The 111,141-nt window shown below is 55.0% G+C and carries 110 protein-coding genes; 64 read left to right on the forward strand and 46 right to left on the reverse strand.

All coding sequences use genetic code 11. From position 1 onward, the window contains the following. Positions 1-225 precede the first annotated feature (225 nt). Together FKN99_RS00005 and FKN99_RS00010 are read left to right on the forward strand one after the other, a co-directional pair. Complete coding sequence (locus FKN99_RS00005; RefSeq protein ID WP_172115979.1) at positions 226-657, forward strand: acetyltransferase; 432 nt, start codon at positions 226-228, stop codon at positions 655-657. A 114-nt stretch (positions 658-771) separates the two neighbouring features. Next, entirely contained in the window at positions 772-1,095 is a 324-nt protein-coding gene (locus FKN99_RS00010) for a DUF7709 family protein (RefSeq protein ID WP_172115980.1), read from the forward strand. Between the two features lie 66 nt (positions 1,096-1,161). Here FKN99_RS00010 and FKN99_RS00015 read toward each other — a convergent pair whose 3' ends face one another. From FKN99_RS00015 to FKN99_RS00025, 3 genes are all read right to left on the reverse strand, one after another. Then, entirely contained in the window at positions 1,162-1,416 is a 255-nt protein-coding gene (locus FKN99_RS00015; protein ID WP_172115981.1) for a Txe/YoeB family addiction module toxin, read from the reverse strand. After that, a complete protein-coding gene (locus tag FKN99_RS00020) occupies positions 1,413-1,664 on the reverse strand; it encodes a type II toxin-antitoxin system Phd/YefM family antitoxin (protein ID WP_172115982.1) in 252 nt (83 codons plus the stop codon). The genes FKN99_RS00015 and FKN99_RS00020 overlap by 4 nt, the downstream gene beginning before the upstream one ends. A gap of 266 nt (positions 1,665-1,930) precedes the next feature. Further along, the gene (locus FKN99_RS00025; RefSeq protein WP_172115983.1) at positions 1,931-2,698 is read right to left on the reverse strand and encodes an SDR family oxidoreductase; all 768 of its coding nucleotides are present in this window, start codon (positions 2,696-2,698) and stop codon (positions 1,931-1,933) included. A 350-nt stretch (positions 2,699-3,048) separates the two neighbouring features. Here FKN99_RS00025 and FKN99_RS00030 point away from each other — a divergent pair, with 350 nt between their 5' ends. Then, the gene (locus FKN99_RS00030) at positions 3,049-3,603 is read left to right on the forward strand and encodes a GNAT family N-acetyltransferase (protein WP_172115984.1); all 555 of its coding nucleotides are present in this window, start codon (positions 3,049-3,051) and stop codon (positions 3,601-3,603) included. 54 nt (positions 3,604-3,657) lie between these two features. Then, entirely contained in the window at positions 3,658-4,443 is a 786-nt protein-coding gene (locus FKN99_RS00035) for an aminoglycoside adenylyltransferase family protein (protein WP_216657918.1), read from the forward strand. A gap of 126 nt (positions 4,444-4,569) precedes the next feature. On the opposite strand, the gene FKN99_RS00040 is transcribed toward FKN99_RS00035, so the two are convergent. Further along, positions 4,570-5,058 (reverse strand): TspO/MBR family protein, encoded by a 489-nt coding sequence (locus FKN99_RS00040; protein ID WP_172115985.1) that lies wholly within the window; start codon positions 5,056-5,058, stop codon positions 4,570-4,572. A gap of 148 nt (positions 5,059-5,206) precedes the next feature. Here FKN99_RS00040 and FKN99_RS00045 point away from each other — a divergent pair, with 148 nt between their 5' ends. Together FKN99_RS00045 and FKN99_RS00050 are read left to right on the forward strand one after the other, a co-directional pair. Continuing rightward, on the forward strand, positions 5,207-5,794 hold the full coding sequence (locus FKN99_RS00045) for an O-methyltransferase (RefSeq protein WP_319941212.1): 588 nt from the start codon (positions 5,207-5,209) through the stop codon (positions 5,792-5,794). Position 5,795: 1 nt separating this feature from the next. Continuing rightward, positions 5,796-6,071, forward strand: a complete 276-nt coding sequence (locus FKN99_RS00050) for a DUF1971 domain-containing protein (protein WP_172115986.1) — start codon at positions 5,796-5,798, stop codon at positions 6,069-6,071. A gap of 23 nt (positions 6,072-6,094) precedes the next feature. On the opposite strand, the gene FKN99_RS00055 is transcribed toward FKN99_RS00050, so the two are convergent. Then, entirely contained in the window at positions 6,095-7,900 is a 1,806-nt protein-coding gene (locus FKN99_RS00055) for a DUF4153 domain-containing protein (protein WP_172115987.1), read from the reverse strand. 261 nt (positions 7,901-8,161) lie between these two features. Here FKN99_RS00055 and FKN99_RS00060 point away from each other — a divergent pair, with 261 nt between their 5' ends. From FKN99_RS00060 to FKN99_RS00070, 3 genes are all read left to right on the forward strand, one after another. Continuing rightward, positions 8,162-8,383: a VF530 family protein gene (locus FKN99_RS00060; protein WP_172115988.1), complete on the forward strand. Its 222-nt coding sequence runs from the start codon at positions 8,162-8,164 to the stop codon at positions 8,381-8,383. A gap of 182 nt (positions 8,384-8,565) precedes the next feature. After that, complete coding sequence (locus FKN99_RS00065; protein ID WP_172115989.1) at positions 8,566-9,213, forward strand: glutathione S-transferase family protein; 648 nt, start codon at positions 8,566-8,568, stop codon at positions 9,211-9,213. A gap of 84 nt (positions 9,214-9,297) precedes the next feature. Beyond that, positions 9,298-9,987 carry a DUF899 domain-containing protein gene (locus tag FKN99_RS00070; protein WP_172115990.1) on the forward strand — a complete coding sequence of 230 codons (690 nt, stop codon included), beginning with the start codon at positions 9,298-9,300 and terminating at the stop codon, positions 9,985-9,987. 199 nt (positions 9,988-10,186) lie between these two features. Here FKN99_RS00070 and FKN99_RS17740 read toward each other — a convergent pair whose 3' ends face one another. Continuing rightward, entirely contained in the window at positions 10,187-10,318 is a 132-nt protein-coding gene (locus FKN99_RS17740; RefSeq protein ID WP_216657919.1) for a putative transporter small subunit, read from the reverse strand. Positions 10,319-10,434: 116 nt separating this feature from the next. Continuing rightward, positions 10,435-12,087 carry a sodium:solute symporter family protein gene (locus FKN99_RS00075; protein WP_172115991.1) on the reverse strand — a complete coding sequence of 551 codons (1,653 nt, stop codon included), beginning with the start codon at positions 12,085-12,087 and terminating at the stop codon, positions 10,435-10,437. Positions 12,088-12,516: 429 nt separating this feature from the next. On the opposite strand from FKN99_RS00075, the gene FKN99_RS00080 reads away from it, so the two are divergent. Then, a complete protein-coding gene (locus tag FKN99_RS00080) occupies positions 12,517-12,933 on the forward strand; it encodes a hypothetical protein (protein ID WP_172115992.1) in 417 nt (138 codons plus the stop codon). Between the two features lie 179 nt (positions 12,934-13,112). Here the strand turns inward: FKN99_RS00080 and yghU are convergent, their stop codons facing one another. Next, entirely contained in the window at positions 13,113-13,973 is an 861-nt protein-coding gene (gene yghU, locus FKN99_RS00085) for a glutathione-dependent disulfide-bond oxidoreductase (RefSeq protein WP_172115993.1), read from the reverse strand. Between the two features lie 158 nt (positions 13,974-14,131). Between yghU and FKN99_RS00090 the strand changes: the two genes are divergently transcribed. After that, positions 14,132-14,827, forward strand: coding sequence for an aspartate/glutamate racemase family protein (locus FKN99_RS00090; RefSeq protein WP_172115994.1), 696 nt, complete (start codon positions 14,132-14,134; stop codon positions 14,825-14,827). A gap of 21 nt (positions 14,828-14,848) precedes the next feature. Here FKN99_RS00090 and FKN99_RS00095 read toward each other — a convergent pair whose 3' ends face one another. Further along, the gene (locus FKN99_RS00095; protein WP_172115995.1) at positions 14,849-15,274 is read right to left on the reverse strand and encodes an organic hydroperoxide resistance protein; all 426 of its coding nucleotides are present in this window, start codon (positions 15,272-15,274) and stop codon (positions 14,849-14,851) included. A gap of 353 nt (positions 15,275-15,627) precedes the next feature. On the opposite strand from FKN99_RS00095, the gene FKN99_RS00100 reads away from it, so the two are divergent. The 4 genes from FKN99_RS00100 (at position 15,628) to FKN99_RS00115 (ending at position 18,810) form a co-directional block, all read left to right on the forward strand. Then, entirely contained in the window at positions 15,628-16,158 is a 531-nt protein-coding gene (locus FKN99_RS00100; RefSeq protein WP_172115996.1) for a gluconokinase, read from the forward strand. A gap of 26 nt (positions 16,159-16,184) precedes the next feature. Continuing rightward, the gene (gene gntR / locus FKN99_RS00105; RefSeq protein ID WP_172115997.1) at positions 16,185-17,180 is read left to right on the forward strand and encodes a gluconate operon transcriptional repressor GntR; all 996 of its coding nucleotides are present in this window, start codon (positions 16,185-16,187) and stop codon (positions 17,178-17,180) included. 94 nt (positions 17,181-17,274) lie between these two features. Beyond that, complete coding sequence (locus FKN99_RS00110; protein ID WP_172115998.1) at positions 17,275-18,123, forward strand: MOSC domain-containing protein; 849 nt, start codon at positions 17,275-17,277, stop codon at positions 18,121-18,123. 264 nt (positions 18,124-18,387) lie between these two features. Next, a complete protein-coding gene (locus FKN99_RS00115; RefSeq protein WP_172115999.1) occupies positions 18,388-18,810 on the forward strand; it encodes an OsmC family protein in 423 nt (140 codons plus the stop codon). Between the two features lie 370 nt (positions 18,811-19,180). Here FKN99_RS00115 and FKN99_RS00120 read toward each other — a convergent pair whose 3' ends face one another. The 3 genes from FKN99_RS00120 to FKN99_RS00130 form a co-directional block, all read right to left on the reverse strand. Next, positions 19,181-19,612 carry a PRC-barrel domain-containing protein gene (locus tag FKN99_RS00120; protein WP_172116000.1) on the reverse strand — a complete coding sequence of 144 codons (432 nt, stop codon included), beginning with the start codon at positions 19,610-19,612 and terminating at the stop codon, positions 19,181-19,183. Between the two features lie 470 nt (positions 19,613-20,082). Next, positions 20,083-20,751, reverse strand: coding sequence for a 2OG-Fe(II) oxygenase (locus FKN99_RS00125; protein ID WP_172116001.1), 669 nt, complete (start codon positions 20,749-20,751; stop codon positions 20,083-20,085). Continuing rightward, positions 20,748-21,425 (reverse strand): CoA pyrophosphatase, encoded by a 678-nt coding sequence (locus FKN99_RS00130; protein ID WP_172116002.1) that lies wholly within the window; start codon positions 21,423-21,425, stop codon positions 20,748-20,750. The genes FKN99_RS00125 and FKN99_RS00130 overlap by 4 nt, the downstream gene beginning before the upstream one ends. 92 nt (positions 21,426-21,517) lie before the next feature. Between FKN99_RS00130 and FKN99_RS00135 the strand changes: the two genes are divergently transcribed. Further along, positions 21,518-22,075, forward strand: coding sequence for an NUDIX hydrolase (locus tag FKN99_RS00135; RefSeq protein ID WP_172116003.1), 558 nt, complete (start codon positions 21,518-21,520; stop codon positions 22,073-22,075). A gap of 11 nt (positions 22,076-22,086) precedes the next feature. Here the strand turns inward: FKN99_RS00135 and FKN99_RS00140 are convergent, their stop codons facing one another. Beyond that, positions 22,087-22,398 (reverse strand): NGG1p interacting factor NIF3, encoded by a 312-nt coding sequence (locus tag FKN99_RS00140; RefSeq protein WP_172116004.1) that lies wholly within the window; start codon positions 22,396-22,398, stop codon positions 22,087-22,089. A 204-nt stretch (positions 22,399-22,602) separates the two neighbouring features. On the opposite strand from FKN99_RS00140, the gene FKN99_RS00145 reads away from it, so the two are divergent. The 15 genes from FKN99_RS00145 to FKN99_RS00215 all read left to right on the forward strand — a co-directional run bounded on the left by FKN99_RS00145 (position 22,603) and on the right by FKN99_RS00215 (position 41,466). Continuing rightward, positions 22,603-23,568: a sugar-binding transcriptional regulator gene (locus tag FKN99_RS00145; protein WP_172116005.1), complete on the forward strand. Its 966-nt coding sequence runs from the start codon at positions 22,603-22,605 to the stop codon at positions 23,566-23,568. 138 nt (positions 23,569-23,706) lie between these two features. Then, a complete protein-coding gene (locus FKN99_RS00150; protein ID WP_172116006.1) occupies positions 23,707-25,026 on the forward strand; it encodes an ABC transporter substrate-binding protein in 1,320 nt (439 codons plus the stop codon). A 78-nt stretch (positions 25,027-25,104) separates the two neighbouring features. After that, positions 25,105-25,995: a carbohydrate ABC transporter permease gene (locus tag FKN99_RS00155; RefSeq protein WP_172116007.1), complete on the forward strand. Its 891-nt coding sequence runs from the start codon at positions 25,105-25,107 to the stop codon at positions 25,993-25,995. Between the two features lie 25 nt (positions 25,996-26,020). Then, positions 26,021-26,896 (forward strand): carbohydrate ABC transporter permease, encoded by an 876-nt coding sequence (locus FKN99_RS00160; RefSeq protein WP_172116008.1) that lies wholly within the window; start codon positions 26,021-26,023, stop codon positions 26,894-26,896. Between the two features lie 11 nt (positions 26,897-26,907). After that, positions 26,908-28,086: an ABC transporter ATP-binding protein gene (locus FKN99_RS00165; protein WP_172116009.1), complete on the forward strand. Its 1,179-nt coding sequence runs from the start codon at positions 26,908-26,910 to the stop codon at positions 28,084-28,086. Beyond that, positions 28,083-28,760 (forward strand): HAD family hydrolase, encoded by a 678-nt coding sequence (locus tag FKN99_RS00170; protein WP_172116010.1) that lies wholly within the window; start codon positions 28,083-28,085, stop codon positions 28,758-28,760. The genes FKN99_RS00165 and FKN99_RS00170 overlap by 4 nt, the downstream gene beginning before the upstream one ends. Positions 28,761-28,808: 48 nt before the next feature. After that, the gene (locus tag FKN99_RS00175) at positions 28,809-29,594 is read left to right on the forward strand and encodes an L-iditol 2-dehydrogenase (protein WP_172116011.1); all 786 of its coding nucleotides are present in this window, start codon (positions 28,809-28,811) and stop codon (positions 29,592-29,594) included. 7 nt (positions 29,595-29,601) lie between these two features. Then, complete coding sequence (locus tag FKN99_RS00180; RefSeq protein ID WP_172116012.1) at positions 29,602-30,222, forward strand: nucleoside/nucleotide kinase family protein; 621 nt, start codon at positions 29,602-29,604, stop codon at positions 30,220-30,222. A gap of 82 nt (positions 30,223-30,304) precedes the next feature. Further along, positions 30,305-31,792 carry a mannitol dehydrogenase family protein gene (locus FKN99_RS00185; RefSeq protein WP_172116013.1) on the forward strand — a complete coding sequence of 496 codons (1,488 nt, stop codon included), beginning with the start codon at positions 30,305-30,307 and terminating at the stop codon, positions 31,790-31,792. Further along, a complete protein-coding gene (xylB, locus tag FKN99_RS00190) occupies positions 31,792-33,279 on the forward strand; it encodes a xylulokinase (RefSeq protein WP_172116014.1) in 1,488 nt (495 codons plus the stop codon). Before FKN99_RS00185 ends, xylB begins: the two co-directional genes overlap by 1 nt. An 81-nt stretch (positions 33,280-33,360) precedes the next feature. Beyond that, entirely contained in the window at positions 33,361-34,206 is an 846-nt protein-coding gene (locus FKN99_RS00195) for a fructosamine kinase family protein (RefSeq protein WP_172116015.1), read from the forward strand. A gap of 319 nt (positions 34,207-34,525) precedes the next feature. Beyond that, complete coding sequence (locus tag FKN99_RS00200) at positions 34,526-35,983, forward strand: TolC family outer membrane protein (RefSeq protein ID WP_172116016.1); 1,458 nt, start codon at positions 34,526-34,528, stop codon at positions 35,981-35,983. 146 nt (positions 35,984-36,129) lie between these two features. Continuing rightward, a complete protein-coding gene (locus tag FKN99_RS00205) occupies positions 36,130-37,404 on the forward strand; it encodes an efflux RND transporter periplasmic adaptor subunit (protein WP_172116017.1) in 1,275 nt (424 codons plus the stop codon). Further along, positions 37,404-40,589, forward strand: a complete 3,186-nt coding sequence (locus tag FKN99_RS00210; protein ID WP_172116018.1) for an efflux RND transporter permease subunit — start codon at positions 37,404-37,406, stop codon at positions 40,587-40,589. Before FKN99_RS00205 ends, FKN99_RS00210 begins: the two co-directional genes overlap by 1 nt. Before the next feature lie 202 nt (positions 40,590-40,791). Beyond that, positions 40,792-41,466, forward strand: coding sequence for a hypothetical protein (locus FKN99_RS00215; RefSeq protein ID WP_172116019.1), 675 nt, complete (start codon positions 40,792-40,794; stop codon positions 41,464-41,466). A gap of 361 nt (positions 41,467-41,827) precedes the next feature. Here FKN99_RS00215 and FKN99_RS00220 read toward each other — a convergent pair whose 3' ends face one another. Beyond that, entirely contained in the window at positions 41,828-42,439 is a 612-nt protein-coding gene (locus tag FKN99_RS00220) for a TetR family transcriptional regulator (protein WP_172116020.1), read from the reverse strand. A 225-nt stretch (positions 42,440-42,664) separates the two neighbouring features. On the opposite strand from FKN99_RS00220, the gene FKN99_RS00225 reads away from it, so the two are divergent. Then, positions 42,665-43,696, forward strand: a complete 1,032-nt coding sequence (locus FKN99_RS00225; protein ID WP_172116021.1) for a succinylglutamate desuccinylase/aspartoacylase family protein — start codon at positions 42,665-42,667, stop codon at positions 43,694-43,696. Between the two features lie 201 nt (positions 43,697-43,897). Then, positions 43,898-45,352, forward strand: a complete 1,455-nt coding sequence (locus FKN99_RS00230) for a catalase (protein ID WP_172116022.1) — start codon at positions 43,898-43,900, stop codon at positions 45,350-45,352. A 33-nt stretch (positions 45,353-45,385) separates the two neighbouring features. Here the strand turns inward: FKN99_RS00230 and dusA are convergent, their stop codons facing one another. The 4 genes from dusA to FKN99_RS00250 form a co-directional block, all read right to left on the reverse strand. After that, positions 45,386-46,420: a tRNA dihydrouridine(20/20a) synthase DusA gene (gene dusA / locus FKN99_RS00235; RefSeq protein WP_172116023.1), complete on the reverse strand. Its 1,035-nt coding sequence runs from the start codon at positions 46,418-46,420 to the stop codon at positions 45,386-45,388. A gap of 398 nt (positions 46,421-46,818) precedes the next feature. Beyond that, positions 46,819-47,130, reverse strand: a complete 312-nt coding sequence (locus FKN99_RS00240) for a hypothetical protein (protein WP_172116024.1) — start codon at positions 47,128-47,130, stop codon at positions 46,819-46,821. Between the two features lie 128 nt (positions 47,131-47,258). Beyond that, positions 47,259-47,867 (reverse strand): LysE family translocator, encoded by a 609-nt coding sequence (locus FKN99_RS00245; RefSeq protein WP_172116025.1) that lies wholly within the window; start codon positions 47,865-47,867, stop codon positions 47,259-47,261. Between the two features lie 13 nt (positions 47,868-47,880). Continuing rightward, on the reverse strand, positions 47,881-48,714 hold the full coding sequence (locus FKN99_RS00250; RefSeq protein WP_172116026.1) for an AraC family transcriptional regulator: 834 nt from the start codon (positions 48,712-48,714) through the stop codon (positions 47,881-47,883). Positions 48,715-48,910: 196 nt separating this feature from the next. Here FKN99_RS00250 and FKN99_RS00255 point away from each other — a divergent pair, with 196 nt between their 5' ends. Then, a complete protein-coding gene (locus FKN99_RS00255; protein WP_172116027.1) occupies positions 48,911-49,804 on the forward strand; it encodes a dihydrodipicolinate synthase family protein in 894 nt (297 codons plus the stop codon). Positions 49,805-49,856: 52 nt separating this feature from the next. Here FKN99_RS00255 and FKN99_RS00260 read toward each other — a convergent pair whose 3' ends face one another. Then, entirely contained in the window at positions 49,857-50,792 is a 936-nt protein-coding gene (locus FKN99_RS00260; protein WP_172116028.1) for a glycerophosphodiester phosphodiesterase, read from the reverse strand. Positions 50,793-51,026: 234 nt separating this feature from the next. Between FKN99_RS00260 and FKN99_RS00265 the strand changes: the two genes are divergently transcribed. After that, entirely contained in the window at positions 51,027-52,469 is a 1,443-nt protein-coding gene (locus FKN99_RS00265) for an amino acid permease (RefSeq protein WP_172116029.1), read from the forward strand. Further along, on the forward strand, positions 52,466-53,425 hold the full coding sequence (gene mmuM / locus FKN99_RS00270) for a homocysteine S-methyltransferase (RefSeq protein ID WP_172116030.1): 960 nt from the start codon (positions 52,466-52,468) through the stop codon (positions 53,423-53,425). The genes FKN99_RS00265 and mmuM overlap by 4 nt, the downstream gene beginning before the upstream one ends. A 28-nt stretch (positions 53,426-53,453) precedes the next feature. Here the strand turns inward: mmuM and FKN99_RS00275 are convergent, their stop codons facing one another. Next, the gene (locus FKN99_RS00275; RefSeq protein ID WP_172116031.1) at positions 53,454-54,356 is read right to left on the reverse strand and encodes a LysR family transcriptional regulator; all 903 of its coding nucleotides are present in this window, start codon (positions 54,354-54,356) and stop codon (positions 53,454-53,456) included. 105 nt (positions 54,357-54,461) lie between these two features. Here FKN99_RS00275 and trpB point away from each other — a divergent pair, with 105 nt between their 5' ends. Both trpB and trpA read left to right on the forward strand, forming a co-directional pair. After that, positions 54,462-55,667 (forward strand): tryptophan synthase subunit beta, encoded by a 1,206-nt coding sequence (gene trpB, locus FKN99_RS00280; RefSeq protein ID WP_172116032.1) that lies wholly within the window; start codon positions 54,462-54,464, stop codon positions 55,665-55,667. Between the two features lie 38 nt (positions 55,668-55,705). Further along, the gene (gene trpA / locus FKN99_RS00285; RefSeq protein WP_172116033.1) at positions 55,706-56,545 is read left to right on the forward strand and encodes a tryptophan synthase subunit alpha; all 840 of its coding nucleotides are present in this window, start codon (positions 55,706-55,708) and stop codon (positions 56,543-56,545) included. Positions 56,546-56,594: 49 nt separating this feature from the next. Here trpA and FKN99_RS00290 read toward each other — a convergent pair whose 3' ends face one another. Beyond that, positions 56,595-57,329, reverse strand: a complete 735-nt coding sequence (locus FKN99_RS00290; protein ID WP_172116034.1) for an SDR family oxidoreductase — start codon at positions 57,327-57,329, stop codon at positions 56,595-56,597. Positions 57,330-57,444: 115 nt separating this feature from the next. Between FKN99_RS00290 and FKN99_RS00295 the strand changes: the two genes are divergently transcribed. The 4 genes from FKN99_RS00295 to FKN99_RS00310 all read left to right on the forward strand — a co-directional run bounded on the left by FKN99_RS00295 (position 57,445) and on the right by FKN99_RS00310 (position 60,026). Then, positions 57,445-58,407, forward strand: a complete 963-nt coding sequence (locus FKN99_RS00295; RefSeq protein ID WP_172116035.1) for a LysR family transcriptional regulator — start codon at positions 57,445-57,447, stop codon at positions 58,405-58,407. Between the two features lie 181 nt (positions 58,408-58,588). After that, entirely contained in the window at positions 58,589-58,909 is a 321-nt protein-coding gene (locus FKN99_RS00300; RefSeq protein WP_172116036.1) for a hypothetical protein, read from the forward strand. 226 nt (positions 58,910-59,135) lie between these two features. Further along, the gene (locus FKN99_RS00305) at positions 59,136-59,549 is read left to right on the forward strand and encodes an NUDIX domain-containing protein (RefSeq protein WP_172116037.1); all 414 of its coding nucleotides are present in this window, start codon (positions 59,136-59,138) and stop codon (positions 59,547-59,549) included. 60 nt (positions 59,550-59,609) lie between these two features. Continuing rightward, positions 59,610-60,026, forward strand: coding sequence for a GNAT family N-acetyltransferase (locus FKN99_RS00310; protein WP_172116038.1), 417 nt, complete (start codon positions 59,610-59,612; stop codon positions 60,024-60,026). 287 nt (positions 60,027-60,313) lie between these two features. On the opposite strand, the gene FKN99_RS00315 is transcribed toward FKN99_RS00310, so the two are convergent. Further along, complete coding sequence (locus tag FKN99_RS00315; RefSeq protein ID WP_172116039.1) at positions 60,314-60,796, reverse strand: GlcG/HbpS family heme-binding protein; 483 nt, start codon at positions 60,794-60,796, stop codon at positions 60,314-60,316. A 223-nt stretch (positions 60,797-61,019) separates the two neighbouring features. Here FKN99_RS00315 and FKN99_RS00320 point away from each other — a divergent pair, with 223 nt between their 5' ends. Further along, entirely contained in the window at positions 61,020-61,589 is a 570-nt protein-coding gene (locus FKN99_RS00320; RefSeq protein ID WP_172116040.1) for a pyridoxamine 5'-phosphate oxidase family protein, read from the forward strand. Then, on the forward strand, positions 61,589-61,726 hold the full coding sequence (locus FKN99_RS00325) for a hypothetical protein (RefSeq protein ID WP_172116041.1): 138 nt from the start codon (positions 61,589-61,591) through the stop codon (positions 61,724-61,726). The genes FKN99_RS00320 and FKN99_RS00325 overlap by 1 nt, the downstream gene beginning before the upstream one ends. Here the strand turns inward: FKN99_RS00325 and FKN99_RS00330 are convergent. Both FKN99_RS00330 and FKN99_RS00335 read right to left on the reverse strand, forming a co-directional pair. Beyond that, positions 61,723-62,025: a helix-turn-helix domain-containing protein gene (locus FKN99_RS00330; RefSeq protein WP_172116042.1), complete on the reverse strand. Its 303-nt coding sequence runs from the start codon at positions 62,023-62,025 to the stop codon at positions 61,723-61,725. The genes FKN99_RS00325 and FKN99_RS00330 overlap by 4 nt on opposite strands. A gap of 285 nt (positions 62,026-62,310) precedes the next feature. Further along, the gene (locus tag FKN99_RS00335) at positions 62,311-62,700 is read right to left on the reverse strand and encodes an ester cyclase (RefSeq protein ID WP_172116043.1); all 390 of its coding nucleotides are present in this window, start codon (positions 62,698-62,700) and stop codon (positions 62,311-62,313) included. Between the two features lie 99 nt (positions 62,701-62,799). On the opposite strand from FKN99_RS00335, the gene FKN99_RS00340 reads away from it, so the two are divergent. Continuing rightward, positions 62,800-63,135 carry a zinc ribbon domain-containing protein YjdM gene (locus tag FKN99_RS00340; protein ID WP_172116044.1) on the forward strand — a complete coding sequence of 112 codons (336 nt, stop codon included), beginning with the start codon at positions 62,800-62,802 and terminating at the stop codon, positions 63,133-63,135. A 27-nt stretch (positions 63,136-63,162) separates the two neighbouring features. Here FKN99_RS00340 and FKN99_RS00345 read toward each other — a convergent pair whose 3' ends face one another. Further along, complete coding sequence (locus tag FKN99_RS00345) at positions 63,163-64,056, reverse strand: LysR family transcriptional regulator (RefSeq protein WP_172116045.1); 894 nt, start codon at positions 64,054-64,056, stop codon at positions 63,163-63,165. Positions 64,057-64,208: 152 nt separating this feature from the next. Here FKN99_RS00345 and FKN99_RS00350 point away from each other — a divergent pair, with 152 nt between their 5' ends. After that, a complete protein-coding gene (locus tag FKN99_RS00350; RefSeq protein ID WP_172116046.1) occupies positions 64,209-65,417 on the forward strand; it encodes a YbfB/YjiJ family MFS transporter in 1,209 nt (402 codons plus the stop codon). A 2-nt stretch (positions 65,418-65,419) separates the two neighbouring features. Next, positions 65,420-66,028, forward strand: coding sequence for a glutathione S-transferase family protein (locus FKN99_RS00355; protein ID WP_172116047.1), 609 nt, complete (start codon positions 65,420-65,422; stop codon positions 66,026-66,028). Between the two features lie 413 nt (positions 66,029-66,441). Here the strand turns inward: FKN99_RS00355 and FKN99_RS00360 are convergent, their stop codons facing one another. Next, positions 66,442-67,344: a L,D-transpeptidase family protein gene (locus FKN99_RS00360; protein WP_253926931.1), complete on the reverse strand. Its 903-nt coding sequence runs from the start codon at positions 67,342-67,344 to the stop codon at positions 66,442-66,444. A gap of 254 nt (positions 67,345-67,598) precedes the next feature. Here FKN99_RS00360 and FKN99_RS00365 point away from each other — a divergent pair, with 254 nt between their 5' ends. Continuing rightward, positions 67,599-68,276: a response regulator gene (locus FKN99_RS00365; protein WP_172116049.1), complete on the forward strand. Its 678-nt coding sequence runs from the start codon at positions 67,599-67,601 to the stop codon at positions 68,274-68,276. Next, the gene (locus tag FKN99_RS00370) at positions 68,273-69,580 is read left to right on the forward strand and encodes an ATP-binding protein (RefSeq protein ID WP_172116050.1); all 1,308 of its coding nucleotides are present in this window, start codon (positions 68,273-68,275) and stop codon (positions 69,578-69,580) included. Before FKN99_RS00365 ends, FKN99_RS00370 begins: the two co-directional genes overlap by 4 nt. An 11-nt stretch (positions 69,581-69,591) precedes the next feature. On the opposite strand, the gene dsbG is transcribed toward FKN99_RS00370, so the two are convergent. Genes dsbG through dsbD form a run of 3 tightly spaced genes read right to left on the reverse strand, consistent with a single transcriptional unit; the run spans position 69,592 to position 73,128 of the window. Then, positions 69,592-70,374, reverse strand: coding sequence for a thiol:disulfide interchange protein DsbG (gene dsbG / locus FKN99_RS00375; protein ID WP_172116051.1), 783 nt, complete (start codon positions 70,372-70,374; stop codon positions 69,592-69,594). A gap of 25 nt (positions 70,375-70,399) precedes the next feature. Beyond that, on the reverse strand, positions 70,400-71,224 hold the full coding sequence (locus tag FKN99_RS00380; protein WP_172116052.1) for a TlpA disulfide reductase family protein: 825 nt from the start codon (positions 71,222-71,224) through the stop codon (positions 70,400-70,402). Continuing rightward, on the reverse strand, positions 71,221-73,128 hold the full coding sequence (dsbD, locus tag FKN99_RS00385; RefSeq protein WP_253926932.1) for a protein-disulfide reductase DsbD: 1,908 nt from the start codon (positions 73,126-73,128) through the stop codon (positions 71,221-71,223). Before dsbD ends, FKN99_RS00380 begins: the two co-directional genes overlap by 4 nt. Before the next feature lie 308 nt (positions 73,129-73,436). On the opposite strand from dsbD, the gene FKN99_RS00390 reads away from it, so the two are divergent. Continuing rightward, on the forward strand, positions 73,437-74,003 hold the full coding sequence (locus FKN99_RS00390; RefSeq protein ID WP_172116053.1) for a TetR/AcrR family transcriptional regulator: 567 nt from the start codon (positions 73,437-73,439) through the stop codon (positions 74,001-74,003). A 55-nt stretch (positions 74,004-74,058) separates the two neighbouring features. Further along, positions 74,059-74,940, forward strand: a complete 882-nt coding sequence (locus FKN99_RS00395; RefSeq protein ID WP_172116054.1) for a DMT family transporter — start codon at positions 74,059-74,061, stop codon at positions 74,938-74,940. A 255-nt stretch (positions 74,941-75,195) separates the two neighbouring features. Here the strand turns inward: FKN99_RS00395 and recD are convergent, their stop codons facing one another. Next, entirely contained in the window at positions 75,196-77,511 is a 2,316-nt protein-coding gene (gene recD / locus FKN99_RS00400) for an exodeoxyribonuclease V subunit alpha (protein ID WP_172116055.1), read from the reverse strand. Beyond that, a complete protein-coding gene (recB, locus tag FKN99_RS00405) occupies positions 77,508-81,269 on the reverse strand; it encodes an exodeoxyribonuclease V subunit beta (RefSeq protein ID WP_172116056.1) in 3,762 nt (1,253 codons plus the stop codon). The genes recD and recB overlap by 4 nt, the downstream gene beginning before the upstream one ends. Before the next feature lie 222 nt (positions 81,270-81,491). On the opposite strand from recB, the gene pncB reads away from it, so the two are divergent. Then, a complete protein-coding gene (gene pncB / locus FKN99_RS00410; protein ID WP_172116057.1) occupies positions 81,492-82,670 on the forward strand; it encodes a nicotinate phosphoribosyltransferase in 1,179 nt (392 codons plus the stop codon). Positions 82,671-82,700: 30 nt separating this feature from the next. Here the strand turns inward: pncB and recC are convergent, their stop codons facing one another. After that, positions 82,701-86,327, reverse strand: coding sequence for an exodeoxyribonuclease V subunit gamma (gene recC / locus FKN99_RS00415; RefSeq protein WP_172116058.1), 3,627 nt, complete (start codon positions 86,325-86,327; stop codon positions 82,701-82,703). Positions 86,328-86,489: 162 nt separating this feature from the next. Here recC and FKN99_RS00420 point away from each other — a divergent pair, with 162 nt between their 5' ends. The 4 genes from FKN99_RS00420 to chrA all read left to right on the forward strand — a co-directional run bounded on the left by FKN99_RS00420 (position 86,490) and on the right by chrA (position 90,320). Further along, complete coding sequence (locus FKN99_RS00420; RefSeq protein WP_172116059.1) at positions 86,490-86,810, forward strand: type II toxin-antitoxin system RelE/ParE family toxin; 321 nt, start codon at positions 86,490-86,492, stop codon at positions 86,808-86,810. Next, positions 86,810-87,097, forward strand: a complete 288-nt coding sequence (locus FKN99_RS00425) for a helix-turn-helix domain-containing protein (RefSeq protein ID WP_172116060.1) — start codon at positions 86,810-86,812, stop codon at positions 87,095-87,097. Before FKN99_RS00420 ends, FKN99_RS00425 begins: the two co-directional genes overlap by 1 nt. Positions 87,098-87,197: 100 nt before the next feature. Further along, positions 87,198-88,883, forward strand: coding sequence for a dihydroxy-acid dehydratase (gene ilvD / locus FKN99_RS00430; protein WP_172116061.1), 1,686 nt, complete (start codon positions 87,198-87,200; stop codon positions 88,881-88,883). Positions 88,884-89,126: 243 nt separating this feature from the next. Continuing rightward, on the forward strand, positions 89,127-90,320 hold the full coding sequence (chrA, locus tag FKN99_RS00435) for a chromate efflux transporter (RefSeq protein WP_172116062.1): 1,194 nt from the start codon (positions 89,127-89,129) through the stop codon (positions 90,318-90,320). A gap of 77 nt (positions 90,321-90,397) precedes the next feature. Here chrA and FKN99_RS00440 read toward each other — a convergent pair whose 3' ends face one another. After that, positions 90,398-90,670: an XRE family transcriptional regulator gene (locus FKN99_RS00440; RefSeq protein ID WP_018918645.1), complete on the reverse strand. Its 273-nt coding sequence runs from the start codon at positions 90,668-90,670 to the stop codon at positions 90,398-90,400. A gap of 212 nt (positions 90,671-90,882) precedes the next feature. Between FKN99_RS00440 and purE the strand changes: the two genes are divergently transcribed. Next, positions 90,883-91,398 (forward strand): 5-(carboxyamino)imidazole ribonucleotide mutase, encoded by a 516-nt coding sequence (gene purE / locus FKN99_RS00445; RefSeq protein WP_172116063.1) that lies wholly within the window; start codon positions 90,883-90,885, stop codon positions 91,396-91,398. Positions 91,399-91,409: 11 nt separating this feature from the next. Further along, positions 91,410-92,546 carry a 5-(carboxyamino)imidazole ribonucleotide synthase gene (locus FKN99_RS00450; protein WP_172116064.1) on the forward strand — a complete coding sequence of 379 codons (1,137 nt, stop codon included), beginning with the start codon at positions 91,410-91,412 and terminating at the stop codon, positions 92,544-92,546. Between the two features lie 126 nt (positions 92,547-92,672). Here the strand turns inward: FKN99_RS00450 and FKN99_RS00455 are convergent, their stop codons facing one another. From FKN99_RS00455 to FKN99_RS00480, 6 genes are all read right to left on the reverse strand, one after another. Further along, positions 92,673-93,479 carry a TraX family protein gene (locus FKN99_RS00455; RefSeq protein ID WP_172116065.1) on the reverse strand — a complete coding sequence of 269 codons (807 nt, stop codon included), beginning with the start codon at positions 93,477-93,479 and terminating at the stop codon, positions 92,673-92,675. Between the two features lie 282 nt (positions 93,480-93,761). Then, the gene (locus FKN99_RS00460; RefSeq protein ID WP_172116066.1) at positions 93,762-94,532 is read right to left on the reverse strand and encodes a transporter substrate-binding domain-containing protein; all 771 of its coding nucleotides are present in this window, start codon (positions 94,530-94,532) and stop codon (positions 93,762-93,764) included. A 131-nt stretch (positions 94,533-94,663) separates the two neighbouring features. Continuing rightward, positions 94,664-95,395, reverse strand: coding sequence for an ABC transporter permease (locus FKN99_RS00465; protein ID WP_172116067.1), 732 nt, complete (start codon positions 95,393-95,395; stop codon positions 94,664-94,666). 1 nt (position 95,396) lies between these two features. Continuing rightward, positions 95,397-96,098 carry an ABC transporter permease gene (locus FKN99_RS00470; RefSeq protein WP_172116068.1) on the reverse strand — a complete coding sequence of 234 codons (702 nt, stop codon included), beginning with the start codon at positions 96,096-96,098 and terminating at the stop codon, positions 95,397-95,399. Positions 96,099-96,112: 14 nt separating this feature from the next. Next, the gene (locus tag FKN99_RS00475) at positions 96,113-96,883 is read right to left on the reverse strand and encodes an ABC transporter ATP-binding protein (RefSeq protein WP_406565410.1); all 771 of its coding nucleotides are present in this window, start codon (positions 96,881-96,883) and stop codon (positions 96,113-96,115) included. A 205-nt stretch (positions 96,884-97,088) separates the two neighbouring features. Then, complete coding sequence (locus FKN99_RS00480) at positions 97,089-98,087, reverse strand: succinylglutamate desuccinylase (protein ID WP_172116070.1); 999 nt, start codon at positions 98,085-98,087, stop codon at positions 97,089-97,091. 346 nt (positions 98,088-98,433) lie between these two features. Here FKN99_RS00480 and wrbA point away from each other — a divergent pair, with 346 nt between their 5' ends. After that, positions 98,434-99,033 carry an NAD(P)H:quinone oxidoreductase gene (wrbA, locus tag FKN99_RS00485; RefSeq protein ID WP_087108478.1) on the forward strand — a complete coding sequence of 200 codons (600 nt, stop codon included), beginning with the start codon at positions 98,434-98,436 and terminating at the stop codon, positions 99,031-99,033. A gap of 67 nt (positions 99,034-99,100) precedes the next feature. Here wrbA and FKN99_RS00490 read toward each other — a convergent pair whose 3' ends face one another. Continuing rightward, the gene (locus FKN99_RS00490) at positions 99,101-100,174 is read right to left on the reverse strand and encodes a tartrate dehydrogenase (protein ID WP_172116071.1); all 1,074 of its coding nucleotides are present in this window, start codon (positions 100,172-100,174) and stop codon (positions 99,101-99,103) included. A 110-nt stretch (positions 100,175-100,284) separates the two neighbouring features. On the opposite strand from FKN99_RS00490, the gene FKN99_RS00495 reads away from it, so the two are divergent. Beyond that, positions 100,285-101,226, forward strand: coding sequence for a LysR family transcriptional regulator (locus FKN99_RS00495; protein WP_172116072.1), 942 nt, complete (start codon positions 100,285-100,287; stop codon positions 101,224-101,226). Between the two features lie 193 nt (positions 101,227-101,419). Here the strand turns inward: FKN99_RS00495 and FKN99_RS00500 are convergent, their stop codons facing one another. After that, positions 101,420-102,370, reverse strand: coding sequence for an ABC transporter substrate-binding protein (locus FKN99_RS00500; RefSeq protein WP_406565411.1), 951 nt, complete (start codon positions 102,368-102,370; stop codon positions 101,420-101,422). Positions 102,371-102,655: 285 nt separating this feature from the next. Here FKN99_RS00500 and FKN99_RS00505 point away from each other — a divergent pair, with 285 nt between their 5' ends. The 4 genes from FKN99_RS00505 (at position 102,656) to FKN99_RS00520 (ending at position 106,197) form a co-directional block, all read left to right on the forward strand. Beyond that, positions 102,656-103,531, forward strand: a complete 876-nt coding sequence (locus FKN99_RS00505) for a LysR substrate-binding domain-containing protein (RefSeq protein ID WP_172116073.1) — start codon at positions 102,656-102,658, stop codon at positions 103,529-103,531. A 95-nt stretch (positions 103,532-103,626) separates the two neighbouring features. Then, entirely contained in the window at positions 103,627-105,078 is a 1,452-nt protein-coding gene (locus FKN99_RS00510; protein ID WP_172116074.1) for an alanine/glycine:cation symporter family protein, read from the forward strand. Between the two features lie 169 nt (positions 105,079-105,247). Further along, entirely contained in the window at positions 105,248-105,856 is a 609-nt protein-coding gene (locus FKN99_RS00515) for an FMN-dependent NADH-azoreductase (protein WP_172116075.1), read from the forward strand. A 35-nt stretch (positions 105,857-105,891) separates the two neighbouring features. Then, complete coding sequence (locus FKN99_RS00520) at positions 105,892-106,197, forward strand: MGMT family protein (protein WP_087108490.1); 306 nt, start codon at positions 105,892-105,894, stop codon at positions 106,195-106,197. Positions 106,198-106,276: 79 nt separating this feature from the next. Here the strand turns inward: FKN99_RS00520 and FKN99_RS00525 are convergent, their stop codons facing one another. The 5 genes from FKN99_RS00525 to FKN99_RS00545 form a co-directional block, all read right to left on the reverse strand. Further along, positions 106,277-107,527 carry a multidrug effflux MFS transporter gene (locus FKN99_RS00525; RefSeq protein WP_172116076.1) on the reverse strand — a complete coding sequence of 417 codons (1,251 nt, stop codon included), beginning with the start codon at positions 107,525-107,527 and terminating at the stop codon, positions 106,277-106,279. Then, on the reverse strand, positions 107,520-108,122 hold the full coding sequence (locus tag FKN99_RS00530) for a TetR/AcrR family transcriptional regulator (protein WP_172116077.1): 603 nt from the start codon (positions 108,120-108,122) through the stop codon (positions 107,520-107,522). Before FKN99_RS00530 ends, FKN99_RS00525 begins: the two co-directional genes overlap by 8 nt. A gap of 176 nt (positions 108,123-108,298) precedes the next feature. Continuing rightward, on the reverse strand, positions 108,299-108,559 hold the full coding sequence (locus tag FKN99_RS00535; protein WP_253926933.1) for a nuclear transport factor 2 family protein: 261 nt from the start codon (positions 108,557-108,559) through the stop codon (positions 108,299-108,301). Beyond that, positions 108,549-110,114 (reverse strand): bifunctional GNAT family N-acetyltransferase/carbon-nitrogen hydrolase family protein, encoded by a 1,566-nt coding sequence (locus tag FKN99_RS00540; protein WP_172116078.1) that lies wholly within the window; start codon positions 110,112-110,114, stop codon positions 108,549-108,551. Before FKN99_RS00540 ends, FKN99_RS00535 begins: the two co-directional genes overlap by 11 nt. Before the next feature lie 47 nt (positions 110,115-110,161). Next, entirely contained in the window at positions 110,162-111,073 is a 912-nt protein-coding gene (locus tag FKN99_RS00545) for a DMT family transporter (protein ID WP_172116079.1), read from the reverse strand. Between the last annotated feature and the right edge of the window lie 68 nt (positions 111,074-111,141).

Here is a 111,141-nt window from a genome sequence, read left to right on the forward strand (position 1 = left end):
CTTTAAGGCTTCAGGTAAATCTTATGTTGCTAAGAGTACGGGAGTCCCACACATTAAGATGATCAGGCGCATCTAAATTTCCCATAACAAGCGTTTAAGGTTGATTCTCAACGCTTGGGGTTTTTGGTTTTCATTAGCTTTAGTGATTATGGAACAATGGCTTAGGTGGGGTGCTAGCGTTGCTCACCACTTAACGCGGCGTTAAATTTTCAACCGAGTTTAGTGATGAATATTGAGATCGTAGAAAAAGCAGACCACCTTAAGCTGATAGACGTCTGGGAAGCGTCGGTCAGGGCAACGCATAATTTTCTGGCTGAAGATGATCTACAGGAGTTAAAGCCGTTAATTCTGGAGCAGTATTTTGACGCAGTTGATTTAAGGTGCGCTAAAAACGGTAACGGTGAAATTCAGGGATTCTGTGGAGTACATGACGGTAATATTGAGATGTTGTTCATCTCACCTGATGCACGCGGAAAAGGCATTGGTGCCATGTTAGCGGCCCATGCTATCAAAGAGCAGGGAGCATCAAGGGTCGATGTAAACGAGCAGAATGAACAGGCGGTAGGTTTTTATCAGCACATTGGCTTTAAAGTGACAGATAGGTCACCAGTCGATGGTCAGGGTAAGCCTTATCCGCTGTTGCATATGGCGCTATAAAAAGTTAACAAGGCCAGGCACGGCGATGTCTTTTTCGTTGCGGCTTCGCTTTCACTACAAAGCCGCGCGTGCTGGCGGCGTTAGTTATTGCGAAAATTATTGAAGGAGATAGAGATGTCCGAAGGTTCACCAGAGAATACCGAGCAACTTGGTTCGATCAATAAAAAGATCGTAGCCGAAGGAGAAGAGCTCCCCGCTGTAACCCTTAAAGATGGAAGTAAGGTACAAACAGGTACGGTTGCCACAATGCTCCGCAATGTCGCTTTATACAACGCAGGTGAGCGTGGCGAGGTAGAAGAGCAGCTGAAGATCGCAGTACCGACCTTGATTAAAGTTGGATTGTTTGAGCTATTCTCCGTTGATGAGTGGATTAACGGTCAGAATCCTGGGCGTAGTTTCGTTGGTCTATGTGCTAAAGAATACTTTGGTAAAAGCTAACAAGTTGCTGCAGTTGACCGCTGTTCCGCTTCGCTTCACCTGAGTTTCGGCGTTATTGACCATGAATCAATAATGATACCGAAGCTGCGCAATCAGTAGCGCATCATCCGCCACCTTGTAAACAATCCGATGTTCGTCGTTGATTCGTCGAGACCAGTAGCCGGAAAAGCCGTGTTTGAGCGGTTCGGGTTTGCCTACGCCCTCGAACGGCTGCCGCTGAATCTCCTTGATCAGCTTATTGATGCGGCCCAGGATCTTCTTGTCGGTTTTCTGCCAGTACAAGTAGTCTTCCCAGGCATTCTCGGCAAAGATGAGTCTCACTCCAGGAGTTCCTTCTCTTGGCCACCACCTTGTTCCAGCTCGGCCATGGAGTCCATCAAACGGCGCGCGTTGTGGGGTGAACGCAGCAGGTAAGCGGTTTCCTGTAGCGCCTCATAATCTTCCAGCGAAAGCATGACCACCGAAGGTGCCTTGCTGCGCGTGATGATGACAGGTGAATGATCTTCGCAGACCTGCTCCATGGTCTTGGCCAAGTGGCTTCGGGCGGCGGTATAGCTAATAGCATCCATGATAATACTCCTGTACGTAATGTTGTACTGTACATATTGTCGTACATGGATAGGCGGTAGACAACAACTTTCTACTCACGCGCCTGCTTTAACGCCAGTCAGACGTTTTGCTTGGGGCGCTTGATCATTCAACGGCCCGAGTCGATTTATCCCCCGGGCTGGTACCGCCCCAACCGCCCAAGCGTCATGAGCACGGCAAACTGCACCGCGAGCCCCGCCTATGTCGTATTTCCATCGCCGCCGAAGGTGGTTAGTTAGGTGTCGCGTCAAGAGTGGTAAACCTGGCTGCGACCGCCATCAACCAGAATGTCGGTGGCATTGATAAAACGTGCTTCGTCGCTGGCTAAAAACAGCGCCGTGTTGGCGACCTCATCGGCCTCACCGATGCGCTGGCACGGCAGCAAGTCTATCTGTTGCTGACGTTCGGCTTCGCTCAGGCCGTCCAGCCAGGCTTGTGCGGGCGGCGTGCGAATCAGGCCGGGTGAGATAGAGTTGACGCGGATGCCGCGCGCCGCATATTCGATGCCCAGTGACCGGGTCAGGCCGATCAGGCCGTGCTTGGCGACCGGGTACGGAAAGGCGCCGGGAATAATCTTGTGCCCGTGAACTGAAGCGATGTTGACGATATGGCCATACTCGCGGGCCAGCATGCCAGGTAGCGCAGCCTGAATGACCCGCCACGCGCCTTCCAGATTGATCGATAGGCAACGCCGCCAGGTGGCTTCATCGGTTTCGAGCGGGTCTGAGAAAACATTGACGCCAGCGGCATTGATCACAATGTCGATTCGCCCCAAGGCGTTGCCAACCTCCGCAACCGCGCGATTTATCGCGGTCGTCTCGGCGACATCGGCTTCCACGCCAAGGACAGGGCGGCCAATTTCGCGCTCAAGCCTAGCGCACTCCCTGGCGAGCGCATGGCTATCCCAGTCTAGCAGTGCCACGCTTGCGCCTTCGGAAAGAAAACGCTCAGCCGTTGCCAGCCCAATGCCGCTGGCCCCGCCGGTAATGAGTGCTGTACGTTGCTTGAGTCTCATGCGTGGTAATCCCGCTATTTATAATTGAGCTGATAGGTAGAGTGCGTCAGGAAGTCATGGCTTCCTGTTCTTTAATAGTTATTCCGTCCAACGCCATGTTCGGTCGTTCATGGTGTTAAGTCCATGATTGAAGCAGGATAGGTTTCAGCTTCGTCCTGTGTTCATCCGTGGGTGTCAGTCGGGACATGGCAAGCGCCATCTATTGGCGTAGGAACCTTTATGCTGCGAGCTTGCCCCCTGCCTGGCTAAATCTTATTGTCGAAACGTCAACAGAGCCCAGAAAACAAGAGGAATGACCCTTAACCAAGGCAGCTGCATCATCGCTGTTATGTGTAAGCATGGAGATATTAATGGCACAAAAACTATTTTTTCCGGTGATTGAGACCGAGCGATTAACCATTAAACCGTTCGTAACAGATGACGCGGATAGCTTACTGGAAATTTTTTCTGATCCTGAGGTCATGCGGTATTGGCACACTGCTCCCTGGGCAACGATTCAGGATTCACTTGAATTTATTAATGACAGCCACGATTCGATGCAGCGTCAAGAGTCACTTGTACTTGGTGTGTATCTGAAGTCTACAGGCGAGTTGGCTGGAAAATGCATGCTATTTAGCTACGACAAGGAATCCAAGCGAGCCGAGATCGGTTTTGGGTTAGGCCGTTCTTGTTGGGGTAAAGGCTATGTAAACGAGGCGGGAGAGGCATTGATTCAGTACGGGTTCAACTCATTGGGACTTCGGAGAATTGAAGCAGAGATTGACCCAGACAATCAATCTTCTGCGAAAGCGCTAGAGAATCTTGGATTTTCTCAAGAAGGGCTTCTAAGGCAGCGTTGGGAGGTCAATGGCGTCGTCTCTGACTCGGCAATGTATGGGCGGCTGATAAGCGATCACCCTGCATAGCCAAGCAATGCTTGCGGCAAGCGTGTGTTGTGGGTGTTAGACCAAGAGTAGGTTATGGATATGACAATCCCAGAGATAACAAACGAAGCAATACAGGCACAGTTAGTCGTAGAAGACGTCCTGGGTGATTCGACCATCGGTATTTATCTCTTCGGCTCTGCTGTCGTTGGCGGTTTAAAGCACGAAAGTGATGTAGATATTTTGGTCGCCGTCTCAAGGCCTCCTGACTTATGGCAAAGAAAAGCCTTGGTTGCTCGGTTGATGGACGTCTCCGGTGTGATTGGGAATTCTCAAGCTATCAGGCCGTTAGAGCTGACGGTGGTGACAATTTCTGATGTTGTTCCTTGGCAATTTCCGCCTCGGGCTGAGTTTGTTTACGGGGAGTGGTTGCGAGCGCAATTCGAGGCCGGAAGTGTTCCGAAACCAGCCCGTGATCCTGATCTTGCCATTGTTCTGAAGAAGGTAAGGGATAACAGTCTTTCACTGTACGGAAGAAGCGCCGCTGAGGTTTTTGAGCCTGTGCCTATGGCTGATATTAGACGGGCAATGTGTCACTCCTTGCCCACTCTTCTGGCCGACGTTGCGGGCGATGAGCGTAACGTGGTTTTAACCTTGGCACGCATGTGGCGGACAGCAGCCATTGGCGATATTGTTCCTAAAGATGCTGCGGCAGAGTGGGCGGAAGGGCAAGCACCACCTGACCATGCAATGCTATTGAAATATGCTCGGGAAGGTTATCTGGGGATAATTGAGGATAGATGGCGGGATAAGCATGAGGACGTTGCAGTGCTTGCCTCCTATTTGAAAAAATCGATTGAGGGGTGCCTTGATACCCCGTAAAACAATTCTCACATGCCTTTTTGCCCAAGTGGCGTTTGATGGAGGGGTGACCTTGTACCTGTTGTCGTGCCGTTGAGACTACGAGTGACTTTAGCCCTGCTGGGACAAGCGACTCCGCCGCTTCCATTACCCCAACACTTGCGGGTTAAGCTGCCACACGCTCCAGGTGAGCGCGCAGGCCAGGCTCACCCAAGCGAGGTAAGGCGCCAGCAGTACACCCGCCAGCGGCTTGAGTCGCCAGAACATCACCAGCGTCATCAAAATCAATACCCAAAGCGCGGCCACGCCGATAAAGGCGAGAGCGCCCAGTTGCCAAGCGAAGAAGAGCCAGCTCCATAAGGCGTTGAGCGCCAGCTGTATGGCGAACACGACAAGAGCGGGCTGGGCGTCGGGTTCACGCCAGGCAAGCCAGGCGGCAATGCCCATAAGGCCGTAAAGTGTCGTCCACATCGGCCCAAATAGCCAAGCGGGCGGTGCCCAGGGCGGTTGCACAAGCTCTGCGTAGAAAGAGGCCGCGTTGATGGAGGCCACCGATCCGATGGCGGCGGCAATATAGGCCAGTGCCAGCCAGCCAATCAGGCCCAGGATCTGTTTTTTGCGGGAAAGTGCACGCACGCGAGCCTCTGCTGTAAAGTATGAAAATCACTTCAAGCGTAGTGTAACGCAATGGGATCGGCCACGGCGGCGGTTGAGAAAGAATGAAGCATGGTTGAAGCGTGGCAGGCGAGCTAGATAAGGCGGCATTAAACAAAGGGAGTGCAACGTGACTGAATCGCTACAAACGCTGTTACTTGAACTCGAACAGTTTGGTGTAAGCAACGATAGGGTCATCACCGATCGGCCTCGCCGCATGTTGAACATCACTCGTGACACGGGAGAATTCCTTTCCGTGATGGTTCGGGCTACGAATGCTCAACGCGTGCTTGAAATTGGAACGTCTAACGGCTACTCAACACTTTGGCTGGCCTGGGCCGCAGCGGCAATTAACGGCCATGTGACGACCGTTGAACAAGCCGATTTCAAACGTTCACTTGCGGCTAAGAGTTTCGAGCGTTCAGGTCTTGCTCCGTTCATTACCCAGGTTCATGGTGAGGCGGGTGCCGTACTTGGTCGCAGCTCCACATCAAGCATCGATCTTCTCTTTCTCGATTCTGAGCGTTCTGAGTATCTGGCATGGTGGCCCGACATTAAGCGGGTTCTTCGTGAAGGAGGGCTTCTTGTGGTTGATAATGCCACGTCTCATGCTGAAGAGATGTTATCTTTTGTCGCATTGGTTTCCGCAGACCCTGATTTCGCCACGTGTACCGTGCCTGTCGGAAACGGCGAGTTTTTGGCTACAAGGAGCCGATAACATGAAAGACTTACCCGTCAATGTTTCTCCCTATAAAAGAACGCCAGAATTCACCGAAGAGAGCGTTCCCACAGGGTTGTTGAATGACCACACGACCAAAGAGGGGGTGTGGGGAAAGATAGTGGTGCTTGAAGGCTTGTTGGAGTACACCATTCAAGAGCCAGCACTGGATATCATCGAGCTAAGCCCAGAGCAGTATGGTGTTGTAGAGCCAACGATAAAGCATCATATAAAGCCGTTGGGCCCGGTAAGATTTTTTGTTGAGTTTTATCGTTGATAGGGAAGTACCTGCCAATCTGCTTACTCCCCTGATATTTCCTCACCTTGAGCGGATAGCTGCTGCCTGGCGTTTTCAATCGTTGGCTGCAGGTGATAAAGGCAGTTGCCGTTCCGGTAGATATCGGCTGGCCCGGTAAGGCGTTCGAGATCATTCATAGTCAGAGTCGTTTGGCACGTTAGGTCATCTTGCGGCTGAGTCGTGCCGAGTAGCATCAAATGGCCGAGCAACAGCCAGTCGCCATTGCGTTCGCCATACGCCTTGCCCACCGCGCTATAAGATTCGTAAACCAGCCACTGGAAGGGCGTGCCGCTGCTTATCTGTAGGGTCTGGCAGGGTTCCGTCTGGCTTAAACAGGCGGAATTCTGCTCAACCAACAGGTTCAGCAAGGGCTCGGGGAGAGTGGCGCCGTTAGGGCTTGCCCTGAACTGTTGGGCGACGTCATCCAGATTCTGAGTATCCACCAGTGGTTCCTGGCTCCAACGTTCGGTTTGCCTGAGCGAAAGTTCAATACGCCGAGCTAACTCAGGCTGCGATTGGGCAAATTCGCTCTCTACCAAGGCTTGCAAGGCCAGGGTGCCCGGCTGGCCGAGTTGGTAGCGCAGGTAGTTAACATCAAACGCCTCGGCTGTTGTGCGGCCATCCAGCAACCGCTTGATTTGCTGCTCGGCAACCCAGTGGCGCATATCTGCCAGCGGTGTGTTAACTACGATCAACACAAGGGCCACCAGCAGGGCCAAGCCAACGTTGGCGCGCTGTAGGCTGGGAAGTGCTGCCTGGCGGCGCCACAGCAGAAGCAGACTATAGCTTACGGTAAATGCTGCTGTTAGCACTTGCAGCAGGACAGCCCACAGCCTGTCCAGGCTAAGGCCGTATTGATCTATACGCAGCCAGAGCGCCCAGGCGGCCAGCACGCTACCCACCGGCAGCAGCACAACGGCCAGCAGGATGATGCGGCGTAGCCAGGTGGGATAGGGGGGTAAACCATGCGCTTGATGAAAGACCGCGTTGAAGAACAATAGCAGGGTTAACATCAGCGCCATTAATATGCAGGAGGCTCTGCCTGTATCCCAGACGGGCTGCACACCGGTAAAAAGGAGCATGGCAAAAAACAGCAGAATGATAAGGGCTACCAGCGGCAGTAACGCTTTGATAAGTGCCTCGCTCATCTGCCGCACGCTTTGAATCAGGCGAAAGCGGTTACGAATCATCACCAGCGTTAAACCGATCACCAGCCAGATGACGGGGTAAATAAACAAGGGGTCGCTGAAAAGCGTCTCAAAAAAGCGCACGCCAATAGCCGAAAACAGCGTTGCTCCCAGCAATAATAGGCCCCAGAACACACCAATAAACAGCGTTAATTGTGAAAGCGTCTGGGTGAATTCCCAAGAGTAATTCAGTAGCGGTGAATAGGCGGTAGGCCAGGTTCTGCTAGTGGCGCTACTCCGAAAAAACAGCGCCAGAATGAAAAGCGCCACGCCAAGTGACACGCAAAAGGCAAACGTGAACGGATGCCGTGCCCACTCCAGCGCTTCGGGCGTCTGCTCTACCCAGCCAAGGTGCCAGCCCAGCCAAAACAGCAACGGGGCCAGCAATAGCGGCAAAAAATTGAGACGATCACGTAGCCGCTTCATGCCGATTAGATAAAACGCGGGCAGGGCGATTGCTACGGTATAAAGCGCCTTGAGCCAGCGCTGGTCAGCGGCCAGCCAGTGCTCATGCTCAATCGCCAGATGAAGGGCCAGCAGCGCAATCCCTTGTACCACGGCCAGCAAAATCAAGCCCGCACGGGTGGGCTTGTCCAGCGTATTTGCGCGATGATCATCCATGACTGTTGTCCGTAGGTGGAGTCAGCTTAATCAACATTGACGTTGCTTTAAAAATAATCAGGGTAGCATTGGATTAAATAACAACATCACCATGACAGGGAAATGGAAATGTATCGAATATTACTGGTTCTTTGCAGAGGAGTACGTTGCCAATGGCGGAACGCTATTCCGCCGTGCTTTCTTAACTGCCTCTGTTAACATTCGCGGCTTGTCGCCTGCCATATTAGAAGGGGCGTTTGAAATAACACCAGGAATTACTTGATGAGCCATCCACAACCCAATAATCCGTTACATGGTTTAAGCCTTGAAAAGATCTTGACGCGTTTGGTTGAGCGTTACGGCTGGGACGGCTTGTACGCAGAGATCAACGTTAACTGCTTCTTCAATGATCCTTCTATTAAGTCGTCGTTGAAATTCCTGCGTAAAACGCAGTGGGCACGGGATAAAGTAGAAGCGCTGTATATCAATACCTTTAGGGATTAACGCAGAAATAAGTGTAGCGGCGGAGTGGGCCATGAGGTTTACGCTCCTCGCGCCGTTTATGCGGCCATTGAGAATAAAAAATACATCGTAGCTTGTCGATTTCTCTCACGCTCGAACGACTAGTGATAGTTCGCTCATGCAATCACAGACCGTTTGAAGTATCGGCTTTCGTGAGGAAATTAATGATGATTACGATGTATGGATTTGGAAAAGTAACGCCGCAAGTGGTGGGGATTACGAGGGATTTACGTGTGCTGTGGGCACTAGAGGAGTGCGAACTGCCTCATCAGGTTAATGGGCTTGATGATGTCGCTGGGGAGCTACATAGCGCTGATTATTTGGCAATCAATCCCTTTGGCAAAGTACCCGCGATTGACCATGATGGCGTGATCATTTTTGAGTCAGGGGCTATTGTTATCTACTTGGCGGAGCAATCAGGGAGGCTTCTGCCGACGAGTGAGTCAGAACGCGCTAAAGCCCTGCAATGGACGTTTGCTGCCCTGGATACAGTGGAGCCACCGATGACGCAAATTGCCGTGATTGATTTATTTGAAGCGGATGCCGAGTGGGCAAAGCTGCGACGTCCGGCACTCGTGGAAATGGCTAGGAACTGCCTCGTAGTGCTCGAAGGTGTGCTTATCCGCAAGCGCTATCTGCTTGGCGACCAATTTACCTATCCAGACATTCTAATGGTTGCTGCGTTAAGCCAAATACAGCATACAAACCTTCTAGATGAGTTTCCTAATGTGACTTCCTATTTAACGCGCTGTCACGACCGGCCAGCGTGGCATAAATGCCTTGATGCCTATAATCGGCGCTTGGCAGCGTGAGTGGTCAGCATCCCGCACGCCAGCACTTCGGCGAAGTTTATCAGTGTTGGTGCGGATCGACGGAACACACCGGAGAGAAAGATCATGACTACAACTAAACAACCATTGCCGAGTGTCGTGTCTTTAGAAGAGTGGAAATTAGCGCTGGATCAGTTTCTAGTAAAAGAGAAAGCGCTAACCCGCGCGCGTGACGCACTGAGTGCTGAGCGTAGGAAATTACCTGTAGTGAAGGTGACTAAGCATTATACGTTTCAGGGCGAAAACGGCCCAGCGTCTCTGCTCGATCTGTTTGAAGGTCGCCGCCAGCTCATTGTGTATCATTTTATGTACGCACCTGACTGGAACGCGGGGTGTGAAGGGTGCTCGTGGGTCGCTGATGCCATGACTCACCCGGCTCATCTGCATGCTCGCGATACCTCGCTAGTGATGGTGTCACGTGCCCCATTGGAAAAACTTAATCAGTATAGATCTCGTATGGGATGGGCTTATCCTATTCCATGGTACTCGTCTTATGAGAGCGACTTTAACCATGATGTTGGCGTAACGACTGCGGAAGGTGAGAGGCACGGCGTCAGTGTATTTATTCGTGATGGCAACGCCATATATCGCAGCTATTTTACAGGGGCGCGAGGCGTCGAATATCTTGGCAGCCTCTGGACCTATTTAGACTTGACCCCGTTTGGTCGTCAGGAAACCTGGGAAGATTCTCCAGAAGGCTGGCCACAAACTGAGCCGTATGGCTGGAATCGTCGCCACGACGAGTATGACGTATAAGACTCGTCTGAACTGGGGGTGAAAAAAAGGGCATACACTCAGGGAGGTCATTGACGTTATTCTTGAAAACTTTCCTGACGTGGGTTGAGTGATGACGCATTTGACGTATCGGCGCTAAAAAGGTACCTCACGGCAATCCTTTGCCACTCCTGCTTCCTTGCCTGTTTGCATTGCCACTATTCAGCGATTAATTACTACGTTACACCAGTCCCCGCTTATCACGCCGCGCCGCAAGAATGTCTTTTAGTGTGGCCAGGCCGATGACGCCCAGTACGGAGAGTGAGATTAGCGGCCAGATCAATACATATAACGCCAATATAAAAGTTTGCATGTGCTTTCCTAATGTTTGGCTGGTGCGCTATGGCGCACCAGCGGATGAAGTGATTTCAACGTCTGACACAGGGCTTATTGCCCAGCCCTTATCACCCAGCCCTTATCACAGAGCGCTTAGGCCCGAGTAGCAGGTTTGGCCGGGTCATAGTTGATGACGTCCTGATTAATCTGCGCGAAGTCGAACTTGCTTGAGCTCATCAGGCTGACACCGATGCACACAATCGTGCTGACGCCGTAGGCCATTAATGAGGCCATTAGCACCGTGTAGTCCCGCAGGAAGCCAACACAGAAGTAGGCCAAAACAAGAGTGCTGAGTGCGCCGACAATCAAACCGGCACGGCGACCGCAGAATCCAAAGGCCATCAGGCCAAGCACTACACCTCCGCCTACGGAGGCCAGCAACTCAAATAGCCCTGCGGTTAGGCCGACCATAGGCAGCAGTTCAAATCGTGCGATGCAGAACATCACCAGGCCTGCGATTACCGCCGAGGTAAACGCCGTGTTGGTGACCCGGCTCCAGAAACAGCTGGCGATCACCGGGAAGACAATTGCACCCCAGAGCGCGCCAACGAAAATCAGCATGATAAGAATGTCCATGGAGAAGCTGGCGAGAATCACCCCAATCAGCGTCGCCACAATCATGGTTAACCTGCCAATAAACAGCATCCTGGTCGGGTCGGGCTTGTTTTTCGCAATGTTCTTGCCATAGATATCGGCCATGACAATCGCCGACATGGCAGAAAGGTCCGAGTCAGCGGTTGAGGAGAGTGAGCCGATCACCAGAATAAAGAACAGTCCAATAAATACCGGCGAGAGGTACATCGAGACCATCTGCGGGATCAGGTTGTTCATGTCGCCATTCATGGGCTCCATGCCGGTCATCAGCGCCATCAAGCCAATCATGCCCAAGCCGATAACAATCGCACCGTAGCCAATGGTCGCGGTGATAAAGGTCGGTTTGATATGGTCTTCACGCACGGCGAACAGGCGTTGGGAGATAGTCTGGTTACCAATCGCGTAGGCCAGCACTGCTACAAAGAAAGGGGCGCCCTGATTGAGGATGGCGTCCACCGAGAACAGACTTGCCTGTTCTGGAGTGAGCAGACTCATGCCGTTCGATAGCGTTTCCGGCCCGCCGATTGCGAACATCACTGCGGGGATGATTAGAATGGCGATGGCCATCATCGCCATCAGTTGGGCAAAGTCAGTAAGGACCGAAGCGCGGAACCCCGACCATAGCGTGTAAGACAGCACCCCAACGCCTGCGATCACCACCCCGGCTTGAAAGGAGAGGGGTGAGAGCACTGAGACCAGTGCGCCGGACGCCGTAAAGTTGACCATCAGGCTGATGATACTGCCGAGTATGTTGGAAGAGGCAAGAATCAACTGGCTGGAGGCGCCATGCCGGGCGTGGATCAGCTCACCCAGAGTGTGCGCATTGGGCGCCAGCTTGCGAAAGCGACGGCCAAAGGGGTAGATGAACAGGATCATCAACGCGCCCCACAACCCGTAATGCAGGGGGCCTGAGATGCCATAGGTATAACCCGAGGTCGCAGCGGCGTAAAAGGAGGCAGCCCAGATCCAGGTGGCGGTCATGCTGGCGGCGCCAAGGCCAAAGCCGATCTGATGGTTAGACACCATGAAGGCGTCGGTATTTTCCTTTTTCTCCTTGATCAGTAGGGTCAGCAGATAAGTGCCGCCGTAAAAGAACACCAGTAAAGCGAGGACCGTCAGGGTCGAGAATTGATAGAAGTTTTCGTTGTACATGGAATACCCATAGGTTTTGCAGCCCAGCATCCTAAATAGCAACCAGCGTTCCGTTGTCGGAAAGGTCGCCACAGGACGTGAGCAAAAAAACAGAACATCTTTCTAGGTATGTCTGTAGCGAGATAAGACTGCGATTGGCAGTCTGGCCGTGCAAGCGTCAGGTGCTGAAAACACCTTAAGCCCTAAATAGGGGGGCCAGGTCAACGCTTGCCATGATGCGTAATAGCGAACGCAATAAAGCGGTGGCAAGGTCGAACCGAAGAGGTACCTTACGCCTTTACGCTCGAACAGTACAGGTTGACGCCCGCGCCGCCATGTGCTAGCTGGAGTGAGGCGCGAACATATCCGCCCCAGGTTGGCTCACTAAAAACAGAAGGCTTGGGATGGGCCGCTAATTAACGCGAGGTGTCGAGAAAACACCGGAGGAAGATGCTAAATCCCGTTATTCAGGAAGAACAGACCGGCTGCGGGATTGCTTCTGTAGCGGCTATTCTGGGTAAAACCTACCCTGAGATGAAGGCTATTGCGAATGCGGTGGGCATTGCCGCAGATGATGAATCGCTGTGGTCCGATACCCAGTATGTGCGCCAAGTGCTGGCTCAAGCGGGTGTGGCTACCTCGCCGGATGAAACGCCGTTTACCACATGGCAGGCGCTACCGGCGCTGGCGCTGCTGGCGATTAAACCCTATCAAAAGGAGGGCATACACTTTTGGCACTGGGTGGTGTTTCAGCGCATCAATGGTCAGCCTGTGGTGTTGGATTCCGCCAGCTATTTGCCCGCCAATATCCGCACGGATTTTGATGCTATGCATCCTGCCTGGTGGATTGAGGTCCTTAACCCATGACTCAAGTGACGATAAATAACGCCACTCGCGCTGACTATTCTGCGCTTCTAGAGGTTTGGGAGCGCCCACCCTTTTCTGGAAGAGAGCGATTTGCTATTACTAGCTTGTGAGCGCATATAAAAAACGGCCCGTGGGCCGTTTTTTATACCGTGGCTAGCTGCTTGGCTAACCCTTACACGCTATAGCTTATCTTGGGTTTTATGCTCAAAGTCGCTGGCATCGTGGCGTTCATGCAGCTGTTCGCTGGGCTCGCCAAATGTGCGGTTAACCATACGACCACGCTGTACGGCGGGGCGTGTATCAAGTTCTTCTGCCCAGCGGAGCACATGTGTATAGGTGTGCGCTTCCAAAAACTCAGCCGCTTCGTAAACGCGGTTTTTCACCAGGGCGCCATACCAGGGGTAAATCGCCATATCCGCAATGGTGTACTCATCACCGGCCATGTAGCGGTTATTGGCCAAATGGCGGTCAAGTACATCGAGCTGGCGCTTTATTTCCATCGTGTAACGGTCGATAGGGTACTGGTACTTTTCAGGCGCGTAAGCGTAGAAGTGACCAAAGCCACCGCCGAGTATCGGGCCGCTGCCCATCTGCCAGAATAACCAGGAAAGGCACTCGGTACGCTTGGCTGGGTCGGTTGGTAGGAAGGCGGAGAATTTTTCAGCCAAGTAGAGAAGAATAGCGCCTGACTCAAAAACGCGCTGAGGCGGGTTAGTGCTGTGGTCCATCAACGCCGGGATTTTGGAGTTGGGATTAACGTCTACAAATCCGCTGCCGAACTGGTCGCCTTCACCGATTTGGATCAAGTAAGCGTCATACTCAGCGGCTTCGATGCCTTTTGCTAATAGCTCCTCAAGCATGATGGTCACTTTAACGCCATTGGGGGTGGCCAATGAGTAGAGCTGAAGCGGGTGTTTACCAACGGACAGCGCTTTATCGTGAGTAGGCCCCGCGATAGGGCGGTTAATGTTGGCGAATTTACCGCCATTGCCCGGTTCCCATTTCCAAACGCGCGGTGGGGTGTAAGACGTATCGCTCATCATGGCCTCGCTGTGTCGTGTCGCGGGCAGCGCCCGGTGGTAAAAATAATCAATTCAAACGTAATAGGTACTCTATGAGGGTAGTAAAACGCAGGTACAAGGGGCGAGAATAATTAGCCGCGTAATAAACTGACAGATAAGTCACCAGGGAGGCAATCATGCAAACCATTGGGGTGCTGGGCGGAATGAGCTGGGAGTCCACGCAAAGCTATTATCGCGCCTTGAACGAGGGCGTAAAGCGCGCGCTGGGCGGTCTCCACTCGGCCAAAATTGCCATGGTGAGTGTCGATTTTGCTGAGATTGAGGCGCTGCAAAAACAGGGCGATTGGGAAACCGCTGGAAAAATCCTTGCTGAGGCGGCGCACAATATTGAGCGGGCCGGCGCTGACTTTTTACTGCTGGCCACCAATACCATGCATAAAGTGGCACCCGCGATTGAGCACGCTATCAGCATCCCGCTGTTACACATCGCTGATGCGACCGCTGAGCTGCTGCGAAAGGACGGTATAACGCGTGTTGGCTTGTTGGGTACGCGCTTTACGATGGAACAGGATTTCTACAAGGCGCGTTTGCGGGACACATTTGGCATTGAGGTCGTGGTGCCAGAGGAGGAGCAACGCGAGATAGTTCATCGCATTATTTTCGATGAGCTATGCCAAGGGAAGATCAACGATGACTCCCGTGAGCACTATCTGAAGGTGATCGCCAGCCTGCATCAACAAGGCGCTCAGGCGGTCATTCTAGGCTGTACAGAAATTGCCTTACTGGTAGAGCAAGCACATACCGCTGTGCCGCTTTACGATACCACTGCCCTGCATGCCAGCGGAGCAGTGGAGCGTGCGCTTAATAACTAACGGGTGATTAACGCTAAAACGTTAAGAAAGCGTTAGGGTAACGTCGATATTGCCACGGGTAGCGTTGGAGTAAGGGCATACGACATGGGCCTTGTCGACCAGATCCTGAGCGATGCTCTTGTCAATGCCGGGAAGGCTGATTGTTAGCTCGACTTCGATACCAAAGCCGGTAGGAATGGCACCAATACCTACACTGCCTTCAATGGCGGTATCCTGGGGAAGCGTTACTTTTTCCTGGCTGGCGACATGTTTTAGGGCGCCTAAAAAGCAAGCAGAGTAACCCGCCGCAAACAGCTGCTCCGGGTTGGTACCCTCACCGCCTGCTCCGCCCAGCTCCTTGGGAGTGCTGAGTTTGACGTCCAGCGCGCCGTCAGACGACTTGGCACTGCCTTCACGACCACCGGTCGCGTGGGCATGGGCGCGGTAAGCAATTTTTTCGATAGACATAGCAGTTTCCTTTTTGGGACGAGTAATAGGGACATCTTTTAATGATGATCAAGTTCCAGCTCACTGCACGGCTCTAGCCTACAAGGTTCTAACGCGGGCATGTCGGCTCCCTACTTGATGCAATGGGTTAATGTAGCGTGCCATACGTTCGCTTGCTAGCGCTAGACGTTGGTTGTAGAAGGGCGGTTTTGCTTTGACACGTCTGTGCTGGGTCTTTTAGTCTTCAAGCGCTTGTTACCGGTAACAGTTGGTATTCAAGCTGTAGATATCCAGTCAACCCGCTACCTGCCAGGCACCCTGACAACGATGGTTTTGTGCCCTCGCACATCAGGCCTTTTCGGAGAAATTATCTAATGAGCCCTACTTCTTATCGTATTTTGGTGATGGGGGCCTCCGGCTGCGGCAAATCCCACATTGGCCAGCAGCTGGCAGCCGCCATGAATGCTACGTTTATTGACGGTGACGATTATCACCCGCCTGCTAACGTAGCCAAAATGGCGGGCGGGACGCCGCTTAATGATGATGATCGTCAGGAGTGGCTTGAGAAGCTGTCGTCACTGTTTGCCCACTACCAGGCTCGAAATGAAACCGCTGTGATTGCGTGTTCGGGCTTAAAGCGGCGTTATCGGGACTGTTTGCGCAAGGGCGATTCAGCGCTGCAAATTCTGTACCTGGAAGGGAGCGCGGAGCTATTACGCGAGCGCCTGGCCACCAGAGAAGGGCACTTCTTTAAAGGAGATAACATGCTGGCCAGCCAGCTTGCTGATTTACAACCGCCGGGTGATGATGAGGCCGTTAGCCTGTCCATTTCACTCTCTCCAGAGGAGATTGTGAGCCGATTTACTGGCACACTCGATGCGCGGCTACCTTCGCCATCCAGCTAATCGTTGTTACAGAGGCAGTATCCCGTTTGAAGAAAAAACGCCCAACGCTACAAACTATTGCTGACCAGGTCGGGGCAACCAAAATGACGGTGAGTCGTTGCCTAAGAGACCCGGAAACTGTTTCAGAAGGCTTGCGCGAGCGTATTCTTAGCGTGGCCGAGCAGGTCGGCTATATTCCCAACCGAGCGCCGGATCTACTTTCGCGTGCTACCAGCCACTCTATTGGCGTGCTGGTTCCTTCGCTGACGAACCAGGTCTTTGCTGATGTCATCGTGGGGATTGAGAAACGTACCGAGCCTGCCGGTTATCATCTTATGCTGTCTCACTATGGGTATAGCCCGGCCGTTGAAGAGCGAAGTTTGGCATCGGTGCTGTCTTACAACGTGGATGGGGTGATTCTTTCGGACCATCATCACACTCCCCGCACGCTGCGAATGCTGGAAACCGCCGGTATTCCTGTGGTGGAAATCATGGACACCCATCATAAGCCGCTGCAGCAGGCGGTAGGCTATGACAACGTCGCCGCAGCGTTTGATATGGTGAGTGAAATGATTCGCCATGGCCGACAACAGATTATTTATCTGGCTGTGCGGCTGGATGAGCGCACGCTGCAGCGTGAGCAGGGCTACCGCCAGGCAATGGAGCAGCACGGTCTAACACCAGTAACGCTGCATAGCAGTCAACGCTCCTCTTACAGCGTAGGCGCAGCGCTTCTCGAGCAAATTTTAAACGACTACCCTCATACGGATGGCGTATTCTGCACTAACGATGACGTGGCCGTGGGGGCGTATTTTGAGTGTCAGCGCCGCGGTATTAACGTGCCTGGGCAGATGGCGATTGCGGGTTTCCACGGCCACGACGTGGGGCAGGCAATGACGCCAAAGCTTGCAAGTGTCATCACGCCACGCCAAGCCATTGGGGAGGCTGCCGCGCAAGCACTGCTGGCCAGGATTCAGGGCGAAGCGGTGGCTGATCATACGGTCGACTTGGGCTATCGCATCGAAACAGGCGCCACGCTATAGCCGGTTTTGATCGGGCTATTACCAAGAGCAGCCGCACTGGTGATAAGCGCGCTGGCTGGTTAAAGTAACCATTTTCGTTTGTATCGAGGCTACCGTGCATATCTCCGAGCTCAATATTTATCCGGTCAAATCCTTAAAGGGTATCAGTCTTACCCACAGTGAACTGCTGCCCACCGGCCTTGCGTGGGACCGCCGCTGGATGCTGGTTGATACGCAGCAGCGCTTTGTGACTCAACGCCAGCGGCCTGCGCTAGCCACGGTAGAAGTAGCTTTAACCACTGATGCCTTGGTACTTTCACACCCCCATGTTGAGCCACTTTCGATACCGCTTGCAGAACCGAATGGCAACCTGCGTATCGTTCAGGTCTGGAATGATCACTGTAAGGCGTGGCCTGAAAGCAGCGACGTTTCAAGCTGGCTGGAAGCTGCTTTAGGTGAACAGGGCAGTGGCCTAAGCCTGGTCCGCTTCGCCACGCAGTTTAAACGTCCGGTAGAAACGGCGTTTTTAAACGGGGATGACGCCGACACGCTTTTTGCGGATGGCTACCCTTTTTTGATTGCTTCAACCGGCTCACTCAACGCGCTCAACTGTGCCCTTGAGGAGAGTGGTTGCCAGGCTATTCCCATGAACCGTTTTCGGCCCAGTATTGTGGTCGAAACCGACAAGCCATGGGCTGAAGATGGTTGGCAAGCGCTACAGGCTAGTAATGGCGCATTTGAACTTATTCTGCGTAAGCCATGTAAACGCTGCAAAATTACCACGGTAGACCAGCAAACGGCCCAGATACCTGAGCCTGCTGAGCCGCTTAAAACGTTAATAGGCCTGAATACTCAGCCTGAATTAAAAGGCGCTTATTTTGGGCAGAACGCGACACTGCATGCTGGTGCAGGAAGCATTATTCGCGTGGGGGATACGCTGGTGGCTGAGGCGCGTGGCGCTTGAGACGCAGTAGTCGGGTGAGTAGTTTGATCGGACTCGCGCACGAGCTGATTTTTAACGCCGTATGGTCGAGCGCAGGCAGTTTTCGTACACAGCCTGGTGCGGCCTGGGAAGCGCTCATCATCTGAGTTCGGCACTGTGCTAAAAATCAGCTACGCTGAACGGGGTGGTCAGTTGCTCTATACGAGTGGCCATTCAACCTTTTTTGACCATATCAGTATCCACTGATCAATCAGGTCTTTCGCTATCACTGATAAGGAGTTTTTCATGGATCGTAAAGCTAGCGCACGTTGGGAAGGTGGACTGAAGGATGGAAAAGGCACCGTTTCAACCGAAAGTGGCGTTCTCAGTGCTAATTACTCCTTCAAACAGCGTTTTGAAGACGAAAAGGGCACCAATCCGGAAGAGCTGATTGGCGCTGCGCATGCCAGCTGCTTTTCAATGGCGCTTTCCAATATTTTAGGCGAGGCCGGTTATACCGCTGATGCTATTGATACCACTGCCAGCGTTACGCTGAAGCAGGATTCAGCAGGCTTTAGCATTTCCAACATTCATCTGGATGTCACCGCTGAAGTAAGTGGTGCCGATGAAGAGAGCTTCAAAGAGGCCGCCCAAAAAGCCAAAGAAAATTGTCCCGTATCAAAAGTGCTCAATGCAGAGATAAGCATGACGGCCCAGTTAAAAGGCTAGTGCTTTAGTGATAGGCGCTACGTTTAAAACACGTAGCGCTTTTTTAATGGCCAATATTTTATAATGAATGTTAAAGTGCAGTAGTTATAAGCCACTAAAGATTTAGTGCATGCCGTTTAGCGTGTAGGTTGCTATAGCGAATAGGTAAAGAGAGTGCGCTTTTTAAGGTGTTTGAAAAATAAAGAAAGCTTGATACTGTTGGTTTGAGTCCAGCGCTTGGCGTATATGTGTAAAGGGGAAGCGTTTTTTTATATTGTAGGAAGTGCGGGTGTTAAATGCACGCTATGCTTTAATTTGTATATAAAAAAGCCTTAGCAGAAGCTAAGGCTTTTAGAGCTAGTGTACTTAGAGCTAGTATACGAAGGCTGCTTTACGCTTCTGCTTCGTCACGCTCAAATTCAGCGGCTTCTTCAAGCGCTTCTTTTGAAGCGTTAACGCGGACATCATACTCGTTACCTTCCGCATCCCAGATCAGTTCGAGTGAATCCCACTCGATGGCGACATCTTTTTCACCCATGCCAAGGAAGCCGCCAACACCGATGATCACAGCGGTCACTTGACCACTCTCATCAATAATCAGGTCGTGTATAGTACCGATGTTCTCGTCATCTTCGACGGTGCTTTTAACATGATGGCCCTTAAGGGAGTCTGAGTAGAAAACGTTTTCTGGCACACTTGTCAGGTAGGTTGCTTCAACTTCAACGGTCGTTGATGTTGTTTCTTCGGCGCTTACGTTACCTGCTGCTAGCATGAAAGCAGGAACCATTAGTGTACCAATGACGGCTGATTTGATCATCTTCATTTCTCTTGCTCCTTGATAAGGCTCAGTATCTTACGTTGATGTCTAAATCAAATAGTTAGAACTAACGATTCAGAACGATCCAGTTTATGAACCAGGCAGTGATACTTGAATCGCTGCCTTTCCTTAAAATGCAGAATATACATTAGGTGTCAAAGGCTTGATGATCAGTTGCAAAGTATGCTTTGAGCCTTGTTTGCAATTAAAAAGCCTTGTTACGGTTGTGTGAAGCTCCGTGTTTGACACAATATCAATGTAGTCGCTGTGCTCTGTTTTTCAATAGTATTGTTAACATATTTTTTAAATATCGGATTTTTAAAGACTGTTGGCAAGGCTTTACAATCAATGGCAGGTTCGTTGTGCTAGTTAACGGAAGTTGTGTCAGGGGGCATGGAAGCCTGCCTCTTTCGAGAAGACTTCTCTGGGGTATGTATGCCGCTTTGATAGGGGTTAAGTAGCAGTTTTCGTAAAGCCTAGCGGGCAGGGTCCAGTACGCCGCCTAGCGAAGCATTACGCCTAAACCAGCCAGCAATGCTGGAGCGAGGTTGGTGGGTGGGAAGCACCTCGTGAGGAACGGTTTCTGACAAAAAGCAGGCAAACGTTCCGGCTTCCGGTACAACACGGGCAACTTCCTGACTGGCATCATCAGGGTGATAGATCACCATTTCGCCGCCGCCATCACTTGGCCATTGAGGATTTAAATAGCCGACGGTAGAAATTACTCGGTTGGCGCGGCCGCGAAAGCTGTCCAAATGGCGCTGGTAAAAAGCGCCCGCCGGATAATGGGCAAAATGCGCTTCATACTCAAAAAGGCCTAAAAACAGCGCTTGGTTAAGCGACTGCTGTAGCTCGCTCATTGCATCAAGATAGTGGCGTTGGGCTTCACTTTGACGATCCAGCCAGTGAATAGCATCGCCGCGAATATCCTTGCGCAAATGATGCTGCTGACCTCGGCCAATCCCGGCTTCTTCAAGCGCATCATGCTTGGCCATGTGCGAAAGCTCACGGTGTAAGGCGTGGCAAAGATCAAGATTGATCGCCGCGCGCCCCACATACCAGCCTTGCTCCACCAGCGCATCAACAATCGCTACTTGTGCAGCGGGCGTTAGCACGGGCGACGTGGTGAAGTTTGAAAGCATCATTTGCGTATACTCTTGGGCATCGCCGGATGGTGGTCAGCGGACAGTTGGCTGGTACGTTCAGGGCTAGTACGCTCAGGATAGTGCCGTAGTATACCCGGGGGTTGTTGATATAAGTCGATGGGCATGCCAAATCCTTCGGCTAACAACTCGACCAGCATCATCGCTGAAAGCCCCCAGATCACATGGCCATCCACGTGGTAACTAGGTACGTAGTGAGGTACGCCATCGACAGGAATGACATCCGTATGGGTACGCTGGTCCTCTAAAAAGTGGCTAAGAGGGACTTCAAAGATGGCGTCTAATTCACCGAGGTCTGCGACCAAAGGCAGGTCCGGTGGAATAATGCCCACCCACGGTGTTACCCGGAGGCCATGCAGCGAAATCACATCTGAAAGTCGGCCTAGCGGCTCGACCACTGCTGGATCAAGAGCGATCTCTTCCTGAGCTTCGCGCAGCGCCGTGGCGTAAAGATCTGTATCTTCCGGCTCGCGCTTGCCGCCGGGAAACGCAACCTGACCGCTATGGGTAGTTAAGTGGCTTGCCCTGCGTGTAAACAGCAAGGTAGGCGATGCGCGATCAACCACAGGAATCAGCACAGCGGCTTCGCGCATCTGACATTGATCTAGCCTTTGTGGGTTGAGCTGTTGCAGCCGTTTGCGTAGATTCTCTAACATGGGGTATCCCGTCACTTTGTCCCTTTTTACCCAGCAGTGGTTATGTGCGTCAAGCATCGATAACGTGTGCCATTTAGCCGTAGGAATATGCCATGAATTTTTGCAGCCAGTGCGGCGATAACGTACGTTTCGCAGTCCCCGAAGGTGACGACCGGCCGCGCTACCTATGCGATGCCTGCGGTACTATTCACTACCAGAACCCGCGCATTGTCGCTGGAACGCTGCCCGTCAGTGGCTCCAAAGTCTTGTTATGTAAACGTGCCATTTCACCTCGTAAAGGCTACTGGACGCTGCCTGCCGGGTATATGGAAAACGCGGAAACGACGCAACAGGCTGCCGCCCGCGAAACCCGTGAGGAAGCGCATGCCGAGGTGCTCCTGGGCGACCTTTATACCCTGATTGATTTACCGCATATTAATCAGGTGTATATGATTTTTCGCGCAGAGCTTGTCGGTGGCTTTAGCGCCGGTGTTGAAAGCCTTGAGGTCGCCTTGTTTGATGAGCATGAAATTCCCTGGGATGAGATAGCCTTTCCGACCATTGAGCGGACGCTGCATCATTTCTACCGGGACCGGCTCCAACATCACTTTCCGCTACATACGGGCACGATCACATCTGAGGATCGTGAACGTTACTTCGGTAGTGCTTAAGCGAGCAAGCCCTAAAGCTCGGCAAGCTGCCAAACATCATAAGCGACTTCTTCATAAGGGTGGGCAAGCTTAAGCGCGGCGATAGCCGCGTGGATGCAGGTGTCTTGGCAAACGAGCTCCACCTTAAGCTCTTCAACGTGCTCGAGTGTTCCGACTGCGCCGATATGCGGGTCAGCACCTGAAAGCGGGCGAAACTGACCGGTGCCACGGGTTTGAAAGCAGCAGGCTTCATAGTTGCCGATTCGCCCGGCGCCCGTCTCGAAAACGGCTTCTTTAACGCTTTCGGCATCGTCAATGGGCACAAAAAACGCAAGCTTATACATGCCATACTCCTGTTAAAACGTGACTTTAAAAAAATGGCACTTAAAACACAGCCTGGTGACATACCTGGTGACATAGTAGTGAACAACAGTAGTGAACAATAGTAGCGAACAGACGGCTTCTGGTCGCATGATTAGCTTTGTATGATGACGCTTTTGTGAATATGGTTATTGTCACGTTATCAATGAAAGGCAGGACGCCAACCGATGGATAAATTTGAGGTGAAGTTGGACCAAGCGGCCAGAGCCGCCTGGATGTCGTATGTGGGCGGCCTAACGCAGGATGAAATCGCAAGCCAGTTGGGGGTTTCCCGGCCAGGCGTACAGCGTCTGTTGGCGTTTGCGCGTCAGGAAGGGTTGGTGAAGGTGCATATTGACCATCCTATTTCGAGCTGCATGACGCTGGGCCACACGCTACGTGAACATTTTGGGCTGACCTTTTGCGATGTAGTGCCCGCTGAGACGGCATCTGCGGAAAGCGCCACGTACTACCTGGGCGTTGCCGGGGCAGAGCGCATCGGCAAGTTGGTTGAGCGTGGCGAGCCGTTGACGCTATCACTGGGTAGTGGACGCTCTGTGCGGGCGGCGGTAGAAGCGCTTGATCGAACGGAGCGGCCCCAGCACCGGTTTGTGTCGCTGGTGGGGAATGTCGCCCGGGATGGCTCGGCCAACCGCTACGATGCGGTGATGCTCTTGGCGGATAAAACCGGTGGCGAACGATTTCTACTCCCCGCGCCGGTGGTGGCCGAATCGATTGACGAGAAAAACGCAATGCTTTCCCAGCGCCTGTTTCAGGCTATCGCCAATGTGGCTCGGACGTCGGAAGCCGCGTTTATTGGGGTAGGGCGAATCGACCGCCAGGCGACGTTGTTCCAGGACCACTTTATCAGTGAGCGCGAGCTTGATGAATTGTTGGGTTTGGAGGCCGTGGGGGAGCTGCTCGGCTGGCCGTTAAATAGCCAAGGCGAAGTCATTGACTGCTCCATTACGCGGCGTGTGACAAGCTTGCCGCTTGAGCATTTTGGCAAGCATCTTATGGTCGCGATTGCCGGTGGCTACGATAAAGCGTTAGGCATTCATGCGGCGCTACAAGGCGGCTGGTTAAAAGGCTTAATCACCGACGAAGTGGCGGCACGGCGCATTGTTGAGCGGCTACCTTCCCGCCAAGCATAATGCGTTAAAAAGAGGCGTAACCATAAAGTCTAAGCCGCAGGGCTTTGATTTTTTTTCCTCTACGTACGATCATTTGTTCGAAACATGATCAAAATGATCAGGCGATAATAATGCCAACATTAGCCAAAGGAGAGTTATATGCGACTCGCGCGTCACTTGCCCGTCACCACCTTAGCAGCGGCCATTGCCGTGGCAGGCCATGCTCAGGCACAAACTGAAATCACGGTCGCCACCGTTAATAATAACGATATGGTGATCATGCAGAGCTTGACCGATGCGTTTGAAGAGGCGCATCCGGATATTACGTTGGACTGGGTGGTGCTGGAGGAGAACGTTCTTCGGCAGCGCATGACCACCGATATTGCCACGGGTGGCGGCCAGTTTGATGTGATGACGATTGGCGCTTATGAAGCACCGATCTGGGCGAAGCGCGAGTGGCTTGAACCCTTGAATGACCTGCCTGATGAGTACGCTGTAGACGACTTGTTGGCGTCCGTACGCGACGGGCTAAGCCTTGACGGCACGCCATACGCGCTGCCGTTTTATGCGGAAAGCTCGATGATGTACTACCGCAAAGACCTCTTCGAGGAGGCCGGGATTGAAATGCCCGAACAGCCGACCTGGAGCGAGGTGCGCGACTGGGCCGAGCAGCTCCACGGTGCGCAGGAAGGAGTGGCGGGTATCTGCCTGCGTGGCAAACCCGGTTGGGGTGAAAACATGGCCTTCGTCACTACGCTGGTCAATACCTACGGTGGCCGCTGGTTTGATGAAGAGTGGAACCCTGAAATCAATTCTGAGCCCTGGATGAATGCCATTGAGTTCTATGTGGACTTGCTGGGTAACTACGGCCCTCCTGGCGCCAGCTCCAACGGCTTTAATGAGAACCTGGCGCTGTTCTCACGCGGTAACTGTGCGATGTGGGTCGATGCTACCTCCGCCGCGGGCACGCTTTATGATGGTGACGAGTCCAGCGTCGCCGACAACCTCGGATTTGCCCCGGCGCCCGTGGCTGAAACGCCAAAAGGCTCGCACTGGTTATGGACTTGGGCACTAGCGATTCCTGCCTCCTCCGAGCATAAAGATGCCGCTAAGCAGTTTATCTCTTGGGCGACATCACAAGAGTACATTGAGCTGGTGGGCGAAACCCAAGGGTGGACCAACGTACCGCCGGGCACTCGCGCATCCACCTACGCCAATGAGCAGTACACGGAGGCGGCGCCTTTCGCTGATTTTGTGCTGAATGCGATTCAAAATGCCGACCCGACCGACTCCACGCTAGAGCCGAACCCGTATACCGGCGTGCAAATTGTCAATATTCCAGAGTTCCAAGCGATTGGCACCCAGGTAGGGCAGAGCATTGCCGCTGCGTTAACCGGTGACACCACGGTAGAGCAAGCGCTAAACAGCGCCCAGCGCGCCACTGAGCGCACTATGCAGCGAGCGGGTTACAACGACTAATAAGTAAAAGCGCCTACCCGTTACGCGGGTAGGCGTGTTGTAACGGTTTCTCGTTGGTTTTTTCGCGCAGGTATTCCCATGACTAAAACACGTGCTTCTGGCCGTACGGTTGGCGGGCTAAGAACGTTATCGCTTCAAGCCCCCGCTGTGACGCTGCTGTTGTTATGGATGATCATACCGTTAGGCATGACGATATGGTTCTCCTTCCAGTACTACAACCTGCTGATGCCAGGCATGAGTGGCTTTGCCGGGGTTGAAAACTACGAGTATTTGCTAACCGACCCCGCACTGTGGAAGGCAATGGGCAATACCTTGCTGCTGGTAGGCTGGGTATTGGCGATTACCGTAGTGGGCGGCACGCTGCTGGCCGTTCTTTTTCAACAAGACTTTGCCGGGCGCGGTATTGCCCGAGTGCTGGCAATTTCCCCCTTTTTTGTAATGCCCACCGTGAGTGCGCTGGTGTGGAAAAACATGATGATGCACCCCTCTAACGGGGTGTTGGCGTGGTTGGCAAACTCACTTGGTTTGCCTGCCGTGGATTGGTTTTCAACGCTCCCGTTAACCTCCATCGTGATTATTGTGGCGTGGCAGTGGCTACCCTTTGCGCTGTTGATTCTGCTCACCGCCATGCAGTCCCTGGATGAAGACCAGGTGGAAGCCGCACGGATGGATGGTGCCGGGCCTATCGCGATCTTCTTCTTTATAACGCTTCCTCATCTTAAGCGAGCCATCAGCGTGGTGATCATGATCGAAATGATCTTCCTGCTGACCATTTTTGCCGAAATTTTTGTGACCACCTCAGGCGGACCTGGGCTTGCGACCACCAATTTGGCTTATCTGATCTACATGCGGGCGCTGCTTGATTTTGATGTGGGTGTTGCCTCTGCAGGCGGGGTAATCACGATTATTCTTGCCAACATCGTGGCGATTTTCCTGGTGCGGATGGTTGCGAAAAACCTTGAAGATTAGCGCTTTGGGCACTTGGAGAATATAAATGTCATTATTACGTTCCACTACGCCAGCGCAAAACGTGTCGGGGGCGGGCACTGCCCGCGGGTCGGCCGGCATGAAAACGCTCGTGATTACGCTGGTGGGCTGGTCGGTAGCGCTGGTGATTTTCTTCCCGATTTTATGGATGATACTCACCGGGTTTAAAACCGAAGCGGCCGCAATTGCCGACCCAAGCTTTATCTTTACGCCCACGCTTGAAAGCTACGAAGCCGTGCAGGCGCGCTCAGGCTACGCACGCTTTGCGCTGAACAGTGTTGCCGTCGCCTTTGGCTCGACGTTTCTGGCGCTGTTAATTGCTATTCCTTCTGCCTATGCCATGGCCTTTCTGCCCACTAAACGCACCAAGGGCACGTTGCTCTGGATGCTCTCTACCAAGATGCTGCCGCCTGTTGGCGTGTTGGTACCGATCTATCTTATTTTCCGCGATGTCGGACTGCTGGACACCCGCACGGGGCTGATCATTATTTACACGCTAATGAACCTGCCGATTGTGGTGTGGATGCTTTACACCTTCTTTAAGGACATGCCCAAGGACATCCTTGAAGCCGGGCGAATGGACGGTGCCACGACGCTACAAGAAGTGTTCTTCCTGCTCTTGCCGCTCACTCTGCCAGGCATTGCCTCTACCGGTTTGCTCTCGGTTATCTTGAGCTGGAACGAAGCGTTCTGGAGTCTCAATCTCACCTCTTCCAAGGCAGCACCGTTAACCGCTTATATCGCCTCGTTCTCAAGTCCTGAAGGGCTGTTCTGGGCCAAGCTCTCGGCGGCTTCTACCATGGCCATCGCTCCTATCCTCATTCTTGGCTGGATGACCCAAAAACAAATGGTGCGTGGCCTGACCTTTGGCGCCGTCAAGTAAAGGAGTTTTGCATGGCAACCTTACAACTTAACAATATTACCAAGCGCTTTGACGACACCGCGGTCATCAAAGGGATCAACCTTGAAGTCAACGACCGCGAGTTTGTGGTGTTTGTGGGGCCTTCCGGCTGTGGAAAATCAACGCTGATGCGCATTATCGCGGGGCTTGAGAGCACCACCGATGGCGACATTGTGATTGATGGCCAGCGAATGAACGATGTGGGGCCTGCCGACCGTGGCCTGGCGATGGTGTTTCAAAGCTATGCCCTGTACCCGCACATGACGGTAGAAGGCAATATGGGCTTTAGCATGCGCTTGGCCGGTGTGTCCAAAGAGGAGCGCCGTGCCAAGGTGCTGGAAACCGCTAAAATACTTCAGCTTGAGCCGCTGCTTGACCGCAAGCCCAAGGCGCTTTCTGGCGGTCAGCGTCAGCGCGTGGCGATTGGTCGAGCTATCGTGCGTAACCCGAGTATTTTCCTGTTTGATGAGCCGCTTTCCAACCTGGATGCCGCGCTGCGCGTACAGATGCGTATTGAGCTTGCCCGCCTGCACGAAAAACTCAATGCCACCATGATTTACGTGACCCACGACCAGATTGAAGCCATGACCATGGCCGATAAAATCGTCGTCTTGCATGACGGCGTGGTCGAACAGGTCGGTTCACCCATGGCGCTCTACCATCACCCGGCCAACCGCTTTGTGGCCGGGTTTATTGGCTCGCCAAAAATGAATTTCTTTGATGTTGAATTAATCAGTACCTCGCCGGAAGGTGTTCAGGTTCGCTTGCCAGGTGGTGGCGAATGCATGGTGCCCGTCAACGCCCAAGCGCTTGAAAACGCGTCTTCTGAAAACACACCAGTCGAAAGCCAGCCAGCCCTTGAACTGGGTATTCGCCCCGAGCACCTGGTGCTTGATGAGGCGGGTGCGCTCAGTGGCCAGATTGAAGTGCTTGAGCGCTTGGGTGGGCAAACCTCGCTGTATGTACGTATGGGTGACCTGTTGGTCACGCTGATGACGGATGGGGATGTGGCCTATCGCGTTCACGAGACCATACGCTTTGGCTTCGCCCCTGAGCGAGCACACTTGTTTGCAGCCGATGGCCGCGCGTTGCCTAGTCTTGCTCAGCATCCGCTGGCGGGGCTTACGCGACACGATAACCGCACATCAGGTGACGCTGAGGTGCTGGCATGAAGGCGGTTATATTTGATTGTGATGGCGTGTTGGTCGATAGCGAAGCACTGGCGGAAGGTGTGCTGGAGGAGTATCTCGGTAGGTGGCTACCCGATTTGAACATTGCTGAGCGGCTTAGCCAGGCGTTGGGGATGACCACCGGCGATATTCTTAAGCACCTGGAGCAGCACAGCGTGTATACGCTACCTGATAACGCCACTGAGCAGGTGGACGCGACCATTGAGGCGCGCCTGGCGCGTGAGCTTGCCCCTGTCGCGGGCGTGCACGATGCCGTGTTGGCAATTCCCTTGGCCAAGGCGGTGGTATCCAACAGCCGCCGTCAGCGGGTTGTAGCGTCACTTGCGTGCACTCAGCTGGCCGATGCCTTTGGCAAGGACACGCCTATTTTTACGGCGGACCAAGTAGCCAACCCCAAGCCAGACCCCGCGCTTTATCTGCTGGCCGCCACGCAGCTGGGCTATCTCCCTGGTAATTGTCTGGTCATCGAAGACAGCGTGGCGGGTGTCACCGCCGCTCACGCGGCCGGTATGTGTGTCATTGGTTTTGTCGGTGCCAGCCACGTGGATGCCGAACAGCCAGCACGGCTTTTACACGCAGGCGCATGGCGTATTTTGGAGCACATGCAGGGGCTGAACGCGCTGGTGAATGAGTGGCAAGTACGCATTGCTAGCTAAGCAGGCGGCTGTTAGCACTCAACAACACTCAAATAAGACGGGGCGATAATGAAACTGACCGATAAAGTAGCGGTGATTACCGGGGGCGCACGGGGCATCGGCTTGGCAATTGCGCAACGCTATTTGGAGGAGGGGGCCAAGGTGGTGGTGGCGGATATTGATGCCGCGGCCATTGAGGAAGCCCTTGCCGTGTTGCACCAGCAGGCCCGTGGGCAGGAGACGCTAGGGGTCGTGCTTAATGTCTGCCAGCGCGCCTCTATTGATGCCATGGTGGAAAAGGTCGTGGCGCATTTTGGCGGTATCGATATTTTGGTCAATAACGCCGCAGTTTTTGATTTGGCACCGGTGCTTGAAGTGACCGAGGAGAGTTTTGATAAGCAGTTTGCGGTGAATACCAAGGGGCTTTTCTTTACGCTACAGGCGGTTGCTCAATGGATGGTTGAGCAGGGGCGGGGCGGCAAAATTATCAATATGGCCTCCCAGGCAGGAAGGCGGGGCGAGGCCTTGGTGAGCGTTTACTGCGCCAGTAAAGCCGCCGTGATTAGCCTGACGCAATCCTCTGGCCTGGACTTGATCAAACATGCGATCAACGTTAACGGCATTGCCCCAGGTGTCGTCGATACTCCGATGTGGGAAGCGGTGGATGCGCTGTTTGCTCGCTATGAAAACCGCCCCTTGGGCGAGAAAAAGCGCCTGGTCAGTGAAGCCGTACCCTTTGGCCGCATGGGCTTGCCGGAAGATCACACCGGTGCCGCCGTCTTTTTGGCTAGTGCCGACAGCGATTACGTTGTTGCTCAGACGCTCAATGTGGATGGCGGTAACTGGATGAGCTGAGGTGGTTATGACACCCGAACTTGATAGCCTGGCCCGCCAAATTATTGGTTCAGCCGAGGGCGCTTCGCGCTATCTGGTTGCGCTGGCAGGGCCGCCCGGCGCAGGTAAGTCCTATCGTAGCGCTTTGCTTTGCGAGGCCATTAATCAGCTGCTTCCAGGCCAGGCGGGGCTCGTGCCGATGGACGGCTACCATTTCGACAATGCCGTGCTGGGCAAGCAGCAACTGCCGATAAAAGGCGCGCCTCATACCTTCGATGTGGACGGGTTGTGCAGCGCCCTTGAGCGTATTCGCCAAGCGCAGCATCCGGTCGCGGTGCCCGTCTTTGATCGGCCGTTGGATTTAGCGCGGGCAGGAGGGCGGCTCATCACCCTTGAGCAACGCATTGTGATTGTCGAGGGTAACTACTTGCTGCTCGACCGCTCCCCCTGGCGTGAGCTACGTCCGCTGTTTGACTGGACGCTGTTTCTGGACGTCGACGATGAGATATTGGTGGACCGGCTAATCCTGCGGTGGCTTGAGATGGGCCAGGACCACGCAGGGGCGCTGGAGCGTACCCACCGAAAAGATATGCTCAACGCGCAACTCGTAAAGCGCTGCTCCTTACCTCCCGATCAACACTGGCACTAATGCCAATGCGCTGCTTCACCCTCTTTTTAACCGTTTTCAAACCTACCCATCGCGCCAAGCAGGTTTTGGCTGGAGAGTACCCATGACCCGACTTAATAATCACAATCTGGGCAATTTAAACGGCGATGTTGCCATACCATGCTATGAGCGTGCGAAGCTAACGCCTGGCATTGTGCATGTCGGCGTGGGCGGTTTTCATCGGGCTCATCAAGCCATGTACCTTGATGAGCTGATGCAGCAAGGACTGGCGCTTGATTGGGGTATCGTGGGCGTTGGCGTTATGCTGGGTGATAAACGCATGCAGCAGGCGCTTGCCGCGCAGGATTACCTTTACGCTCTGGTGGTGAAGCACCCTAACGGCCAGTACGAGCCTCGGGTTATCGGCAGCATGGTTAATTACCTGTTTGCCCCGGAGGACGCAGAGGCGGTCATAGAGCAGATGGCCGACCCGGCCATTCGGATTGTGTCACTCACCGTGACGGAAGGAGGCTATAACTTTCATCCGGTGACGGGCGAATTTAACCTGGAAAATCCCCAAGTGCGTGAGGATCTTGCGCACCCTGAAAAGCCCTCCACCAGTTTTGGCCTGATTGTCGAGGCGCTGGTACGCCGCCGTGAGCGCGGTATTGCTCCGTTTACCGTCATGTCGTGTGACAACATTCAGGGCAATGGCGACGTGGCCAAGCGCATGTTCACCGCCTATGCCCGTGCCCGCGATAGCCAGCTGGGCGAGTGGCTTGCGTCAGAAGTTGCGTTTCCCAACGCCATGGTCGACCGCATCACTCCCGTTACCGCACCGGCGGATATTGACGAACTGTCTCAGCGCTTTGGGGTAGAAGACGCTTGGCCGGTGGTATGCGAGCCGTTTACGCAGTGGGTGCTGGAAGATCACTTTCCGCTGGGTCGTCCGCGGTTTGAGCAGGTCGGCGTGCAGGTGGTTGAGGATGTCGAGCCTTACGAGTTAATGAAGCTGCGGCTTTTAAATGCCAGCCATCAGGCGCTCACCTACTTTGGCTATTTAGCGGGCTATCGCTATGCTCACGAAGTTTGCCAGGACCCCTTGTTTGTGGATTTTCTGCTCGGCTATATGCGTGAAGAGGGCTCGCCCACGTTGGCGCCTGTGCCCGGTGTCGACCTGGAAGCTTACCGCTTAACGCTGATTGAACGGTTTGCCAACCCCGAAATTAAGGATACGCTAGCGCGGCTGTGTGCCGAAAGTTCAGACCGTATTCCCAAGTGGCTGGTGCCGGTGATCCATCATCAGCTTGCTCACGGAGGCGAGATCAAGCGCAGCGCAGCGGTAGTGGCCAGCTGGGCACGCTACGCTGAAGGGGTTGATGAGCAGGGCGAGCCCATCGAGATTGTAGATCGCTTAAAGGAAACGCTGACCGCAATCGCCGCTGAAAACCGTACCCGGCCCAGTGCGTTTATCGACAATCGTGAGCTGTTCGGCGACCTGGTCGACCATCCGCGCTTTTATGAGGCTTATGTCCAAACGCTTAATTCGCTGCATAAGCACGGCGCACGGGCTACGCTTGAGGCGCTTGTGGCATCCAAAGGAACGCTGTGATGTATATTGGTGTGGATTGCGGTACCCAGAGTACCAAGGTCGTAGTGGTTGATGTGGAGCGCGGCGTTATCCGGGGCGAAGCAAGCCGCCCGCATCGGCTGGATGAAGGTGAAAATGGCCGCCGTGAACAGGCGCCCTCTGAGTGGTTGGCGGCTTTAAAAGGTGCTTTTTTTAGTGCCCTGGAGCGCGCTGGGGTCAATGCCTCGCAGGTTCGCGGTATCGGTGTGTCAGGTCAGCAGCATGGCATGGTGGCGTTGGATGCCGATGGCGTGCCGGTTTACCCCGCCAAACTATGGTGCGATACCGAAACCAGCGCCCAAAACAGTGACCTTGTCGCCCGCTTGGGCGGTGAAGCAGGGTGCCTGGAGAAGTTGGGGCTGGTGCTACAGACCGGCTATACCGCCTCTAAAGTCGCTTGGCTGCGCGAGCATCAGCCGGACGCCTACCGGCGCATCGATAGTCTGTTATTGCCCCACGATTACCTGAATTTTTGGCTGACAGGCGAGCGTGTGACCGAAGCGGGCGATGCCTCGGGTACCGGCTATTTTGATACCCGCACGCGGTGCTGGCAGTTAGAGGTGTTTGCTGAAATAGCCCCTGAGCTTGACCCGCAGCGCGTACTGCCACGCTTGTTGGAAGCTCATGAACCGGCAGGGATGGTGCGCCCACTGATTGCCCGCGAGCTGGGGCTTGGCGATAACGTGGTGGTCTCTTCAGGCGGCGGCGACAACATGCTAGGGGCGATTGGTACCGGCAATATTACCCCAGGCCTGATAACCCTTAGCCTGGGTACCTCGGGCACCGTTTGCGCTTATTCGCCTGAGCCTATTCTCTGCGATAACGCCATGGTGGCTAATTTCTGCTCAAGTACCGGCGGGTGGTTGCCGCTTATCTGCACCATGAACGTGACTTCGGCTACCACGCGGATACGTGAACTGTTTGGTTTGGATTTAACAACGTTTAGCGACCTGGTGGCCAGCGCTCCGGTAGGTGCTGAGGGCGTTACCGTGCTGCCGTTTTTCAACGGCGAGCGCGTACCCATGCTGCCGGAGGCGTCGGCTGATTTTTTGGGCTTGAACAGTATCAATACCCACCAGGCAAACCTGTGCCGTGCGGTGGTTGAAGGGGCTACCTTCGGGCTGCGCTATGGGCTTGAGTTACTGGGCGATTTAACCGCAGGCGCCAGCCAAATTCGGCTGATCGGCGGCGGGGCCAATAGCCCGGTATGGCGGCAGATGGTGGCCGATATTACGGGCACGGAAGTAATATGCCCTGAGATTACCGATGCCGCTGCGCTAGGTGCGGCCATTCAAGCTGCATGGTGTGATCAACGTGCACAGGGCGTAACGCTTGACGCGTTATGTAACCGCCTCGTTCATCTTGATGCGCAATCGCTTGCTGAGCCGAACCTTGCACGCGTTGAGGCGTATCAAGAGGTCTATGCGCGCTATACACAAGCGCTAAAGCAGCGCCATCAAAACGTATAGCGGCTTATAACATTTTCAAAAAATCGACGTGCACAGGGGTTAGCAGGCACACTGGGGGAATACTATCCAGCGGAGACGGCGATGGATGCTACCCTGCGAAGGTTACTCGACGCCCAAGCGATACGGCCAACCGGTGAATTAACGCCGCTTGGCGGTGGAGACAGTGCGGCGGTATATGCACTTGAAACCTGCCAGGGGCAGGTGGTCGTCAAGCATGACAAGGCCGAGCGCTTGCGCGGAGAAGCGGAAGGGCTACGTGCCCTTAGAGGAGCCTGCAAAACGCTTATTGTGCCGGACGTGCTAGGCTTGGATGAAGAGTGGTTGCTGCTTGAGTCGTTAAATACCCAACCCAGCGGGCCCACCAGTGACACCCTCTTGGGCGAAGGGCTGCGTGAGCTGCATAGCGCCATTGGCGAAGCCCACGGCTGGCATGAGGATAATGCCTGTGGGCAAACGCCACAATCCAATACGCTGCATAAGGATGGGCGCGTTTTTCAGCGCGAGAGGCGCCTATTCCCGCTTAGTGATGCCTGCTTTCAACACGGCTTGATTGATCATGCACTACGCGCCCGCATTGAACACATTGCTTATCAGCTTGAAGAGTGGCTGCCAGAGGCGCCTGCAAGCCTTTTGCATGGCGACTTATGGTCGGGCAACGTATTGATAACTACCCGTGGCCCTGCCTTGATCGACCCTGCCGTGTATCGTCATTATCCCGATGTGGATATTGCCATGCTGACGCTGTTTGGTTTGCCGGGCAGCGGCTTTTTTGATGCCTACTGGGAGGGCAGTGCCCCGGCTGATTGGTCGAGGCGTGAGGCATTGTTTCAGCTGTACCCGCTGCTTAATCATTTACTGCTTTTTGGAGCGACCTATCGCACCGGTATTGAGCAGCGCGTAGCTCTACTTGAAACCTGCGCTCACTAAGCTGAAAGCGAAGTGGCAGTAATAGCAGTAATAGATGTAGCAAAAGAAGTAGTAATAGAAGGATTACCCACTAAAGTACAAACAGTAAAATATAAACAAAGGGGCAGGACGATAGCGTGAAGAATAGCAGAGAAGCAGTGCTGAAAACCCCGGTGTCATGCTTTGGTCCAGGTTAGCCGGATGAGGCTTGACAAGCTCTTTGTTCATACAATTTGGTAGACTTCAAGTCTAGCATACATACATGAATGTAACTATAATGCCATCTTCCATAAATAGTTTACTAATAGCACTCCCATCGTTGACACCTAGAGGCACCTCCATGCGACTGGCACACTGGGCAGTCAATGCCCCTTTACGACCCTTATTACTAGCCGTTTTCACTGCGTCTATTGCGCTGCCTGCTCAGGCGGCAGACCTGATAACGGTCACGCGTGAAGCGCTGAGCAATAACGCCACGCTAAATTCAGCTCGTGCTCAGTACTCTGGGGTCGAAGCCGGTCGGGATGTTGCGAGAGGCGCGCTGCTGCCGCAGGTAAATGCATCAGGCAACGTGGCGCACCATGAACAATTTGAAAGTCAGTCAACGCGCACCACACCGGGCGCCGGAGGGGGAGTAGGTGTTGGAGGGGGAGATGATCGCTATAACAGCGTATCGCTGACCCTGGAAGCCACTCAAATGCTGTTTGATGAAGTGGCGCGCCAGCAATTCAATCAGGCTGATCGCGAAATCGACCAGCAGTTCTACCTGCTGGCTGCGACCGAACAACAGCTGCTTTTTGATGTTGTTAACGCCTATTTCGATATCCTTCGTGCGCATGATGTACTGACCACCCGACAGGCCCAAGAGCGTGCTATTGAACGTCAGTTGGAGCAGGCCAGTGAGCAGTTTGAAGTTGGTTTGATTGCCATTACCGACGTCGAAGAAGCACGCTCAAGCTATGATCAGTCGCGTGCTAATCGGCTCGCCGCTGAGAGTAACCTGCAGGTGGCTTTTGAGGTGCTTGAGCAGTTAACCGGTCAGCGTTACCCGAACATCAACGCGCTAGGCGATGCGATGCCGGTGGTGAAGCCTTCAAGCAATCGTGACTACTGGGTTGAACAAGCGATTGAGCTTAATCCTCAAGTCCTTGCTCAGCAGGCGGGCATCGAAATTTCACGCGTGGGCGTTGATATTGCCCGTGCCGGTCGCCTGCCCACGTTCCAAGCATTCGCCAACTATCAGCATGCCGATAATGATCGCGATGCGGTTAGCGGTTATGACGCCTCCGGTCAGGTCGGGATATCGGCCAATCTGCCTATTTATACCGGTGGCAGTACCAGTGCGAGTATCCGCCAAGGCACTTACCAGTTGGAAAGTACGCAGTACGAGTTTGAGTCTCAGCGTCGTACCACGATCCAGCAAGTACGCTCGCTCTACACCCAGGTCAGCAATAACGTTGAAACGGTAGAAGCGCGTCAGCAAACTATCGTATCAGCGCGCAGTGCGTTGGAAGCCACGCAGGTAGGGTATGAAGTCGGCACACGTAATATCGTCGATGTGCTGAATGCCGAGCAGAATTATTACGACGCCATTGCTGATTATGCTGAGTCACGTTACGACTATGTCGTTAACTTCCTTGGGTTGCGCCAGCAGGCAGGGTTGTTGGATGTACCGGCGATCGAAGAAGTGAATGCCTGGCTAACGGATGATCAGGTGACCTTTGCAATACCTGATACCGATGGTGGCAGCTATGAGCGTGCCATGAATATTGGTGCGCCACCGACGCTGGATCGTTGATCACAACGAACCGTCGGCGTTTTTAAACTATGGTTTTTAAAACATGACTTTATGAGTCGTCTGCATTTGAATAAAGCGTCATTGGACACCAGGGCAGCCGCCAGCGCCGTCAATCAACGTTTTGAAAAGATCAAGGGAACCCACGCATGAGAAAAATGATTCACTCACGCCGAGCGAGTCTAGTAACGCTGATTGCCGCGCTAGTGTTGACGGCCTGTGGCCAGGACCAATCGCAGGAGCAGCAGGCCGAGCAGCCAGAGGCTCCGCCTCATAAGGTGGAAGTGACGGAAGCCGTACGTCAGGATATTCCGTTAAATAAATCGTACCCTTCGTTACTGCGTAGCGATAGTGAAGTGACGCTGGTGGCACGTGTTAACGGTTATCTTGAAGAGCGCCACTTCCAGCCTGGCCAGTTGGTGGAAGAGGGTGATTCGCTGTATACCATTGAGCCTGACCTTTACCAGTCAACGGTTAATCAGCGTGAAGCTGACCTGCAAAGTGCCCGTGCCGAGTTATCCCGCGCTCAGCGTGATGCCCAGCGCTTTGAGCAACTGCTCAGCCAAAATTCTGTAAGTCGCCAGCAGTATGACCAGGCGCAGGCAGAGCAGCGCGTGGCACAAGCCAATGTTGCCCAAGCTGAGGCTGCACTACGCAGTGCTAACCTGGACCTTGGCTATTCAAATGTAACGGCTCCTGTGTCGGGCATGATCAGTTTGAGCCAGGTTAACGTTGGCAACCTGGTTACCTCAGGAACTGAGCTTGCCACTATCACCCCGCTGGACCCGCTTGAAGTGCGTTTTCAACTGCCTCAGCGTGATGCCTTTGAGCTACGCCGCCAGTTGCGTGAAGAGGGCGACTCGTCCATTACCGCGCTGTTAAGCGTGCCCGGCGTAAGCGGTGCCAGTGGGTCTGAACTTGAAGGTCAGCTCGACTTCCTGGGCTCCCGCGTGGATGCCGGTACCAGTACCGTTCAGGCGTCTGCCAGCTTTGCTAATCCGGATGGCGCTATCCTGCCCGGCCAATTTGTTCGGGTACGCCTTGATGGTCTGCGCCGTTTTAACGTAATGGCTGTACCTGAAATTGCGGTCACCCAAGGCTTAATGGGCCCTCGCGTATTTGTCCTGGATGAAAATGACCAGGCGCGCGAGCGTACGGTGCAATTAGGCGAAGTCGCTGGCCCTTGGCAGATCATTGTTGACGGCCTTGAAGAGGGTGACCGTGTGATTGTGGGCGACCCAGCAGGCATTGAGCCTGGTATGGCCATTGACCCACAGCCGTTTGATGGCGACGCCAATGAAGTAGTTGAGCGTGTTGAAGAGGCTGACGCTCAGGAGCAACAAGAGCAAGCCGCTGCCGCTTCCCAAATGACAGAGGGTGCTGGTGATGTGCCTGCTGGGGAAGAGGAAGAGGGTACTCAATAATGAATTTCTCCAACTTCTTTATCAGTCGACCGATTTTCGCCACGGTACTTGCGATTATCCTCACGCTGATAGGTGCCATGGCCATGCGGATACTGCCCATTGAGCAGTATCCAAGTGTGGTGCCGCCCACCGTATCCGTACAGGCTCAATTCCCAGGCGCTGACGCTGAGACGGTCGCCCAGACGGTCGCTGCACCGCTGGCTGAGGCGATTAACGGCGTAGAGAACATGCTTTACATGACCTCTAACAGCGCTGATAACGGCATTATGAGCTTGAGTGTGGCGTTTGATATCGGCACTGATGGTGATATCAACACTATTAACGTGAATAACCGTGTTCAGGGGGCGCTTTCTCAGCTGCCCGAGCAGGTTCAGGCTCAGGGCGTTAACGTTTCACTGCGCTCTGACTCGATCCTTATGTTGATCGCCCTAACGTCCCCGAACGGCGATTACAACAACGTGTATATGCAGAACTACGCCACGCTTAATATCCTCGATGACCTACGCCAAGTGCCTGGCGTAGGTAATGCCGAGGTGCTGGGGGGTGGTGAGTTTGCCATGCGTATCTGGATGGACCCTGACAAGCTGGCGCAATACGACCTCACGCCGAGTGAGGTAGCTAATGCTATCCGTTCACAAAATACCGAAATCCCTGCCGGTAATTTAGCCGCCACGCCGCAAGGTAGCCCGCGCGCTTATACGTATACCATCACTGCCGGTGGCCGTTTATCGGATACGGATGATTTCCGTAATATCTATTTGCGCACTAACCCTGATGGCTCATCGCTACGCTTGGAAGATGTGGCACGCATTGAGTTGGGCGCATCATTCTACGGCATTGATGCACAGCTTAATGGTTCAACGATGACGCCGATCATCATCAACCAGCAGCCGGGCGCCAATGCGCTGGCCACGGCTGATGCCGTGCGTGAAACCATGGCAGATCTGTCCAACCGTTTCCCGCCAGGGCTTGAGTATGTTACGCCGTACGACACCACGCAGTTTATCGATGCGTCGGTAGAAACGGTATTGCATACCTTTATTGAAGCCTTCCTGATCGTTATCGTGATCCTGTTTATCTTCCTGCAGAACTGGCGCTTTACCGTGATTGCCATGTCGGTGGTGCCGGTGTCGGTGATTGGTACCTTTGCAGGCTTTTACCTGTTTGATTTTTCTATCAACCTGCTAACGCTATTCGCCCTGGTGCTCTCAATCGGGATAGTGGTGGATGATGCGATACTGGTGGTGGAGAACGTTGAGCGTGTATTAGGCGAAGATGACGAGGTTACCGTTAGAGAAGCAACGATTCGTGCCATGCGCGAGGTTGGCGGGCCAGTTATTGCCACCTCACTGATCATGGCCGCTGTTTTCGTACCGGTTGCGTTTATGGGCGGCTTTACTGGGCAGATCTATCAGCAGTTCGCGATTACGGTCGCGATCTCGGTAGCGCTGTCAGCGCTAATGGCGTTGACGTTTACACCGGCGCTGTCTGCCATCTTCATCAAGCATAATTTGCATCATTCTCGCCAGTCAGCATTCAAGCGGGCGATTACTACACCTCTGCGTCTATTTGATCGCTTGTTTGCAGGTATCACCGCGGTTTATATGTGGTTTGTGGTGCGCCTGGTACGCTTTTGGGTGCTCGCCTTGGCGCTAACGATCGCAACCGGTGCCGGCTCCTACTGGTTGTACGCCAATACGCCCTCAACATTGGTGCCGGAAACCGACCAGGGCATCGTGCTGGTCAGCGTGTCGCTACCCGATGCCGCCTCGCTTGACCGTACCGAGAACTACATGGCAAAGCTTAGCTCCGCTATTGAGGATATTCCTGGGGTGCAATACTCCTCGGCAATAGCGGGCTACGATATTCTTGCAGGCTCGGTCAATACGGCGCGCGGGATTATCTTTGTCAATATGGTGCCCTGGGGAGACCGTGATCTAACGGCAGCGAGCCTGGTGGGGCAAATTATGCAACTGGGGGCCAGTATTGATGGCGGTACTGCCATGGCCTTTAACGTACCGCCGATTATGGGGCTTTCTACCACCGGCGGGTTCACCGGCTATCTGCAGTCGTTTGACGGCGCCTCACCTCGCGAGCTTTACGAAGCCTCACTACAGATTATGGGCGCGGCGAATCAGCACCCAGCGTTAAATCAGGTCTTTACCACCTTTAACGTGAACGTGCCTTCCTACCGAGCTGAAATCGACCAGCAGAAAGCGCTTAGCTATGGCGTGGCACTGGAGAATATCAACTCGGCGTTATCCAACACCTTTGGTAATGGCTTTGTGAACTTCTTTAGTTACCAAAACCGTAACTTCCAGGTGTATCTACAAAACGAGGATCAATTCCGTAAAACGCCTGACGACTTAAATAGTGTCTTCGTGCGGGGTGGCAATGGCGAGCGTATCCCGCTCTCTGAGTTTGTCACGCTGGAGCGTCAGGTAGGTCCATCGGTTGTATCACGCTTTGGCGTGTACACCGGCGCGCAGTTCCAGGGCGGCGCCGCGCCTGGCTATAGCTCTACCCAAGCCATTGAAGCCATGAATGAAGTCGTCATGGATACGCTCGGGCCTAACTGGGGCATGGGCTGGACCGGTACGGCTTACCAGGAAGCAAACATGGGTAATACAGCGATGCTTGCCATTGTGTTTGGTATCTTGATGGTCTTCCTGATCCTGGCGGCCCAGTATGAAAGCTGGTCGTTGCCCTTGGCGGTACTTACCGCAACGCCGTTTGCCTTCCTGGGCGGGATTGGAGGCATCGCGTTGCGAGGCCTGGATACCAGTGTGTATGTGCAGATTGGTATGTTGGTGGTCGTGGGGCTTGCGGCGAAGAACGCTATCTTGATCGTGGAGTTTGCCGAACTGCAGCGTAAAGAGCAGGGCAAAACGATTCGCGAAGCCGCGATTACGGCCGCTGAGCTGCGTTTCCGTCCTATCGTCATGACATCGCTTGCGTTTATTTTTGGTACCTTGCCACTGGCCTTGGCGACCGGCGCCAGCGATGTAAGTAGCCACCATATCGGGACAACCGTTGCGGTGGGCATGGCCTCTGTGGCCGTTTTGGGAAGCGTGTTTATTCCCAGCTTCTACGCCATGATCGCCACTGTGTCCGACTGGCTCTATCGTAAACGTCATCCGGATCACGATAACCAGAAACCGGCACTGGAGCACGACCAGCCGTAACCGCGTTTCACCACTAATGAGCGGGCACTACCGAAAGGGAGTGCCCGTTTTTTTATGCTGTAATGATTCGTATCAAGGCCGCCAAGGGCAAAAAAGAATAGTTTGGACTATGCTAAAAGAGACCACACGTTTTTAGCCTGGAGCCATCATATACGCCCAGGCGGAAACAGCACCGGACGAAATGTCTGGAGGAGGACACGCCATGCAACCTGTTATTTCTGCTGCGCTACAGTTTCCAACCATTGTGTTTACGTTTCTAATGGGGCTGTTAGCGCTGTATTGGATGTTGGTGCTGCTTCGAATAGCCCCTCTTGAGTTATTTGAGCGCGACAGCCTGCGCGATGATCACATGGCCAGTACGCTGGTGTCGTTAGGGTTTGCAGGTGTGCCGGCGACGCTTGCGCTGACGTTTCTTGTCGTGATTGCGGGGAGTTTGGCATTAGCGGTAGAGCTTTTAGTGTTGCGTTGGCTATCGCTAGGCATGTTGCGCGTGCCGGTAGGCGTACTGATCCTGTGGGTATCCTTTGCTGTTGCTTCACCCATTGCCGCCGCCTTATGCCATCGCTTACACCGGGGCTTGCATCGCTATCAGCCCTTTACGCGGCGCTGCCTGTTGGGGTCGACGGTTATCGTGTCCGGGCGTCAGGGCGATGGGTTTGCCATGGCAGTGATTGAAGATGAGCCTAATAGCCATGTCAGGCTGCACTGTAAAGAAGGGGATTGCCCACAAGAGGGCGAGCGTCGCGTTCTGGTGAAATACCTCGCTGGTGAGAGCGCTTATCGCAGCGTAATGGAGCAGACCTATCTGGATACTCGGGTACGTTTAAATAAGCTGCGTCTTCGCTATCACCACCAGGGTGAAGGCTACTCAACCTAACGTTATTAGCGATTAACGTTCACTACTCGCACCCGCGCCGCCACTGTCTTGTTAGTCATTGCCTTATGGATGACGTGTCAGTGGCGGTGTGGCTTTATCCATCGGTGTTGAATGCTTGCCACTAATCACCACAATGGTGGGGTATCCCAGTAGAGGCAGGTTGCTGCATTGCAGCGGATGGCATGGATTCGGGTTTGTACGAAAAGTTGCTGAGCGAAGGCCAGACAAGGCAAAAATCAGCGAAAAAACGGACCGAGCTCGCGCACGAGTTTACATGTGTAAATGAGTATTTTGATCGGACTCGCGCACGAGCTGATTTTTAACGCCGTATGGTCGAGCGTAAGCAGTTTTCGTGCAAAGCCTAGCGTTGCATAATGCGTATCAATGTATCAATCAGTTCGCCGCCGCGTTGGTGTATGGAGAACGCATCCGGTGTGCGTAGCCAGTCGTGGAAAAGGCCTCCCAGTGCCGACTGCAACATGCGCGTCGCGACCTCTGGCGTTACATCTTCACGCAGCAACTGCTGGTGCTCCGCTTCTTTGAATACAATCAGCATTTCTGAATAACACTCTTCACCAATATCATCCTGCATGGCAAGTGGGTTGATATCGCTAAAAAACTCGCAGCGGTGGAGCAAAATGGAAAGAATCCGCTGGTGAGAAGGTTGCTCAAGACGCGCCAGACCTGCATGACAGGCAAGCCGGATGGCTTCCATCGGAGAGATAGTTTCATCGGCCTTGCTGACAGCTTCCATTAGCGACTGGAACGGCATGTGTACGCGCTCCACCAGTGCCATAAACAAGTCGCCCTTGTTTTTAAAATGCCAGTAGACCGCGCCACGGGTTAATCCCGCATGGCGAGCAATCTGCTCAAGAGATGTGCGTGCAACACCCTTTGCAAAAAATACCTCTTCGGCCGCATCCAGCAACGCTTCTCGGGTAGCAGCGGCTTCCGCTTTGGTCTTTCTCGCCATGGAAACGCAACCTCATTAATGACACAAGATGAATATATTTTATCCGATATGGTGTAATTTTTACATTCAAAACTGTATGGATAGATGATTAAACGCATGGCTTGTGTTATCAAAACCTCATGTCTCGAAACCGCTGGGGCTCACTGCGTGCGGTAGGCGCATCGCCATGCCCTCATTAATGCCATTTGCTTAGTGGCTAATCACGCTGAAAAAAGGAGACTCAGGATGGCGCGAGCACCTTTTCAACTTGCCGGGCACACCATACTGCCTGGCCAACGTTCCCAAATTGATGTGCCGGTGGCGCGTCTTTATACCCATACACCCCTGCATATTACGGTCGAAGTGGTACACGGACGTAAAGAGGGGCCCGTTATATTGGTGTGTGGTGGCATTCACGGGGATGAGATCAATGGCGTTGAAATTGTACGTCGCTTATTACGCTCAAAGGCCATCAAAAGCCTAAGAGGTACCTTGATTGCCGTGCCGGTGGTTAACGTTTTTGGCTTCCTGCAGCAAACGCGCTACCTGCCTGACCGGCGCGATCTCAACCGCTGTTTCCCGGGCAGTGAAAACGGCTCCCTCGGGGGGCGAATCGCGGCGCTATTTCGCGAGCAGATTGTCGATCAGGCGACGCATATTATTGATCTTCATACCGGCGCAATTCATCGCACGAACCTTCCCCAAATACGCGCGCAGTTAAGTCCTGGCAGTGAAACCGAGCGCATGGCCGATGCCTTCGGCGCGCCGGTGATTCTGAATGCAGAGCTGCGCGAAGGTAGCCTGCGTCACTATGCACAAACGCGTGGCATTCCGGTACTGACTTATGAGGCGGGGGAAGCGCTGCGCTTTGATGAGTGGGCCATTGCCCCCGGTGTACGCGGCGTACTGCGTGTAATGCGCCGCCTGGATATGCTTACTGGCGAACAGCGCCGCCGCTCGCCAGCGCCTGCCGAGCTTGCCAATGGGTCCAGTTGGGCGCGTGCACCTATCGACGGTATTTTAAGGCCCAAAGTGCGCCTGGGCGCGCGTGTCGCCAAGGGGGAAGTGCTCGGTATAGTGGCCGACCCATTTGGCAATCAAGAAAGCGAGGTCAAGTCGATGGCCGATGGCATTGTGATTGGCATGAGCCGCCTGCCGTTAGCCAATGAAGGTGAGGCGCTTTATCACATTGCTCGTTTTGATGAGATAGAAGAAGCCGAAACGGCGATTGAGAGCTTTCAATCAAGCCTGACACCGCCCCCGGACGCGCTCTATTAAATGTTTGATAAGCGCCATAAAAGAAGCTTATTAGCGCAATAGCCAAGCAGTACATGAGATAGCTGGCGGGAAGCAGTTCCTTTGACTATACCTATGAGAGAGTAGTTATCCTAAATTAAAAATAATAAGTACAAATGTATGATTTGTTTTTATAAAGCGGTGCCTTGAGTGCCGCGCGAGCCGTGACATGGAGAAAAAGCGATGACGAGCGATAAACCCAAGTATACGACGACAGGGGCTGGCATTCCGGTATCCAGCGATGAACACTCTCTTTCGGTAGGCCCGGATGGCCCGATTGTACTGCACGATCATTTTCTGATGGAGCAAATGGCGGCTTTCAACCGCGAGATGATCCCCGACCGCCAACCACATGCCAAGGGTAGCGGCGCTTTTGGCCACTTTGAAGTCACCCATGATATCAGTAAGTACACCAAAGCCAAGTTTCTGAAAAAAGGCACAAAAACAGACGTACTCATTCGCTTCTCAACGGTCGCAGGGGAAAGCGGCAGCCCGGATACTTGGCGTGATCCACGCGGGTTTGCGGTGAAGTTCTATACCGAAGAGGGCAACTTCGACATGGTGGGTAACAATACCCCTGTGTTCTTTGTCCGCGATCCGATGAAGTTCCAACACTTTATCCACTCGCAAAAACGCCGCGCCGATAACGGCCTGCGTGACCACGATATGCAGTGGGATTTCTGGACGCTGGTGCCGGAGTCCGCCCACCAGGTGGCCTGGCTAATGGGCGACCGCGGTGTGCCCGCTACGTGGCGGCACATGAACGGTTACTCCAGCCATACCTATATGTGGGTGAACGATGAAGGTGAGCGGTTCTGGGTGAAGTACCACTTCAAAACCGACCAGGGCATCAAGTGCATGACCCAGGAGCAGGCCGACCAGATGGCTGGTAGCGATGCGGATTACCACCGCCGTGACCTGTTTGAAGCCATCAAACGCGGCGAGTATCCCACTTGGACACTGCAGATGCAGATCATGCCCTTCGAGGACGCCAAAACGTATCGCTATAACCCCTTTGATCTTACCAAAGTGTGGCCTCACAGTGACTACCCGCTGATGGAAGTGGGCAAGCTAACCCTTAATGAAAACCCCTCCGACTTCCATAGCCAAATCAATCAGGCCGCCTTCGAGCCTAACAATATGGTGCCGGGCACTGGGCTTTCACCCGACAAGATGCTGCTGGCGCGCTCAATTTCCTATGCCGATGCGCACCGGGCTCGCTTGGGTGTGAACTACAAGCATATCCCGGTCAATACACCCAAGAGCCCGGTCAATAGCTATACCCAGGGCGGGGCGATGCGGGTGCATAACGCAACGGACCCGGTATATGCGCCGAACAGCAAAGGCGGCCCTAAAGCCGATGGCGAGCGCTTCCCGGAAGATGCCGTATGGGCGACCAGCGGTGAGCTTGTACGTACTGCCTACACGCTGCGTAAAGACGATGACGACTGGAGCCAACCGCATACGCTAGTGCGTGAAGTAATGGATGACGCCGCACGTGACCGGCTGGTGTCCAACGTGGTGGGGCACTTGTCGGGTGGCGTAACAGAGCCAGTGCTGGAGCGCGCCTTCGAGTACTGGCGTAATATCGACCAGGAAGTTGGTGAGCGCATCGAAAACGGCGTGCGCGGCAACTAAACCCGCAATCGCCGTCCACCACAGCCCGCTACGTTAAGACGTGGCGGGCTGTTCTTGTTCTGGCATCGGCGCTTGTGATGGCTCGTTAACCAACCCGATAGCATCATCAAACAAGCGTAACCCGGCGCCTTCTTTATGTGCGTGCTCCGATAGAAGACGCCGAAAACGCCGACCGCCAGGGCAACCCTGAAAAAGCCCCAACAGATGGCGGGTAATATGGTTAAGCTTCGCGCCTTCATCCAATCGCTGCTGAATATACGGGCGAAATGCCCGGGCCGCCTCAACCCGGCTAGCGGCTGGGCCGGGCACGCCATAAAGCAACGTATCTACCTCAGCCAGTAACCAAGGATTTTGGTACGCTTCACGGCCAATCATCACGCTATCCACACGCTCAAGCTGTGCCTGACACTCTTCAAGCGTTTTAATCCCACCGTTGATGCCAATATGCAGCTCAGGGCGGTCCTGCTTTAAACGATGCACACGCGGGTAATTGAGCGGCGGCACGTCGCGGTTCTCTTTGGGCGATAGACCTTTCAGCCACGCCTTGCGCGCATGCACAGTAAAAATTTCACAACCGGCATCTGCGACTATGTCGATAAAGCGCGCCAGGTCGGCGTCTTCATCCTGCTCATCAATCCCGATACGGCACTTCACCGTAACCGGAATTGACACAGCGGCCTGCATGGCGCGCACGGCATCGGCGACTTTTTCCGGGTAGCCCATTAGGCAAGCGCCAATCATATTGTTCTGCACTCGGTCGCTTGGGCAACCTACATTCAGGTTAACCTCGTCATACCCCCAAGCCTCAGCAATCGCCGCGCATTCGGCAAGCTCACCGGCATCGCTACCGCCAAGCTGCAAGGCAATAGGATGCTCCACATCGCTATAGCCCAAAAAACGCTCACGCGGCGAGCCATGCAAAATAGCGCCCGTCGTCACCATCTCGGTATACAGCAGCGCCCGCTTGGTTAACGTACGCGCAAACGCCCGATAATCGCGGGTTGTCCAGTCCATCATGGGGGCCACAGAAAAGCGGCGAGCCGTATCTGCTGGGCTTAACTTTTTCATATCAATCACTTGCATCTTCTTGATGCTGTATGAGCACACATGTTCAATATCCTTTAATACGGTAAATAGCCATGCCCTATGTACCTGATTCGTACTTTGGGTACGAAAGCAGGCAATTATCTGAGAAAGGGGTAAACCATAGCGACGTATCAAAAGCGGAGATTCGTTGGCGGGCAATTGTACGCAAGAAAGGGCAAGCAGTACAAAGCAAGCCATGTCTACCAAGATGCATGTGCTAATTCATGAGCATTCGGTTGTGAGTCACCCGTATTGCTTTGTAATCGCGTCATCGGATTTTAAAATCAGTGCATTAAAGAATTAAAAAAGGCCACCTGTAAAAGATGACCTTTAATGAAGCTATATCGGGTATTGAATCCATTAAAGCTTATCTGCCTAAACTACTCGCTCTCTTTTGGGGCGGCTTTGTCAGATTGCTGGTCGATATTGTCTTTATGAGCGCGCTTTTCTTTAACTACCTGAGCACCTGGAATGGGCGCTGCTTTGCCTGATGTGTTGTGGCCAGGCTCTGAGTGAGCGTCTGAGCTCTTCTGGTTATCAACGTTTTCATCTGGCCGATAAGGGTGCGGCTCATCATGGTGAGACGCTTTTTGGGCAGCATCATCGCCACGAGGAATATCTTTATTAACGACCTCTTTGGCTTTTTGAGCTTCTTCACTCTTGTTGCGCTGTTTATCCTGTCCATGGTTCATGACGTACTCCTTTGTATTCCGAGCCTTCGCTTTGAAAAAGCCAACGTGGTTCTTTCTGCTTACAGCGTAGAACAGCCCTCTGAAACCTGCAGGCCCCAAAAAGCACCGTTAGGTGCTTTGCCACCATACTACGCAGATACTAAAGTCACCCAAACATGCTCATAAGCGATAGATAGCGCGACGCCCATCAACAGCACCGCCATTATCTGATTAAAGCGTTTAAAGAAGGCGGGGTTGTCAATTCGGTTACCGACCAAGCTACCTACCCACATGTAGCTTCCGGGGGCGCCTGCAGCCAGCAGCGCTAATCCCATCGACCAAACCACCAGGCCAGGACCTTGAATACCCGCAGCAGGAAACTGCAGTGTAGCGATGGGGAGTGTCGCCACAATTCCTTTAGGGTTGAGCAATTGCAGAATGAGTCCGTCACGATAGCGAAGGGTGAGCGGCGAACTGGATACGGCATTAACGTCAACGTGCGCGCTCGCAATGTGTATGGCAAGGTAAATAATATAACCACAGCCGAAAACGCTAACCGCGATGAGTAGGCGCCCATCAATCCACGCAGCACCCGCCCAGCCGAAGAGTAAAAACAGTAATAGCATTGCCGTGCCCACGCCCAGGCAGAAACCCAACGACGTTTTTGCCTGCCCATTAACGCCTGTATTTAACCCCATCAGGTTCACAGGCCCAGGTGAATACATGATGCCCACGGCATAAGCGATAATAGCTAACATAAATGCTCACTGGTTAGTCGGTTAGATGGTGCTGGTATTGGTGGGGAGTAAGGCCATAAATACGCTTAAAGCGACGGTTAAAATGGCTAAGGTCGGTAAAGCCATAGCGAAACGTCACCTCACTTAGCGATGCGCCTTTTTCAAGTGCGCTGCACGCTGCATTAACCCGGCAGTTGATCACGTACTGGTAGGGCGTAATACCCAACTGCTGACGAAACAGTCGTAAGAAATGAAACTTGGAAAGATGCGCCGCTTGGCTAATCGCTTCAAGCGAGAGGTCGGTGTCCAGGTGCGCATGGATATACTCTTTGGCCAAGCCGAGAAGTGCATCGGGCCTGCTAGAGGTATGCCCAGGCTGGTAAGCACCGCCTAGTTGGGTGATTCGTTCAACAACGTGATAGAGCGCGTTTTCCTGGTCGATCTGGCTGCCGGTTGATGTGGTAATCAATCGGGCAACGTTGGTTATCCGCTCGCGTAGCGCCATGTCTTGCACCAGCGTACTGTCGAATCGAAAGTGGGATGCTGTTTCCTGCCCTAGGGCGTCGTCAAATAGGGCCTTAACTTGAGTGGGGTGAACGTAAAGCATGACGTAGTCGAGCGTGCGGTCGCCGCCTGGTTGGCCGTCGTGAACGTCATCTGGGTTAAAGATAATTACATTACCCGGTGGGCTACGGTGATATTGTCCACCGCTGAAAAAGTCCTGACGACCTGACAGCGTCACCCCAAAGGCGTACTCCTCATGCGCATGAGGGTCATAGCGAAAATCGAACATCGCTGCCTGTAGCGTTTTCAGCGTGGGGATGTGCTGGCTTTTAGTGAACTGAAAGCGGCTTGCCGATTTTCCCATTGCTAAGCCTCCGTCTATCCAAATGTCATTGTGCTAGTTTAACGCTCACGTGTTAGCGCAGCTTGTACAAAATTGCGCTTTATAAGTGTCGGTTACTCCTTTCCCGCCTGCCCATTCTCGTCCCGCTACCCTCATGCCGTGTTGTCTGGTAATTTCAGACGTATCTACTAAGCCTTCGTTAAAAGGATAGCTCCCCATGTTTACCGGCCTGAGTGCATTTCCATTAACGCCCATGCACGAGCAGGGGATTCGTGAAAACGAGTTTTCCCGTTTAGTGGAACGTTTGGCCGAGGCGCGGGTGGACTCTATCGGCGTGCTGGGGTCAACCGGAAGTTATGCGTATCTCAGCCGAGAGGAGCGGGCGCGCGTTACTCAACTGGCGGTAGAAAGCGCAGGCGGTGTACCGGTGATTATCGGTATTGGCGCATTGCGCACACGGGACGTGTTGGTGCTTGCCGAAGATGCTCAGAAAGTGGGCGCTAGCGGCGTATTGCTGGCGCCGGTTTCTTATCAAACGCTGACCGATGACGAAGTGTTTAGCCACTATGAAGTGGTCTGCCGTTCATTAAGCGTACCGCTGTGTGTTTACGATAATCCGGGCACAACGCACTTTACGTTCAGCGATGAGCTGCATGGACGTATTGCCCAGTTGCCTCAGGTCCGCTCGATCAAGATTCCACCGGTCAGCATGAATCTCAACGCTGCTCGCGAGCGGGTTGATCGCCTGCGTGCTTTGATTCCGGAAGATGTCACCTTGGGGATAAGTGGCGACGTTGTCGTGGCCACCGGCCTAACGGCGGGGTGCGATAGCTGGTATTCCGTGCTGGGCGGGTTATTTCCTGAAACGGCGCTGGCGATAACGCGAGCAGCCCAGGCGGGTGACTTTAAAACAGCGCTGCGCCTTTCTGATCAGCTAGAACCTTTCTGGGCGCTGTACCGTGAATACGGAGGAAGCTTACGGGTTATCGCCACCGCCGCCGAGATCCTGGGCAAGGTCAGCACGCCTTGCTTGCCGCTGCCGCTAAACACGTTCCAAGGCAGTCGGCGCGCAAGAGTCGAGCAGGTGATTGAAGAGCTCGAACTACGTTAGGCGAAAGCATCAAAACGCCCGGTAAACGCTGGGCAAATGTGCATTGAGCACATTACTCGATAAGCTCAATCAGCCGATCCGGGTAATCGGTAAACAAGCCGTTCACGCCCCAGTCGATGAGTTGCTGCATATGATCGGTATCGTTCACTGTGTAGATGTGTACCGCCAAGCCGTTATCCTGAGCCTGGCGAATGAACGTTTCGTCGATCACCTGCTCGCCTTCATAACGGTAGTTCGACCCCAAGCCTACTGCGTAATCGGCCACGGCTTGAAAGTGCTCGTCGGTGATGTCCGGTGCTCCCGGCGTAGTACCTCTCCACTCCACCAGACGTTCACTGTCCTCTTGGCTGGGGGAGTACCATACCAACTGAATCAGTGGGATATCGTCGTTCAGTTCGTGAATCTTGAGCAGGCTCTCCTGCTCAAACGACTGAACCAGCACGCGCCCGGTGTTGATCATGTCAGACGATTCCAGGCGCTTAACAAGCGCTGCTTCAACGCCTGGGTTCAACTGGGGCGACTTGGTTTCCAGGTAGTAGCGGGCGTTCTGACCAAAACGGCTGAAAACCTCTTCAAGCGTTAATATCTCGGTACCCATAAACGCCTCATCCGCCAGGTCAGGGTAAGCGTCGTTAAACCAGGCGCCCGCATCCAGGTTCTTGAGTTCGGCAAGCGTATGATCGTTGATGCGGCCTTCGCCGTTGCTGGTGCGCTCAAGGGTATTATCGTGAAAGGCTACTAATTCGCCATCGGCGGTCATCTGAATATCCAATTCCAGATAGTCCGCTTCCCATTCATGGGCCAACGCCAGTGCCGCCATGCTGCTTTCCGGGGCATGGCCGCTTGCACCGCGATGGGCAATCACCTGAAACGACGCTAGATCTTTTAGCTGTTGCTCCAGTGGAGACTTTTCTGCTAATGCAGTCGAGGTGGTAACACCAGCGAAAAGACCTAATGACACGGCAGTAAATAACGAAGCATGACGCATAAACGTTCCTTTTAGTGAATGTTCTGCTCATTACCCTACGTCGTTTACTACTCCACTCCAAATGATGCTGCGTTAAACATCGTGGTCTACATCAAGCTTATTTTAAATAAGAATATAAAATAGTTTTTTTATGTTTTTTTGTGAATTGTGAATGCTCTAATATAGCCACCCTTTTTATGCTGGACCATAGGCAGGGCCTGCGTTGGCCCGTTAGCGATTGATAGGGAAGCCACCATGGGTGAGCAAATGAGCGAGCAACAAGGCGCGCACTTCAAGCGCAGTATGCAGACGCGCCACTTGGTAATGCTCTCGTTAGGGGGCGTGATTGGCACCGGGCTGTTTTTAAGTTCCGGCTATACCGTGCAGCAGGCAGGGCCGATTGGGGCCGTGCTGGCCTATCTGGTGGGTGGCATCGTTGCCTGGTTGGTGATGATGTGTCTGGGAGAGCTGGCGGTGCATATGCCGGATTCCGGCGCGTTCAGCGCCCACGCCAGCCGCTATATTGGCCCTGGCACTGGCTATATGGTGGCTTGGATGTATTGGCTCACCTGGACGGTGGCGCTGGGGTCGGAGTTTACCGCGGCGGCGGTGTTTATGGGACGCTGGTTTCCCGATATCCCCGGCTGGTACTGGAGCGGGCTGTTCGCGGCTATTGTGTTTGGCGTGAATGCGTTTACCTCACGCTTCTTTGCCGAGTCCGAGTTCTGGCTGTCGTTGATCAAGGTAATCGCGGTGGTGGTGTTTGTGATCGTCGGGGCAGGCGCGATTATTGGCTGGGTGCCGCTGCAGGATTCAAGCGGCGCTGCGGTGGCATCGCCCGGACTTTCGGCCTTTTGGGGCGAGGGAGCAACGTCGCCGAGCCTCCTAGCCATCGGTACTACGTTACTGGCGGTGATGTTTGCATTTTCCGGCACGGAGCTTATTGGCATTGCTGCCGGGGAAACCGTGGACCCGGCGCGCAATGTGCCCAAGGCGATCCGCGCCACGCTGTGGCGGCTGATTCTATTTTTTGTGGGTACCATCATCGTGATTGCAGCATTGCTGCCTCAAAGCCAGGCCGGGCTTAGCCAAAGCCCCTTCGTCGCGGTATTCCAGCGCCTGGGCGTACCCGGGGCGGCGGACATCATGAACTTTGTGATCATCACCGCGCTGCTCTCGGCGGCCAACTCCGGGCTTTATGCCTCATCACGCATGCTTTGGACGCTTTCAGATCAGGGCACTTTGCCCAAGTCGCTGGGTCGGCTTAACAAGCGCGGCATCCCGATGAATGCGCTGCTGCTCAGCATGATCGGCGGCTTCGGCGCGCTGTTTTCAAGCGTCTACGCACCGGAAACTGTCTACCTGGTACTGGTCTCGATTTCTGGCTTGGCCGTGGTAGTGGTGTGGATGGCGATTGCGCTCAGTCAGCTCAACTTCCGCCGCCACTATCTGCGCGAAGGCGGGCGGCTTGAAGACCTGGTCTACCGCACGCCGTTCTACCCTTGGGTACCGCTGATCGCGTTTGCGGCTTGTCTGGCGGCGTGCATCGGCATTGCGTTTGATCCGCAGCAGCGCGTGGCGCTCTACTTCGGGGTGCCGTTCATTGGCCTGTGTTACCTGGCGCATTTTCTGCACCATCGTAAGGCCGTTCAATTCCCTGCCCACCTGAATACCGCCGCTGAGGAGAAAAGAGTATGAGTGAATCAAATCCGATCAAGGCCCTGCTGGCGGACGCTCCCTTTATGGTGATTGACGGGGCGCTTGCCACTGAGCTGGAAGCGCTGGGCTGCGATCTCAACGATAGCCTGTGGTCGGCGCGTCTGCTGGCCCAGGCGCCGGAGAAGATTCGCGAGGTGCATCAGGCGTATTTCGAAGCCGGTGCCGACTGCGCCATTACCGCCAGCTACCAGGCCACGGTGCCCGGTTTTATGCAGGCGGGAATGACCGCCCAGCAGGCGCGGGAGCTGATTCAGCGGTCGGTCACGTTGGCGCAGCAGGCGCGCGATGCGGTGTGGCAGCCGGGGCAAACCGACCGCCCCAAGCCGCTGGTGGCCGCGTCCGTTGGCCCCTATGGCGCTTATCTAGCGGATGGCAGCGAATACCGCGGCGGCTATGACCTGGATCGTGCCGGTCTGGTTGAGTTTCATCGCGAGCGGTTTGAGCTGCTGCTGGCCTCGGGCGCTGATCTGCTTGCAGCAGAAACCTTGCCCTCACTAGAGGAGGCGCTGGCGATCACCGACCTGCTGGCTGAACACCCCGGCGCCCAAGCCTGGGTTACCTTCTCGGCCAAGGATGGTGAACATATCAGCGATGGAACGCCGATTGAGGCATGTGCCGCAGCGCTGGCCAACTGCCCTGGCGTGGCGGCGATTGGTGTAAACTGTACCGCGCTTGAGCATATCGAGTCATTGGTCGCGGCGATCAAACGCCAGTGTGACCTGCCTGTGCTGGTGTACCCCAACTCGGGCGAGCTGTATAACGCGGCGACCAAAACCTGGCACCCGGCACCGTGCGATCACACCGCCACCGGTCCTTCTGGCTTGGCCCAAGGGGTGGAGCAGTGGTTGGCAGCAGGGGCTGCGGGTATCGGTGGCTGCTGCCGTACAACACCTGATGATATTCGGGCACTGGCCCAGTGGCGGCAGTCGCTTTAGTTGGCTAGGGGGTTGGGCTTTTCCCGCGTTATGAGCTTGAAGCGCCCAGCTCTCGCTTAAGCCATTCGGCCAACTGCTCACTACGCTGGCTGTTGTGGTGGCGGGGTAGCCACAGGCAGAGCTTGGCGGGAGTTTCGATAAATCCCCAGGGCGCGGTGAGTCGTCCGCTTTTCAGGTCATCTTCGACCAGCAGTTTTGGCGCAATGGCCACTCCTAAGCCTGCCACGGCGGCTTCGATTAAATAGTAGAGATGACCAAACCCCTGGCCTTTACCCAAAGCCTCTTCAAGAGTCGCCAGTTCAAGCCCTTGGGCGCGGCCCCATTGTGGCCAGGCCTGGGGGCGAGAAGCGGTGTGTAAAAGCTTGCTGGAAAAGAGCGTATCCGGCTGCGCTGGGTCGAGCTTTGCTTCCAAGTGAGGGCTTGCCACCGCGCAAATCTGCTCGGCCATTAGCTCGACGACGTCTACCTCCGCAGGCCAGGGCGGCTCAGAAAAGGCCAGGGTAGCACTGATATTTTCCTGCTTGGCGGGCAGTTCACTTTCGCTCACTACGACCTGCAATTTGAGCTGGGGCAGGTCGCGCTGCAGACGGTCCAGCCTGGGAATCAACCAGCGCGCCAGCAGGCTGCCGGGGCAGGCTAGCGTAAAGGGCGCTTCTTCCACATCACGCTTGAGATCCGCGCAACTATCACGCAGGCGGGTAAACGCCTCGCCAATGCCGTGAGAAAGCCGCTCGCCGTGGTGAGTCAGCTCAATGCCACGGCCCGCTTTGGCAAAAAGCGCCACACCAAAATGTTCATCCAGACTGCGCAGCTGGCGACTAACGGCACCGTGGGTCACGCTTAGCTCATCGGCTGCGGCCGTCACGCTGCCTAGCCGGGCGGTGGCTTCAAAGGCGCGCAGGGCGCTTAAAGGTGGCATGCTTTGTTGCATCAACGGTTGACTCCAGCTCACATATTGATGACATCTTATCGATTTTTATCTCCGCCTGCTTGCGCTACTTTCAATGCAACTGCTACTCCGCTTTGAGAGGTCATCATGAATCAACCTGCGATCCAGCCTGATATTAACGGCCTGTTTGGCCAATTCGGCGGCCGCTTTGTTGCCGAAACGCTCATGCCGCTGATTCTTGAGCTGCAAGCCGAATACGACGCTGCCAAAGACGATCCCGAATTTCAGCGCCAGCTCGCCTACTTTCAAAGCGACTACGTAGGGCGCCCCAACCCGCTCTATTTTGCCGAGCGGCTGACCGAGTATTTTGGCGGCGCGAAGATTTTTCTCAAGCGTGAAGAGCTTAACCATACCGGCGCGCACAAGATTAATAACTGCATCGGCCAAGTGCTGCTGGCCAAACGAATGGGCAAAAAGCGCATCATCGCTGAGACCGGCGCCGGTATGCACGGCGTGGCTACGGCCACGGTGGCGGCGCGGTTTGGTTTGTCCTGTGTGATCTACATGGGCTCAACGGATATCGAGCGCCAGCAGCCCAACGTGTTTCGCATGAAGCTGCTGGGCGCTGAAGTGATCCCGGTCACTTCCGGCACCGGTACGCTGAAAGATGCCATGAACGAAGCGCTGCGCGATTGGGTCACCAACGTGGATGACACCTTCTACATCATCGGCACTGTGGCCGGGCCGCACCCGTATCCCGCCATGGTACGTGACTTCCAAGCGGTGATTGGTCACGAAACCCGCGCGCAAATGCAGGAAAAAGAGGGTCGCCTGCCGGACTCTTTGGTGGCCTGTATTGGTGGCGGCTCCAACGCCATGGGACTGTTCCACCCATTCCTGAACGATGCCTCGGTCGAGATGATTGGCGTTGAAGCGGGCGGCAAGGGCGTTGAGAGTGGTCAGCATGCGGCAAGCCTGAACGGCGGTGCGCCGGGCGTGCTTCACGGAAACCGCACCTACCTGCTGCAGGATGAGGACGGCCAGATTATTGATGCCCATTCGATTTCGGCGGGCCTGGATTACCCCGGCATCGGCCCGGAACACGCGTGGTTGCATGAGCAGGGGCGCGTTGAGTATGTATCGGCCACCGACGATGAAGCGCTTGAAGCCTTTCAGACGTGCTGCCGTCTGGAGGGGATCATCCCCGCCCTTGAAACGGCCCACGCGTTGGCCGAAGTCGCCAAGCGGGCACCGAAACTCCCCAGCGACCACCTGATGGTGGTTAACCTGAGCGGGCGCGGTGACAAAGACATGATGAGCGTGGCCCACTACCTGGGAGAAAAATTCAAATGAGCGAATCTATTCACCAGAGCGCACATAAGGAGACTGCTATGAATCCCAACTCGCGTCTTGCAGCACGCTTTGCCGCGCTCAAAACCGAAAACCGCCCGGCGCTGGTGAGTTATCTCACCGCAGGCGACCCAGATATGGCGACATCGCAACGCATTCTTGAGGGCCTGCCCGCTGCCGGTGTGGACGTGATTGAGCTAGGCATGCCGTTCAGCGACCCCATGGCCGATGGCCCCGCGATCCAAAAAGCCGCGCTGCGTGCCCTAAAAGAAGGCCAGACCCAAGCTAAAACGCTGGAGATGGTGCGTATCTTTCGCGAAAAAGATACTACTACGCCCATCGTGCTAATGGGCTACTACAACCCCATTTACCGCTATGGCGTAGAGCGCTTCTTAACCGATGCCGCTAGCGCCGGCGTAGATGGCCTGATTGTGGTCGACCTGCCCCCAGAGCACGACGACGAGCTTTGCCAGCCCGCCGCCCAGCACGGCATCGACTTTATCCGCTTGGCCACGCCCACCACGGATACCAAGCGCCTGCCCAAAGTGCTGGGTAACGCCTCCGGGTTTATCTACTACGTTTCGGTGGCAGGCGTTACTGGCGGCAGCGCACCCACGCCCGAAAAACTTGAGCGCTCAGTCAGCCAGCTACGCGAACACACCCAGCTTCCCATCGCGGTCGGCTTTGGTATTCGCACCCCGGAACAGGCCGCGATTATTGGCCGGTTCAGCGATGCGGTAGTGGTTGGCTCCGCGTTGGTAGATTGCATCGAGAACGCCGCAACGCCTGATGAAGCCGTTAAAGGAGTGCATGATCTTGCCCGCGCACTGGCTGAAAGCGTTAGGGAGTGCCGCGAGCTGGGCGAGCCGCAAGTCAGTTAAAACAAGCTAATTAAAACCAGGTTGTTTAAACCAGGTCATTAAGAAACGGTTAAACGATGCCGCCATTGGCACGCAGGGTTTGGCCGTTAATCCAGCCGCCTTCAGGCGAGGCGAGAAAAGCCACGACGCTTGCGATATCGTCCGGTTGGCCGAGTCGCTCCAGTGGCGGCATCTTGGCCATCCGCTCGACCAGTTCGTCAGATTTACCCTCAAGAAACAGATCTGTCGCGGTAGGGCCGGGCGCCACGGCATTGACGGTGATCGAGCGGCCACGCAGCTCTTTGGCAAGAATCGCGGTTAAGGTCTCAACGGCGGCTTTGGTGGCGGCGTAGATCGAATAGGTTTCAAGTTTCAACCCGACAACGCTAGTCGATAGGTTAATAATCCGGCCACCGTCGCTCAGGCGGTTGGCCGCTTCGCGCATGGTGTTGATCGAGCCTTTCAGATTGATATCAATCTGAGCATCCACCGCGTTCTCCTCCATCTGAGCAAGCGGAGCAAGCTTCATAATGCCCGCATTATTGACCAGAACATCAATACGGCCCCACTGCGTTTCAAGGGTGTCAAAAAGCTGACGCACCGCCTGGGCATCGGCAATATCCGTTTGGATCGCCTGCGCTTTACCACCCGCCGACTCAATCTCTTGAACCACGTTGTCAGCGGCTTCTGCATTGCCTGCGTAGTTGACGATCACCGTAAAGCCATCGCGCGCCAGCTGTTTGGAAATAGCTGCCCCAATCCCCCGGGAACCACCCGTTACAAGCGCAATTTTCTGTTCTGCCATCATTTTTTTCCTTCTGCGTAGGGAATCGGTGAATGTCTGACGTATGCAGCATAAAAGACAAAGCGTGCTCTATAATCAGGCTTAACCTGTCATCACTATTCGGAAACCGTGAACAATGGACCGACTTGATACGATGCACGCGTTTACGCGTATCGTCGAAAGGCGAAGCTTTACTCACGCCGCGCAAGATCTGAGTATTTCTCGCTCAACGCTGACCGAGGCCATCAAAACATTGGAGGCACGCCTTGGCGTAAGACTGTTGCAACGTACCACGCGCTCGGTGCACCCAACGCGGGATGGCGACGCTTACTATCACCGCTGTTTGAGTATTTTGGCCCAGGTTGAGGAGGCGGAAGGCGCGCTAGTGAATGCCAAGCCCAAAGGCGTGCTGCGGGTAGACGTTCACGGCACGCTAGCCCGCCATTTTATATTGCCGAAGCTACCCGCGTTTCTTAACACCTACCCAGGTTTGGAGTTTTACATGAGCGAGGGTGATCGCCTGGTCGATCTGGTAGGCGAGGGCATTGACTGCGCCTTGCGCGTCGGTATGCCCCAGGATAGCGATATGCACTCCCGGCGAATCACCACACTTGATGAAGTCTCGGTCGCCTCGCCCGGATACCTGGCCAAGTACGGAACGCCACATTCTGTGGCCGAGCTTGGCGGGCACACGATGGTGGGCTTTCACTCCAGCCGTGCAGGCCAGACGCTGCCTCTTGAGTTTACTGTTAGCGGAAAAGTTGAATATGTAGCGTTGCCCGCCAGCGTGACCACAAGTGCAGCAGAAAGCTATTACGCGGCCGCACGACTAGGGCTCGGCATCATTCAGGTGCCCCGTTACCATGCAGAAGATGATCTACGAACTGGCCAGTTGATCGAAGTCCTGCCCGCCAACCCGCCCACAGGATCACCCGTTTCCATTCTGTACCCAAGCAACCGTCAGTTATCCTCTCGCGTGCGAGTATTTATCGACTGGGTGGTTAGCGTGTTTGATGAAGGTGATGAGCTTGCCAAACTTGTGGAAGAGCGCCGAGGCGAAAAAGATAAAGCGGTGACGGTGTCGCTGGATAATCTATAAACTATGGGGCTGCCTGAATCTATGGTTGTACCTGTTGGGATAAGCGTTTGCCTATTTGTTTCTGCTTCTTATATCAGGTCGTTTGATAATCCCCGAGTACACGAGCTATCACACCATGCGGATGGAAGATGATGGCATTGCCATGGTGGCAACTACCCAATTCTTTAACCAAGAGGCCATAATGCGAAAACTCCTTACATTGATAGTAGTGCTGGCGCTGGGCTATACCGGGGTGTACTTCTATTACGGCCATACCGTTAAACAGGAAGTCCAGCAACAGCTGGATAATCGTGGCCTTTCTGCGGTCAGCGTCGATAACGTTGAGTACGGCGTGCTGGCGCCTATTAGCAGCTCCGCAAATCTTACGGTAAGCGTTACTTATCGCGGCGCCCAAGCGGAGCTGGACCTAACCGTAGAAGGCCACCCCGTGTTTTCTGATGAGGTAAGCGTTCAGGTTGATGGCCTGCAAGCGCTGCGGTTGGGCATTGGTTTGGGGATGTAGTAACGCTTCAACGTGACAAGGCGAGGGGGCACCCGTCTAAGCACTTTCGTTACGATCTAGCCTTTCAAAGCGGGCCGGTATAGGCGGTGTAACGGTCCGGCTTCAATTCTGGCGCGCGGTATGTAGGCGGATTGGCATATCCTGTTTGAATAGCACGTTGTAAACGCATTGGGACGCGTAGCGACATATGCTCTTGGCTATTCACTTGTGAAAGATAAGGGAAACCATGTATCCGGTATCTATAAAAGGGGTATTACTCCTGCCCGCCAACAAGGTCGTACTGGCGCTTAATGACCGCGATGAGTGGGAGCTGCCTGGCGGGCGTATCGAGATAGGTGAAGTATCGTCAGAGTGCCTGGAGCGAGAGTTCGAGGAAGAGCTGGACGTAAAGGTCGTGGGTCAGGAAATTATCGATAGTTACCTGTTTGAGGTCATTCCCCAAAAGCATGTATTCATCGTCACCCACGGCTGCCGTCTTGTGAGCGACTTCAACCCAAAGGTGAGTCACGAACATTCCCGAATTGATACGTTTCCGGTTGATGACTTGCCCCACAACCTGCCAGCCGGTTATGTGCAGTCGATTCATACATGGTGCGCTACCCATGCTGCGCTGCTTAGCGCACTTTCATCGTCACGTTGAGGCGATAACGTTACCGCTGAGTTGCAACTGAATGCCTTTACGCCGTACTGAGAGATCAACATGCACTACCGCCCCATGACGATTGAAGATTACGACGCCGCCGTGGCGCTATGGTTGAGCACGGAAGGCGTGCGGCTGCGCGATGCGGACTCCTGTGAAGGCGTTGCACGTTATTTGCAGCGTAACCCCGGTTTAAGCTTTGTGGCGGAAGCAGAGGGAGGCGTAGTGGGCACGATTATGAGCGGCCATGATAGCCACCGGGGCTTTATTCAACACCTAGCAGTCGCGGCTTCACACCGCAACATGGGGGTCGGCTCACAGCTGGTGGCGCTTTGCTTGGAAGCGCTTAAAAATGAAGGCATCCAAAAATCCCACTTGATGATTCTGGTAGAAAACGAAGCCGGTAAACGCTTCTGGAGCAACCTGGGTTGGGAGTTTCGGAGTGATATCGCGCTCTACTCGTTTAGTGGATATTAACGCCTGAGCTTAACCGGCAGTCTTAATCAGCGTGTGTGGAGCTGGGCACATCATAATGCGGGTGGCATGGAGCGATAGGGTGTGCCTTGTTTTAAAGCAACTGCTCATTTAATTATCAGATAGACAAGTAAGGCTATACCGACGGGGTGTTAGTGCATGACTGCAAAAATACCCGGATAGGAAAATGCCAGTCAGACTTAACGGACTGGCATTACCGCCTTGGCGGGATGATGCGTGAAAGCGAGACGCTGAAAGTGGGGATGATCCCACCGAATTACACAAACAAATTACTCGGCACCGATTTCATCGAGCCCGGCACGGGCGCAAGACGCGTCGATATCGCCCGATGGTGCACCACCGATACCAATACCGCCGACCAGCTCACCATTGATTCGTATCGGCAGACCACCTGCCTGAACCACCATCCTGGCATCCATGTTGTGCATCCCATCATTCCCCGGATTGCCACCGATAAACCCGGCCAAGCCAGCCGTGTCACGCCCCATGCTGGCCGAAGTGAAGGCCTTGCCTATGCTACTGTTGATGGTATGCGGCCCAGCGTTATCGGCGCGTAACAGCACTTTCGTTTCACCGCTACGAGCAGCGATAGCAACGCTGACATTGTGGCCTTCGGCAGAGCAGGCATTCAATGCAGTCTGCGCAGCAGCGAGGCTCATGTCGAGCGGCAAATAAGGCGCTGTTGGAAGATCTTGCGCCATAACGGAAACAGGAGCCATCAACACGGCAGCCAAAGCAAGATTACGAATCATTTTGCGTCCTCGGTAAAATTAATATTCATATTGATGCTCTTAACCTATAGCAATGTTTAATAAATATTCAAAGTTTAAATTACTTTGTAGTGCTCTCAATAGCGCCTATATAGGCCGAACACGTTAGCGGGCGTGCTGACGCTGAGGATTTTCGTCGCATGCTATAAGCCCGGCAGCTATTCAGTGACGCTGCTTTTTCAGCCATTACTTTGAAAGGTGCCCCATGGCGTTAAATCCCCACTCTTGGGCAGAAGAGCTACCGCTACTGCATGAGCATCTTTGGGCGCGCCTGACCCAAGGTGTCAGCGACCGCCACGCACCGGCGCGTTACCTCACCCTGGTCACCGTTAGCGAAAGCGGCCTGCCGCAAGCCCGCACGGTAGTGCTCCGCAGCGCTGATAAGCAGGCGGCAACGATTGCTGTCTACACCGATATTCACTCAGGAAAGATCAGCGCCCTGCGCGCTAACCCTATGGCCGCGCTGCACGTATGGGATGCAGCTGAGCAGCTGCAAATACGCATAGAAGCCAGCGTCACTGTTCTGATCGGCGAAGCCGTAAGCGAGCAGTGGCAAAACCTGCCGGAACACGCCCGTAGCGCCTATAGCAGCGGGCTGGCGCCGGGCGAACCGATTGCGGCTTCACTGGATTACACCAAAACGCCGGATGAAAGCGCTTTTGCAGTGTTGTGGATGGACGTTCAAGCGATAGAAGCGCTGCACTTGGGGCAGCACCACCGCCGCGCCGTATTCTCGCGTGGTGACGGTTGGGCAGGGCAGTGGCTGGTGCCGTAATGGCCGCGCAGGCCAACACCAATGGCTGGCACATTTTGCAGGAGCGGGCTTCAGCCCGCGATGGCGTAGGCTACTTATTCAAACCAATACTCATCGCCGCTCATATTGTAGGCACGGAAGGCAAAGAGATTCATTAAACAGGGAAGCCATGATGGCTACCGTCCGGCAGCTCAATATCTACACGGACACGACCACCCATCGCTTCAACGTAGCGTTTAAGTGAGCTAAGGCGCATATCCTGGCCCACCTTCTCCAGTCCCGCTACGGTCGGCTGCCTAACACCCATTGCATCTGCAAGTTCAGTTTGCGTTTTCTCTGCCAGCAGACGAATTTCGGCTAGCCTGATCTCAAACAGCATATCGCTTGCCTTCGCTTCTGCCGCCGCAACGATCTCTGGCTTTTCTTTTGCCAGTAAGTCTTCAAGCTTGCGTGCCATTGTGACTACCTCACTTTAAGGTTTCCAGATGAGCCGCATACTCTCTGTCGGCAACTGGAATCATTTCATCGTAAAAGCGTTTGTCGTTCCCGCCTTTTATACTGTATCGCTCGGCAAAATAAACGATAAGCAGAAACGCGCTTCACTATCCCAGCAGGCGAGGTTATCGGCTGGTCGGATCGAACTGTGATTCGCGCAACGGATACCCCATGACGATGCGTTTCTGGAAAACCTCGCCCTGACAGATAACCTGCAGGCAACCGAACAAGGATGGCATTTGGCGCCTCAAGCCAGCTGAGCTTCTATCGCGGTCTTGTCGACCACCGACCAGACTTCCTGAATCTTATTATCACAGAAGAGGTAGAACGCGTTCTCGCAAAACGTCACTTTTTTGCCGTCCACCGCAAGGCCGAGGAAGCTACCTTTCGGGGTTACATCGAATCGCAGCCTGCACGCAACATGGGGTGAATCAACGGCCAAAAGTTCAATATTGAAGTGAAGATCGGGTATCTGTTCATAATCGGCTTTCAGCATGGCGCGATAACCATCAAGCCCTAGGCGCCTGCCGTTGTGGTGGGCATTGTCATGCACGAACTGGCCAAGGCTCGCCCAGTCCTGATGATTGAGGCAGGTGATGTAATCACGGTATGCCGCTTCCAAGTCACGTTTGTTCATCCTAATTCTCCTTTAATGGGCTGGCGTGAAGGTATTCGCCAAGGGTATACAGGCTCAGTATCATAAGCAGCCTAAACCAAGCCACAGAAGTCATCGTTCATGTCGTGCCCGCCTTGCCCCCATTGCCAATCTGAATTCGTCTATCAGGATCAAAGCCTGTTCATCTGCCCCGAGTGCGCCCACGAATGGAGCCCTTCTGAAGTTGAGGCGGAAGACACCGTGACAGTAAAAGATGGCCACGGCACGCTGTTAGCGGAGGGCGACAAGGTAACGATGATCAAAGACCTCAAGGTCAAAGGCAGCTCACTGGTCATCAAGGTAGGCACCAAAGCCGTTATCAAGCGGCTCGTGGATAGCAAGGATCACCAACTGGACTGCAAGGTCGATGGTGCAGGCGACATGATGGTAACCGCTCATTTTGTGAAAAAGGCCTGAATAAGAGCCGGAATTTCTCTATCCACATCACGACGCCGTAAGCTGAGGCTCATCCACCACCACTGCGTCACACAATGTTTCAGCAAAGCTTGCCAGGGCTGGCGTCCAGGTTTCCGGTTCTGGGGCGACAAAGTAGGTATCGATGTGGGCAATAGAAGCGGGCAGCGCCAGTGTGTGAATCCCGAACCGGTGCTGATGAGCGTCAACCGTTCCACGCGGTAATACCGTATAGCCCATCCCGGCAGCGACGCAGCCCAGCATCGCATCCAGCGAGCCAAACTCGAATATCCGGCCCGCATTGACGCCATAGGAAGCCAGCAGTAGCTCGATACGCTGGCGGTAGCTGCACCCTTGGCGAAACGCCATGAAGGCAGACGCCAGCAGCGCTTGTGAAGAGGGCATCGTCGTCATGGGCATTGAGCCCACCAGAACAAGCTCCTCGCTAAATGCTTTAAGCACGTGGTAGCGGCTATGCTCAAGCTGCCCAGCCACGAAGGCACAGTCCACCTGGCCATTTAGCAGCAACTCGACCAGCTCAGCCGTTGGCCCGGTCTTGAGCTGGATATCAACATCAGGCTGCGCTGCGTGATACGCCGCAAGTATCGGGGGAAGGCGCAATGCCGTCGTGGTTTCCATGGCGCCTATCCGTAGCCGCCCACACGCCTTCTCTTGGCCCTTAAACAGCGATACCGCTTCATCGTGGGCCGTCAGCATGCGCTCAGCGTACTCCACTAGCGCCAACCCAGCGCTTGTCGGGCGAACACGTCCCGCACGATGAATGAGCTGTACGCCTAACTCCTCCTCAAGCTTCTTGATGTGAGTCGTCACGTTGGATTGCACCGTGTGCAAGCGTTTTGCTGCTGCCACGAAGCTGCCTGTCTCGGCCACCGCCATAAATAGTCGCAATGATTTAAGCTGCATACTCACCTTTCTGCCAAGCCAGCGTTATCTCAAAAAAAGATAGTAACTATCAAAGCAAATCGTTTCTAGAAATAGTTTCTCGCGCGTAGTCTGGCTGTGCAGTACCGCGCTGCCCACTTGCCCGAAAGGCGGCACAAAAAGGACACAACCTGATGAGCCGAACATCTACTTCCCACGATTTGCCCGCCCTGATGACCGGCATAATGGCGACCCTGGCGGGGATCGGCATTGCTCGCTTTGCCTACACGCCGCTATTACCGGCGATTATTCAGGAGGGTTGGTTTACCGCAAGCCAGGGTGCCTACCTGGGGGCCGCCAACCTGCTGGGCTACTTTATCGGCGCGCTTGTCGCCCACTCCCTGAGTGAGCGCTTTTCTACACGCCACGTAATGGCAGCAAGCTTTGCAGGTATCGCTTTAAGCTTTGTGCTTTGCGCTGGGGAGGGCGGTTTCACCTGGTTCTTCTTCTGGCGCCTGGTGTCGGGCATTGCGGGCGCCATCTTAATGGTGGTTGGCCCTTCGCTGGCGTTGGCGGCCACGCCCACAGAAAGGCGAACCCGTGTCGGCGCCATGGTGTTTACGGGGATTGGCTTGGGCGCACTGCTTTCAGCTTTCATCGTGCCATTGCTGCTTGAATTAAGTCTCGCGTTTACGTGGGGCGCGTTGGGGCTGCTCTGCATTATGGCGGGGCTTTTATGCGATCACGGCATCACTAGGCTGGCGTTATCTGCCACGGCCAGCTCAACGGCCAGTAAATCCAGGGAGTATTCGGGGGTAAAGGTCGTCGTGTGGCTGGTCATTAGTGCGTATGCCCTGGATGCGGTTGGGTTTGTGCCTCATACCGTGTTCTGGGTGGATTATCTCGCCAGGGAAAACGCACTAGGTAATCAGGCCGCTTCATTTCAGTGGGGAATCTTCGGTTTAGGTGCCGTGTGCGGGCCGCTAATGGTCGGCGCCTTGGCGCAGCGGGCAGGTTGGCATTATGGTTTGGCGATTGCTTTTGTAGCGAAGGCTGTCGCTGTCCTGCTGCCGGTGTTCTCGCTAGCGTTGATCAGCCAATCGGTTTCCTCTTTTATGGTAGGGGCGATGATCCCCGGCATTGTCGCACTCACCTCGGGCCGCCTTGCTGAGCTGGTAGGGCCAACCGCGCACAAGAAAATCTGGGGGCAAGCCACCGCCGCTTTTGCTGCTGCCCAGGCAGTGGCTGGCTATGCCATGTCGGCACTCTATGGCGTTTGGGGCACTTACTCGCCGCTGTTCGCCATCAGCGGCCTCATGCTCGTCGCTGGCTTTTTGCTGGTACTGCTTAGCCGTGGTTTGCAGCAGCGCAACGCGGCGCTTACTGCTCAAAACAGGAGATAATAATGGAACTCTACCTAAACGCTACATCGCCCTACGCGCGCCTGGTGCGCATCGTGCTACTGGAAAAAGGCCTGAGTGACGCCGTTACGCTGAAGTGGTGTGACCCCTGGGCCGACGACCCCGCACTATTAAAGGCCAACCCTGCCGGGCGTATTCCTGCGCTAGTCACCGAGGAAGGCACCACGCTCAGCGAATCGATGCTGATTGCTGTTTACCTGGATAGCGCTTATCCGGAGAAGCCCGTGTTGCCAACGTCTCACTTAGGCGAGGTGATGCACTTGGCGGGATTGGGACAAAATCTCATGGAGGCAGCTTTTACGACGGTGATTGCCAGAAAGCATTATGGCAATGAGATTGACGATAGCGAGCTGGGCCAGCGGCGTTCGCGGGCAATTCAGCGGTTGCTCGAACAATTGAACCGCGAGCTTGGCGAAGCGCCAACGGCCTCGACCCTTAGCCTCGGTGATATCGCCGCCGCTGTCGCGTTGGATTACCTCGCTTTCAGATTACCGGAGGTAGCGTGGCAGGAAACCTATCGACTGCTTGCTTCGTGGCACCAGGGTGTGATCACACGTTCGAGCTTTCAGGCGACAGCGTTTACCACATCTTAACGATGATCCAGCGACGAGGAGAAAAGGCCACTGCAACGCCAACGCTACCGACTAAAAAACTAATCCGCCGTGGTGGGATTAATCTAAATTAACTGCTAGTCTCGGAATATTAGAGCGAAAAACGCCGCAGGGAACACACGATGCAGAATGCTCGCCAACGGTTCACCCTACCAAGCAGCTCATACAAGGGCAGGCCAACGGCATTCTGTTGGTCGGCTCTACGGATGGCTGCCCCCCGCGAACGCGACTATCTGCCACGCCACTACTTTTCATGCAGGTAGACGACTTATTCTGCGTTTCAGAAACGGAGGTCTCAATAACCAAGTGCAATAGCTGACTCACTTGGTTATTGAGACTTCCGTACTTGGCCACATTTGAATCCATAACAACCGCTAAATTTTACTAAAAAGTGGCTAAATTAGCGGCTCTATACGTCCACTACCCCTTCTAAGCGCGTTCTGTATCACTTCATAATCAATGTTTGAGCGCTTTGTATCTGGCAATTCATCGGCATTATTAATGATATCCAGCAAGTCGCTTATGCTGGTTTCTTGGTCATCAAGCGAAGTAAGTGCCTGCACGTACGGCAACTGGTTGGCATCCCGGCCAAGCTTGACCGGTTCATCGATAATATTGACTTGAGTGCCGTTGGGTATTTGCTCAAATACGGCTTTAATATCGTCGGGATGCATACGGATGCAGCCTCTACTGGCGCGCATACCAATACCATCTGGTTGATTGGTGCCGTGGATTAAATAACCAGGAATATCCAATAAGATGGCGTGCTGACCAAGAGGGTTATCGGGCCCTGGCGGAACGACCTCGGGTGGTGGGTCACCGCGTTCAGCCGCTTCCTGGCGAACGGATTCGGGAGGATACCAGGCAGGATTCTCAAGGCGCATAGTGGTTTTGGTAATCCCCAATGGCGTATCGAATCCATCACGGCCGATGCCAATGGGATAGGTCTCAACGCGAGGTGTTTCTCCCTCTTGCACCTCGGGGTAGTAGTAAAGCCGCAGCTCCGCGATATTGATCACCACTCCTTTACGCTCCACATCCGGCAATATGTGCTGCGCCGGAATCTGAACCTGCGTTCCTTTCCCGGGAACCCAAAGACTGGTGTCGGGGTTGGCCCGTCGAATTTCTTCGTAGCCGATTCCGTGTGCGTGAGCAATATCGAGCAGGGTATCCTCTTCGTCCTCTACGCTGACGGTGTAGTTCTCGCCCACGATGCTGCCAGCTTCAGGCAATGGGTAATGTCCTAGCGGCAGTGATGGATCGGCAAAAACTGAAATTGGAACAAGCCATAATGCCATTATGAATACGCAGCGAAGCAGACAATCGCCGCATGTAGGTTTTACAAAGCAAGAGCTCATAAGAAACGTTACTCACTATACGACTAAAAGCTCATTAGGCATGATGAACATTAACTGTAAATGAAGTGCGGATAATGGTGGCTCTTGGCATGTTTTGATCTGTCGACTGCAAAATGGAGGCTGCCTCATATTAACTTCATCCTTGAATGGCATACTGCTTATAGAAACCACTTTCTATACCTTGAGGAGTAAGTATGCGGGTATTACTGGTCGAGGATGATGCCTCGGTAGCGGCTGGCGTCGAAGCAGGATTGGCGCTAAGCGGCTTTGTGGTTGATAACGTCACTACCCTGGGTGCTGCGAAAGGCGCGCTAGCCACCATTAACTACGATGCCGTCATACTCGATCGCCGTTTGCCTGATGGTGATGGGTTAACGTTGTTGCAGCAGTGGCGTCGTGCTCGTGTTGCGACACCCGTACTGATGCTGACGGCGCGAGACGCCGTGGCGAGCCGCGTCGAGGGCCTTCAGAGTGGCGCCGACGACTATTTGATCAAGCCGTTTGATCTTGACGAGTTAACCGCCAGACTTCAGTCGCTCTTGCGCCGGACGGCAGGGCAAGTGGACCACGCCATACGTCACGGTAGCCTGGCATTAGACCCCGTTACACGTAGCGTCACGCTTGAGGGTGAGCCAGTCGCTTTGTTGCGACGTGAGTTGATGCTGCTGGAAGCGCTGATTCGCGCTCGTGGGCGAATTCTGAGCGCCGATCAATTGAAGGATTGCCTTTACGGTATTGATGATGAGATCGAAAGTAATGCGCTTAATGTGCACATCTACCAACTGCGTCGCAAGCTGGGGCGTAACGTGATCGAAACCGTGCGGGGTGTGGGTTATCGACTTGGCAAATACAACAGTGATGCGACCTCATGAATCTGCGCTTACGCCTAGTTGCCACACTTGGAATTACGCTCGTGCTGCTATGGAGTATCACGGCCATATGGTCAATGCGCGACCTGTCGACACAGTTGGAAGAGTCTCTGGACCAGCGTCTGGCTCAATCTGCGCGAATGGTGTCTGGTTTGTTGGATCGCGTGCCAGCAACGTCTTGGAACGGTACAGAAGATGAAATGTCAACGATTCCTTCGCTGGATGGTATCGCTTGTCGAGTATCATCGCTTCGTGGTCAAGTGGTGGCGGGTACGCATCCGGAAATGAACGATGTGCTTGCCGTCGAGGCTGAGGGATATCGTTATCGCAAGCACAACGGGCAGCGTTGGAGAGTTTACACGTTAGTTGATAACGACAAGCGTATTACGGTGGCAGATCGTTTGAAAGAGAGAGAAGCACTGCTGCTGAAAGTTCGTCAAGCCGCGTTTTACCCGTTTCTATTAGCGCTGGTGGGCAGCCTGATTGCGCTATGGTGGGGAGTGACACGCGGGCTTGCTCCTCTTTCCAGGTTACAACGGCGGCTCATGTCACGCAGTCACGACGATCTTTCGGCATTGCCTGTCCACGGATTGCCTGGTGAAATTCGCCCACTGATTCATAGCTTCAATACGTTGCTGTCACGAACGCGACGTATGCTTGAGTTGGAGCAACGCTTTACCGACGATGCCGCCCATGAGCTGCGAACACCACTGACCGCTATTCGCACACATCTACAGATTGCTCGACGTGTTGATGGTCATCGGCAGTATGAAGCGATGCAGCAGGCGGAGGCGGGGGTAGATCGGCTAACCAAAACGCTAGGTCAGTTATTGTTGTTGGCGCGAATGGAAAGCGAAGAAATCATACGGGGCAGTCATTTCGATCTGACTTCTGTTGGAGAAGCGCTGGCGACAGCGATAGCAGAAACCGGTAGTCATGACCATTGCCAGTATGGCAAAAACGTGTACTTGGTACGTGTTGCTCTATCGGAGGCGCTTTTGGTGACGGTTCTACGCAACTTGCTCGAAAATGCGATGTGTCACGGAGCGTCTGGCGCGCCGATAGAGATTGCCGTACAGGAATCAGAAGGAATGGCCTTCATCGATATCACCAGCCAAGGTAAAACGATTGCTACCGAACACCTCTCCCGCCTAACGGAGCGCTTTCATCGAGGAGATCATCCTCAAGGTAGTGGCTTGGGTCTTTCGATCGTCGAGGCGATTGTCACCCGGGCTGAAGGCAGAGTGACGTTCGCGTCTGGCAATGGTGTTGGGCTAAGGGTAACGCTTCAATTACCTTCGGGTTGAACCCACTTAGGTCAAGGTGTGTCGCTCCCCATAATGGCTCGAAGCTTATCTGGCGAGGGGGCCCCCATCACACTGTGCACGTTGCCATTATCATCCTGATAAAAGGTCGCAGGCGTTGCAAAGAGTTGGCCATCGCGCATTAGCTGAGTGTTTTCACTAACCCACTGCTCGCTTTGGTCATTTCCTTGATTTTCAGGCATGGCATCGTTGCGGTAATGCTCAGCCAGCGCCTCGCCAGGATTATCCGCATTGAGTATCGCGGCTGCCTTTGCTGGGCTGTCTGTCTTGAGAATACCCACCATCAAATGACGAATCTGAACGTCACCACTTTCAACCCAGGGTTGGGCATCTTCCCACAGTTGGCGGCAGTAAGGACAATTGGGGTCACTAAAGGTATATACGATGCGAGGTGCCTCTTTATCACCATCGCGCACCCAGTGTTGATCAGCCATTTCTTGCCATAGCTCAGCATTTCTTGAGCCGTTGACGAGCTGCTCTAGCCGCTCAGCTGAAACATCTTGGCCCTCGGCATTGATCAGTGTACCTAGCACCGCATGCTCGCCTCCTGAGGTGAGGTATGCCGCGAAAGTCTGACCATGAGCACTGCCGGCATACCCCGTAAGTCCATCGGGCGCATTGAATTCACCATGAATCGTGAGACCTTGCTGTTGGAGCTGTTGAATGGGGTCAGGCCACTCATCGGCAGTCGCATGCAGGCTTGTCGCCAGCGCGATGCCAGCCCCAAGAGTTAGTGTGAGGCGTCGTAGCGTCATACAGGTATAGAAAGCGGACATATGCGTTATTTCCGTAGTGAGTTAGTTAGAGGTTGAAACGCTCAAGGCTGCGATCGAGCGTGGCGCGAGAGAGCTCACCAAAGTGGGTGTCGACAAGCGTGCCATCGGCGTTGTAATAAAGCGTGGTGGGCATGGCCATGGCACCTACGTCATGGCCGAGCGCATTGTTCTGGTCGAGATAAACATTATCGAGCGTGAGTGACTCTTGCTGTAAAAAGGCATTAACGGTGCTGAGGTCCTCGCCCTGATTGACGAATACAAACGTCACGTCGTCGCGCTCTTGTTGCGCCTGCTCAAATACAGGCATTTCGCGTCGACACGGCGGGCACCAGCTGGCCCAAAGATTAACCACCATGGGGCGACCGGCTTCGCTTAGTACAGCGGGAAGCGTCACCTCACCATGCTGAAGTGTGGTTAACGGCGTTGAAGGAATGCTCGCGCCTTGAGGCGCCATGAGTACTAATGCGCCCGCCGTCAGTGACCAGGTCAGAGCCCCGGATATAACGGCAATCCCGAGTGGCCTTCGCTCGCACGGTTGGCGCCATAACCGCCAAACCAGATACACCAAAGCGACGACAACGCCCGCTAGCGGCTCGAAGCCGCGATCGCGTATGTCGAGCCAAGACCAGAACGTGTCGTAGCTCCCCCCATATTGAGCGATGAAAAAGAGTCGTGCCCCGATGACTCCCAAGAGCGCAGCATTGAAGACGCTATCGCCAACGTAGACCTTTCGACGGCGGCCTAGCCAGCTTCCGACGATCAGCGCGACAACGATAGACAGCATCAGCAAAAGTTGTCCCACGCTCAGACCTAGCGGGCCGATAGTGAGGCTGCGATCCAGGGGGCTCATGAACCACCCCCGATGGCATTACTGCCGGTTTGTTTGGCTTGAGCAAAGCGCTCCAGAAATGCGTCAGCGTCCAGCTCGCCGATAATACGCGCGCTGCGTCGCTCCTGCCCGTCGGGGCCGAACCACATCAGCGTCGGCGGCCCAACGATGCCGAAGTGCTCCATGATCTCCTTGTCAGAAGTATCGTAGTCGGTCACATCGATACTTAACCGCTGTACATCCTGTAGCTCAGATTGAACGGTGGGGTCGGTAAAAACTTCCTGTTCGATTACTTCACAGGAGATGCACCAGTCGGCCGTAAATTCGACGAGTGTCATCTGGCCGCTAACCTCGGTCTGGGCAACACGGGCGTTAAGCGTGGCCAAATCGTCGACCTCATCGAAGGTAAGCGGTTGTTCGGCGTTTGATGACGATGCTTCAGTGGTTAAGCCATCGTTGGTGGATGTATAGACCGCTAGCGGGCGCCAGGGGTCAGAAGCGCCACCGGCAGCGCCGATTAACACTAGTGCACTCCATAAACCGATGATGACTGCGCTTGCTGTTACTGTTTGAGAGGCCACCGTTGAGGCATTTCCTCCCAGTGCCATGGCCTTTAACGAAACGGCAAAACCCAGCCCCAGTGCGCCCCATAGCGCGAGGATAATGGCATCAGGTGCTACGCGATCCACAAACCAGATCGCCATCCCCAATAATACAAAGCCGAAAATCGCTCTGATGCGAACCATCCAGGCACCGGGCTTAGGCAGCAACTGGCTACCCACCGTGCCGATCAGGATCAGTGGCAGGCCCATCCCCAGACCAAGCGATAACAGGGCTGCACCGCCCAGCCAGGGGTTACCACTATCAGCAATGAACAATAGCGCTCCCGCTAGCGGTGCGGTCATGCAGGGCCCTACCAGCAGTGCAGAGAGCACCCCCATGATGGCAACTCCTTTCAAGCGCCCACCGCGTTGACGCGACATGCCGGCATCAAGGCGCTGGCGAAGCGCGCTCGGTAGCTCTAATTCAAACAAGCCGAACATGGCCAGGGCGAGAACGACAAACAGTAGTGAGAACAGGCCGATAAACCAGGTGCTCTGAAACAGCATCTGTAGATTGGCACCTGCCATGGCAGCGGCCACGCCGAGTAGTGCATAGGTGGCCGCCATGGGCAGGACAAAGGCAGTAGACATCACGAAACCTGCCGTCCGGTGGCTCTCGCCTACCTTTCGTCCTCCCACGATCAGGCTGGACAGAATCGGTATCATCGGCAATACACAGGGCGTGAATGTCAGTAACAGCCCCATGCCGAAAAACGCCGCCAGCGTCCAGAGCCCGTTACCTCCCTCCAGTTGCGCTGCCAGCTGCTGATCTTCTGCCATCGTATTTTTTAGGTCGGAAGTGGAGCTTTCTTCAGATCCGGGGGCATACGTGGCAATGGAGGGCTCATGCGTTTCAGATATGTCCTGGCCAGCAGGTGCTAAATCAAAGGTCTTTTCTTGAGGTGGATAGCAAAGGCCCGCATCGGCGCAGCCCTGCCAACGAAGGGTGATTGTGTCGGCGTTACCAGGCTGAGTGGTCATGCTCAATGAGTGACGGTAAATCTCAGAGCGGCCAAAATATTCATCCTCAATTACTTCTCCGTCAGGCATATTCAGCGATAGCTCACGTCCTTCGGCTTCGGCGGAAAAAGCATGGCGGTAAAGGTAGTAGTCGGATTCGATTTGCCAATCGATCTTCAGCGATTCGCCATCATGACCAAGTGTTGGCTTGAAGACTTGCTCTGGAGGAAGAACGCTCTCCTGCTGGCCAAAAAAAGATTGTGCGGTGGCAACTGTGGTAACGCTCAGCAACCCCACTAATAACACCCATTGCACTAGCTTAAAGCACACGACCTCGTGTATCGGCCTGTTCATCGCTCGCATTTCCAGCACTCCTGATTTAATGCTGGACAGAGTGGCGTATGGGGATTAACTGAAAATGAAGCTTTTTCTGACTAGTGGCGTAGCAGTCGGTTTCCTGTTGCAGAGTTTACTTACGTTAACCCAAATACATCACAGATGGGATAGTGATTATTTGAATATGTAACAGACGCATGATCACGAAATGTCAAAAGGCGTAGCGAAAATTCATTTATTGTCTCGCGCGCATTAGCTCCCATAACGCCGCGACATCGTTGACATAGCAAAGTGACTGTATTTAGATAGATCGGTCTATATAGGAGTTGCCGTCAATGCCAGCCTCCAAGCGCGACCAGCTGCTCGCTACCGCCGAGCGACTTTTCTATGAGCAGGGATTTCATGCCACCGGCATTGACCGCATTGTGGCTGCCGCTGGTGTAGTGCGCATGACGCTCTATAACCATTTCACCTCCAAGGAAGTTTTAATCATAGCCGTGCTGAAGGCCCGTCATGAGCGATTCATTGCCAGCCTTGATACGGCGGCGGCCTCGGCTGCGCCAGGCCAGGTGACACAGGCCATTGTCGAGGCGCATGGCCGCTGGCTGGAACACTGCAGCCAGCAAGGCTGCATCATGGTCAAGGCGATGAGTGAGTTCGCCGAGCACAGCACCGGTATTTATGACTTGGCGATGTCTGCCAAGACCGATTTTCTGGCACGCCTTGAGGCTGGCGTGGCACGCGACGGGCTGGATCACCACGTCGGCCTGGCGCGACGCCTCTTTGTGGTATTGGAAGGCAGCAATACGACAGTGGCTTTGCTTGGCGTACAGACGGCCCTATCCGACACTCGGGAAGTGACCGAAGCCCTGCTTTCAGCGGCCCGGAGAAGGATCCCATGAAGCCCCTATCCGCCGTCAACTATGTTAGTTCAACACGGGAAAGCGAGGTTACAGAATGGGAGCGAGTACAATTTTTGTGGTATTGGCGGCGCTTTTCTGGGGGTTATCTGGCGGGATCGGCGGAATCCTTATGGCCGACGGTTGGGACGCGTTCGTGGTTTCCTTCTACCGGGGTGCGATCGGACTGCTGTGCGTCCTCCTCTGGCTAATACTGCGTCCACGCAGTAGTGGACTGACAAAACGCCGGTTATGGTTCTGGTCAGTCATCGCTGGTGTCGGGGTAGCGGGTAACTTCTCGTTCTATTTCTTAAGCATTGCACACGGTAGCGTTGCTGTTGCGGCTACGTTGATGTACAGCGCCCCAGTCTTCGTGTATCTCGTATCCTTCGCTCTAAGACTCGAAAGTCCCACGCCGCTGAAGTGGGCCGCGATCGCAGTAGTGATTCTTGGTGTTGTGTTGCTTACACAGATTTATGACGTCGGTGCGAGTGGCGTTACGGCGGTAGGTGTAGGGGCTGGTCTGCTTGCGGGACTGTCCTACGCAATATTCATTTTCGGCTTCAAGTATGCGGCGCCACATGGTAGCCCGCAGGCTATTCTCTCTATAGCGCTTACGGTGCTTGTCACTATTCTTATCTGGCCGAGTGATGTTGGTCAGACAGTTGCTGTCCTGAGCACGCCGGATTGGCCGCTATTCGCAGTACTCGGTGTGCTCGGCGCAGGTTTGTCTTTTGTTCTTTATATCATCGGTTTGAATCATACTGCCCCGGCAGTGGCCTCCGTTGTAGCAATGGTCGAACCGGTCACCGCGACGCTGTTCGGTGTCGTGGTGTTAAGCGAAACCCTGGTAGGGCCGCAAATTTTAGGTATGGGACTGATATTAGTCACAGTGACCGCGCTGAGCGTCTGTTCAAGCTCTGGACGGCCACCTTCCTGATAGAATCACTAGCTAGCTATTGTTCTGATCCAGTATCCACCGCTGTGATTACTGCTATCGGTTGGTATTGACGACTTGCGAAGGGTGAACAGAGAAAGGTAATGAGTTTTTTCTTAGCTTCTTTGATAGTGCCTGGCTGAAGATTGCAGCAAGCACGGAGCAGCCAAACCGCTTAAGTTATCCACTATAATCAAAATTTACTAAACTTCCGCTTTTGGCCGCTAACTGACAATGCTAGAACCGGTGATATAAAATTTAATCAATCCCCATCCCACTAACCCGCATCACCTCCCTAACCACCGCATCATTCAAGATCCCCCGCTTAGCTTCCACCAAGGTAAGCCATTCGCGGGCGCGGGTGATGCCGGTGTAGACCAGCTCCCGCGTCAGGATGGGATTGGGCGTTTGCGGTAGTAGTAGCGCCGTGTGCAAAAATTCCGAACCCTGGGATTTGTGTACCGTCATCGCGAATACGGTTTCTACCGCGTGCAGGCGGGAAGGCAGCACCCAGCGGATGGGGTTTTTCGTATCGCTGGTCGGGAAGGCGACTCTATATAAGGTTCTTCCTACGCCGCGCGGGTCGGGTACTGCTAGCGTAATGCCAATATCGCCGTTCATTAGCCCCAGGCTGTAGTCGTTTTGCGTGACCAGCACTGGGCGGCCTTCATACCAGCCTTTCTCTAGCTCGATATCGCTTGCGCTTAATAGCGTGTGGCTGCGCAGTACCTTGGCGATACGTAAATTCAAACCTTCCACGCCCCACGGCCCTTTACGTAGTGCGCAGAGCAGTTGGAAGTGGCCGTAGGCGTTTAGCACCTGGCTGGCCCAGGTGTCGTAGGCGCCTTTGTTTTCCTCAAAGGCTAGCGTTACCTCGGGGCGCTGTTGATCCAAAACCGTGAGGTAGTGTCGGTAGCCCGTGGGCGGCGCTATCTCCTCATTGGTTTTCTTATCAAGGCGGCCTTTACCGGCATTGGGGAAGCGCTCTGGGGAGCCGCTCACCACCAGGCGCTCCAGGGCGCTGTCATTTTCCCCGCCCAGCACTAAATGATGCAGGTCGGCGTAGCCGTGGCGCAGGGCGCTGTGTACGGCGTTCTGTTTGTCGCGCTCGCTGAGCGTGGTGCTTAACGGCTGGTTAATCGCCTCAGCCAACTGGCCAATGCCGCTGGCGGCGTCAAAGCGGTGGCTTACTCGCAGCATGGTAATCGCTTGGTCGAGGGGCTGGCCGTTGGGGCAGGTTAGCGCTTCGGGCAGCGGGTGGCCGGTAAGTTTGGCAAGCCACTCGGCGGTTTCTGGTGTGTAGTGGGCGGCCTCGGCGCGGCGGCATAAGTCGCCGAGTACGGCACCGGCTTCTACAGAAGCCAACTGGTCTTTATCGCCCAGCAGCACCAGCTTGGCGTGGGCGGGCAGGGCGCTTAACACGGTGGTCATCATTTCGATATCCACCATGGAAGCTTCGTCGATCACCAGTACGTCCAACGCCAACGGGTTGTTGGGGTTGTGGCGGAAGTGGCGGGTGTCGGGCCTGGCGCCTAGCAGGCGGTGTAGGGTGGTGACTTCGGTGGGGATTGAGGCTTGTAGCTGTTCAGTGCATGAATCATCGCCGAATGAATTCGGCTCCCACAATTCACTCTGCTCCCATAGCGCCGCAAGGTCTTCGATAGGCAACTGGCTTACCTGCCCGGCAATGGATTCATTGAGGCGGGCGGCGGCTTTGCCGGTGGGGGCGGCCAGGCGAATGCGTAGCGCTTGCGTGGGCGAGTGGGCCAGTTGCAGGGTTTGCAGCAGGGCGAGCAGGCGCACAACGGTGGTAGTTTTACCGGTGCCAGGGCCGCCGGTAATAATCGCAAAGTGGCTGCGGGCCGCCAGCGCGCAGGCGACCTTTTGCCAGTCCAGCTTGTCGGTGGCGGGGAATAGGGTATTTAGGGCTTGTTGGAGTAAGGGGTGACTAGCGTCACCCTTCGCCCAGTGAACTGGGCTCCCACAAGAGCTGCTTAGTGCAGCATCGTCTTCAAGCGCTAGGCGAGCGGCGATTTCCTGGTGCAGGGTTTGTTCGTACTGCCAGTAACGGCGCAGGTAAAGCCGGGTGGTGTGCGGGGTGTCGGAGCGTACCAGCGGCGTGTTGCCGTGGCCGTTGCTGATCAGCGTGGGGTGCTCAAGCGCGGCCTGCCACTCGGCAAGCGTTAGCGTGGCTAATACCTCGCTGGGTAGTGGCGGCGGGTCGCTTAGGTCATCGCCTTCGGGTGGGAGCGACAGGGCGAAGTCTGGTGCGTTCAGCGTGGCGTTTAAGTCCAGGCACACATGGCCTCGGCCCAACTGGTGGCTGGCAAGCGCGGTAGCCAGCAGAAGCAGCGGCGGCACCTGGCCTCCCTCGCGGGCGAAGAAGCTGACCAGCGCGCGGTCCAGGTCGCGCAGCCAGCCTCTGGCGACCCAGCGCTCGCAAAGCGCCATTAAGGTGCCCGTGTCGTTCAGCGCAGGGTGCCGTTGGTGGTCAGGCGCTGGGGTGCTGTTACGCGTTGTGGCAGGCGCAGGCTCGTTTTCGCCGAACAGGTCCAGGGTTTGTGAATCTTTCATGCCGTTTCCTTAAGGCCAGCGCCGTTGGCCGTGCCTGCAAATAACGCATCCAACGCTTCAATTAGCGCCACCGGGGCGGGTTCGGGGTGTACACCGCGTGCAGGCGTCCGGCTGCCACGCAAAAATACGGTCAATGATCCGCCTAGATGGACTTGTGGGTCGTAGTCGGGCAGGCGGGCTTTTAACAGCCGGTGCAGCGCCAGCAGGTACAGCGCGGCCTGTAGGTCGTAGCGTTTTTCCAGCAGCGCGGCACTCAAGGCATCAACGGTGTAGGCGCTGTCGTCTGCGCCCAGGTAGTTGGATTTCCAGTCCAGCACGTAAAAGTGGCCATCAAATTCAAACGCCAAGTCAATAAAGCCTTTGAGCATACCGTTGAGCGTATCGGCATCCAGCGCGGGCCGGGCAAGGCCGGGAAGTAAGTGCTGGCTAACCAGCGCATCCAACGCTTGCGTATCTACCTGATGGGCAGCAAACCAGAACTCCAGCTCTACCTGATAACCGCTTAGCTGTTGAAGCGCCACGGCACTTTGCTGGCCGGGAAGCGGCAGCTGGGTGCCGAGCAAATCCTCAAACCAGCCTGCCAGCGGTTCATACCACGCTTGCCAACCGCGCAGTTGCAGGCGGCGGCGCAGAGTGTCCTCACGGGCGGCGGTGTCTTCAAGCGCCTTGGCAAAGCCCAGCTGGCCTGCCCATTCCAACAAGCCGTGTAGAAAGGTGCCAGGGCCGGGGCCGCGAGGGAAACGGTGCAGGTGGCTTGCGTTTGCACTCGGCTGGTCGCTGTCAGCGGGCAATGGGGAGTGAGTGATTACACTCGCCATGGGCTGCCCGGTTAGAGGAGAACCTTGCAGCAGGTCTTGCGGTTCATCCAGCACTTCAAACGTGGTGGCTTCCTGGGGCGTGGTGGGTTCCGGCGTGGGGGCAGCGGTTGATAACAGCCCTGAGATGCCGCCCGTGGTGCGCAGCGCCGAGTAGCTGGCGATCCACCACTGCTCGCGGGCCGGGCGCGTGGGCGTGCGGGCTTGCCCCAATGCTTCTTGCTGCTGGGCGGGCGTAAAGCACAGTGCAGTAGGGGCTGGCGCAGGCTCCAGGGCGATGTCACTTTTATGAACCAGCGCGGCGAGCGCTTCGCCGAATGTATTGGGCGCAATGTAGTTACCGCTATTAAGCAGGTAACCCAGGGCGCTGCCTTCGCCATCCTTTAACGGCGCAAGCCCCAGCCAGGTGGCGTGGCGGGCGCGGGTAAGTGCCACGTAAAGCTTGCGTAAGTCTTCGCCTAACCGTTCGCGGTCGGCGGTGGCAAGTGTTTCTGCATCGGCGCTTAGGCTTAGCTGTAAATTGCCTTCACCATCGTGCCAGCGCAGCGGCACATCGCCTTTTTTAGTGGGGCGATGGTTGGCAATAAACGGCAGAAAGACCAGTGGGTACTCAAGCCCCTTGGATTTATGGATGGTCACGACCTTGACCAGGTCCGCATCGCTTTCCAGGCGCAGCTTGTGGCTGTCGCCGTGGCTTTCCGGGTCGGCAATCGCTTCCGCCAGAAAGCGTATCAGTGCGTGTTCGCCATCCAGTTCCTGGCTTGCCTGCTGAAGCAGTTCGCCCAGGTGAAGCAAGTCGGTTAGCAAGCGCTCACCGTCGGTCAACGCAAGCAGCCGGGCAGGAATATCGAAGTCCACCATCAGCTTGCGTACCAGCGGCAGCACGCCCTGGCGCTGCCACAGACGGTGGTAACGGCTGAACTGCTCTACTCGGGCCTCCCAGGCAAGCTCGCTCTCGTTAAGGTGATCAAGTTCGCTAAGGCTCACCCCAAGCAGCGGCGTGGCCAGCGCTGCGCGCAGCTTGGCTTCCGCCTGGCGTGAATTGGCCTGGGATTCCGCACAGGCGCGCAGGCAGGTTTCCACCTGCTGGGCGATAGATGAGCTAAATACCTTGTCGTGGTCCGATAGATAAACGCTTTTAACTCCACGGCTGGCAAGCGCCAGGCGAATAGCGCGGGCTTCCTGCAGGCCGTTCACCAGCACCGCCATATCAGAGGGCTTTAGTGGCGTGAGTTCGCCCTCGGTTTTAAAACCCGCTTGCCGCTTGCGGCCCGCTTCCAGCAGGGCGGTCATGTGGGAAGCGCAGCCTTCGGCCATTTCAAGCTGGTAGGCGGTTTTGGAAAGCGGCTCGTCAGCCGCCATTTGCCACAGCGTCATGGCGGGCAGCGGCGTGCCGTTCAATACCAATTGGTCGGCGCGGCCTTTGGCGTCTACCGGTAGAAACGGCAGGGGGTTCTCGCCGCCTTGTTCACGAAATAAAAACGCGCCTGCTTCGTGCTTGTCGGCGTAGTTAAAGCAGTGGTTAACCGCGTTGACCATCGCAGCACTTGAGCGAAAGTTAGTACCCAGCGTAACGTGGCGGCCATTGGTGTCGTGGCGGGCTTTCAGGTAGGTGAAAATATCTGCGCCACGGAAGGCGTAAATGGCCTGCTTGGGGTCGCCAATCAGCATCACGGCGCTGTCGCGGCGCGGTGTAGCAACGTTATATACCGCGTTAAAAATGCGGTATTGGATTGGGTCGGTGTCCTGAAATTCGTCAATCAGCGCGACCGGGAACTGGCGCTGGATTTGGGCGGCCAGCGCTTCTTTATTGGGGCCTTGAAGGGCGCGGTCTAGGTGCGTGAGCAGGTCGTTGGGGCCCATTTCAGCGCGGCGCTCCTGCTCGCGTTCCAGGCGCTTGCGGCACCACTGCACAGCGTGAATTAACAGGTCGTTGCGCGGCTCGGGCAGGGCATTAAGCTCGCCGGGCAGTTGGGCGAGCGCTTCCCACACCGCTGGGTAGGGCGGCGTGCCCACTTTCCAGATATCGGCCATGCCCTCAGGCGTCATGCGCCGCCAGGCGGCATCAGTAAGCTGGGGGCGGTCAGCATCGCTGGTGCACCAATCGCGCAGCGCGCCCAGCCAGTTGGCGCGGCTTTTGGCGTTAAAGCTTTGGCCCTTAAAGGCTTTTTGCTGGGCGGCTTCTTCCAGCGCGGGCACCACATCGTTCAGCCATGCAGCCCAGGGGGCTTTTAACGCGCTGAGTTTGGCGGCCCGGGCGGCCAGGCAGTTTGTCAGCGTTTGCAGGGGTTCCGGGCGTTGTTCGCCCAGCGCGTCGCACTCGGGCAGCAGGCGCTGCAAGCTGGCGTGCAGGTCGTCGGGGGATTGCCAATAGCTAACAATGCTTTCCAGCGCGTCGCTCTCAAGGGCGTAGTAAAAGCTGCGCCAGTAGTCGCGCACGACGTCTTGCTCCAGCTCGCGTTGGTCGTTTTCCAGGTTCAGCGAGAACAGGCTGCCGCTATCGAAAGCGTGCTCGCGCAGCATGCGGTAGCACCAGCTGTGAATAGTGGACACTGCGGCTTCGTCCATCCACTCGGCAGCCAGTGCCAGGCGCCGGGCGCAGGCGGGCCAGGCCGAGGGTGGGTACTCACTGCGCAGCTCAAGCAGCAGTTTGTCGCCTGCACTTTCGTCACTGCGAAAGACCTCGGCGGCCTCCACCAGCCGGTTACGAATCCGCTCGCGTAGTTCCTGGGTCGCGGCGTTGGTAAACGTGACCACCAGGATTTCGGGCGGCGTGAGCGGGCGGATAAAGGCGTCGTCATCCTCTTTGCTGCGCCCACCCAACACCAGGCGCACGTATAAAAGCGCGATGGTGAAGGTTTTACCGGTACCGGCGCTGGCCTCGATCAGACGGCTGCCGTGCAGGGGCAAGCTCAAGGGGTTGAGTGGGGCGGGATAGCTCATCACTGATCTCCAGGAGCAGGCGCAAAAAAGCAACGCGCCCCGGCGGGTAAAAAGGGGCGGTTTGGGGCACTATATCGCGATGCCCGTTAGGGAGCAAAAGGCGCAAGCGAACGCTGTGGGCTGGGAGCCAGCGCCGTCACCTGCTAATCTTGTTGGCTAGCCACTTTGCGGGCAACCGGTTTACGCTACCGCGGCTTCTGTTCACGTTGATGATGAGACTCCATGCTGACCTCGCTTCTGGATAACGACTTTTACAAAATCACGATGCAGAATGCCGTGATTAAACGCTTCCCGTATGCCCATGCGCGCTACGCTTTTATTAACCGTGGCGCGCATGCCTTTCCAGAAGGGTTCGGCGCTGCATTACGCCATGAAGTCGATAATATGGCGGCGCTTCGCTTAAACGACGAAGAGAAGCGCTATCTCGAAACGACCTGCCCTTATTTGGACCCCACTTATCTCGATTTTCTGGCCGGGTTTCGTTATGACCCCAGCGAGGTCATTATCGAGCAGCAGGGGGCGGACCTTTCCGTGGTGATTGAAGGCCCGTGGTATCGCACTATCCTTTGGGAAGTGCCGTTGATGGCGCTGATCAGCGAGCTTTGGTATCGGTTGCGTGGTATTACGATTACCCCTGAAGCGGATGCGATGATTGAGCAGAACGCCCAGGAAAAAATCGAGCTTTACCACCGCATGGGGCTCAAAATCGCTGAGTTTGGTACGCGTCGGCGTTTCTCCTTTAATGTTCACGACCGTGTGGTGGGCGCGCTTCGCCATCACGGCGGCGAGTCGTTTACCGGTACCAGTAATGTGCTGTTGGCGATGCGCCATGACGTGAAGCCGATTGGTACGCACGCCCATGAGTGGTTTATGTTCCACGGTGCCCGGTTTGGTTTCAAAATGGCCAATAGCCTGGCCCTGGAGCATTGGGTGGATGTGTACCGGGGCGACCTTGGCATTGCGTTAACCGATACGTTTACCTCGCAAGCCTTTTTCGACAGCTTCGATAAGAAGTTTGCCAAGCTGTTCGATGGCGTGCGCCACGATAGCGGCGACCCTATCGACTTTGCCTCACAAACCATCGCGCACTATGAGCGCCTGGGCATTGACCCGCTGAGCAAGACGATTATCTTTTCCGATGCGCTCACTCCGGAAAAAATCGAGCGCATTCATGCGTTCTGCAAAGATCGTATCGGCATGGCGTTTGGTATTGGCACCAACTTCACCAATGATGTGGGCGAGGAGCCCATGAACATGGTGATCAAAATGGTCGAGGCGCGCCCTGAGGGCCAGGGCTGGCTGCCGGTCATCAAGCTTTCCGATGTGGCCGAAAAGAACACCGGCGACCCCGAAATGATCTCGCTGGCCAATCGAATACTCCTGGTTAACCACCAGCATTAAGCGAAGCGCACCTCCTTTTACCGAGCAGTGCTACTCTTTCACCGCACGGTAGAGCGGCAGGTAAAGGGCATCTGCCAGGGCGGAGAAGCGGAGGGCGGGGTTAGCCCCTTTCTGGTTACCCTCGTTAAACAGCGCTTCAAAGTTGGGCCATTGGCGGGCAAGGTAGGCGCTTTGCGCTACTTCGCCGGTTTGAAAGCGCCCGCCTTCATAGGTGCTTGCCGCTGCGCTAAAGGCGTCGCTGTCGGCGGTGCTGTCTACCGTTCCCTCTTTGCTCAGCCAGGCAAACGCTGCCTGGGGGGCCAACGGCAGCGGCTGGGTCATTCCTTCCTTCCAACACTGCACAATAGTCGCCAGGTGGCCCTGGGCGGTATCCGCTGCTAGTGGTTCAAAGCGCGCATGGCCTGCCTTGGAAAGCAGCTGGGTGGTCATCGGCGAAATCGCATTGGCGGCAAGGTGGGCCACCCAAGGGCGGAGTAGATGCTGCCAACGGTACTGCCCACGGCCACGCGCATTACTAATCAAGCTGTTACTCACCAGCAGCAGGCGGCAGCGCCTGCCGCTCTCATCCGTGCGCAGTTCGTTAATCCAGTCGTTAATCGCAAGTTCGAGGGCGTTAAATACGGCCGCTTGAGGGGCTTCTACTGCAATGGGCCACTCTTCGAGCGCTTCCCGATAGGCATCAAACAGCGCTTGCATGGGCTCGGCCAGCGATTCGCTCATGCGCTCGCCAAAAGCGCCTACCGCTAGCACGCCTTGGCCCTTGATGCGCTCAAGCGCGGCAAACATGGCTGCTTCACGCGGCTCGCCGTTGTCTACCGCGTGGCGCTGGGCGGCAATCAGTTGGTCCTGCAACTGCCAGTGCTGCAGGCCGTTCAGCACAAATGGTTCCACGTCCAGCTGGATCAGCACCTCCTGCTCAAAATACACGCCCAAGCGGGTGTTGAAGAACGCCTTGGCCGGTTCGCGCAGAAAGCTGCCCAGCTGGGCAAGTGTTAGTGGAACGTCCTGGTTAAATTCGGCCAGGGCGCTTTGTTGTTGATTGTTGCTCTCTTGTGAGGCGAGCAGCGCGTGCTGTTCGTGGGCATCGCGCCATTCATGTACATAGGTAAAGAGCCGGGCCTGGGAGGCTGAACTACCGGGCTGGGCAAAATAGCGATGGCTAAACGGTTGCAGTGGGTGCTCGGTGGTCAGCGCCTCAATCAGTGGCTCGTCACCCTGGCGTTGGCTTGCCCAGCCTGCCGCCAAGTGGTCGCGCAGTTGGCCGACCAGTACGGAAGGCGGCATGGGGTTGTTGTCGATCTGGCTGCGGCCCACCCAACTGATATAGAGCTGCTGGCGCGCCGACAGCAGCGCCTCCAGAAACAGGTAGCGGTCATCCTCCCGGCGCGAGCGGTCGCCGGGGCGGTAGTCGCTGCCCATCAGGTCAAAATCCAGCGGCGGCTGGGAGCGTGGGTATTCGCCGTCGTTCATGCCCAGCAAACACACCCGCTTGAAGGGAATGGCGCGCATCGGCATTAACGTGGCGAAGTTGACCGCCCCGGCTAAAAAGCGCTGAGAAAGGCTGTGCTCATCAATTTGCGAGAGCCAGTGCTCACGCACCATGGAAAGCGGCAAATCGTCATTCAATTTGGCCTCTTCGGTGCTGTCGAACAGTTGCTGAAGCGCGCCTTCCAGCTTGGTCAGCATCACGCTCTCTGCTGCGTCATCGGTAAGGAAGTAGGTTTCCAGCAGTTCACGCAACCGAATGACCCAGTTGGCGGCGGTGGTCGGCTGGCAAAAAATCTCCCAAGTGGTTTCCAGCTTCTCAAGCAGTGTTGCCAGCGGCCCGGCAAGCGAGGCTTCAAGCCCGCCGATGTCATCAAACGGCTCGATACCCTGCCACGCATCCGCCACGCCCACGGTGTAGCCCAACAGTAAACGGCGCAGGCCAAACGCCCAGGTGTTCTGGCTTAAGCCCTGGGGCAAATCAAGCCGGGTGCGCTGCTGGGCGTTTAAGCCCCAGCGGATGCCCGCACCCTCAATCCAGCGGTTTAGTGTGGGCAAATCGCGCTCTTCAATGCCAAAGCGAGCGCGCAGGGCGGGCACGTCTAACAGGTCGAGCAGGTCGCTCACTGAGAGGCGCAGCTCGGGCAGGCGCAAGAGCTTTTCCAGCGCAATCATCAGCGGCAGGCGGTGGCGGCTGGCCTGGTCTGAAAGGGTGTAGGGAATATAGCGCGGGTCGTCGCGGCCAAGCGTGCGGTAGCTTGAGCGGTACTGACCAAACACCGCTTCAATATGCGGCGCGTAGCGGTCAATGTCCGGCACCATAACGATGATATCTCGCGGGCGCAGCTCGGGGTCGGCGCTGAACGCAGCCAGCAGCTGGTCGTGAAGAATCTCCACTTCGCGCTGGGGGCCGTGGGCGATATGAAACACAATGGAGTCGTCGTGGGTTGCATCAACCGCAGGCCAGGTCGTTTGGGTTTCGGCCACTGGGCGCAGCTCGCGAATATCATCCTGAAGCTGGCTGAGCAGGCAGGCGTGTTCGGGCGTGCTGAACGGCTCGAACATATCAATACGCAGCGCCTGTTGCTCAAACAGGGTTTGGTAGTTGCCCGCATCGTCATGCTCATCCAGCAGGCGCAGATAGTCACGCCCCTGCTTGCCCCAGGCTGCCAACAGCGGTTGGGCATGCAGATGCAGCGCGCTATCTACATCGCCGTCGCCGAGTACGTCCAGCGCTTCGGGCATGCCCGTTTTACGCTGTTGGCGGTAGCGGTTGGCGCGCAATAAATCCTTGTGTTCGATGATGTCCGCCCAGTAATACTGGCAGGGGTTATGCACGCACAGCACAATTTGGCAGCAGCGCGAAAGTGCTGCCAGGGCTTCCAGCGTTTGCTGGGGCAGCGAGGAAATCCCAAAAATAATCAGCCGACGCGGCAACCCCGGCGGGCACGCCTGGCCTTCCAGCTGTTCGGCAACCTCTAAAAAGCGGCTATGCACTTGGGCACGGCTGCTATTAAGCCCGGCCTCGCCCTGGGAGGCGGCAACATCATCACGCAGGGCGCGCCACAGCTCCGGCTGCCAGCGCTGGTGTTCATCCAGCGGGCGCGCTTCGCCGCGTGCAGTAATGAGTACATCTTCGCCCCGTGCCCAGGCGTCTAGCCAGTCGGCGCGGTACACTTGGTATTGGTCGAATAAATCCGCCAGGCGCTCGGCCAGTTGATAGTGCTTGCGCTGGTCGCGGTCGGTTTCCAAAAAGCGCGCCAATGGGGCAAAGGCGGGCTTCTCAGCGAGGCTGGGCAGTAAGCGCAGCAAGCGCCATACCAGGCGCGACTTATCAAACGGTGAGGTTTCAGGCACCGCCTGGGCATCACCGGTAATATGCGTTAACACCGTGCGGTAGGCCTGCCATAAAAAGCGCGCAGGCAGGGTAACGTTCAGCGCCGCCGCAATGCCCGCGCCGCCCTGTGCCGGGTCTTCCGCCAGTGCCAGCTTCAACCACTGCCCGATGCCGTTGCTCTGCACCAGAATCGTCTCGTTCTCAAGCGGCCCTAACGGATGAAGGCGCATCCACTCAACCGCTAACCCGCGCAGGTCTTCCAGGCGGTTGGCATGCACCACCATAAAACCCGGCGTAAGAGGCGATGTATTGGCAAGCAATGAGGGTGACGACATGCGGCGATATTTCCTTCAAGGCGGTAGCGATAAGGCACAGTGCTTAAGACACGTACTTAAGACTACTATGGTGCCATAAGTTAAACGTCTTTAGTGGGTGCTATCGATAGGAACTTTTGCAGCTTATGGGTTATCATAAGTGATAACTTTAGGGGCTGTTTAATGCAATGGCAGATTGATTTCTATCCTGGTGTTGAAAGCGACATCCTTGGTATGCCGCCAAAAATTCAGGCCAGGATGCTTCGGTTGTTAGAAATGGTTGAGCAGCATGGGGCGAACTTGGGTCCGCCGCATACGGAAGCGATGGGAGACGGTCTCTTTGAGATAAGGGCAAAAGCCAAAGAGGGTATAGGGCGCTCCTTATTTTGTTACGTACAGGGCCAGCGGATAGTTGTTCTCCATGTCTTTGTTAAAAAGAGCCAAAAAACGCCTCGCCAAGCGTTAGCACTAGCCCGGTCCAGACAGCGTGAGGTACAGCCGTGATGAATTTAAAAGCATTGAAAGAACAGGCGCTCCAGAATTCTGAGGTTAACGCTGAGTACGAGCGGTTGGCGCCTGAATTTGAATTAGCCAACACGCTTATTTCCATGCGTCAGCGTGCGGGCCTTACTCAGGAAGAGCTGGCGCAGCGATTACATACTCAGAAAAGCAATATCAGTCGGTTAGAACGTGGTGACAGTAATCCTGGCTGGAAAACACTGCAGCGTTATGCTCAAGCGTGTGGGTTTGATCTGTCTGTCCTGCCTCGACCCCATAAAGCAGCTGTTTAGCTTAAATAGATAACCATGTGTTTTTCATCTTCTCTTGCGCGCAAGCCAGGGTATCCCCAAGCTATGCAGATACTTTGAGTAAAGCCAAGAGGACTTCCCCATGACCGATACACCAAACCATACTCGCCGCCATTCCGCCCCGGTGGTCGATGGCGTGGGTAAAGCCGCCAGCCGTGCCATGTTGCGCGCAGTAGGATTTAACGACGCTGATTTCAAAAAGCCCCAAGTGGGTGTGGCCTCTACCTGGAGCATGGTGACGCCGTGCAACAGCCATATTGGTGAGCTTGCCGAGCAGGCCCGCGAGGGCGCAGATGCCGCAGGCGGTAAAGGTGTGGTCTTCAACACCATCACCATTTCCGACGGTATTGCCAATGGCACCGAGGGCATGAAGTACTCGATGGTCTCGCGGGAGGTGATCGCGGATTCCATTGAGACCGTTGCGGGCTGTGAAGGCTTTGATGGCCTAGTGGCAATTGGCGGCTGCGACAAAAACATGCCGGGCTGCGTAATGGGGCTGGCGCGCTTGAATCGCCCCAGCGTGTTTGTATACGGCGGTACGATTATGCCGGGCAAAGGGCACACCGATATCGTCTCGGTGTTCGAGGCCATGGGTGCTCACTCGCGGGGCGATATGGATTTGATTGAGCTCAAGCAGATCGAGGAAACCGCGATTCCTGGTCCCGGTTCGTGTGGCGGTATGTACACTGCCAACACCATGGCATCGGCCATTGAAGCGCTGGGCATGAGCCTGCCGGGCAGCTCGGCACAAAACGCCATTTCCCAGGAAAAACGTGACGACTGTAAAGCGGCGGGCGAGGCGGTGCTTGAGCTGCTGGCGCGGGATATCAAACCTTCCGACATCATGACCCGTAAGGCATTTGAGAACGCGATTACCGTGGTGATCGCGTTAGGCGGCTCTACCAACGCGGTACTGCATCTTATCGGCATGGCGCGCACTATCGGTGTTGAACTGACGCTTTCCGACTTTACCGAGATCGGCAAACGCGTGCCGGTAGTGGCGGATCTTCGCCCCAGCGGCCACTACATGATGAGCGAGCTTGTGGCGCTTGGCGGTATTCAGCCGTTGATGAAAAACCTGCTCGAAGCAGGCCTTCTACACGGCGACTGCCTGACGGTAACCGGGCAAACACTGGCGGAAAACCTGGCTGGCGTTGAAGCCTATCCGGATGACCAGAAAATTATCGCGCCGCTGGATAAGCCGATTAAAACTGAAAGCCATCTACGGATTCTTTACGGCAACCTGGCGCCGGAAGGTGCAGTCGCTAAAATTTCTGGCAAAGAAGGCACGCGCTTCTCCGGCACGGCACGGGTGTTTGGTTCTGAAGAAGAAGCCCAGGCGCGCATCAATGATGGCACCGTGGTGGCAGGCGATGTCGTGGTTATTCGCTACGAAGGCCCCAAAGGCGGCCCAGGTATGCGCGAAATGCTCACCCCGACGTCGGCCATTATGGGTCGCGGCTTGGGCAACGACGTCGCGTTGATTACCGATGGCCGTTTTTCAGGCGGTAGCCACGGTTTTGTGGTCGGCCACGTCGCACCGGAAGCCTTTGATGGCGGCCCGCTGGCGCTGGTGGAAAATGGCGATCTCATCACCATTGATGCCGAAGCGGACACTATCGAAGTGCAACTAAGCGATGAAGAATTGGCAACCCGCCGTGCTGCGTGGCAACAGCCCGCACCGCGCTATACCCGCGGTGTATTGGCCAAATATGCACGGCTGGTAAGCTCAGCAAGCACCGGCGCCGTTACTGACCAAAGCGAGTAAGTGGCGCTAGCGGCCCGGCCATTCGCGCCGGGCCGTCGTTACGGAACACGCCTATATGCGGTTTGGTGGCGTGCGACGATACGTTTACCGAATTTTGTAGCGCGTGGTAAGCGCCAGCGCACCCGCGGATGCAGCGCGAAGCGGTGCCGGAGTTAGGTGACACGGCCCGGGCGGCTTGTCATCACTGCGTAAAATGCAGCGGGTATCGTGGGCACTTTCTATTACGCAAAAGAGCCTTCCGCTATGGCTGAAGAGAACAATTTACGCACGCGCGTCAGCGAAGTCTTTAGGGTTTTTCTATGGCTTGGTCTGACCTCCTTTGGTGGGCCAGTGGCGCATCTGGGCTATTTTCGGGCTGAGTTTGTGGAGCGCCGCCGTTGGCTTTCGGAGGCTGCCTATGCGGACCTGGTCGCGCTTTGCCAGTTTTTGCCAGGACCCGCCAGCAGCCAGGTGGGTTTTGCGCTTGGGCTAATGCGCGCGGGCCCTTGGGGAGCTGCGATGGCGTGGCTGGCCTTTACGCTGCCTTCTGCCATTGTGCTGGTGCTGTTTGCGTTCGGGGCGACGGTGCTGGATGGCCCGATTGTCAGCCGTATTATTCATGGCTTGAAGATAGTGGCTGTGGCCATTGTGGCCCATGCGGTATGGGGGATGGCGCGTAACCTGTGCCCGGATAAAACCCGCACGGGCATTGCGCTACTGGCCGTGTTCACGGTGTTGTTGGTCAGCGGGCCGCTAGGGCAGGTGGGCGCCATTGTGTTCGGTGGCTTGGCGGGGTTCCTGCTATGCCGCGAAGCCGTGACTGCCATGCCAAGCGAAACACTCCACTTTGCTGTGTCGCGCTCAGTTGGGGTTATCGCACTGGGGCTGTTCGCTGGGCTACTGATTGGGTTGCCGTTGCTTGCGGGAAGTGCGGTTTGGCTTGATATTGCCGATGCCTTTTATCGTTCAGGCGCGCTGGTATTTGGCGGTGGGCATGTGGTACTGCCGCTATTACAAGCGGAAGTGGTGGAGTCAGGCTGGATAACGCCGGATGCGTTTTTAACCGGTTACGGAGCGGCACAGGCCGTGCCGGGGCCGCTGTTTACCTTTGCCGCATACCTTGGGGCGTTACTGCCCGGCATTAATGGCCTTGTTGGGGCGCTAGTGGCCTTGCTGGCTATCTTCATACCAGGGTTTTTACTGCTGGTGGGCGTGCTGCCATTCTGGAACCGCTTTCGCCAATGGGGAAGTGCTCAAGCGTTGATGCGTGGTGCCAATGCCGCAGTGGTGGGGATTCTGGGCGCTGCGCTTTACCAGCCGGTGTGGACCAGCGCGATTATCGGGCCGTATGAATTTGCCTTGGCGCTTAGCGGCTTTTTACTGCTTTCCGTGTGGAAGCTGTCTGCCTGGGCGGTTGTGGTTGTGATTGCACTGGGCGGTCTTTTGATACCGGTTTAGTAGATAATGAGCCAAAACCATACAAAAACGCCTCGCTTAAGCGAGGCGTTCGTGATTTAAAGGGCTAATGGCTGCTCCTATGGCGCCTCCAGCTCTAACGTGCGGCGCAGAACATTGAGCTCGTCAATGTTCAGGTGCTCAAGCCTGCCGGCGAGCAAGTCGCTAATCTTCTGTACTGGAAGCCCTGCCTGGCGGGCAATTTCCCGGCTTCCTAGATCTGATACTGCAATTAAACGCGTGATAATGCGCATTAGGCGCGTGCGTTTTTCTAATTCCCTGACATCGAGGTCAGGGCTGCTTCGCGGAGGATCCAGCGTTTCTGCGTGAGCAGTTGAGTATGCCGTACTCATGAGACTCCATCAGTCTGAAATGACAAGGACACAATGCCGCCAACGCAGGTGCATTTCAATATTTAATTTGATGAAAATTTCGCGACACTTGTGAACACCCGCTTGCGGCTTGGCTCTGGTAAACTATGTGCCTTATTTTAGTGTGCACGGCTGCTTCTGGCGTGCGGTACTTTATCGTTTTTTTATATGGCCACTGGCCGGGGAGAAATGGCATGTCGTCGAATAGCGCACCCAAAGTGGGCGTCATTATGGGGTCCAAATCGGATTGGCCGGTGATGGAGCATGCGGTGACGATGCTGGAGCGCTTAGGCGTTGCCTATGAAACGCGTGTGGTCTCTGCCCACCGAACGCCTGACCTGTTGTTCGACTATGCGAAAAGTGCCGCTGAGCGCGGTTTACAGGTAATTGTGGCCGGTGCAGGCGGTGCCGCCCACCTGCCCGGTATGGTGGCCTCACAAACGCCGCTGCCGGTGCTGGGTGTGCCGGTTGAATCCAAAGCGCTTAAAGGCCTTGATTCACTGCTCTCGATTGCGCAGATGCCCGGTGGTATCGCCGTTGGCACGCTGGCGATTGGTAAGGCTGGTGCGACCAATGCGGGCCTGCTGGCCGCGCAGATTGTTGGCCTTCAGGACAACGCCGTGCGTAACGCGGTTGAGGCCTTCCGTGCAGAGCAAACTCAACTGGTACTGGATAACCCGGACCCGCGCCCCGCGCCGGATGCTGAGTAAAAGGAGCCCCCATGAACTCTGGTACGACAAACATCGGCGTTTTAGGCGCAGGCCAGTTGGGACGTATGCTGGCGCTGGCGGGCTACCCGCTAGGCAATCGGTTTACGTTCCTGGATACCACAGGTAACCCAAGTGCGGGCATCGGCGAGGTCATTGTCGACCCGGGTAATCAGCACTTGGCTGAGTTTCTCGCCAAGGTGGATGTCGTGACTTACGAGTTCGAGCATCTGCCGGTGACGCTTGTGCAGGAGATCGAAAAGCACAAGCCGGTGTATCCGAGTAGCCGAGCGATCGAGGTCTGCCAAAACCGGGTTGAAGAGAAAACCCTGTTTGATCGCTTGAACATCCCGACGCCTGCTTACCGTGTGGTCGAGAGCGCAGAGCAACTGGAAGCGGCCGCTCGCGAGCTTGGCTGCCCGGTGGTGGCAAAGTCCGTCACGGAAGGTTACGACGGCAAAGGTCAGGCGGTTTTAAAGGCGCCAGAAGAGGCGGCTAACGCTTGGCAGAGCATTGGCCATACGCAGCTGATCGTTGAAGCGTTTGTGGATTTTGTTCGCGAAGTTTCGATGATTGCTGTACGCGGTCGCGATGGCGAGGTGGTTTTCTACCCCATGGCAGAGAACCAGCATGTGGGCGGTATTCTGCGTTACTCGGTGGCGCCGCTGCCCGACCTGGACGCTCAGGTGCAGCAAACGGCTGATACGTATATTCGTGCGCTGCTGGATGAGCTGGATTACGTGGGCGTGCTGGCGCTTGAGCTGTTCCAAACCCGCGATGGCAGCCTGCTGGCTAACGAGATGGCGCCACGCGTGCATAACTCCGGTCATTGGACGATGGATGGAGCGGTTACCAGCCAGTTCGAGAACCATCTACGCGCGGTTCAAGGATTACCACTGGGCAGCACAGCGGCCATTGCGCCCACCTGTATGGTCAATGTGATTGGCCAGGAGGGCGACAACGTGGCCATGCTCAAGCTTGCCAATACCCATGTGCACCGCTATGACAAAGCCGAGCGGGCAGGGCGCAAGCTGGCCCACGTTAACGTGGTGGCCGCTACCCACGCTGAACTGCTGGAAAAGGTGCGCGCCTGCCAGGCACTGATACCTGATGCTCCGGCGGTTGAGTGGAGTTTTGAGCGCTCATTATAGATAAGCGTTATTAAGTCACTGAAAAGGCGCCCCACGATGTGAGGCGCCTTTTTTTATTCCGGTGTTAAGCTCTTTTTTAAGACCGTTTTAAGCTCTGTTTAAAGTCTCTCGAACCAGCTTGAACATTTACCAACCCAGCGCAATACGCCCGCTCAGCAATAGCCACAGCGCGATTAACGCAAAGTGCCCAGGGTACCAGGCCAACCAAAGCCTGCGAGGCATGGCAAACGTTACCACAGGCACGCGTTGAGCCAAGCCAGCAGCCAGTATCAGGACCACGACACAGGTGCCCACGGTAAACGATTTTGCCATATCCGAGGCGTTCATTTGTCCGGCAACCCAGAGCACGGGAAAGGCGGCCAAGCCTGCCCAAAGTCGCGCCTGAAAATGGGTGTCCGCTTGGCTAAGTGAATGCATGGCAAACATGAATAGCGGAATCAACAGTAGACCGTTGTGGCCGTACTCCACCCAGAAACCGAGCAGGTACCACACCGTGACGCCCACTGCTGTGCCCAACAGCAGCCAGCCAAACCCCAGCGTTTGCTGTTGGTAGTGCTGCCAGCCTTGGCGCGCCAGTGTGCCCAAGGCCAGGCCACTGGCCAGCGTAAAGCAGACGTTAAAAATCAACGCATCCGATGCGCGTGGCATCATCATATAGGGGAGTTGCGCTACCAGTCCGATAACCAGAATACGCCGTGAATAGCGCATTGGGTTACGGGTATTAAATAGCCCGTGCCAGGCGACCATGGCGGCAAACAGTGGAAAGGCAATCCGGCCAATAGAGGAGCCTGCCCAGCTAAAATCCCCAGGCAGTACATAGCGGGTAAGGTGGTCTACCGTCATGGTAATGAGCGCGAGCCACTGGCCCCAGCCTGTCCAGTAGGAAGACGGGCGTCGGTCGATGTCTGGTGTGGCGCTAAGGGTTGCTGCCATAAAACCTCCCTGTTTTTATGACTAAATTACGGTGATAGCGAAATGACGTTTCATCGCTATATGGGTTATATCAGCTATATGAACCATATCGGCTATATGCACATGGAGAATGATACAGAGACCCTTTCACGCTGACCTGGTTCATTCCAAGGGGCAGCGTGCTTGTTAATGGGCCTGCGTACCTGGTTTTTAAGCCGCTGATGAAAGGAGAAAAAGGCAAGGGCATAAATAAATCACCCCGGCAAAGGCCAGGGTGATGGGGGCAGTCACTACGCTATGTGATTACTCTTCGCCAAAGTAGCGAGCGTGAATCTCATCGTAGGTACCGTTTTCTTGAAGCGTTGCGAGGGCTTCGTTGAATTTTTCGGCAAGCGCTTCATCACGCTGGCGGAAGGCGATACCAAAGCCGTCACCAAAGTACTCTTTAGGCTCAGTGATTTTTTCGCCCACAATGGTGTAGTCAGCGTCTTCGTTCTCAACCAGCGTGGACTGGCCGATTGGGAAGTCGAGGAAGACGATATCCAGACGCTGCGCGTCCATATCCAGCACCATATCATCGGCGGTGGAGTAGCGGCTGATATCGGCCACGCTGCCGTAGTTATCGGTGACGTAGTTGTCCTGAAGTGTGCCGCGTTGAACGCCGATGGTCAGGCCTTCAAGGGTTTCTTCATTGGCTTCGTCGATATCCAGGTCGCTTGCGGCAAACCAGGCAGACGGCATGGTGATGTAGGGGTCAGAGAACAGCACCTGCTGGCGACGCTCATCGTTGATGGTCATGGAGGACATGACGGCGTCGTAGTTGCGTGACAGAAGGCCCGGAATAATGCCGTCCCACTCCTGCTCGATCCACTCGCAGGTCACTCCGATCTCTTCACACATGGCGTTGCCCAGCTCGATATCAAAACCGGTCAGGTCGCCTTCAGGGGTGCGGAATTCCATCGGGACATAAGGTACATCAACACCAATACGCACCTGATCATAATCACGTGCCTGGGCGGAAGAGGCCGCAGCAACAGCCAAACCAATTAAAGAAACTGATAGCAACTTTTTCATTATTTAACTCCGTTGTAAAACAGGTTCACCCGAGGTGATCCTCTTTAACGTAACCCAGGTTGGGGCCGGCGGAAAGAGGAAAACGCTTTGTGAACCAACGTTTGTTTGACGTTCGCTCGTCATCGAACCGTTTACGGGGTTTGTGGCTTTAAGTGCGCAAGTAATTTCTTCTCTAAAAAGCGGAAGAAAAACAGAATGGCAAACGTTAAGCACAGGTAAATAGCCGCGACAAACAGGAAGGGCTCAAACGGCGTATAGAACCGTGAATAGACATAGCGGGCCGCTCCGGTCAGGTCCATTAAGGTGACCACGCTGGCTATCGCGCTGGCATGAAGCATGAAAATCACTTCATTGCCGTAGGCGGGTAGAGCGCGACGAAATGCGCTGGGGATAATGATCCGGCGCATCATCAGGCTTTGGGACATGCCGTAAGCGCGTGCCGCTTCAATTTCACCCTTGGACGTCGACTTGATAGCACCCCGGAAAATCTCTGTGGTATAAGCCGCCGTGTTAAGAGTGAAAGCGATCAGTGCAGGGTAGAAGGCTTCACGGAAGATCGGCCACAAAAAGCTTTCCTGGATGCCGTCAAAAAACACCACGCCATAGTAAATAATATACAGCTGGACCAGCAGCGGCGTGCCACGAAACACATAGGTATAGGCATACACGGGCAGGCTGATCCATTTACGCCGTGAGCTGCGCATAATGGCAAGCGGCACCGCTAGCACCAGCCCGATTACCAGCGACAGAAACACCAGCTGTGTGGTGGTGACAAGCCCTGTCCAGTAGTAGCCCATTGTAGTGGGGGTGAAGATCAGATTGCCGGACAAAAGGTCATTAAACCATGCGGAAATATCTAGCATGTCACTGCTCCCCAAAGCCGATGTCGTAGCGCTTTTGTAGCCGGGCAAAAATCCACTCGGAGACGCTGGCAATCAACAGATAGGCAACGGCTACAGGGATTAAAAACACAAACGGCTCATGAGTCGCTCGGGAGGCTTCAGCGGCCACGCGAACCATATCGGTCAAGCCGATTACCGAGACGAGCGCGGTGGTTTTCAGCAGCACCATCCAGTTATTGGAGAGCCCGGGCAGCGCATGACGCATCATTTGTGGGAAACGAATGCGGCGAAAGACCAGTGTGCTGCTCATCCCGTAGGCTTTGCCTGCCTCAATTTGGCCGTTATCGACGGCCATAAAGGCGCCCCGGAAGGTCTCGCCCATATAGGCACCAAAAATAAACCCAATGGTCAGTACGCCCGCGGCAAAGGCATTGAAATTAATGTAAATATCAATGTCGTAGCTGTAGTACAGAATATCACTAATCGCGTTAACACCGATTTGGCCGCCGTAAAACAGCAGCATCATCAAGACAAGGTCTGGCACGCCGCGAATCAGCGTCGTGTAAACGGTTGCCGTGCCGTGCAATAGCCAGTGGCGTGACATCTTGGCTGTGGCGGTGAGAAGGCCTAGCGCGATGGCTAACAGTAGCGATAAAACCGCTAGTTGAACGGTGACCCCGGCACCTTCGATCAAACGGGGGCCGTACCCTTGCAAATCCAGCATGGTCGCCTCGCAGATCAGTAGTTAGGAGTAAGAAACTGTTTCAGTCGGGACGATTGGGGATTGCCTAATACATCATCTGGCGCCCCGGCTTCTTCCACCAAGCCCTGATGAAGATAGATCACCTTGCTTGAGACATCGCGGGCAAAACTCATCTCATGGGTAACCACCACCATGGTACGCCCTTCATTGGCCAGGTCGCGCATGACTTTCAGTACGTCGCCGACAAGCTCCGGGTCCAGCGCCGAGGTCGGCTCGTCAAACAGCATAACCTCTGGGTTCATGGCCAGTGCCCGAGCAATCGCGCCGCGCTGCTGCTGGCCACCTGACATTTGCGCCGGGTAGGCGTTGGCGCGGGCGGTTAGCCCCACACGCTCAAGCAGCGCATGGGCCTGTTCAATCGCTTCTTTTTTAGGAAGGCCGAGCACATGGATAGGCGCTTCAATTATATTTTCAAGCAGCGTCATGTGTGCCCAGAGATTGAAATTCTGAAACACCATGGAAAGCTTGGCACGCATTTGGACAACCTGTTTCCAATCGGCTGGCTCGCGTCCGTGCCGGTTCACCTTAAAGCGTATCGGGTCGCCGTGAAGGATAATCTCGCCCTCATCCGGCTGCTCTAACAGGTTCATACAGCGCAGAAAGGTACTTTTACCCGACCCTGAAGCGCCAATTAGCGTGATGACATCACCTTTTTGGGCTTCGAGTGAAAGGCCTTTCAGAACTTCCGTATCGCCGAAGCGCTTTTTAATATTACGCACTTCCAGGGGAGTAGCGGCCATAAACATAGGCTCCAGTACAAAGTTGCCGCGGTAGCAACGTGTTGAGTTAACGTAGGCTAAATGCGGCTGGCGCGAAAAAAGTGGCGATTCTATCAGGCTCAGCGAAAAATGCGTGCTTTCCTTATACGATAAATGTAGGAAGGCGGCCGTAAGTGATACGCGTGTGCCTCGATATTATCTCCATGTTGTTGTTATTAAATAACTATTAAGCTTATTTTGCGGTTTGACTTGAGGAGTGAACCGGGGCCACCAAAAGCGCCGCCCGCGCCCCCAACGCCACGTTGGCATTAGGAAATACGACATGTAGCGGCGTCTCGCCCACCACGAAATCGCCTGCCACGCTATCCTGGGCCAAACGCGTGCCGGGCTCAAAACGGCTGAAGTTGGGCATGTCAGCATCAACGTAGAGCGTAAAGTCCTCCGCTTGGCGCTTAAGCTCATGCTCTACCTGAAAGAATACCATGCTCGCGGGGTCTTGCTGGGCAGGTGTTTCGCCTTTGCTGAGCGACGTAAGCAGCGCGCCCATGGGGATTAGCGATGCCCTGTCATTTTGCCCGAAAGGGGCGACGCGGCCTAGCTCAAAAGTGAACGCTTGAGCGCCGTGGTAATGCTTGCTGTAGTGCGAGAAGGTCCAGCTTGTCTGGTGTTGATGAAGCACGGCCTGCATGCCCGCCGCAGCAAGCCACTGCCACTGCTCCGGCAGGGTTGCAGTGTTAGCAAACGGCTCGACAACAAAAATCGGGTAGAGGCTTTCACGAATGGCGGTGTGCAAGTCGTAGTGCAACCTGGGTCGCGCGGCATGAGTTGCATAAAATCGGTCTACCGCAGCCATTAGTTCACGTGCGCGTTCTGGCTCCTCACCACTGTCCGTTAAATCACGCTTAAAGAGGCGGTTAAGGTTGGTTGCTATAAACCGTTGCTGAGCGCGTAGCGCGGGGATATTGCCAAGGATGACCAGTACGGGAGCACCCAGTGGGGTAGTGCCTGCTTTCAGGGCGCTTAGCCACTCACCGAGCAATTCAACCGGGGCCGTTTCGTTGCCATGAATCGCCGCTGAAAAAACGCAGGCATAGGCCTCTGGCTGCGGCGTATGGGGGATAAGCTCCATAATGCCGGGGGCATGAAGCCGATAAGTACCGCTTGGAAATTGGCCGCTACGCTGTACGGGAAGGTGCCCATCAAGGGTCCAGTCAAGCCAGTGATTCAGCATTATCGGCCTCTTGTTATAGGTTGGAAATTCACACGCTATCTTTAACATGCTCAAAAACGGGAGCAAGCGTTAGCGTCGTGGTTATGAAAATGGCGGGCGCTCGAGTGTAAGACGGTACCTAAAACGCTCACGGTGAGTGGGCGTTTTAATAGGAAGGGCGCTTTGCCGCGCACTTTTGGGATTCAATGCGAGAAACCAGCCGCTGCTTTGTATCAGCGTAAGGTGAAAATCGAAGAGTGCAGGGGAAAACATTCGCTTTTCGCTGCTGCAGGCTAGGCTATGTTGTAGTCATTCCCTAATCGGAATGCCATTAACGTAGCTAAAACGCAGTCCAAAGGAGTAAGCAATGACAAAGGTATTGGTACTTTACTATTCCATGTATGGGCATGTTGATACCTTGGCCAAGGCCGTTGCAGAAGGGGCAAGGAAAGTTGAAGGCGTAGAGGTAACCGTTAAGCGAGTACCTGAAACCATGCCCGCAGATGCCTTCAAAAATGCCGGCGGTAAGCAGGATTACGATACGCCCGAAGCGACTCCCCAGGAACTGGCCGATTACGATGCGATTATTGTTGGTACCCCAACCCGCTTTGGCAATATGACCGGCCAAATGCGCACCTTTTTTGACCAAACCGGCGGCTTATGGGCTAACGGCACCTTGCGTGGCAAAGTGGCGAGTGTGTTTACCTCAACAGGTACCGGCGGTGGCGATGAGATGACGATTACCTCCACCTGGACGACGCTTGCCCACCACGGCATGGTGATTGTGCCCGTCGGTTATGGCATTGAAGAGCAGTTTGATATTTCCGAAGTCAGCGGCGGTAACCCTTACGGAGCGGCGACTTTGGCAGGTAGTGACGGCTCCCGCCAGCCAAGCGAGCGTGAACTGAAGCTTGCGCGCTTTCAGGGCGAGCACGTTGCGAAAATCGCTGCGAAGTTAGCGGAGTAACCAACCGCCAATAAAAAGCCACCCCGTCGATAATTATCTGCGGGGTGGCTTTCCTATGGCGAAGGGATTACTGGCTTAAACGTTTGGCAATCGCGCGGCCCAGGCTTTCCGTGGTGCCTTGGCCGCCAACATCACGGGTGACCACTTGGCTGTCACCTTCGCGAAGCACGTCTTCAATCGCCGTCACCATCGCATCAGCGGCTGCTTTATGGCCCAGATGCTCAAGCATCATGGCGCCAGACCAAATCTGCCCGATCGGGTTGGCGATACCTTTGCCTGCAATATCCGGTGCGCTGCCGTGTACCGGTTCAAACAGGCTGGGGAATTTGCCTTCGGGGTTAATGTTGGCCGAAGGGGCAATGCCGATAGTGCCGGTACACGCTGGCCCCAGGTCGGAAAGAATATCGCCAAACAGGTTGCTGCCGACGACCACGTCAAACCAGTCGGGATGCAGTACAAAGTTGGCGGTCAGGATATCAATATGGAATTTATCGACATCAATCTCCGGATACTGCTTGGCCATTTCCAGCACGCGCTCGTCCCAGTAGGGCATGGTGATAGAGATGCCGTTGGATTTGGTGGCCGAGGTGAGCTTTTTGCGTGGGCGAGTTTGCGCCAAGTCAAATGCGTACTTAAGCACGCGGTCAACACCTGTACGCGACATCACGGTTTCCTGGATGACAATTTCGCGCTCGGTGCCTTCAAACATCTTGCCGCCGATGCTTGAGTATTCGCCCTCGGTGTTTTCGCGCACCACGTAAAAGTCGATATCGCCTGGTTCACGTCCAGCAAGCGGGCTTTTAATACCGGGCATTAGCTTGCAAGGGCGCAGGTTGATGTACTGGTCGAACTGGCGGCGAAACTGCAGCAGCGAGCCCCAAAGAGAAATATGGTCGGGCACTTTGTCGGGCCAGCCTACCGCGCCGTAAAACAGCGCATCGAACCCCTTGAGCTGTTCAAACCAGTCGTCCGGCATCATTTGGCCGTGCTCCAGGTAGTAGTCGCAGCTGCCAAATTCAAAGGTCGTGAATTCAAGGTCGATATTAAAGCGCTGGGCTGCGGCCTCAAGGGCGCGAATACCTTCGGGCATGACTTCGGTACCAATGCCGTCGCCAGCGATCACTGCAATACGGTGGGCCATTTGGATTCCTTGTTATTAAAAAGATGAGCGATGAACGCAGTGTAGCCGCTATCTGGCTGATAATAATCAGGCTACTATGCAAGCTATTGTTGCCTGAAAGTGGAGAATCCATGTCGGCGCTAGATGATCTTGCCTTTTTTCAGCAGTTAGCCCGTGCAGGAAGTTTGACGGGAGCGGCGCGTGAGCTGGGGCTTTCGCTGTCGGCGGTGAGCAAGCGCTTAAAGCAGCTAGAGGCGCGGTTGGGCGTGGAGCTTGCCGCACGCACCACCCGGCGATTGACGCTCACGGCAGAAGGCGAGCGTTATCTCTCTCGCGGAGCGCTGATTCTGGATGAGCTGGGGGAGCTTGAGAACTCTCTTAACGATACACATAAGCATGGGCTTAGCGGGCGGCTACGGGTTAATGCCACCTTTGGTTTTGGTCGGCAGCACATTGCGCCGCTGCTCTCCACCTTTTGTGCAATGCACCCAGCGGTCGAGGGATGGCTGGAACTCACCAATTTCCCGCTTAACCTGAGCGATCACGGCTTTGATGTCGGTATACGGATTGGCGAGCCGCCGGATTCACGTTTGATTGCTCGGCCAATTTTGCCCAATCGCCGAGTGCTGTGTGCAGCACCTGGTTATATCGCTCGAATGGCACCGCTGAACGCGCCTGGCGACCTTGTGCGCCAGGCGTGCCTGGTGATTCGTGAAAACGATACGGACTTTCCCCTTTGGCGTTTTGAGCGCTGTAATGACCCAGGGTGTGTTCAGTCAGTGAAGGTGAGTGGACGGCTGGCCAGTAACGATGGAGAAGTCATAACTCGGTTGGCCCTGGACGGACACGGGATAATGATGCGCTCCTGGTGGGATGTAAACGAGCACTTGGCCAGCGGGGCGCTGGTGCCGCTGCTGCCTGAGTGGCAGGGCGTACGGGCCGACTTTTATGCGGTATTTGAGCAGCGCCGCCATGTGCCCACGCGGTTACGCGCATTTATTGATCATGTGCAGCGTGACATAAGCGGGCGAGTACCGCCGCTGCCAGGCTTCGGCCTCGATGCACGACGGTGACCAGCTCATCACGCACTGACACGTTTGGTCAGAAACCAGTGGATAAAACAAGTGTCTTGTTAGGGACTCAGTTAACCCTGGGCGTGCGTGATGGGCGCTGGGTACGTGGCAAGGCGAGCACCGCGACCGGGGAGGGTCGCGGTGCATCCTTGCTACGTTACATGGTTGTGATGCGTTGGCATAAGATGCGCACTTATAACGTAAGCTGCGCTTTAATAATTGGCCAGGCGGGTTCGCCGTCGGTGTTCGTTACATCGGTAAGCATGGCTTCTAGCCGCTCGGGGTGATTGCTGATCCACTCCTGGGCTACCTCGGAAAGCGCACGCTCGTCTTGACCAAACGCCTGGATCATCCAGCTTTGTTCGTCAGCGGTGAAGCTGAACTGCTCAAAAAACGCAGTGATATTGGGATTGGCTTCAGCATAGTCGGCGCGCAGCAGGGTAAGTACATCACTTTCACCGTTGTTTTCACCGAACAGATTGTCTGGATCCTCCAGGTAACGCATGGGTAGCTCAAGGTTCATCCAGTGAGGAGTCCAGCCGACCCAGACCACCGCTTGTTCACGCTCGATAGCATCGCGAGCGGCGGACAGCATGGCGATTTCGCTGGTATCAACCAGGCGCCAGTCACCCAGCTCCCAAGCGTCATTATCAATGGCGTCATGGAGAATTTCGCTGGCCGCCGAGCCAGCGCCAAAGCTGAGAATCTGACCGTTAAACAGGTCGCGGTTTTCGGCAAGGTCAGCAAAACTTTGAATGCCGCTCTCGTAAATATAGGTAGGCACCGCCAGCGTCATTTGCGCGCCGTCAACGTTGTTCGCCACATCAATCAGTAAGCCTGACTCTTTGCGTGGGGTGAACATGTCACGCTGAGCGGGCAGCCAGGCGCCCAGAAATACATCGATATCACCGCTCTCCATACCCTGATAGATCACCTGCAGGCCAATCTCTTGCGCGCGGGTTTCATAACCCAGCGGGTTTAACAGCTGCTCGGCTATTTCCGTCTTTACGGTAATGCCAGGCCAGGCGGGAACACCAAAATCAAGTATTTGATCATCGCCGTGCGTGGTGGACGCAAAGGCAGCGGATAAGAGTGCTGTGGCTACCAACGGCATGCTGGGTGAGAGGCGTAGGCAGGTTTTCATTGAGATCTCCTTGCTGAGTTTTTATATCGCGCGGGGCGGTTTATGAGTGGCGTGCTAACACACGCAGGCGAGAGGCGAGCATGTCGCGGTCCAAATACGTGCCCTGGAGGTGACGAGCGCCGCTATCAAGGGTAATGACGGGGGCACGAACGCTAATATCGGTTGCCTCGTCCTGAAAACGAAAATCGACCGGGGCTCACCCGGATAGGATGCGCACTCGTCATGGCTCAAACAAATGATTAATATGGCCTCTAAGACCTTATTTTACTTATAGGTGAATTTATCATGAGTCAGTTACCGCCACTGTTATGGCTACAGGCATTTGAGTCGGCGGCGCGAACGCTCAGCTTTACCGCGGCTGGAAATGAGTTGGCTGTTACCCAAGCGGCCATTAGTCAGCGAGTTCGGTTGTTGGAAGAGCGGTTGGGGCAAAAGCTCTTTGTGCGCCATGCGCGAAGCTTAACCCTCACGCCTGTAGGGCAAGCCTGGCTGCCCAGTATCAATGATGCTTTTTCGCGGATCAGCGAAGGAACGGCTGAGGTGTTTGGCGCTACTAGTGGGCAGCCTGTGACATTAAGAGCCACGCCGATTCTCCAGCAATCCTGGCTGGCGCCGCGTTTGGCTGCTCTTTACCAGCACTGTCCACACATCACCATTCGCCTGGTCAGCGCTATCTGGCCTGATGACTATGGGGTAGAGGGCGCTGATATCGAAATCCGTTATGGGCGGGGGGAATGGAGTGGCGTTGAAATGCACTCGCTAGGTGATGAACAATTGCTGCCAGTGTGTTCGCCAACGCTTGCTGCAACGCTAACAACGCCTGCCGATTTAAGAGGGCACACGCTACTTCACGCAGTAGGTTTTGGTGTCGGCTGGTCAGGCTGGCTACAGGCGGCGGGCGTAGGTCACTTGGAAACGCAATGTCGTTCTATGACATGCGATAACCAGGTGATGACGTTAGCGTTAGCTAGCCAAGGCGCAGGGGTAGCGCTTATTCATCACCGTTTGTTGGAGCAGCGCAATGACCTGGTGACGCCGTTTCCGGCCATTAGTGTGCCAAGCGATGAGCAGTTCTGGCTGGTACGTCCCAGCCGTCGGCAGGTAGATGACGAAGCAGCCTTAGTCTGGGCGTGGTTAGCGAAAGATATTGGGGCTGCCTAGGAGCGTTTTAAGAATAAATGCTCCAATTTTCTTGCCATTTTCGTGCAGGCGTGAAGAATGAAGCGCCTTCGATAAGTTAAAAAAAGGCGTGTTGTATGGATTTCTCGGTACCTCAACTGTTGACCGCGTTGGTTGATCGCGGCAACGGGCTGTTATGGGGCAGTGTGCTGATCTACTTGCTGATCGGCGCAGGCCTCTACTTTACGATACGAACCGGTGCGATCCAAGTGCGCTATTTCGGTCACATGTTTAAACTGCTGCGCACCTCGCGCAACGCAGGTGACGGAATTTCTTCATTCCAGGCACTCTCCACCAGCCTGGCGGCACGCGTAGGCACCGGCAACCTGGCAGGTGTGGCGGTGGCGATCTATTTTGGTGGCCCAGGCGCGATTTTCTGGATGTGGATGACCGCCATGGTGGGTATGGCGACCAGCTTCATTGAATCTACCTTGGCGCAGGCCTATAAAACAGACCATGGGGATAGCACCTTTCGCGGCGGCCCCGCCCGTTATATTGAACGTGGGCTTGGGCTGCGCTGGCTGGCCGTGCTGTTTTCCATCTGTTTGATTGTAGCGTTTGGATTGGCGTTTAACAGCGTACAGGCCAACTCCATCGCCCAGGCCATGGAGCAGGCATTTGCTGTTCCCACCTGGGCCATGGGGTTAGTCTTGGTGGTAGTTGTGACGCCGATTATCTTTGGTGGCTTAAAGTCCATCGCCAAGGTCGCGGAGCTGGTGGTGCCATTAATGGCTCTGCTTTACCTGCTACTCGCGCTTGTTGTGGTCGGGCTTAATATCGGTGACTTCCCAGCAGCCATCATGACCATTGTGAAGAGCGCCTTTGGCCTTGAGCAAGCGGCTGGTGGGGCTGTGGGGTATGCCGTGTCACAAGCGATTATGAACGGCATTCAACGCGGCCTGTTCTCCAACGAGGCGGGCATGGGTTCGGCGCCGAATGCGGCAGCCACCGCCAGCACGCGGCCTAATCATCCGGCTGCCCAGGGCTTTATTCAGATGCTGGGTGTGTTTCTGGATACGCTGGTTATTTGTACGGCCACGGCGGCCATTATTATTATGGCAGGGCCTGAGCTGTTAGCCGGTGAAGAGACGAATGGTATCCAACTGACCCAAATGGCGCTTTCAAGCCACGTAGGCGATTGGGGAGGCATGTTTGTAGCTGTCGCTATCTTGCTGTTCGCGTTTACTTCTTTGATTGCCAACTACTCTTACGGCGAGTCCAATATTGAGTATTTAGCGGGTCGCCGAGCGCCGGTAGCGATTCTCCTTTACCGCTTGGCGGTGCTGGCGATGATCATGGTGGGATCGATGGCGAGTCTGGGGGCGATCTGGAACTTTGCGGATCTTTCCATGGGTATGATGGCAATTATTAACCTGGTGGCTATCCTGCTGCTTTCACCGGTTGCTTTTGCGCTGTTCCGTGATTACGAGGCGCAGTTGAAGGCAGGCAAAGAACCTACCTTTGACCCCAGCAAATTCCCCACGTTAGCCAATAAGGTTGATCCCAAGGCGTGGCCTAAAAAGCACTAATCATCAGCCAACTAAAACCCTGCTCACACAAAAGCGGGGTTTTTTTATAGATATCATCATAATTCGATTTTATCGAACGTAACACTCATATCATTGCGCTTTTGATTAATCAAAATCATCGTAAAATAGCGTTAATTCCTTATTAACCCTACGTTGGAGCTTTTTTTAAATGACAACTCGTGCCCTGCTGGTTACCTCCTCTGTACTTGGTGAAAACGGCCAATCTATCGCCTTGGCCAACCACTTCCAAAGCCGTGCGGCTGCCCGCGAAGGCGTCGATGTCACTAAGCGTGACGTGATTGCCGATGCGCTGCCTCACCTGGATATTGCGGAACTGGGCGCATGGCAGACACCGGCTGACGAGCGCAGCGACGAGCAGAAAGCACTGGCTGCTCGCTCTGATGAGCTGTTGGCCGAACTGCGTGCTAATGACGTGTTGGTCCTGGCGGTACCGATGTATAACCTGGGTATTCCTTCGCAGTTAAAAGCCTGGTTTGACCGTGTACTGCGTGCTGGCGAAACGTTCCGTTACACAGAAAACGGCCCACAAGGTCTCGTCGAAGGTAAGCGGGTGATTATCCTGGCGGCCCGTGGTGGTATGTATGCGGGGTCGGACAGGGATAGCCAAACGCCGCACCTGAAAAGCATGCTAGGCTTGATAGGCATTACCGATGTTGATGTCGTGTACGCAGAAGGTCTGAACATGGGCGAAGAGCAGCGTGCTGCAGCACAAAAAGAAGCGTTTCAGGCAATTGATCAGCTGGTGGAAGCGCTATAAGCCCGTTAGCCTGAGGTAATTACGGAGAATTCGTTATGGCCCGTCCCGAGCTTTTGGAGCAGATCTATACGATTGTTGATCAGATTCCGGCGGGGCGGGTCACGACGTATGGGCGTATCGCCGCTATGACCGAAGGCGCCACACCGCGAATGGTGGGGTCTGCCATGCGCCACTTGCCCGATGGTCATGAGCTTCCCTGGCACCGGGTGATTGCGGCCTCACTTAAACTTGCTGACCACGGCGGCGCTACCCGTCAGCATCAGAAATTGCGTGATGAAGGCGTGATGTTTGATGCCAAGGGCCGCGTGCCGCGTCACCTGGTGTGGCCGGATGAGCCGTAGAATACGTCCTTTCAATGAGAAGCCGCGCGGTTGCGCGGCTTTTTCGTTTGTACGTTTATTTATTCCTTTCTGAAAAGAGCTAAGTACGTGCCCCATCGAGGTGAACGTTCTGTGCTTTTTTCGTCATGGCACCGGCAAGCCGGCAGAGCAATAAAGCGGCCACGCCACACAGCGTAAGTGTTAGTGGCATCAAGTGAGGCCCTTGGGTCGCTAGGCTGGCAATATAGCCGACGGCCGCCGCGATCACATAGTGCAGGGTACCCATCAGCGCCGACGCCACACCGGCCTGCGCCCCGCCAGCGTTCATGGTCAGCGCGGTCAAATTACCAAACACCAGCCCAAGCGCGCCGATCGCTACCGCTAGCAGCGCCACGTACGTTTCGAACGTGACCATATCCATCGTGACGACCAGATATAAAAGCGCCCCCGCCAGTGTATGTATACCAAGCCCGAGATAAGTCACCCCGGCAGGCGTCATACCGCGTGCAGACAACGCATTGGATAGCATACCAGCGATAATCAGCCCGACGGAATTGGCGGCAAACAGATAGCTGAAATGGGTCGGGGTCATGCCAAAATGGTCGGTAAACACAAACGCCGCAGCGCTGATATAGGTGAAAAGTGACCCCAGAACAAAACCACCGGCCGCCGTATACGCCATGAAGACCCGACGACGCGACTGAGCCAGATACCCACGCACAACACTGCCTACGCTAAGCGCTGTGCGCTGCCTAACGTCAAGCGTCTCGGGAATGGCGGCCAGGCTCCATGCCAATCCGATGACGCCCAAGCCGGCCAGCGTCCAGAAAATACCACGCCAGCCACCGTGCTCAAGCAGAAAGCCCCCCATCATGGGCGCCACGACGGGTGCAATCATCATGACTTGCATCAATAGCGAAAAGATTTTGGCAGAGCTTTTCACATCGCAAAGATCGGCCACAATGGCACGTGGAGCGACCAAGCCTGCGGCCGCGCCGATGGCCTGTAAAAAGCGTGCGGCGAGCAGCCACTCAAGCGTGGGTGCCATGGCCGCAATCACCGAACCCACCACAAAGATTACAAGCCCCACCAGAAGCGGCATTCTCCGCCCAAAACGCTCCAGCAGCGGGCCATAAAGACACTGCCCCAGCGCTAGCCCTGCCAAAAAGACCGACAGCGTTTGCTGCACGCTGCCCGCCGAGACCTCATAGGTCTGCGCAATCATCGGCATGCCGGGCAGATACATATCAATCGCCATGGCATCGAGTGCGGTCAACAGGGCCAGCAGAATGACCAGCGCCATGCCCACTGTACTTTGGTGAGTATTCTCACGAATGACCTGTTCAGTCATGATGCTCTCCTGCAAGCCTTGCGATACTGTCGCCCATGAGGCGTTCAAGTGCGTTGAGACGTGCCTCAAAGCGCTCGGTGCCAATATAGATAAGCGCCACGTGGAGGCTATCCACCATGCCCATGTAGGCGTGGCCTAGCATCAGGGCATCCTGGTCAGAAAGCGCCTTTCCAACATGGCGACGCAGCGCTGTCGTGAAATCTGCTAACAGCTGTTGCATGTAACCCTCGTAGCCTTCCTGAAGTTCATGAAAAAGCGACTCGGGCGGGATATATGAGGTGCGTAGCAGAAACCGAAAGTGCTCTGAGTCGGCGTAGCGTGCCAGCAACGATTCGCAATAGTGCTGGCCTGGCAGTCCAGTATTGGAGTGCTCAAAGCATTCCTGGGCAAATTGCGATTCAACTTTCAAGGCATCTTCAAACACCGCCGAAAACAGCGCGTCCTTATTTTTGATATGCGAATAAAGCGACGCTTTGCGAATACCGGCGTCGGCAGCAATTCCCGACAATGAAGCGCCCTCATAACCATGCTGGGCAAACTGGGCAACGGCTGCGTTGAGCACCCGGCGCAATGCGGGTGTCGTTGTGGGTAACATTTCTTGCTCTCCAAACATGAAGTTCTTAATGGCGCATGCGTCAAACATGTCAAACCCAAGCGATGCATCATAATACAAAAGCTACCGACCGGTAGGTAGTTTTTTTGTTTATAAAAAAGGCCCTTTAGGGCCAAATAAAATTGACTGCTACCCGATTTAAAACGTAGCTGTCTAATTTAAAACATCGTGTTGTCGTTGGCCGCTTCTTCCGGCACAGACTGGATGACATCCCAGTGCTCGACGATCATTTCATTTTCAACGCGGAAGATATCCACAACGGCCTCACCGCGATCCTCATCACCCCAGACCAGGTCGTCATCGGTCGCACTACGCACGATCTCGCTCTGGTAGTCCGGGTTTTCCTTGAAGCAGCCTGCAAAGTAATCCACGAAAGGCGCTTTGCCATCCGGTACTTCCGGTTCGCACTTATACTTCAATGGAGCCGGATTTCAAGGACCAGTCCCGCCAGCGTAGATCAAACAGATCCTTGCGGCGATCCTTCATGTTCGTCACTGAGCCCTCTGCGCGCACCACGGTTAGGCGAGTCAAATCCAGGTCTGAGAAGAAAATCATCTCGGTATTGGGTGTGGTTTCCGCCAGCACTGCATCGTGGGGGAAGGCGAAGTCAGAAGGGGTAAAGACGGCAGACTGCGCGTACTGGATATCCAGGTTTTCAATCGAGGGCAGGTTGCCGACGCTACCGCAGAGTACCACGTAGCACTCGTTCTCGATGGCACGTGCCTGGCCACAGTGACGAACCCGCAGGTAGCCATTCTTGGTGTCGGTCCAGAACGGCACAAACAGAATATCCATGTCCTGATCGGCCAGTAGACGGCCGAGTTCCGGGAACTCTACGTCGTAGCAGATCAAAATGCCCACGCGGCCTGCATCGGTGTTAAACACCTGCAAGTTGTCACCGCCTTCGATTACCCAATCGCGACGCTCCTGAGGAGTGATATGCAGCTTGGCTTGCTTGTCGACTTCACCATCGCGGTGGAAGAGGTAGGCAACGTTGTAGAGCCGGTCATTTTCGCCCACTTCAATCATTGAGCCGCCAACAATATTGATATTGTAGGAGACCGCCATGCGTGAAAGTTCGGTTTTAAAGCGTTCGGTAAAGCCTGCCAGAAAACGTATCGCCGCCATTTGGTCCTGCTGAGCGGCGCGGTCTTGCAAGCCCATCAGCGGGGTGGTGAACAGCTCCGGAAAAACCGCAAAGTCACTCTGGTAATCTGAAAGCGCGTCGACAAAATACTCAATCTGCTGAAGGGCGGCTTCTACCGAGGCAAACTCACGCATCTGCCACTGTACGGCGCCAACACGCACTTGGGTTGGGCGCGTATCCAGCACGTTTTCGGCAGGCTCAAAGAGAATATTGTTCCACTCGAGCAGGGTCGCGTAGCCCTTGGACTGCTCATCTTCGGGCAGGTATTTGCGCAGCAGGCGTTTTACCTGGAAGTCGTTAGCCAGTTGGAACGACAGAATGGGATCATAAATCTCCTTGCGAGAGACTTTTTCGATGTACTGGGCCGGCGTTAGCTCATCGGCATGCTGATAGTATTCGGGAATGCGCCCGCCCGCCAAAATGGCGCGCAGGTTATGCGAACGACACAGCTCTTTGCGCGCTTCGTAAAGGCGCCGCCCCAGGCGGTAACCGCGGTAGTCCGGGTGAATCAGCACATCCAGCCCGTACATCGCATCGCCATTTTCATCGTTGAGAATAATCTCACGATGGCCAATCAGGTCGTCATATTTATGCGGGTTGGAAAACTCGTCGTAATCCACCTGAACCGTTAGCGCGACGCCTACCAGATTGCCGTCATCTTCAATGGCGATCTGGCCGTCGGGAAACTCCTGAATCAGCTTGTCGATGGTGTGGCGGGGCCAGGCGCCGCCAATATTATGATAGACAGCGTCCATCAATGTCTTGAGCTGATCGTAATCATCGCTCGTCAGGTTGCGCACATTTAGATGCAGGTCTTCCAGGGACATATCAGGGGGTTCCAGAATAAAAAAGAAAACAGCCTAGTACATGATGGCTAGGCGCTGCCCGGCTTATTCACCGACACGTTTCCCACCAGTGGGCGCGTCAAGGTTTGCGCCATGATGACGCCCGCCAGAATCAGAAGTCCACCGGTAAAGTGGAAGCCTGCCACTTGCTCGCCCAGCATCGCCATGGCAATCAGTGCGCTGAACAGAGGCATCAGGTTGATAAAAATGCTCGCCTGGTTAGCGCCAATTTGGCGGACCGCGCGCATCCATAAAAATGTGGTAATGACGGAGGCAGGAATGCCTGCATAGAGAATAAGCCCAATGTTTTGACTATCCACAGGCGTCATTGGCCCCATCAAATAGGGCGGCAGCAAAAACAGTACCGCAAAACATACCTGAGCATAGAGCATTACCCAAGGCGGTAAGTTCATTTTCCAGCGCTTTAGCATAACGCCGTAGAGCGCGTAGCAGCTGGCTGCCACCACCATTAGCGCATCGCCATGGGCAACCTCAAGCTGAAGAAGCGATAAGGGATTACCGCGGCCCAGCAACACGGTGACGCCGATAAAGGCCAGCACGCCGCCCATAACGCCGCCCAGGGTTGGCGGTTCACGCAGGATAAGCGCACTCAGCAACACGGTCAAAAGCGGCACCATCGCAGCTAGAATACCCATGTTGGTAGCCGTTGTGGTTTCCGCTGCAACATAGGCCAACCCTTGCCATAGCCCCATACCTAAAAGACCCAGTAAGGCGAGTTTCGGCCAGTTACGGCGTATTTCTGCACGATGACGAAGCACGGCCGGAAGCACGAAGGGCGTCATCACCGCTAGCGCCAACAGCCAGCGTAAAAAAGCGATGCTGCTCGGCGCAATCGCGCCTACGGTCAACTGATTAATGGTCATGTTGCCCGACCAGATCAGCACGGTGGCTAGTGGTGGCAAAAAGTAAATCAACGGCATAGCGGTTTTCCTTATCGTTAGCCGAATAATGTTACGTGCTTTAACGCAATGAGCAAGACTGAGAAACG

The organism is Halomonas hibernica, assembly GCF_013183775.1.
Classification (GTDB): domain Bacteria; phylum Pseudomonadota; class Gammaproteobacteria; order Pseudomonadales; family Halomonadaceae; genus Vreelandella; species Vreelandella citrativorans.

What these genes read in the sequence shown, in the direction of transcription:
- FKN99_RS00005 (WP_172115979.1), top strand. Translation starts at nt 226, where the DNA reads ATGAATATTGAGATCGTAGAAAAAGCAGACCACCTTAAGCTGATAGAC.
- FKN99_RS00010 (WP_172115980.1), top strand. Translation starts at nt 772, where the DNA reads ATGTCCGAAGGTTCACCAGAGAATACCGAGCAACTTGGTTCGATCAAT.
- FKN99_RS00020 (WP_172115982.1), bottom strand. Translation starts at nt 1,664, where the DNA reads ATGGATGCTATTAGCTATACCGCCGCCCGAAGCCACTTGGCCAAGACC.
- FKN99_RS00025 (WP_172115983.1), bottom strand. Translation starts at nt 2,698, where the DNA reads ATGAGACTCAAGCAACGTACAGCACTCATTACCGGCGGGGCCAGCGGC.
- FKN99_RS00030 (WP_172115984.1), top strand. Translation starts at nt 3,049, where the DNA reads ATGGCACAAAAACTATTTTTTCCGGTGATTGAGACCGAGCGATTAACC.
- FKN99_RS00035 (WP_216657918.1), top strand. Translation starts at nt 3,658, where the DNA reads ATGGATATGACAATCCCAGAGATAACAAACGAAGCAATACAGGCACAG.
- FKN99_RS00050 (WP_172115986.1), top strand. Translation starts at nt 5,796, where the DNA reads ATGAAAGACTTACCCGTCAATGTTTCTCCCTATAAAAGAACGCCAGAA.
- FKN99_RS00055 (WP_172115987.1), bottom strand. Translation starts at nt 7,900, where the DNA reads ATGGATGATCATCGCGCAAATACGCTGGACAAGCCCACCCGTGCGGGC.
- FKN99_RS00060 (WP_172115988.1), top strand. Translation starts at nt 8,162, where the DNA reads ATGAGCCATCCACAACCCAATAATCCGTTACATGGTTTAAGCCTTGAA.
- FKN99_RS00065 (WP_172115989.1), top strand. Translation starts at nt 8,566, where the DNA reads ATGATGATTACGATGTATGGATTTGGAAAAGTAACGCCGCAAGTGGTG.
- FKN99_RS00070 (WP_172115990.1), top strand. Translation starts at nt 9,298, where the DNA reads ATGACTACAACTAAACAACCATTGCCGAGTGTCGTGTCTTTAGAAGAG.
- FKN99_RS17740 (WP_216657919.1), bottom strand. Translation starts at nt 10,318, where the DNA reads ATGCAAACTTTTATATTGGCGTTATATGTATTGATCTGGCCGCTAATC.
- FKN99_RS00075 (WP_172115991.1), bottom strand. Translation starts at nt 12,087, where the DNA reads ATGTACAACGAAAACTTCTATCAATTCTCGACCCTGACGGTCCTCGCT.
- FKN99_RS00080 (WP_172115992.1), top strand. Translation starts at nt 12,517, where the DNA reads ATGCTAAATCCCGTTATTCAGGAAGAACAGACCGGCTGCGGGATTGCT.
- yghU (WP_172115993.1), bottom strand. Translation starts at nt 13,973, where the DNA reads ATGAGCGATACGTCTTACACCCCACCGCGCGTTTGGAAATGGGAACCG.
- FKN99_RS00090 (WP_172115994.1), top strand. Translation starts at nt 14,132, where the DNA reads ATGCAAACCATTGGGGTGCTGGGCGGAATGAGCTGGGAGTCCACGCAA.
- FKN99_RS00095 (WP_172115995.1), bottom strand. Translation starts at nt 15,274, where the DNA reads ATGTCTATCGAAAAAATTGCTTACCGCGCCCATGCCCACGCGACCGGT.
- FKN99_RS00100 (WP_172115996.1), top strand. Translation starts at nt 15,628, where the DNA reads ATGAGCCCTACTTCTTATCGTATTTTGGTGATGGGGGCCTCCGGCTGC.
- FKN99_RS00115 (WP_172115999.1), top strand. Translation starts at nt 18,388, where the DNA reads ATGGATCGTAAAGCTAGCGCACGTTGGGAAGGTGGACTGAAGGATGGA.
- FKN99_RS00120 (WP_172116000.1), bottom strand. Translation starts at nt 19,612, where the DNA reads ATGAAGATGATCAAATCAGCCGTCATTGGTACACTAATGGTTCCTGCT.
- FKN99_RS00125 (WP_172116001.1), bottom strand. Translation starts at nt 20,751, where the DNA reads ATGATGCTTTCAAACTTCACCACGTCGCCCGTGCTAACGCCCGCTGCA.
- FKN99_RS00130 (WP_172116002.1), bottom strand. Translation starts at nt 21,425, where the DNA reads ATGTTAGAGAATCTACGCAAACGGCTGCAACAGCTCAACCCACAAAGG.
- FKN99_RS00135 (WP_172116003.1), top strand. Translation starts at nt 21,518, where the DNA reads ATGAATTTTTGCAGCCAGTGCGGCGATAACGTACGTTTCGCAGTCCCC.
- FKN99_RS00140 (WP_172116004.1), bottom strand. Translation starts at nt 22,398, where the DNA reads ATGTATAAGCTTGCGTTTTTTGTGCCCATTGACGATGCCGAAAGCGTT.
- FKN99_RS00145 (WP_172116005.1), top strand. Translation starts at nt 22,603, where the DNA reads ATGGATAAATTTGAGGTGAAGTTGGACCAAGCGGCCAGAGCCGCCTGG.
- FKN99_RS00150 (WP_172116006.1), top strand. Translation starts at nt 23,707, where the DNA reads ATGCGACTCGCGCGTCACTTGCCCGTCACCACCTTAGCAGCGGCCATT.
- FKN99_RS00155 (WP_172116007.1), top strand. Translation starts at nt 25,105, where the DNA reads ATGACTAAAACACGTGCTTCTGGCCGTACGGTTGGCGGGCTAAGAACG.
- FKN99_RS00160 (WP_172116008.1), top strand. Translation starts at nt 26,021, where the DNA reads ATGTCATTATTACGTTCCACTACGCCAGCGCAAAACGTGTCGGGGGCG.
- FKN99_RS00165 (WP_172116009.1), top strand. Translation starts at nt 26,908, where the DNA reads ATGGCAACCTTACAACTTAACAATATTACCAAGCGCTTTGACGACACC.
- FKN99_RS00170 (WP_172116010.1), top strand. Translation starts at nt 28,083, where the DNA reads ATGAAGGCGGTTATATTTGATTGTGATGGCGTGTTGGTCGATAGCGAA.
- FKN99_RS00175 (WP_172116011.1), top strand. Translation starts at nt 28,809, where the DNA reads ATGAAACTGACCGATAAAGTAGCGGTGATTACCGGGGGCGCACGGGGC.
- FKN99_RS00180 (WP_172116012.1), top strand. Translation starts at nt 29,602, where the DNA reads ATGACACCCGAACTTGATAGCCTGGCCCGCCAAATTATTGGTTCAGCC.
- FKN99_RS00185 (WP_172116013.1), top strand. Translation starts at nt 30,305, where the DNA reads ATGACCCGACTTAATAATCACAATCTGGGCAATTTAAACGGCGATGTT.
- xylB (WP_172116014.1), top strand. Translation starts at nt 31,792, where the DNA reads ATGTATATTGGTGTGGATTGCGGTACCCAGAGTACCAAGGTCGTAGTG.
- FKN99_RS00195 (WP_172116015.1), top strand. Translation starts at nt 33,361, where the DNA reads ATGGATGCTACCCTGCGAAGGTTACTCGACGCCCAAGCGATACGGCCA.
- FKN99_RS00200 (WP_172116016.1), top strand. Translation starts at nt 34,526, where the DNA reads ATGCGACTGGCACACTGGGCAGTCAATGCCCCTTTACGACCCTTATTA.
- FKN99_RS00205 (WP_172116017.1), top strand. Translation starts at nt 36,130, where the DNA reads ATGAGAAAAATGATTCACTCACGCCGAGCGAGTCTAGTAACGCTGATT.
- FKN99_RS00210 (WP_172116018.1), top strand. Translation starts at nt 37,404, where the DNA reads ATGAATTTCTCCAACTTCTTTATCAGTCGACCGATTTTCGCCACGGTA.
- FKN99_RS00215 (WP_172116019.1), top strand. Translation starts at nt 40,792, where the DNA reads ATGCAACCTGTTATTTCTGCTGCGCTACAGTTTCCAACCATTGTGTTT.
- FKN99_RS00220 (WP_172116020.1), bottom strand. Translation starts at nt 42,439, where the DNA reads ATGGCGAGAAAGACCAAAGCGGAAGCCGCTGCTACCCGAGAAGCGTTG.
- FKN99_RS00225 (WP_172116021.1), top strand. Translation starts at nt 42,665, where the DNA reads ATGGCGCGAGCACCTTTTCAACTTGCCGGGCACACCATACTGCCTGGC.
- FKN99_RS00230 (WP_172116022.1), top strand. Translation starts at nt 43,898, where the DNA reads ATGACGAGCGATAAACCCAAGTATACGACGACAGGGGCTGGCATTCCG.
- dusA (WP_172116023.1), bottom strand. Translation starts at nt 46,420, where the DNA reads ATGAAAAAGTTAAGCCCAGCAGATACGGCTCGCCGCTTTTCTGTGGCC.
- FKN99_RS00240 (WP_172116024.1), bottom strand. Translation starts at nt 47,130, where the DNA reads ATGAACCATGGACAGGATAAACAGCGCAACAAGAGTGAAGAAGCTCAA.
- FKN99_RS00245 (WP_172116025.1), bottom strand. Translation starts at nt 47,867, where the DNA reads ATGTTAGCTATTATCGCTTATGCCGTGGGCATCATGTATTCACCTGGG.
- FKN99_RS00250 (WP_172116026.1), bottom strand. Translation starts at nt 48,714, where the DNA reads ATGGGAAAATCGGCAAGCCGCTTTCAGTTCACTAAAAGCCAGCACATC.
- FKN99_RS00255 (WP_172116027.1), top strand. Translation starts at nt 48,911, where the DNA reads ATGTTTACCGGCCTGAGTGCATTTCCATTAACGCCCATGCACGAGCAG.
- FKN99_RS00260 (WP_172116028.1), bottom strand. Translation starts at nt 50,792, where the DNA reads ATGCGTCATGCTTCGTTATTTACTGCCGTGTCATTAGGTCTTTTCGCT.
- FKN99_RS00265 (WP_172116029.1), top strand. Translation starts at nt 51,027, where the DNA reads ATGGGTGAGCAAATGAGCGAGCAACAAGGCGCGCACTTCAAGCGCAGT.
- mmuM (WP_172116030.1), top strand. Translation starts at nt 52,466, where the DNA reads ATGAGTGAATCAAATCCGATCAAGGCCCTGCTGGCGGACGCTCCCTTT.
- FKN99_RS00275 (WP_172116031.1), bottom strand. Translation starts at nt 54,356, where the DNA reads ATGCAACAAAGCATGCCACCTTTAAGCGCCCTGCGCGCCTTTGAAGCC.
- trpB (WP_172116032.1), top strand. Translation starts at nt 54,462, where the DNA reads ATGAATCAACCTGCGATCCAGCCTGATATTAACGGCCTGTTTGGCCAA.
- trpA (WP_172116033.1), top strand. Translation starts at nt 55,706, where the DNA reads ATGAATCCCAACTCGCGTCTTGCAGCACGCTTTGCCGCGCTCAAAACC.
- FKN99_RS00290 (WP_172116034.1), bottom strand. Translation starts at nt 57,329, where the DNA reads ATGGCAGAACAGAAAATTGCGCTTGTAACGGGTGGTTCCCGGGGGATT.
- FKN99_RS00295 (WP_172116035.1), top strand. Translation starts at nt 57,445, where the DNA reads ATGGACCGACTTGATACGATGCACGCGTTTACGCGTATCGTCGAAAGG.
- FKN99_RS00300 (WP_172116036.1), top strand. Translation starts at nt 58,589, where the DNA reads ATGCGAAAACTCCTTACATTGATAGTAGTGCTGGCGCTGGGCTATACC.
- FKN99_RS00305 (WP_172116037.1), top strand. Translation starts at nt 59,136, where the DNA reads ATGTATCCGGTATCTATAAAAGGGGTATTACTCCTGCCCGCCAACAAG.
- FKN99_RS00310 (WP_172116038.1), top strand. Translation starts at nt 59,610, where the DNA reads ATGCACTACCGCCCCATGACGATTGAAGATTACGACGCCGCCGTGGCG.
- FKN99_RS00315 (WP_172116039.1), bottom strand. Translation starts at nt 60,796, where the DNA reads ATGATTCGTAATCTTGCTTTGGCTGCCGTGTTGATGGCTCCTGTTTCC.
- FKN99_RS00320 (WP_172116040.1), top strand. Translation starts at nt 61,020, where the DNA reads ATGGCGTTAAATCCCCACTCTTGGGCAGAAGAGCTACCGCTACTGCAT.
- FKN99_RS00325 (WP_172116041.1), top strand. Translation starts at nt 61,589, where the DNA reads ATGGCCGCGCAGGCCAACACCAATGGCTGGCACATTTTGCAGGAGCGG.
- FKN99_RS00330 (WP_172116042.1), bottom strand. Translation starts at nt 62,025, where the DNA reads ATGGCACGCAAGCTTGAAGACTTACTGGCAAAAGAAAAGCCAGAGATC.
- FKN99_RS00335 (WP_172116043.1), bottom strand. Translation starts at nt 62,700, where the DNA reads ATGAACAAACGTGACTTGGAAGCGGCATACCGTGATTACATCACCTGC.
- FKN99_RS00340 (WP_172116044.1), top strand. Translation starts at nt 62,800, where the DNA reads ATGTCGTGCCCGCCTTGCCCCCATTGCCAATCTGAATTCGTCTATCAG.
- FKN99_RS00345 (WP_172116045.1), bottom strand. Translation starts at nt 64,056, where the DNA reads ATGCAGCTTAAATCATTGCGACTATTTATGGCGGTGGCCGAGACAGGC.
- FKN99_RS00350 (WP_172116046.1), top strand. Translation starts at nt 64,209, where the DNA reads ATGAGCCGAACATCTACTTCCCACGATTTGCCCGCCCTGATGACCGGC.
- FKN99_RS00355 (WP_172116047.1), top strand. Translation starts at nt 65,420, where the DNA reads ATGGAACTCTACCTAAACGCTACATCGCCCTACGCGCGCCTGGTGCGC.
- FKN99_RS00360 (WP_253926931.1), bottom strand. Translation starts at nt 67,344, where the DNA reads ATGGCATTATGGCTTGTTCCAATTTCAGTTTTTGCCGATCCATCACTG.
- FKN99_RS00365 (WP_172116049.1), top strand. Translation starts at nt 67,599, where the DNA reads ATGCGGGTATTACTGGTCGAGGATGATGCCTCGGTAGCGGCTGGCGTC.
- FKN99_RS00370 (WP_172116050.1), top strand. Translation starts at nt 68,273, where the DNA reads ATGAATCTGCGCTTACGCCTAGTTGCCACACTTGGAATTACGCTCGTG.
- dsbG (WP_172116051.1), bottom strand. Translation starts at nt 70,374, where the DNA reads ATGTCCGCTTTCTATACCTGTATGACGCTACGACGCCTCACACTAACT.
- FKN99_RS00380 (WP_172116052.1), bottom strand. Translation starts at nt 71,224, where the DNA reads ATGAGCCCCCTGGATCGCAGCCTCACTATCGGCCCGCTAGGTCTGAGC.
- dsbD (WP_253926932.1), bottom strand. Translation starts at nt 73,128, where the DNA reads ATGCGAGCGATGAACAGGCCGATACACGAGGTCGTGTGCTTTAAGCTA.
- FKN99_RS00390 (WP_172116053.1), top strand. Translation starts at nt 73,437, where the DNA reads ATGCCAGCCTCCAAGCGCGACCAGCTGCTCGCTACCGCCGAGCGACTT.
- FKN99_RS00395 (WP_172116054.1), top strand. Translation starts at nt 74,059, where the DNA reads ATGGGAGCGAGTACAATTTTTGTGGTATTGGCGGCGCTTTTCTGGGGG.
- recD (WP_172116055.1), bottom strand. Translation starts at nt 77,511, where the DNA reads ATGAAAGATTCACAAACCCTGGACCTGTTCGGCGAAAACGAGCCTGCG.
- recB (WP_172116056.1), bottom strand. Translation starts at nt 81,269, where the DNA reads ATGAGCTATCCCGCCCCACTCAACCCCTTGAGCTTGCCCCTGCACGGC.
- pncB (WP_172116057.1), top strand. Translation starts at nt 81,492, where the DNA reads ATGCTGACCTCGCTTCTGGATAACGACTTTTACAAAATCACGATGCAG.
- recC (WP_172116058.1), bottom strand. Translation starts at nt 86,327, where the DNA reads ATGTCGTCACCCTCATTGCTTGCCAATACATCGCCTCTTACGCCGGGT.
- FKN99_RS00420 (WP_172116059.1), top strand. Translation starts at nt 86,490, where the DNA reads ATGCAATGGCAGATTGATTTCTATCCTGGTGTTGAAAGCGACATCCTT.
- FKN99_RS00425 (WP_172116060.1), top strand. Translation starts at nt 86,810, where the DNA reads ATGAATTTAAAAGCATTGAAAGAACAGGCGCTCCAGAATTCTGAGGTT.
- ilvD (WP_172116061.1), top strand. Translation starts at nt 87,198, where the DNA reads ATGACCGATACACCAAACCATACTCGCCGCCATTCCGCCCCGGTGGTC.
- chrA (WP_172116062.1), top strand. Translation starts at nt 89,127, where the DNA reads ATGGCTGAAGAGAACAATTTACGCACGCGCGTCAGCGAAGTCTTTAGG.
- FKN99_RS00440 (WP_018918645.1), bottom strand. Translation starts at nt 90,670, where the DNA reads ATGAGTACGGCATACTCAACTGCTCACGCAGAAACGCTGGATCCTCCG.
- purE (WP_172116063.1), top strand. Translation starts at nt 90,883, where the DNA reads ATGTCGTCGAATAGCGCACCCAAAGTGGGCGTCATTATGGGGTCCAAA.
- FKN99_RS00450 (WP_172116064.1), top strand. Translation starts at nt 91,410, where the DNA reads ATGAACTCTGGTACGACAAACATCGGCGTTTTAGGCGCAGGCCAGTTG.
- FKN99_RS00455 (WP_172116065.1), bottom strand. Translation starts at nt 93,479, where the DNA reads ATGGCAGCAACCCTTAGCGCCACACCAGACATCGACCGACGCCCGTCT.
- FKN99_RS00460 (WP_172116066.1), bottom strand. Translation starts at nt 94,532, where the DNA reads ATGAAAAAGTTGCTATCAGTTTCTTTAATTGGTTTGGCTGTTGCTGCG.
- FKN99_RS00465 (WP_172116067.1), bottom strand. Translation starts at nt 95,395, where the DNA reads ATGCTAGATATTTCCGCATGGTTTAATGACCTTTTGTCCGGCAATCTG.
- FKN99_RS00470 (WP_172116068.1), bottom strand. Translation starts at nt 96,098, where the DNA reads ATGCTGGATTTGCAAGGGTACGGCCCCCGTTTGATCGAAGGTGCCGGG.
- FKN99_RS00475 (WP_406565410.1), bottom strand. Translation starts at nt 96,883, where the DNA reads ATGTTTATGGCCGCTACTCCCCTGGAAGTGCGTAATATTAAAAAGCGC.
- FKN99_RS00480 (WP_172116070.1), bottom strand. Translation starts at nt 98,087, where the DNA reads ATGCTGAATCACTGGCTTGACTGGACCCTTGATGGGCACCTTCCCGTA.
- wrbA (WP_087108478.1), top strand. Translation starts at nt 98,434, where the DNA reads ATGACAAAGGTATTGGTACTTTACTATTCCATGTATGGGCATGTTGAT.
- FKN99_RS00490 (WP_172116071.1), bottom strand. Translation starts at nt 100,174, where the DNA reads ATGGCCCACCGTATTGCAGTGATCGCTGGCGACGGCATTGGTACCGAA.
- FKN99_RS00495 (WP_172116072.1), top strand. Translation starts at nt 100,285, where the DNA reads ATGTCGGCGCTAGATGATCTTGCCTTTTTTCAGCAGTTAGCCCGTGCA.
- FKN99_RS00500 (WP_406565411.1), bottom strand. Translation starts at nt 102,370, where the DNA reads ATGAAAACCTGCCTACGCCTCTCACCCAGCATGCCGTTGGTAGCCACA.
- FKN99_RS00505 (WP_172116073.1), top strand. Translation starts at nt 102,656, where the DNA reads ATGAGTCAGTTACCGCCACTGTTATGGCTACAGGCATTTGAGTCGGCG.
- FKN99_RS00510 (WP_172116074.1), top strand. Translation starts at nt 103,627, where the DNA reads ATGGATTTCTCGGTACCTCAACTGTTGACCGCGTTGGTTGATCGCGGC.
- FKN99_RS00515 (WP_172116075.1), top strand. Translation starts at nt 105,248, where the DNA reads ATGACAACTCGTGCCCTGCTGGTTACCTCCTCTGTACTTGGTGAAAAC.
- FKN99_RS00520 (WP_087108490.1), top strand. Translation starts at nt 105,892, where the DNA reads ATGGCCCGTCCCGAGCTTTTGGAGCAGATCTATACGATTGTTGATCAG.
- FKN99_RS00525 (WP_172116076.1), bottom strand. Translation starts at nt 107,527, where the DNA reads ATGACTGAACAGGTCATTCGTGAGAATACTCACCAAAGTACAGTGGGC.
- FKN99_RS00530 (WP_172116077.1), bottom strand. Translation starts at nt 108,122, where the DNA reads ATGTTACCCACAACGACACCCGCATTGCGCCGGGTGCTCAACGCAGCC.
- FKN99_RS00540 (WP_172116078.1), bottom strand. Translation starts at nt 110,114, where the DNA reads ATGTCCCTGGAAGACCTGCATCTAAATGTGCGCAACCTGACGAGCGAT.
- FKN99_RS00545 (WP_172116079.1), bottom strand. Translation starts at nt 111,073, where the DNA reads ATGCCGTTGATTTACTTTTTGCCACCACTAGCCACCGTGCTGATCTGG.